A 115,343-nucleotide genomic window follows, 5' to 3' on the forward strand; every position below is an offset into this window, starting at 1 on the left:
CTGATGAAGATAAGAAAAAACGACTTATCATAAAACTAAATAATTTCAATGTCTATCTGCCTCGCTCCATCATCCAAAACCTTTAGGCTAATGTTGGAGTAATGCTGTGGCAGCAGGTCTGGTATTTTCTCCGGCCACTCAATAAAACAATAAGCACCGTCATAAAAGTATTCTTCATAACCCATATCAAGAGCTTCAGTTTGGTTCTTAAGCCGATAAAAATCAAAATGATATATTTTACCTTTTGCAGTATGATACTCGTTAACAATAGAAAATGTAGGACTGGTCACCGTATCCGTTGTGCCTAAGCCCTTGCATAGTTCTTTAATAAGTGTGGTTTTACCCGCACCCATATCGCCATAAAAAAGAAAGATCCTGCTGTTTGCCGCGTGCTCAATAATAGCTTTGGCGGCGTTGGGTAAATTTGATATAGATGGAATGATTAGCTGCACGGTTGAATATTAAAAACGTCATTGCGAGGCACGAAGCAATCCCCACCATGCAAATCGGCTTTGCAAGCTTGCCCTGTATAGTTTGGGATTGCTTCGTGCCTCGCAATGACGGGTGTGTTAGTGTTCTTCCTCATAGGATTATCAAAAATACTCAAAATAATTTAGCCAATAAAAAGCCCCATCAGAAATACATTCGATGAGGCTTCAATAAATGTTGATTTGACTATCTTATGATTTCTTACCCGTATTAAATCCAAACGGCACCACAACCTTAAAGCTGATATTACGACCCATATTAAATATACCCGGGCGTACACCTGCAGGCACTGTTGCGTTATCAAAATATTTTAACCTGCTCATGTTTGATTGATAGTTAACATTTGCAAGGTTGGTACCCTCAATAAACAATTTAATAACCGGTTGCCCTGCTTTGTTTACAATGTTGCCACCAAAGCCGGCGCTTAGCAGGTTATAACCTGGCGTAGCAGTCTCGGTACCGTAGGCTGCAAAGTAACGGTTTTGGGCACTGTAGTGATCAAAGCCTACAAAAACATACAGGCTTTTAAAGTCGCCAAAACCACCGTTAAATGTTCCGCGCAGTTCAGAGTGGGTGTGCAACGGGGGTATAAACGGCAGGTATTTTAAGCTGTCGGCCACCGGGCCGCCGTTGCCCTTATTTTCGCCATAAGTTAAACTTAGCGCGTTTTCAAAATGCAGCCATGGTATAGGGTGCAAATCTACATTCACCTCGCCACCGTAAATACGCGCTTTACTTTGCACATAAGTAAATGTGGTATAACCTTGTGTATAAACCGGGCTTCCATCAGGATTTAAAACCTGCTGCTGGTAAATGTAGTTGGAGATATCGTTATTAAACACCTCCACACTGGCCGATATATTCGGGAGTGTTAAAAAGGTGCCAAGGTCTTCCTGTACACTGAATTCGGGTTTAAAGTTTTTATCACCGATGTGATAGATCTGCGAACCCGGATCTGGTCCGTTGGCCGAGATCTCGGCAATACTTGGCGCCCGGAAGCCCCTTGAAATATTACCTTTTACCAGGAATGCATTAGATACGTTATAGGTGGCCCCAAAGCTGCCTGATGCGCCCCTGAAGGTTTTACTAAAGGCTTCAAACTGGTTGGTAACATTTGGTGTAGTGGTTGGATTTGCTCCTGTGTATAATTGAGGAAATCCGTTGCTGCCCAAACTATCAACATAGGCAGCACTACTGCTAAATGACCGGTTATCATACCTTGCACCTAATGACAGATCAAGCTTTCCGTAGCTTTTCTTCACTACAAAAAACGGACCTACATCAAACTGGTGATAGGCCGGGATTGGAAAATCTGTAGCATCGCCGATAGTGTTATTTTGATACTGCCCATTAATGCCAAAAGTGGTTTCATAATCATTGCCGATACTGAAATTGTATTTAACATCATAGGTATAAGTAGTTAAATGAAGGTTTAACCCGGCAACATCACCAGCTTCGGGATGGGTGTATTCGCGCCTGTGACTGTATTGATAACCCAGGTTTACAACCAGGTTTCCATCGCCCAATCTAAAGTTACTATTGTTATAGATGCGGTAAAGCTGCACATGCTGGTGCAACGTAGGGATAGTATACGAGTTTAACACCGATTGCGGAACGATAGGCCGGGAGGCATCATCCTCGGTAATCTGGCGGGTAAACTGCCGGGTAATTGAATCGCGGCTACCATCAGGGATGGATTGCTCATCATCAAAAACAGATGCATGCAAATATGATGTACCCCATGATTTATTTAGCCCTAACATAATACGGGCATCTTTTTCTTTATAGTTGGTGCCGTAAACGCGACCATCATGCTGGTTCTGGTAGTTTTTTCCTTCTTTGGCAGATACTACCGTTCCCCAAACAAAACCATTTTGATTGCCCTGAAGTCTGAATGATCCGTTCAATAAACCCTGGTTAGTGCCATAAATTCCTTGCACAGAACCTGCTATTGTACCTTCGGGAACTGGTGATGGTGATATTAAGTTAACAACCCCACCAATAGCATCAGAGCCATAGGTTAAACTGGCAGGCCCTTTAATTACCTCAACACGATCAACAGAATTTTGATCTACCTCAATACCGTGCTCATCGCCCCATTGCTGCCCTTCCTGGCGAATGCCATCCATCAGCGTGATAACCCGATTATAGCCAAGGCCATGGATAAAAGGTTTTGATACGTTTGGCCCGGTGGTAACGGCGCTTACGCCCGGCAGGGTAGCTATCTGATCAATAATATTACCAGAAGCAGCGCGCTGATCTAAATAAGTTTTCCCCACGGCTAACATAGGCACAGGGCTACGCTTTATTTCGGTGGCTTTACTTACACCGGTAATTATAACCTCGCCGGCCTCAACAGATGAAGTTTGCAGCTTTACATCAAATACGGTGGTTTTGGAAAAATCAACCCTTTGGTTGAGCGTTGAATAACCGATGTAACTTACCTGTACAAGGTAAATACCTTTAGGTATGTTGTTAAAAACGTACTTCCCGTTTGCATCGGTGATTGCACCTTTTCGCAGATCGGGAATAGTGATTGTAGCACCTATAATAGGCTTGCCATCGGCTTTATCTGTAATGATGCCCGATAGGGTTCCGATAACATCTTCCGGCGTATTTTTAGTAGTTATAGTGGTGGCATGTGCCAAATAAGTAAAACCTATAAACAGCAATATTAAGAAGCTAATTAGCTTTAATTTCATAACGAATAAATTGTGGATCAATAAATACCGCCTTTAAAACGGCTCAGTTTGTAAAAAATTCTAACAGAATAGATTTGTTACGAAATTACAGGAGGAGCCCTGCCGGCTGCAAGCACAAGCGACATGCTTACAAAATCATAGTCGCAAGGTTTAAAAACATGCATTACTGCAAGTTGTGGAGTTGCATATAAAGGGGTATCAATTACTGCAAAATTGTGGTGCATGGCATCGCACATATCGCATTTCTCCTTCACGGTTTGCTGCGGATGGCTGTTTGTTACCAGTTCTGTTTTGGAGATGCCTTTTATAAGCTGGTGCTGGTGCGAATAAACCATATACTGACCTGCAATAAAGCAGATGAGCAACAGCCACGAATAAATAATATTTGATTTATTTTTCTTCACACTTACAACCTTTTTTAAGGTGCGGCACAAAAATAAGCAATAAAACCACATAATTAATGCAACATTGTAACAATTGTGATAAGTTGGTAGTGGATAGTTCATGGATCAAGGCAGCCTAAGTCGTGATTATTGGGGCATCACTCATTAACTATCAGGATGTTTATAGGTATTAGTTTACAGTAGCTTTATGTGTTTACATCATGTTATTAACATTTCGCCATGATCCATGAAGTATCAACCATGAACTAACCCTATCTTTGCCCATATGAAACCTGCTGAAATTAATTTAAAGTGGACTGCACTGCAGGAACGCATTGCTGAAGATTTTGATAACGAAAAACCCGATATAAAGGTAATACTGTTTTTAATTGGTGTGCAGGAACTTGGCCAGGGACCGCGAAAGTTTAGCAAACGCCAAAAAGAAGAGTTGATGCATATAGCCAATTGCAAGCTGATGAGTATGATGGGCTTTTATGAACTGGAAGGACTTGATCAGGATGGCTGGCCGCATTGGAAACTGATAAAAGTTATCCCCAACTACACGTTGCTTGAGCAGGAAATGCTCTTGAAATCATTAATAATTAGTTATTTTGAGGAGCAGGGAGTAGTTTAACTACCAGGTTTGAATCGGGTTGCAGTTTGTTAAATTGCCTATTCTTTAAATTTCTATAAATTCATACATTCGAAAAAACTTGCGTCGGGTAACATGATGTATGTTTCCTGAATTTCAAACTCTGCTTCAGCCAATGAAAAAGCTTTTTACAATAACACTGTTATTACTAACCCTTACAGCCACAGCATTTGCCAAGCCCCCTAAAAACCAATATGTACGCATCAGTACCGGTTACGGCAGTGTCATCATCCGCTTGTACAATGAAACTCCTCTACACCGCGATAACTTTATAAAACTTGCAAAAAAAGGGTTTTATAATGGCGTGCTATTTCACAGGGTGATCCAGAATTTCATGATCCAGGGTGGCGACCCCGACTCTAAAGATCCCAATAAAGCAAAACCCGGCGCCGAACTGGGTAATGGGGATGTTGGTTACACTGTACCGGCCGAGTTTAGAGATAGTTTGTTCCATAAGCGTGGGGTACTTGCAGCAGCCCGTGATGATAATCCTAAAAAAGCATCAAGCGGGTGCCAGTTTTATATTGTGGAGGGCAAACGCCTTAGCGACGCTAAAATGGATTCGCTGGAAAACGGTCGCTTAAAAGGATACAAAATACCTGCCTGGCAGCGTGAATATTACAAAACAGTAGGCGGCACCGCCCAATTAGATCATGGCTATACTGTTTATGGCGAGGTAGTATCTGGCATTGACATGGTTGACCATATTGCTGCCGTGAAGAAAGATAAAAATGACCGCCCGCTGGAAGATGTACCCATGACCGTGGAGGTTTTGAGCAAAAAGCAATGCAACCAATTAGATAAACTTTTAAGTCCTCCAACCCACTGAAAATTTCAATTGCATGAATTCTGCAATTGTTAAATCCCAAATCGAACATTCCAAATCCGAAATGAAAATAATCACTTATAACGTTAATGGTATCCGATCTGCAATAAGCAAAAACTGGCTGGCCTGGCTACAGGCTACCGATGCCGATGTAGTTTGCCTGCAGGAAATTAAAGCTACTCCCGATGTACTTACCGACCTTGGGCTGGTAGATCAGTTGGGCTACAAACACTACTGGTTCCCGGCCGAAAAAAAGGGGTATAGTGGTACCGCTATCTTCTGCAAACAAACGCCAAAACATATTGAATATGGCTGCGGCATACCAGATTTTGACCGCGAAGGTCGTTGCATCCGCGTTGATTTTGATGAAGTATCGGTAATGAGTGTATACTTCCCGTCGGGCTCAAGCGGCGATGAACGCCAGGTATTTAAGTATCGCTTTTTAGATGAGTTTGGCAAATACCTTACCTTGTTAAAGGTAGATCACCCTAAACTGGTAGTATGCGGCGATTACAACATTTGCCACCGCCCAATTGACATTCATAATCCAAAATCAAACGCCAACTCATCAGGCTTTTTACCCGAAGAGCGCGAGTGGATGGAGAAATTCATCGAAGGTGGTTTTATTGATACCTTCCGCCATCTGAATAAAGAACCGCATAATTATACCTGGTGGAGTTTCAGGGCCGGCGCAAGAGGCAAAAACCTGGGCTGGCGTATTGATTATACCATGGCCAGTACCGAGCTGGAAAACAACATTAAAAGAGCCGCTATATTACCCGAAGCCAAACACTCGGACCATTGCCCGGTTTTGCTGGAGCTGGAGTTTTAGGCCCCCCGGCCCCCTGAAGGGGGAGCTTATAGGGCTTATTTCAAGTTCGGCATCACACCAAGAGACAAAAAAAGGAGGGTTTGTTTTTAACAAACCCTCCTTTTTTATATGCTTAACAAAAAACTCCCACTTCAGGGGGCCAGGGGCTTACCCCTTTACTCTTTCTACATATGCGCCGGTTGCTGTATCAACCTTAACCTTATCACCAATATTGATGAATAATGGTACGCGGATCTCGGCACCGGTTTCAACGGTCGCGTTTTTAAGGGCGCCTGTTGAGGTATCGCCTTTAACGGCTGGCTCGGTGTAAGTAATTTCCAGTTCGGCAGATCCTGGGATAGAACCCATGATAGGTTCTTCGCTTTCAAAAGCTACTATTACGTTCATACCTTCTTTTAAGAATTTAACCGCGGGGCCAAATAATTTTTTAGGTATGCTATGTTGATCATAAGTGGTGTTATCCATTACTACTAATGAATCGCCCTCGTCATATAAATATTGATAATCACTGGTTTCAACACGGGCAATATCAACCTCCTCGTCGGTACGAAAACGGTATTCAACCAATTTTCCTGATTTTACATTACGCATACGAGCCTGGTAAAATGCACGCAAGTTACCTGGTGTACGGTGTAAAAATTCCTCTACCTGCACTAATTCGCCATTAAAGCGAAGCACATTTCCATTTTTAACATCTGATGCTTTGGCCATAAAATAATATTGAGGCGCAAAATTAGGAATTAGATATGAGATGTGGAATATGAGAGGTTAGATTTTTATGGAGGAGATAATCAGGCGGTTAGGGATAGGAATAAAGATAAAAGGAGCAAGGAATAAGGACAATGGGGTTATTGGTAAACCTTTATAAAACGTTATTGAGTTATAAAATCACGGGGACTTTGAAGGAGAATTGCCGTTTTAAAAAGTTTGTCATCCTGAGGAACGAAGGATCTATTCGCAAGCTCTACAGAGCGAAGAAGCATAGCGGAGCAGATCCTTCGTTCCTCAGGATGACAAAAATTTTAGTCAACACATCACATGTAGGATATATCTATAATATCAAAAACCTACAGCGTAGCAATATCAATTACGAAACGATACCGTACATCACCTTTTTGCATACGTTCATAGGCAGTGCTGATATCTTTGATATCAATCATTTCAATATCGGATACGATGTTGTGTTCGGCACAAAAATCAAGCATTTCCTGGGTTTCGGCTAAGCCTCCAATTCCAGATCCGGCAAGGCTTTTACGGCCACCCAATAAACTGAATGCCTCGATGCTGGCCGGTTCTGGTGGCACCCCTACGCAAATATGTACACCATTGGTTCTTAATAAAGACAGGTACATGTTAAAATCATGTGGTGCAGAAACAGTATCCAATATAAAATCGAATGAGTTTTTAGCGGCTTCAATCTGTTTAGGATCGCTGGTTACCACAAAATGATGTGCTCCCAATGCTTTAGCATCTGCTTCCTTGCTTGGCGAAGTACTTAAAACGGTAACTTCGGCACCAAAGGCTACACCAAACTTAACGCCCATGTGGCCTAATCCGCCCAAACCTAAAACTGCAAGCTTATGGCCTTTTCCAACTTTCCAGTGCCTAAGCGGTGAGTAGGTGGTGATACCGGCGCATAACAATGGCGCGGTGGCGGCAAGGTCAAGTTTATCAGAAATATGAAGTACAAAATCTTCATTAACAACAATACTGTTGGAGTAACCGCCGTAGGTAGGTGTTTTATGATCCTGCTCCAGGCCGTTGTAGGTTTGCGAACTGCCATTTAAGCAATATTGCTCCAGATCCTCTTTACAGTTTTCACATATCCTGCATGAATCAACCAGGCAGCCGGTACCGGCAAGGTCGCCAACTTTAAATTTTTTAACATGATCGCCAACTTTAACCACCCGCCCAACAATTTCATGTCCCGGCACCATCGGGAAGATCCCGGGAAACCAGTCATTCTTTATCTGGTGAAGGTCACTATGGCAAACGCCACAAAATAAAATATCAAATTGCACATCATGCGCACCAACTTCACGTCGCTCAAAATCCCATGGGGCGAGGTCCGAAGTAGGTGATTGTGCTGCATATCCTTTTACTGGTATCATAAGTAGTTTTTTGTTTTAGTAACTAAAGATACGGGAATAGATATGAGATATTAGCTGTGAGATTTCAGATTTCGCCCGGAAGTTGCTGAATTATGACAATAGCATGTGGAGGGAAATAGAATAGATCAAAACTTCGACAAGACTGATTTTAACTTCCGTATCAAATCTAACTCTTGTAATCAGATATGCTCAGCCGTTGTTTACAAAAACCATACTCATGTTCCTGGTTTGAGCAGATGATAGTGAGGCGACCTGTTGCAAACTGTTCAACCAGGCTTAAATACCAATCCACCCCCTGATGATCAAGGTTGGAGGTTGGTTCATCGAGCATCAGCATGGGGGTATCGGCACAAAAAGCCAGGATCAGCTTAAGGCGCTGTTTCATGCCCGATGAAAAATATTTAATAAGCTTATGCTCGCTTTTGGGCAGGTTTAGCAAATTGATCAGGTGCTTTTTATCAACACCCTCTTTGTAAGTTTTAAACTTGAAATGAAAATCAACCATTTCACTAAGCGTAAATTCCTCAATTACTTCCAGGTATGGGGCGGCAAGGCTTAAATATTGAAATACTTGATCAATCTCGATCTGTTTTTCCTGGAATGTAAAGTCAATAGTACCAATTGACGGGGAAAGACTGCCATTTAAAATCTGTAGCAAGGTAGATTTTCCCGAACCATTTGGCCCAAGTATGGCATATGATTCACCGCTGGTAAACGTATGGTGTATCCCCCTGAAAATCCAATCGCGGTTAAAGCGGCGGCCAATATTATTTAGGGTGATGGTCATGAGTAGTCTGAATCAGAATTTACAGAATTATAGAATGGGCAGAATAGAGAATGTTGAACAAATTTACAGGATTCTGTTAATTCAAAAATCCTGTAAATTCTGATTCAGACAATTTAGCTATTCCCAAAACCTTTCATGATACCTCTCTGCGAATTTTGCAGGAAGTTGATGATCTCATCGCGTTCCACACTTGGTGTAAACTCAGCTTCGATGATATCAAGGGCCTTACTTACATTATATTTTTTGAGGAACAGGATACGATAGATCTCCTGGATTTCATTGATAGTAGCAGCAGAAAACCCTCTGCGGCGCAAACCAACCGAGTTGATACCAACGTATGATAATGGCTCCCGACCAGCTTTGGTAAACGGCGGCACATCCTTACGTACCAACGATCCGCCGGAGATCATGCTATGCGCACCAATTTCAACAAACTGGTGAACGGCTGATGATCCGCCAATAAAGGCGTAATCATATATATTGATATGCCCTGCCAATTGTACCGCATTTGCAATAATCACATTATCGCCGATAACACAATCATGCGCTACGTGCACATATGCCATCAGCAGGCAATTACTGCCAATGGTGGTGGTATTTTTATCCAAAGCAGTACCACGGTTAAGTGTTACACACTCACGAATGGTTGTATTATCACCTATAGAAACAGTGCTTTGCTCGCCTTTATATTTCAAATCCTGGGGTGGCGCAGATACTACGGCTCCCGGAAATATACGGCAGTTTTTCCCTATACGGGCGCCATCCATGATAACCGAGTTGGAGCCTATCCAGGTACCCTCGCCAATTTCAACATCTTTATGGATAGTAACAAAAGGTTCAATCACCACATTATCGGCTATTTTAGCCTGTGGGTGTATATATGCTAAAGGCTGGATCATACTTCTGTTCCTTTTACTTTTACAATTTGTGCCATTAATTCAGCTTCAACAACAACTCTGTCGCCAACCATACCTACGCCCTTCATAGTCGCAATACCTCGTCTGATAGGGGCCAGCAGATCGCAAATATAAATAATAGTGTCGCCAGGTACTACTTTACTTTTAAAGCGGGCATTTTCTATCTTCAAAAACAGGGTCAAATAATTTTCTGGATCGGGTACCGTATTTAAAACCAGAATACCCCCGGTTTGTACCATACCCTCAATTTGAAGCACACCCGGAAATATAGGGGCGCCCGGGAAATGACCTTTAAAAAACTCCTCGTTGATGGTTACATTTTTCATGCCCACAACATGGCTTTTGGTCAATTCTAATATTTTATCTATCATTAAAAAAGGCTGCCTGTGCGGTAGCATACCCATAATTTCAACCGTATCAAATACAGGCTTGGCATTAGGATCATACACTTTAACCTGCTTGCGGCTTTTTTCTTTTTTAATTAATGTTTTTATTTTTTTTGCAAAGGCCACATTAGCAGCATGGCCGGGGCGGGCAGCCATAATGTGCCCTTTAAGCGGCACACCAACCAGGGCCAAATCGCCTATCATATCCAGCAGCTTGTGCCTTGCAGGCTCATTCTGGTGGCGTAATTCAATATTATTAAGAATTCCCTGCGGGGCTACATTAATATCTTTACGGTTAAATAGTTTGGCAAGGTGGGCAAGCTCTTCTTCGTCCACTTCTTTATCAACAACCACAATGGCGTTGTTAAGATCGCCACCTTTAATTAAATCATGCTTTACCAACATCTCTAACTCATGCAGGAAGCAAAAGGTACGGCACGATGCAATTTCCTTTTTAAACTCACTTATAGTAGATATACTGGCGTGCTGACTTCCCAACACCTGCGAGTTATAGTCAACCATACAGGTAAAACGGTAATCATCCAAAGGCATGGCCACCATTTCTACTTTGCGGTCGGGCTCAGAGTAATGAATATTATAAGGGATGTGGTAATATTCGCGGTCTGCTTCCTGTTCAACCAGGCCGGTTTCCAGTATTACATCAACAAACTGTATCGAACTGCCATCCATGATAGGCGTTTCGGGCCCATCCATATCAATTAGTACATTATCAACCTCTAAACCTACTAATGCAGCAAGTACGTGCTCCACTGTATTTACCGTAGCACCGTTTTGTGAAATAGTAGTACCGCGTGATGTATCTGTCACATTATCAACATCCGCGTCAATTATAGGCGAACCGGGCATATCAACCCTCCTGAATTTATAGCCGTGATTTTCGGGTGCAGGGTTAAATGTCATGGTTACCCTTTGACCGGTATGTAGGCCGGTGCCCGAAACCGAAACAGGTGTTTTAATGGTTCTTTGTTTTACATTCATTTTTTGTAGCGTTCATTGGTTCATTTGTTCATTAGTTCATTGGTGAATAGTTCATTATTGCCATCAGAAAAGACCAATGAACCAGTGAACCAGTGAACGTTTACCGAACTATTGCCCCTTCTTTAATTCGATAATTATTTTTTCTAATTCGTTTATTCTTTTCTCCAACTCGGGCAGGCGGTTTATGACCACATTTGAACGCATATTGGCGTTGTATGGTGCAGCCGGACTGCCGGCCCATTTTTTACCCTCTTCGGTAATGTCGCGGCTGATACCCGATTGGGCCTGTACCTGCGTACGGTTTGCTATGCTGATGTGACCAACTAAACCCACCTGGCCGCCCATAATTACGTTTTCGCCAACCTTAGTACTGCCTGATATGCCTGTTTGGGCCGCAATTACTGTATTAGCCCCAATCTCTACATTATGGGCTATCTGTATCAGGTTATCCAGCTTTACGCCCTTGCGTATCACTGTTGACCCCATAGTGGCTCTGTCAATGGTAGTGTTTGATCCCACCTCCACATCATCTTCCAAAATCACGTTACCGATTTGGGCAACTTTGGTATAGGTACCATCGGGATTGGGGGCAAAGCCGAAGCCATCACTACCAATCACCGCGCCTGAGTGCACCACAACGTTATTACCTATCACGCAATCAAAATAAACGGTAACACCCGAGAACAAGGTAACGTTGTTTCCAATGGTTACATTATCAGCAATGTTAACATTGGGGTATATTTTACAATTGTCGCCAATTTTGGCGTTAAGCCCAATGTAGGCAAACGCACCTATATAGGGTTCGGCGCCAATTTGTGCAGATGGGTGGATAAAGCAGGGCTGTTCGATGCCTTTTTTATTGAGCTTGAAGGTATTATATTTTTCCAGCAGAACCGAAAATGAACTGTAAGCATTCTCCACCCTGATCAGGGTAGCAGTAACAGGTCCGGTTAGCTGCAAATCATTATTTATAATAACTACCGATGCGTTTGTAGTATATAAGTACTGCTCATACTTAGGATTGGCCAAAAAAGAAAGACTGCCGGAAGTGCCTTCTTCGATTTTGGACAGTTGATGAACGGTTACCGAAGGATCACCTTCAACAGTTCCGTTAAGAAGAAAACTTATATCCTGGGCAGTAAATTGCATCGACAAATTTAAATGTTAAAATTAAAGCAGCAAATAATTAATTGTGAGTATCAAGTATCAAGTAGTTAGTATCAAGATAGCTGCATTGAAGCGCCCCAAAATCTTGATACTTGATACTAACTACTTGATACTTCAATTAACTCCTTACTATAGCAAAGTATATATTTTTTTACCGTTTTAGCTAATGCCTCTAAATTTGAGTTATCGCTTGCGGTGGTAATATCATGTACATGACCATCCTTCATCAATATGCCAATATTGCCATCGCCGGCAGTGTAGGCATTATTACGTATGGATGTAGTGAAAACAAAGTAGCCAGCATCCTGCTCACTTACGCTATATTTTTGCATCGCTTTTTTAATGAGCGAACTTACAAAGGCCTTATCCGGGCGTTTGTTGCTGATATCTACCTGATACAATTTACGCTGTATCAGGTTTTGTGATAGGGTTGATAATATAAAATCATGATGCCCGGCCCAAACCTTTACCGCGGCCATAATATCGGTATCATCCAAACCCGCAAAAGTATCCAGGTGATGATCTTCGTTCATGAAAGCATCCCTGCTGATGTGGCCTTTAATAAAATGCTTTAAAGCGGGTGTGGCAAACAGATCCTCGCCCTTTAAGGTAAGCTCACGGCAGCGTTTAAAAATTTTTACCAGTAATTCTTCGCCGGCAACCACTGCTTTGTGCAGGTAAACCTGCCAGTACATCAGTCGGCGGGCAATCAGGAATTTTTCTATCGAATAAATACCTTTAGCATCTACCACTATAAGATCGTCCTTAACGTTCAGCATTTTAATGATCCGCTCTGAGCTGATCACACCTTCTGATACACCTGTAAAAAAACTGTCGCGGTTAAGGTAATCCAGCCTATCCATATCCAACTGGCTTGATACCATCTGATGCAGAAACCTACGAGGGAAAGTATCATTAAAAATACTGATAGCCATGGTTAAACGCCCGCCAAATTGCTCGTTGAGTTTATTCATGAGCATTGATGATATATCCTCATGATCAATGCCTTCAATAATAGTACGCTCCAGCGCGTGCGAGAACGGACCATGACCAATATCATGCAATAATATAGCAATGGTAACCGCTTCCTCTTCCTCATCGCTAATATTGTGGCCCTTGTTACGCAAGGTTTCAATAGCCATATCCATAAGGTACATTGCACCCAGCGCATGATGGAAACGCGTATGCAGCGCGCCGGGATATACCAGGTGTGTCATTCCCAATTGCTTGATATACCTTAATCTTTGAAAGTAAGGATGCTCAATCAGGTCGAATATCAGCTCTGTTGGGATGCTGATAAAACCGTAAACCGGATCGTTTATTATTTTCTTTTTATTCAATGGGATCAATAAAGTGCAAAAATGTAAAACAAAGGTAAAATAAGCGCCCGATGTTTGTTAAATTTTGTTAATACCTTTACTCAGTGACAACAAAACCGTCCCTTTGAGGTTTTATTGTCTGAATCAGAAACGTCTGAACCGTAACTCATCGAATTAAAGAATTATTTGAATTTTACTTTAATGGTGAATATTTGGCAAGCAGATAGTTCTGTTTATTCTTAATTCGATAAGTTCCGGTTCAGAAATAATTCTGATTCAGACTACTTAAATACAGATATTATGCAAGATACAACCATTTTATGGGCTGATGACGAAATTGACCTGCTACGACCACATATACTTTTCTTAAACGAAAAAGGCTACAAGGTTACAACCGTAACCAATGGCAACGATGCTGTTGATACTTTTAAGAGCGGCTATTTCGACCTGGTTTTCCTGGACGAGAACATGCCTGGCCTTACCGGCCTGGAAACACTGCAGCAGATCAAGAACATTAATAACGATGTGCCTATAGTGCTGATCACCAAAAACGAGGAAGAATATTTAATGGAGGATGCCATCGGTTCAAAGATTGATGATTACCTTATCAAGCCGGTTCACCCCAAGCAGATCCTGCTTACCATTAAAAAACTTACCGAAAACAAACGCCTGGTTACCGAAAAAACAACCATGGCTTACCAAATGGATTTCCGTACGCTGGGGATGACGCTTAACGATAACCTGAGCCACCAGGAATGGGTTGACGTTTACAAAAAACTCATCTACTGGGAGCTGGAACTGGAAAAACTGGAAGATGCTGGCATGCACGAGATATTAACCATGCAAAAAGCTGAAGCCAATACACAGTTTTGCAAATTTATTGAACGTAACTATTTAAACTGGATAAAAAATCCGGATTCGGCGCCTACCAGCTCGCCGCAATTGTTTAAAAAGAAAGTGTTCCCTAAAATGGATGGCAAGGGGCCTTTGTTTTTTATCCTGATAGATAACCTGAGGTTTGACCAGTTTAAGATCATCAACCCCATAATTTCTGAATATTTCAGGTTAGAGGAAGAGGATACTTATTACAGTATTTTACCTACAGCCACCCAGTATGCCCGTAACTCCATTTTTAGCGGCCTGATGCCTTTGGATATGGAAAAAAGATACCCGCAGATGTGGCAAAATGATGAAGATGAAGGAGGTAAAAACCTTTTCGAATCTGAATTTATTGCCGATCATTTAAAACGGGTGTTAAAAAGAGACTGCAAATACTCTTACCATAAAATACTTAACATTGATGAAGGCCGGGCCTTGAATGAATCGGTAAGTAACCTGATGAATAACGAGCTGAATGTGGTTGTATACAACTTTGTTGATATGCTATCACATGCCCGTACCGATATGCAGATGATTCGGGAGCTGGCCAGTGATGATGCTGCTTACCGTTCATTAACCTTATCATGGTTTGAGCACTCGCCTTTGTTTGATCTGCTTAAGTTTTTGGCACAGAAACAAGTACGTGTAATTATTACTACAGACCACGGTACCATCCGCGTAAAAAACCCAAGCAAAATAGTGGGCGATAGGAACACCAATACCAACTTACGTTATAAACAAGGTAAAAACCTTAATTATAATGCTAAAGAAGTATTCCACATCCGTAACCCGCATGATGCTATGCTCCCTAAGCTGCACTTAAGTTCAAGCTTTGTGTTTGCCAAGGAAGACAGCTATTTTGTGTACCCGAATAACTATAACCACTTTGTTAACTTTTATAACGAAACCTTCCAGCATGGAGGCATCTCGTTAGAGGAAATGATAATACCGGTTGTAACCTACGGGCCCAAATAGGAAAGCCCCTCTAAATCTCTCCGCTGATTAGCGGAAGACTTTAAAAACATAAAAGGAAAGGCCAATCGTTTTGCGATTGGCCTTTCCTTTTATGTTTGATATTTTTAAATTCTGTAAAGCACAAATCAAAAAGCTCCCCTTCAGGGGGTTGGGGGGCTCTACTTCTTTTGCTTATCAGCAAAAGCGAATACCTTTTGCAATAACGGCGTTGTGCGTGCACCAAGATTTTGGCGAATATCCAACTCTTGTTTGGCTATCTCCAGAAATAAACCATCAATAGCTTTTTGGGTAACATAATCGCTGATATCGGGATTAATCTTAGATACAAATGGTACTTTATTGTAGGCCTGGGCTGCATCCGTATAGTATTTTGTAGCACCTGTTTTGTTTAAACTTAACTGCACAACAGGTTTAAACTTGTCTGATAACTGCAGGGTTGTTGTGCGCTTAAAATATTGAGTTGCAGCATCTTCTTTACCCAATAAAATATTGGTAACATCCTGCAAGGTCATTTGCTTTATAGCACTGATAAATATGGGTTTTGCCTGTACAGCGGCATCTTCTGCAGCATGATTAAGGGAGCTTATCACATTATCACAAAGACTGCCTAAGCCAATACTTCTAAGTGTTTTTTCTGCTTTTTGAGCTTGGGGCGGGAAAAGTATCTTAACCTCCGCGTTCTTCAAAAAACCATCCACTGCCGATAGTTTATCTGAGCTTTTACCGGTTCCTATTTCAAGGGCCTGTTTAAGGCCGTTGCCAATTTCAAGTGTTGTTGGGTTACCCCCTGGGTTTGTTACTGCTGCCTGGGCTACCTGGTTCAGCGTATCGCAACTGCTAAGTGTTATAAAGAACAATAAAACAGTTATTGATAATATTATTTTTTTCATAGTGGCTAAAAGTAACAAAAATGCCTCCAAGTATTTGGAAAATTATCCTATCGCTTTTAATAAGGCAAATACACCGGCAGCAATCAGGGCAGAGATTGGGATGGTAATTATCCAGGCCCAAACCAGGTTAATGGTTACACCCCAGCGTACTGCAGAAACACGTTTGGTTAAACCAACACCGATAATTGAACCGGTAATAGTATGAGTTGTTGAAACCGGAATACCAAATCTTTCGGTAATAAAAAGGGTAATGGCACCAGCTGTTTCGGCACTTACGCCTTCCAGTGGGGTTACCTTGGTGATCTTTGATCCCATGGTTTTAACGATCTTCCAGCCACCAGACATGGTTCCGGCTGCAATGGCAGAGTAACAAGCCAATGGTATCCACTCGGGCATTGCTGCGCCTGGCTGAATAATTTTTGCAGCAATTAAGGTTACATATAATATCCCCATTACCTTTTGCGCATCATTACCACCGTGTGCAAAACTTAACGCCGCTGCCGATACCAACTGCAATCTTTTAAACCAGCGCTCTGCCGTAGTAGGCCTTGCTCTTTTACAGATGTTTAATATTAAAATGGTTACTATATATGCTATAATTAAACCAATAAAAGGAGCTAAAACTATATATGCTACAATGGTAAGCACATACTTCATTTCAATAGCATGCAGGGCATTTGCACCCATATAAAGGGCATTGGTCATACCTGCACCTGCAAAGCCACCAATAAGTGTATGCGATGAGCTTGAAGGGATACCAAACCACCAGGTAATTAAATTCCACGAGATAGCGGCAATTAAGCCGGCTAATATTACATGCATGGTTACATAATGTTCCAGTACAATTTTTGAAACTGTATTGGCAACTTTATGATCCTTTATAAAAAAGTAAGCGGCAAAGTTAAACACCGCTGCCATGAGCACAGCCTGGAAAGGTGTAAGTACTTTAGTAGATACTATGGTAGCGATGGAGTTGGCAGCGTCATGAAAACCGTTTGTGTAATCAAAAACAAGAGCAAGTACAACAACAACGACAAGTAGGGAAGTAACCATTTAGTGATGATTAGGATATGCTTAAGCGTTTTTAACTAAAATTGATTCCATTACGTTGGCCGCGTCTTCGCACATATCTGTAGCGGTTTCAAGAGCGGCAAGTATCTCTTTATATTTTATAAGTCTGATAGCATCCTTTTCGTACAGGAACAGATCTGCCACGGCGCGGTCAAATACATAATCAGCCTGGTTTTCCACGCTGTTTATCCTAATGCATGAATCGGCAATGTTACGTACGTTACGCAAATCTTTTAATTCGCGTACAGCTTTTTCCAGATCAATACTGGCTTGCAAAATCAAATCAGATAGTTTGCGGATGTGCTCATTAAAATCATCTATCCTGTAAAGGCTCATGCGGTTAGCAGCACCTTGTATATAATCGGCAACATCATCAATAGCGGTAGCTAAAGCGTGGATGTCTTCACGATCAAACGGCGTAATGAAGTTTTTACCCAGCTCCAGATATATCTGGTGTGTAAGTTCATCCCCTTTGTTCTCCAGCTTGTCAATCTGTTTAAACAACTCCTCGCGGGTGGTGGCGTTGTTTGAGTTAACCGCTTCAACCAATATAGTACCCATGGTTACTACATTGCTGGCCGCTTGCTCAAATAAAGGAAAAAATATTTTTTTATCCTTTGGTACAAAATACTGGAAAATGCTGTTAAGTGACATATTGCTTTAAATTGGGGTAAAGGTACGGTTGCTATGTTAAATTAATGTTAACTTTTTAACACTGGTATATTTGGGAAAGGTAAAGTTTGTTTTGCTCTTTGCAAAGTAAAACCAAAGGTAGATCCCAACCCCTCGGTACTGCGTACATTAATAGTTTGCTGGTGTGCTTCGATAATATGTTTTACAATAGCCAGCCCCAAACCCGAACCACCAATTTGCCTTGAACGGCTGGTATCGGTGCGGTAAAAACGTTCAAACAGGCGCGGCAGAAATTTCTCTTCTATACCAATTCCATCGTCAGTAACTTCAACCAAAACCTGGTCATGCAGTACAAACAGGCTTACTGATGTGTTGCCTTCCTCTTTGCCGTACTTAAATGAATTATCTATAAGGTTCACCAAAACCTGCCTTATTTTTTCCCTGTCGGCGTATACAATAATGCCTTCATCATATTTTTGTTTAAAGATCAGCTTAATCTTGTATTGCTTGCCCTTAATCTCCAATGATTCAAACACCTCTTTTATAAGATCATTGATCTTAAATTTGGTATAATTTATAGGGATCTCGCCCGATTCCAGCTTGGATATCTCATCCAGATCCTTAATCAGGTAACTTAAACGATCAACATTTTTTGAGGCTTTCTCCAAAAACTGCCTTGCCATTTCACGATCATCAAAATCATCATCCTGCAGGGCTTCTATATACCCCTGTATAGCAAAAAGCGGTGTTTTAAACTCGTGCGATATATTGGATAAAAAATCCCGGCGAAATTTTTCCTGCTTGCGCAATTCATCAATTTCTGATTTTTTTTGCTTCGCCCATTCTTTTACTTCCTGCTCAACATCATCAATTGGGTTGGCAGTTACATGCTCGCCAAGGGCATCGCGGAGGTCTCGCCCCAACTTCAGGTTATGGATAAGCTTATAAATAAGTTTAATGCGCGAGTAAATATACTTTTCTATGAGGTAGTAAAATACAATGTAGCTTACGACAAGGGTAGCCGTAAAAGTGATCATAACATCGTACCATTTGTGTTGAAAATAAAAGTTTACTGCCGACAGCGTTATTGCTACGCCTGTTGCGGTAACTAAAACCAATACGCGCAAATTCATAGCGTAAAGCTACGATTTATAGATCACTAACTGCCAGCGGAAAGGCCACTTCCATGTTAAATTAAAGTTATCAATTCCTGCATTTTTTAGCAGGGTTAATAATTCGTGCTTTTTAAACGCCCGCTTTACTGATAAAGGACCATCATAGCGAACCATTTTATTTCGGGTTAAAACATGGGTTATCACTATAACCGCGTAGTATAATAACCAATGCCGGTGCAGATCGGTAATAATGATGCCTTTGCCGGCAGATGCATGCATATTTTTGATCATCTGTATCCAATGCTCATCATCAAAATGATGCGTAAACAGGCTGCTGATAATGATATCGTGTTTGCCCAGCAAATGAATATCCTTTATCACATCGGCTTGTACATAGCTGATATTATTAAAGCCCTTTGATGCCTTGCCTGCAAAATTGATTGCCGCGGGGGCCGCGTCAATACCCGTAAGTTTTAGGTGAATTTGCTGATGCTTAGCCCAATTGGCAATGGCAATCAGCGTGTCGCCACCACCACAGCCCCAATCACTAACCGAATAACCATTATACACCGGAAATTTTTTGAGGCTGTCTATTATACTATTATGCCCGCCAAACCAGGAGTTTACTTTACCTAACCCCTCTAAGACCGGGGCTATTTCATTATATGGCAAATAGAGATCATCCATGATCTCGGCATCAAAAACGCGGATTGATAAATCGGGCATATCGTAAATACGCTTATATCAGGCAAAAGGTTTGCCATGGGTTTTACTTATCAGGTAACGGGATAATGGTGGCAGGCCGTTTAACAGGTGCAGGGTAAGCGCGGTGGTATTGTTATTGCCAAACAACCGTTGTAACTGTCGCCCAACCCACAAACGCTGTGCAAATTGCTTATTCCAGCTCTCTGTATAGTCGGCTTCCAGGCTTGCACGATTGCTGTCAACAAATTTACCAGGCTTATAATGGCTGATAATTTTCTCTGATAGTATCTTAGCCGAGTGAATAGCCATAGTCATCCCATTGCCGCAAAGTGGAGCAATCATCCCGGCGGTATCTCCGCTCATCAGGATGTGGTTATCAACCGGGGCCTTTTTCTCAAATGAGATCTCATTGATCACTTCGGGCTTATCCAGCAAAAATTCTGCGTTGGTAAAAATATCGTTTAAATAAGGGTTTTTACGAATGATGTTATCCTCTAAAGCCTGTAATGTGCCGTACTTACGCAGGTCGTCCCGGTGCGCCATATAGCACATGCAGTACCTGTCGCCATCTGTTTTGCTTACGCCGCAATAGCCATCTTTATAATTATTAAGCTGGATAAGATCATCCGGAAAATCCATTTTTACATGAAACTTTACCGCCAGGTACGGACTTCGTTTATAAAAAAATGGCCGTTTCAGTTTTTGGTCGAGGTTTGATCGTTTACCAAATGAGCCGATAACCAACGGGGCAGTCAGCACCGCGCCGGGAGTAACCACGTCGAAATGATTGTCTTTAAAATGAATGTCCTCCACCCGTGTGCCAATCATGAAGTTTACCCCTTCCACCATCGCTTTATGGTAAAGGAAGTTATCAAAAGTGTAACGACTCAATCCAAAACCACCCAAATCAAGCTTTTGTGAAAACTTGGTGCCTGATGCCGCTGTAACTTCTACCCGGTTGATGCGGGAAACGTTCAACTGATCAAGATCAATATCTAAGCTGCCGAGAAAGGGAATTACTTCGTTGGAGATATATTCGCCGCATACCCGGTGCATCGGGTAGGTCTTTTTTTCGATAAGGGTAACCTTTAATCCGGCGCGGTTAAGCAATATCGCATTAAATAATCCGGCCAGGCCGCCACCAACTATCAATACGTCGCTCATGTGGGTTAATGCATTTCAAGTATCATACCTTCAACCGTTAAACCGGGTCCAAAAGCAAAGCTCATGATCTTTTGATCTACCAGGTTTCCGGCCTTAAGCATTTTCTGCAACACAAAAAGAATAGTGGCAGATGACATGTTTCCGTATTCCTGTAATACCTGGTAAGCAAACGCATTACTTTCTTCGGGAAGTTCCAATGCCTCTTCAACCGCTTCCAGTATTTTACGGCCACCGGGATGCACGGCGTACGCGGTGATCTGCCCGGCATCAAGTTTTGCTTTTTGCAAAAACCTGCCGGTTAAGGCCTTTATGTTTTTTTTGATCTGTTTAGATACGCGCGATGTAAGCTTCATTTCAAAACCGGTATTGCCCACATACCAGCCCATATCATCGCGGGCTTCGATCACAAATTCCGAGTAGAAATTTTTTAAAGAGAGGTGAGTTCCTTTACTCAAACGTTGTGATGTATTTTCGACCAATACCGCAGCTGCTCCATCAGAGAACAGGGAATTGGCAACCCAATTATCCAGCGTATTATCTTTTTGAAAATGCAGGGTACAAAGTTCTACACTTACCACCAGTACTTTTGCTTCTGGGGTGGCCCGGCAAATATAGTCTGCAACCTTTAAACCGTTAATTGCACCATAGCATCCCATAAAATTGATACAGGTGCGCTCGGTATCGCGATTAAGGCCAAGCTTTTCTACGAGCTCGATATCAATGCCAGGGGCATGCATACCGGTACAGCTTATGGTTATCAGGTGTGTTACCTGCTTTAAAACACCTTCTTCAAAGCCCGCAATGCAGTTTTTTACAGCATTAATGGCTATAGCTATCGCTTCATTTTCGTAAAACTTCAGTCGCTTCTGCGTGTCAGGGAAAGGATCAAAATTTCCTGATGGATCAAAAAAGGTATAATTAGATGGGTCGCTTTCGCCAAAATCCTTAATTACCGAATACCGATGATCGATACCAGAATTATCATAAATGCTTTTTAACCTTGCTGCATTTGTATTATCCAACCCAAAAGCGTTCACCATAAAGTGGTAAATATCAGCCTGGGCAATACGGTTATGGGGATTTGCTATCCCGATGGCACTAATGCAACTCTCCATTAATTTTTTTTAAACCTTTTATTTGCTAATCTCTGTTTCTACCAGGATATTGGCTTCGTTTGATAGCACAATATTTTGGCCGCCAATGCCAAAGTCGGTTCTTAAAACCTGGAATCCCCCTTTAAATATTGCGGTATTGCCCGCTTCAGTATACGTAAAAGGTATTTCTATCAACTTTGTTTTATCTTTAATACTTACGTTAAAACTGCCCGTATAGTTGTTTCCGCTTGTATGTTTAAATGAAACCGATTTTACGGTGATCTTAGGATATTTGGCTACATCAAAGTAGGCTTCACTTTTGATGTGGCTATCCCGGCTTTCGTTATCGGTATTCAAACTATTGGATGCTACCGAAGCTTCTATTGAGCTACCCGCAAGGTTGGTTGGCTTAAACTGAATATCAGCATTAACGCCTCCAAAATTCCCGCTTACATTAAAGCCCAGGTTTTTAATTTTAAAAGAGACATTTGAGTGTGTTACCTTGCTTTGTGCAAAGGTGTTTATAGCTAAAAAAGCTAAGATTGCTATTGCATATATTTTTTTAATCATGGTATAATAACGTAGTTTTCAAACATAATGATTTATGCAATACTAATTTTTACTTTAGTGAAATGAAGCATCCTATTTTATGTTTATAACGTTTAGTAAACAGTCACCGTTGCCTTCATCTTTCTAATATGCATCAATTGAATGAAAATTAATCAAATTATACCTACATCTTCGGCACTTGCACACCTGCGTTTTGTTTTTTCTGTCTTCCTGCTGCCGGTATATTTGTTTGCCTTTAGCCAGGTGCCGTTTATTGATCCTGTTAATGCAATATTGGTGTTTTTAATCTGGCATTTTTTGGCATTCCCGGCAAGTAATGGATATAACAGCTATTTTGATAAGGATGAAGATAGTATCGGCCTTTTAGAAAAGCCGCCCCAAGTAGATATCAGCCTTTATTATTTTTCCATTTTGCTGGAGGCTTTGGCTTTTTTATTGAGTTTTTTAATCAGTTGGGAATTTGCTTTCGCGGTATTGCTTTATGGCATCATGTCTAAACTTTATAGTCACCCGGCAACCCGGTTAAAAAAATACCCCATCATTAGCTTTCTTACTGTTTTCTTTTTCCAGGGGGCTTTTATCTATTATGTCACTTTTTCGGCATTAAGCGGGTTAAGCTTATTGAGGCATTGGGATATTAGCTTTATAGTAGCCGGGGCAATATGTTCTTGTTTGATTGGGGCATCATATCCATTAACACAGGTTTACCAGCATGAAGAAGATAGCCGCCGCGGCGACAACACCATTAGCCTTTTGCTGGGTTATAAAGGGTCGTTTATCTTTTCGGGAGCGTTATTTGCATTGGGAATTGCCTGCTCGTTTTATTACTGGCATACCGCGGATAAAATGTATAACTTTTATTTTTTCCTGGTATGCGCGCTGCCTATATTTTTATTTTTTAATTATTGGTTTTACAAAGTGGGTAAATCAACCGATAACGCCAACTTTAAAAATGCCATGCGGATGAATTTTTTAAGTTCGGGATGTATGCTGATCTATTTTGGGACGCTGGCGCTGATTGGGTAATCTGTTTAAAAGAGCAGGTGGTAGATAGGTAGCTCCTACGGAGCAAAGCGATCATTCATTTTGGGGGGGGGGCTACAAACAGGTAGCCTCTACGAGGCATTTAAGACATTTCCAATTGATATAACAAATATCCCGTGAGGATATACACCCTATAAACGCTTAGTGTCATTCTTTAACATGCAAACATATCCCGTAGGGATTACCTGTTTGTAGAAAAAACAAGTAGTTTATTTTGCCTCGTAGAAGCTACCCGATAAACGCTAGGTAATCGATTTATCAAATCCAGTTCTGCAATCAGGTAGCCGCAACGAGGCATCTACAATTAAGATATAATCAATACCCCAATGGGATATACACCTTACAAAAGGACTAATCATTTTTTTAACATGCAAATATGTCCCGTAGGGATTACCTGCTTGTAGAAAAAACAGGGCTGTTTATTTTGCCTCGTAGAGGCTACCCAATAAAGCGCAGGGCAATCAATCTATCAAATCCCGAAACACATATTTTTCATCATAATTAACCGAATAATCTTTCAAAATATTCAAATACTCTTCTTTGAATGATTTCTTTCGATGATGTTCTTTTTGATTGTTGATGTATTTAACTACCGAATCAATTTGAGAATTACTATTGCTGAAAGCTCCATAACCTTCCTGCCATTGAAACTTTCTCTTGGTAAATCCTTGTTTGTTTACAAATTCCGAACTATCTCCTTTAACAAGCCGCATTAACTCGGATATTGACTGGCTGGGATTAAGGCCAATAAAAAGATGTAAATGATCAGTTGCAGAGTTTATCGCAAGTAATTTGTGCCCATTATTTTGAACTATTCCGGTAATGTAACGATGCAATTCTTCCCATTCAGGTTGAATTATTGCCATCCTGTATTTTGCGGCAAATACAAAATGAATATATAGTTGTGTATAAGTATTAGGCATAAACAAATTTAATATTGTATTAGCCTTTTGCAAACTTTAAATACCGTTACAATTAAAATTCAATATGCGCCCTCAGCGAAAACACATTCACAGGGCCGCGGTCTTTATTGTATGCAGGGTTTAGGATAAACTGATAATCGGGCGAAAGCCAGAATTTTTTCTGATAGGCATTTATCTTATAATATAACTCAGCTATCAGTTCATTACTGTAATTTAGTTTTCCATCACCAATAATAAAACCATATCCGCCGGCAGCAAGGTAATCGCGATGTGGCCGGGCGAGGCCATTGGCTACAAATGCAAGTCCTAATTCGTCATCGCCACGTTTCCATGAGTTGCCCTTAAGCACAGCGCCAAAGCTTAATGACCGGTCTATTTCTGTAAAATACCAGGTTTCGGTATGGCCATCGTTATAGCTTACTTTGGCAAATACGCCAAAATCCTTGCTCAGGTATTGATCAGCACTAATGCCGAAACCATATTTATGTTTGCCATAAACCAGGTTGGTATCAACAACAGGATTAACCGCATTAATAGCCAGCGCCTGCCGGTAATTGCCCATTTTGCCATTGTTACGAAAACCCAATACCCTCACGGTCCCTTTGTTGCCGCCAAGGGTGTAGCGCCTTTCATACTCCAGGGTTTGGGTATTGGCTTTCCCAATTTTTGCGTCCCATATAGCGCCATTGGCCGTGGTTGTCGACATGGTGAAGGCAAACCTTAACGTCCAGTTGGGCATACCCAATTCAGTATGTACACCCATGGCATAGCCGCGGGTGTTTGCCGGATAATCCCACGCACCGTTATCCATTAACGCCCAGTTCATGAACTGCGACCTTGGGTCATGACTAAACTCGTTACCATCATAAAAATCGGCCATACCAAATTTACCAACGGTAACAGAAAAATAACGTTTGCTTTTTAAACCAGCCAATTGGTTGGCATCATCCTGTAGTGTGTCTTTATCTTTTCCCCATTCAAAATTCTGGGTAAAATATAAACGGGCTATATAAATTTTAGGTTCCGAACCGCCAACCCTAAAAGTTTCGCCATTGGGAAAACCTGCTACACCCAGCGTTTTACTCAGGCCCGATCCACCAGACATTTCGGGATTAAAATAAGCTGAAGCCCCTTTCCAAAGGCGTGCAGCGCCAAAAAAGGTAGTGGTTAATGAGCTTTGTGTTTCTGATTTGGTGAGCAAACTATTGTTGCCGGTATAATCGGCGCCAAATGATGGTTTATACTGGGTAATAATGGTTTGCTGGAAATGAAAATTAAAGCGCTGTTGCTTTAACGTATCCTGTGCTTTTGTAATAACACCTATACTTAACAGGGGAATTATAAATAGTAAAGTTTTTTTCATAAATAATAATTGATGCTGAAACGTTTTTTTTAACCTATGGTTTGCATTCCAGGTAGAATTGCTGCAAATAAGCTTCCATAAATTGATGACGCTGTTGGGCCAGCTTACGGCCGGTGGCGGTGTTCATCTTATCTTTCAGTAATAATAGTTTTTCGTAAAAGTGGTTGATTGAAGGCGCAGGGGAGTTTTTATACTCCTCTTTGCTCATATTTAAATTGGGCTCAATTTCGGGGTTATAAATTTCACGGCCTTTAAAGCCGCCATAAGTAAAGGCCCTGGCTATGCCTATAGCGCCAATGGCATCAAGCCTGTCGGCATCTTGTACTATAGCTAATTCCGGAGAGTGGAAGGATGGCTTATCAAAGCTTGATTTAAACGACATATACCTGATGATCTGTTGCACATGTACAATAACATCTGCATCAACATTTACGCTCTGCAAATAATTGCCGGCTGTAAGCGGACCAATTTCTTCATCCCCATTATGGAACTTACTATCGGCAATATCATGAAGCAGGGCTGCAAGCTCAACGATAAGCAAGTTGGCTTTTTCGGTTTGTGCAATTAGTTTGGCATTGGTCCATACCCGGTGTATGTGCCACCAGTCGTGGCCACCTTCGGCATTTTTAAGGGTATCGCGTACAAATTGTACCGTATTATCAATCAGATTGGCTGTCTCCATAACGGGTGCAAAGATATTATTGCCCTCGATGAAACAACGGATAATTTATAAATTATTAACAAGCGACAATCTTTCTGTGTCTATCAGGGAGTAAATATCTACATCTAATATGGCGGCCACCTGGAATAGCCTTTCAACGGTTATTTTGGTATAGCCCAACTCAATTTTACTATATGCATTTTGCGATATATTCAATTTAGCGGCAAGATACTCCTGCGTGTAGTTTAACTGCTCGCGCGTGTGTCTTATATTAACAGCAATTGCCTTGATCTTATAGTTCAGCGTATCTTTCATCAAATTAGTTTATTTATTATTATCAATAAACGAGATTAATTAAGAACTGGATTTACACTTTTTAGTTTTATAGAAACTTTTCTTTCTGTCATTAAAGAATCAGTTTTTTGTATCTGTCCATATTGCCTTAAATTAATCCGCCTATTAATCTTTTTTAACAAAGTTTCCTTTATCATCAAAAATAAGGTCGCCGCCTTTTATTTCTGCCTCATAAAAAGTTCTACCTGCAGCATCAGTAACTTTTCCGGCTTCTTTTATTTTCGACCCTTTATAATGGGTTTCTACATAAGGGGCTATATTTTTTGGCAGATCGCTTATTTTAATTGAATTAACAATCTCTATAAAAATACCGGCAGGTGTGAATGAAGCCGAATTATCCTCGCCCGATTTACCGCCCCAATTAGCCTCGTAATTACCCTTTTCTTTTTCCCAGCTTACTTTGGTCGCCGCAGGGTATTTAGAAACCAATGCCGCTTTAACTACAGCAGGCACATCTTTGGATTTTAAATCCTGTGCCATAACAACGCCGGATGCAAAACCCAGTACCATTAATAATTCAAATTTCTTTTTCATGATAATTTTACTTTACACAAGTATAAATTACCAATCTGTAGAAATTTGGGTTTATTTCTTCGGAAACACCTGATAATGAAACAGTAATATCAGATTGCATCAATCATAAGTATGCCGCTCAAAATCATAATCGGATTGTGATGTGATGATTTTTTTACGCCGCTCCACATCGATACCCAAATTATGCTCGTAGGTATCGTCAGTAACAGTAATGTCCCTGTTCTTCTCCTTTTCGGCCATATATAGATTAGCTTCGGCAGTTTTGGCTATAGCGGTATCGTACGGACCTTTAGGCGACATGAGCTTTACAAACACAGGCAAACACTCAAATAAAATAAACAGGTAACCTATAAAAGATATGGCCATATAAGTATCCAGGTCGCGGGTGCCGTTTTCGTTGAAGGATAACTGCCCAAGCGCCCAGTTACGATCTGCAAAGCCCGCTACATTGGATAGGCTATCCAGTTGATGATCGGTAAACAACCTGGTGCTGTTGAGGCCCTCATAGTCCTTTCGCTTGCTCAGGTATTGATCCATTTGGCCCAGGTTATCCGTTACCGTTTTTAGCCGGTTTTCTTTTTCCTCCAATACACTTTGTTTTTGTTTGGCATAGGTACCGTAGCCGGTAATGCCCGATGTTTGATTGGTTTTATCACCAAATACTTCCTGGTTAAGCAGGAAACGGGAACGGTTGATATCTTTTTCCAGGGAGTCTTTTTCTTTCTTCAGATCATTGTTCTTACCCATCTCCATTGCATACTTTTGATTGTATGTTTTTTCGAGCGTATCAATTTTACGGTGCTGCCCTTTCAGATAGGACGTTTTTAATTTCTGACGGATCTCCTTATCAAATATCTTCAACTCCAGGGGGCGGGATATAACTATACCAATCATGATAGCCAGTAAAATACGCGGAGAAGCCTGCAATATCTGCTGATTGGTTGTACCCTCTTTATTAATGCTGGATACTATATAACGGTCCATATTAAAAATGGCTGTTCCCCATAGTAATCCAAATAAAATGGCAAACCCTACAGCAAAGGCATCGCCATTAAAAACAAAGTACATGGCATAACCACCAGACAGGGAGGCAAACAGCGCCGTGAAAAATATGGTAGCTCCAATACCCACATACTTATTATGCTCGATGGGGTATTTTTTTAGGGTATCTATATGTGCTCCTGAACAAAACCAGAAAAAGCGGGTAACTTTTTTCATCTATATGATCTGTTTAAATTTAATGCCGGTTAATATTTATGTAAAATTATTAATCGCACATTATCAATCCACTGCCTTTTTGGTGCTAAAAATAGCGCTTTATACAGCAAACCATATAATAAACGCTCTTAGGTATTGATTGTTACAAAATTTGAGCATAATTATTTGCAATAGAAAAAAAGCTACCTTTGGGTTATAATTTTATTAATCATGAACGAGATAACCGTACAGGAACTAAAAGAGAAAATTGACAAAGGTGAGGATTTTCAACTGATTGACGTCAGGGAAGATTTTGAATATGAAACATCAAATTTGGGCGGCCAGTTAATACCTCTTGGAGGTATTTTAATTGAAGCCGAAAAGATCCGTAAAGATAAACCGGTGGTAGTAATGTGCCGCAGTGGTAAACGCAGTGCAGCCGCTATTATGCAGCTGGAACAACGTGGCTTCACCAATCTATCTAATTTAAGCGGCGGCATTTTAGCCTGGGCTGCAGAAATTGACCCTACACTTAATGTATATTAACCATGGGCTTTAAATTAGTGCTCAATGTATTGTATACCATAGGGGTGGTATTGTGCGCCTTTGTAGCATATCAATATTTTCTGGCCAAAAACTACCCGGTTGTGGGCGTAGCTATATTTGCCGGAGTTGTTGTTATAATCTTAAAAATAAGACTGTTAAAAGACGTAAAGAACTCTCAGAAAAAGGTGTAACTTCATTGCATGTTTATAGCAATATTAGGAGTTATTGTACTCGTGGTGGGTATAGTACTCAAACGCTCACCTGAGCCCGCAAATCACTTCAGTAATATAGTAAGTATAGCCGGAGGAGCAATGGTAGCCATAGGGCTGCTGTTATCCATGTTTAAGGTTATTGAACCGGGCAAAGTAGGAGTGCAAACCCTTTTCGGCAAGGTACAGGATAATGTTTTAGAGAGCGGATTGCACATTATTAATCCCGCTGTTGAGATCACTATTTTCGATACTCAAACCCAAACCTATACCATGAGCGCTGTTAGCAGCGAAGGGCAGAAGGAGGGCGATGACGCGATCCGTGTATTATCTTCTGACGGGTTAGAGGTTACCATCGATCTATCGGTGTTATACAAAGTAATGCCCGATAAGGCCGGTTACATTTTGCAAAACATCGGCGAAGATTATATCGGCAAAATTGTTCGCCCGGTGGCCCGCACTGCCATACGTGACAACGCGGTAAATTACGCAGCGGTTGACTTGTATTCAACCAAAAGGCAGGAATTCCAGGATAAAATAAACCGTTACATAACGGCAAACTTTGCTAAAAGAGGGTTGGAACTTCAGCAGATTCTCGTGCGCAATATCACCCTGCCAGCATCTGTAAGGGCAAGCATCGAATCAAAGATAAACGCCGAGCAGGATGCTCAGAAAATGCAATTTGTGTTACAGAAAGAGAAACAGGAAGCAGAACGTAAACGGGTAGAAGCACAAGGTATCGCCGACTACCAAAAAATTCTTTCAACCGGCTTGTCTGATAAACAGTTACAATACGAAACCATCAAGGCACAAATGGCTATCGCTACTTCGCCAAATGCCAAAGTGATCATTATTGGCGGAGGCAGAGGAAACCCAATAATGCTGAGCGACAAATAAACACGAATTTCACGAATTAAGGCGAATTTCACGAACCTTGTTTGAAACCATAAATGATAAAGGCCACCCTATCCGGGCGGCCTTTATCATTTATCGCGTAGCATGAATCTTTGTTCCTACGTATGCCGCGTTCGCAAAAAAAGGTTTGTCATCCTGAACGCAGTGAAGGATCTGTTATTCGCCATGCTTCTTCGCTCTGTAAAGTCTGAGAATAGATCCTTCACTGCGTTCAGGATGACAAACCTTTTTAACGTCATTTCTCCTTCAGTGTTCCCCCCGGATTTTATCACTCGCAATGACGCGTGGTTTGTTTATTTTTAGACAGCCTCTCTGGGTGACAAGCGTTTTAAAACGTCATTTCCCCTTTAGAGTTTCCCAAATTCTATCATCCAAAATGATAAAATAATTGAGAAATTCCCTACCTCACCAGCGTACCTATGGCTTCGCCAAGGGCTATCTTCATAAAATTACCCTCTTTGTTCATATCAAATACAATAATAGGCAGCTTGTTTTCCTGGCAAAGGGTTATGGCTGTCATATCCATTACATTTAAGCCTTTGTCATATACTTCCTGGAAAGAAATTTCGTCATAACGGGTAGCCGAAGGATCTTTTTCAGGATCGGCTGTGTAGATACCATCAACACGGGTACCTTTCAGTACAACGTCTGCTTTAATTTCAATAGCGCGTAATGATGCAGCGGTATCAGTGGTGAAATATGGGTTACCGGTACCGGCGCCAAATATTACTATTTTACCAACCTCTAAATGGTGCATAGCACGGCGGCGGATGTATGGCTCACAAATTTGTTCCATTTTAATGGCCGATTGCAGGCGGGTTTCCACGCCAATGCTTTCCAGCGCATTTTGCAGGGCCATGCAATTGATCACAGTAGCAAGCATACCCATATAGTCGGCCTGAGCGCGTTCCATACCTGATTTTTCTGCGCTTAACCCCCTGAAAATATTACCGCCACCAACAACGATTGCAATTTCGATCCCCGCGTCATAAACGTTTTTTATGTCCTGGGCATATTGCAAAACCTGGGCATTATCAATACCATATTGCCTGGTGCCCATCAGCGATTCGCCCGAAAGTTTCAGTAAAATTCTTTTGTACTTCATTTGGTGTGATTTGTTAATAATAGAAATAGATGGAACTTGCTTTTGTGGATATCATGAATTGATATAGCTCTGTTCATATGTGCGTAGTTCGCCAAAAATAAAGAATAAAAATCAGTGTTAAAATTTTATGTTGTCTTTGTTAAAAAATCACCTTGTAAAATGGTGCCTTCCACCTCAAAATCAGCATTAAAAATAACAAGGTCGGCATCAAAGCCTTTTTCTATTTTGCCCTTTTTAAGTTGTTTTGCCAGTTGAGCGGGGTATAACGAGGCCATGTTAACTGCTTCGGCAAGGTTAATACCCACACATTTTACACAATTTTCAACAGCCTTCAACATGGTAAGGCATGAGCCCGAGAGTGTGCCATCGGGCATGGTATACCTGTCGCCTCTTAATTCATGTTGATAAGTACCCTCTTTAGTTGAGGTTACGGCATCGGTAATTAAATATAGCTTATCACCCAGTTCGCGTTTAGCCAACCGGATCATCGCGAAATCAACATGAATACCGTCGGCTACAATGCTGGTATATGGCCGCTCTTCAAAAATAGCAGGGATATAACCCGGTTCGCGGTGATGCATCTGCGGCATGGCATTAAACAAATGCGTTACCGCCTGCACTGGTTTATTTAAAAAAGCCTTTCCTTCGGCATACGTAGCATTGCTATGGCCCGAAGAAATGATGATGCCCTGGCTATATAAGTAATCAATCACTTCCTGATCCTGCAGCTCGGGCGCTATGGTAATCATTTTTATCTCACCTTCGGCACGTTCTACCCAGCCTTCAACCTCGGCAAGGGTAGCTTTCTTAATATACTTTTCCGGATGCGCACCCTTTTTTGCCGGGTTTAAATATGGCCCCTCCAGGTGCAAGCCCCAAAAAGCACCCTTGGCTTCTTTACGGTATAGTTTAGCAGCATCGATACCCGCTTCAACAATGTCATTGGTATTGGTGCCAATGGTCGCAAAAACGCCTGTAGTTCCCTGGTTAAGCAAGTCTGTTTCTAAACGCGCTAATGCATCAACAGTTGGTGTGCCGGCAAAAAGCTTTCCACCGCTGCCATAAATTTGGAGGTCGATAAAACCGGGGGCAAGGTATGAACCATTAAGATCTTTTCTTTCAGCATCGGCGGGGATAGCTGTATCCTCAATAACATCGATGATTGATGTGCCAGAAATTAAAACGGCTTTGCCCCGGGCAATTTGCCCGTTTGAAATAAGTTGGAGATTGTAGAGTGCTGTTACCATAATTCCTGAAGGGTTTTTAACAACATGTCATTGCGAGCGCAGCGCGGCAATCGCGAACTGTGCATCTTCGCTCTGTATAGTTTGCGGTTGCTTCGTCGTTCCTCCTCGCAATGACAGGAGAATTATCAAACAATATCGCAAAAAAAATCCCCCTCGTTTTAAAACGAGGGGGATTAAATATTTAAGCTCCTAAAGCTACTCGCTTAAAGGCAGTAACTGTCAAACCTTTTTCAACAGTGCTCAGGAATTGAGCAACGCTTTTTGAAGAGTCTTTTACAAACTCCTGGTTTAACAAAGTAGAATCTTTATAAAACTTGTTTAGTTTACCTAAAGAGATTTTTTCAACCATTTCTTCTGGTTTACCTTCAGCACGGATCACATCTTTAGCAATCTCTAACTCACGCTCAATTACAGAAGCATCAACACCATCTTTATCAACAGCAATAGGGTTCATAGCTGCAATTTGCATTGCAACGTCTTTACCTGCTTCGTCAGCACCTTCTGGGTTTGAGTTTAAAGCAACCAATACACCTAAACGGAAGTTACCATGTACGTAAGCGATAACTTTTTCGCCTGTAATGATCTCTAATTTAGATACACCAATTTTTTCGCCAATTTTACCTGTTTTATCAATAATAGCTTCACCAATAGTTGTAGTGGTGTTATCTGTATCGATAGAAATAGCGTAAAGCTCTTCGATGCTTTTTGGTTGGTTTTCAACAGCTTTGTTAGCAACTTCATTAGCGAAAGCAACAAACTCAGCGTTTTTAGCCACGAAATCAGTTTCGCAGTTAAGTTCAATAATAACACCGGTTTTACCATCAGCAGATGTGCGTGAAATAACAACACCTTCGTTTGATTCTCTGTCCTGACGGCTTGCTGCAACTTTAGCGCCTTTTTTTCTTAAAAAGTCGATAGCTGCTTCAAAATCACCGTTAGTTTCGGTTAATGCTTTTTTGCAATCCATCATACCGGCACCTGTTTGTTGGCGCAGTTTGTTTACGTCGGCTGCAGATATTTGTACTGTAGACATGTTTTTAAGTTTTTTATTGTAAGTTATGAGTGATAGTTGCAAGCAAAAGTAAAGCTCTACTGTAACCTGTAACTATTTCTATTATTAAAAAATATGGGTTGTATAATGCAGCTATAAAAACTTACAGCACACAACATACAACCCACAAATTATGATTACTCTTCTGTTGTTTCGGCAGCAGGAGCTTCAGTTTCAGCGTCAGCTACAACATCAGCAGTTTTCCTTGTTCTTTTACCACCTTCGTTTTCGCTGCGGTCTTTAACTTCAGGAGCATCAGCTTTAGCTTTCGCGGTAGCTGCTTCTTTTTCTGCTTCGTCTTCTTTGTCGCGTTTGCGCTCATCTAAACCTTCTTCAATTGCTTTGATGATAATGCTGGTGATCAATGAAATTGATTTTGTAGCATCGTCATTGGCAGGAATAGGGAAATCGATGTTTGAAGGATCAGAGTTGGTATCAACCATAGCAAATGTAGGGATGTTCAACTTCAAAGCTTCTGAAACTGCGATATGCTCTTTCTTAACGTCGATAAGGAATAATGCTGCAGGTAAACGGTTCAAATCAGAGATACCACCTAAAAGGGTTTCTAATTTGATACGCTCACGTTGTATCATCAGTCTTTCTTTTTTAGAAAGGTTGCTGTAAGTACCGTCTTTAGTCAATTTATCGATGTTTGACATCTTTTTGATTGACTTACGTACAGTAGCAAAGTTGGTTAACATACCACCCAACCAACGCTCGGTGATGTATGGCATGTTTACGCTTTTTGCATAGTCAGCAACGATATCTTTCGCTTGTTTCTTTGTAGCTACGAATAATACCTTACGGCCTGATTTTACAATTTGTTTGATAGCTGCAGCAGCTTCTTCAACCTTAGTTAAGGTTTTATTTAAATCTATAATGTGGATACCGTTACGCTCCATGAAAATGTACTGTGACATTTTCGGATCCCATTTGCGGGTAAGGTGACCAAAGTGTACACCTGCATCCAGTAAATCCTGATATGTTGTTCTTGCCATTGTGTTGTCCTCCTGTGATTAACGTTTACTGAATTGGAATCTCTTACGTGCTTTCTTACGACCTGGTTTCTTACGCTCAACCATACGGTCATCACGTGTCATAATACCTTTAGCGCGTAATGCTGGTTTCTTTTCAGGATCCAGTTCAACGATGGCTTTCGCGATAGCTAAACGAACGGCTTCTGCCTGTCCTTTTACACCACCACCGGCAACATTTACTTTAACATCAAATTTTCCGGTGCTACCAGAAACCTCAGTGCTCTGAGTTACGATGTACTGTAATGGCAATGTTGGGAAGTACTCTTTGTAATCTTTACCGTTAACGATGATCGCACCATTTCCTTCTGAAAGGTAGATGCGGGCAACGGCTGTTTTTCTTCTGCCTGAAGTGTTAGTTGTTGGCATTTCTTTTCTCCTTTAAAATTAAAAAGTTAAATGGTTGTTGGATTTTGTGCTGCATGAGGATGCTCTGCACCTGCGTATACATGCAGGTTACCAAATAATGCTTTACCCAAACGACTTTTAGGTAACATACCACGAACGGCTTTTTCAATTACGCGTTCAGGATGTTTTGCCATTAACTCCTTAGGAGAAATGAAACGCTGACCACCTGGATAACCAGTGTAAGAAACATATTGCTTTGCGCTCAATTTGTTTCCGGTCAACTTTACCTTGTCTGCATTGATAACTATTACATTATCACCGCAGTCTACGTTCGGGGTGAAATCTGGCTTGGTTTTACCACGAATGATCATTGCGATCTTAGTGGACAAGCGCCCCAAAATCTCGCCTTGTGCGTCAACAACAACCCATTGTTTGTTAACGGTTTTTTTGTTGGCTGAGACAGTTTTGTAACTTAACGTATTCACTTGCTTTAAATTAAATTGTTTAAACGTTTATTATACCCCGCATTTTCGGGACTGCAAAGATACAGCTATTTATGTTATTAACAAATAGTTTTTAAGGAAATTTCACGGGTAATTATTCAATAATTTATCACAGCTTATATTATACTTTTTAAACCGATAGCTATATATTAGCAAAGAACTATTATTAATTCCCTAAATTGATGTCACCCTTTTGCAGGTTTGCGCTTGCTGTATGCTTTATTGTTTTAAACTCAATTCCGCTTTCTGCACAAACCAGGGTAAGCCTGGAGGATTCATTAAAAACGCAAAGTGACGCTAATGGCTTCTTAAATTCAATTTTCAGCAGTAAAAAGCCAGCCACTGCCGATACCAGCCGCGAGGAAAAGAATTTCTTTTGGGCCATACTGCCATCCGCTGCTTATAACCCAAGCGTGGGCTTTGCCATCGGGGCAACCTCAGCAGCCGGTAAATACTTTGGGGACAGGCACAATACCATCCTATCAGTAATGAATGCCGGTGCATACATTTCAACCAACGGGCTTTCAACATTGGAGCTAAAACACAACGCGTTCACCTCAAAAAACATATGGAACCTGCAAGGTACATTACAGGTCGGCAAAACTATAGCCAAAGATAATGGCTTGGGCACAGGATACCGTAGTATTGGCGATGGCCCCTTCCATATGGGCGATCAGCATTTTAATGATAATCCCGACGAATTCCCTTTAAGGTATACCTACCTAAAAATAAACGAACGCATTTACCGTAAAATAACTGATCATATCTATATTGGAGCCGGCCTTAGTTTTAACTTTTACAAAAATATTGATGATAACCGGGCAAACATCCCGGCAACCGATACGCACAACTTTAGGTACAGTGTACATAAAGGCTACTCTCCCTACCGTTATAATGCCAATGGCATTTTAATAAACTTTCAATACAACAGCCGCGATCAGCCAAACAGGGCATTCAAAGGCATTTATGCGGATGTTATTTTACGAACCAACCAAGGCTGGCTGGGCAGCAATCATAACGCGGTTCAATTAAAAGCGGAGTTCAGGAAATACTGGAGTTTAAGCGATACCGATCCGGAAAATGTTTTAGCTTTTTGGCACTGGGCCAATTACCTGCTTAAAGGATCAGTACCGTACCTGGAACTACCGGGCACAGCAAGTGATGCCTATGGCCGCATTGGCCGCGCTTTTATTATTGGCCGGTTTAAGGGCCCATCCTTTGTTTACAATGAGGCTGAATACCGTTTTCCATTAACCGGTAACAAGTTGTTAAGCGGGGTTACATTTGTAAATATCGAATCGGCAAACAACCAGCGGGATATTAAACTGTTTAGCCATTGGGAGCCGGGAGCCGGTTTTGGCTTAAGGTTGTTGTTCAATAAATTTACCCGATCAAACATGTGCTTTGATTATGCCCGGGGCAGTTATGGCTCAAGCGGCTTCTTTTTGGGACTTAACGAAGTTTTTTAAACCCCGCCCGCAATGGTGCTGTTGCTTTATCCATGGGGAAAATTTGAAAAAAAGTATCACAAAATAAAAGGGGCGCAAAAATTTGCGCCCCTTTTATTTTGTGATATATAACTGATTATAATGAATCTGTTGAAGTAAACCCACCTTCTTGAAGCGGTTCCTGGTGTCTTTTAAGCAAAGGCGATCCCTCGGTGAAAATACCCATGATGAATAACAAACCACCAAATAAAACCTGCGGTATCCATAATTTCGAGCTGAAATCATAAACCCATGGAGAGCACATCAGGAATGAACCCATAATTACATCATTTACATTGTGCATGCTCATCGGGAACACTTTAATAAAGCCCAGCTTGTTATCTGCAAAAATAGCCATGATCAGTTGTAACCATCCGACAATCAGTGGCAGGAATAAAGCCGCGCCGCCAATATGTAATGTATCAAATGTCCACAGTGTAGAGATCAGTAACAGGGCTACTACATAATTTAAAAATGCATAAAATGTTGTTGGAATAAAGCTTTTCATTTTTTAGCGAATTGTTGTATAGTGTATCTATATTTTATATATGTGTCTCAAAAATCGTTGCAAAGCTAAGCATTTATACAGTTTTTTGATATTTAAAATTGCCCCGAACGCTTTTTATTGTTTAAAACAATTACCTTTAATTAATTGCAGTAATAATTCGCTAAAGATAGGCGTTTTTAAAATTAAAGCAATCCATTTTTCTTTCTACAACCGGGCACCACAGATAAAGCCCGTTAATTCATCCGCTATTACAATAATACCCAGATTGCAATACCAGCAATTGAGGGTAAATTAACATCTAATCTAAAACTATTAAGATCATGAGCAAGGACAGACAAGCCGTAAAAGAAAAAAAGAAACCAGCCGCAGAAGGAGGCAAAAAAGCCCCATCTGATTATCAATCAGGCAAAAAAGATGCTGTAAAACCTATTGGCGGCGATAAGAAAAAGTAATTTTTTGGGACGAAGGATTTTCGGAGCAAAGAGCAAGGATTTTTGGACGAAGGATTTTCAGACAAAGGACAAAAGATAAAAAACTGTTTAAAGTTCCTTATCTTTTGTCCTTCTGTCTTTTGTCTGAAAGTCCAAACGTCCTTCGTCTTTTGTCTGAAAGTCCGTTGTCCTTTATCTAAAAATCCTTGCTCCTTACTCCAAAGTCCCAAAAAAAATCTATTTTCTTTCTCCTTGCATAGTAGCTGCTATTTGTAAAGCTTTATAAGCATTTACAATGCCGCCGGTTTTGCATAGGGTAGTAAAATCAACCTTTTCGGTTTTTGAGCCAGGTTTGTAAACCATGGTGCCCGTTAATGGCGTGGCCGAAGCCAGGATAACCTGTTTTAACTGTTTTGCACTCAGGGTTGGGTAATATTCCAATATTAAACCAGCTATACCGCTTGTTATAGGCGCCGAAAAGCTGGTTCCATCTTCGGTATTAAATTCTGCATCAGTATCAATGGTGGTAACCTTTACACCTGGTGCAAAAACATCTACCATCTTTTTGCCGTAATTGCTAAAATCTCCGGCCAGGTGATCATTCAAACGTGAGCCGGAAGCACCCACATTGATCAGGTTATCAGCATCCGTAGTTGATCCATCCAAAAAAAGATCATTCGGATAATCCGGATCCTTGTCCATATCATCATTATCATTCCCGGCAGCCAATACCAGCAGTACATCTTTTGCAGCTGCATACTTAAATGCCTCGTCAACCCATTCTTTATGCGGTGATATTTTTTTACCAAAGCTCATATTAATAACCTTTGCGCCATTATCAACCGCGTAATGTATGGCATTGGCAACGTCTTTATCGTACTCATCGCCGTTAGGCACGGCTTTAAGCGCCATGATCCTTACATTATCTGCAACTCCATTTATTCCGTAATTATTCCCACGCACAGCGCCTATCAATCCGGCTACTCCTGTACCGTGGGATGCATCAGCAAATTTTAAAAGATTGTTGCCATAGGGCTTATGATCCTGGCTATCTACATTATCGCCAACTATTCTTTTGCGTGCTTCCAGATCGGGCGATAAGTTGTTGTTAAGCTTTTCCAGGTATTCGCTTAAATCCTTAATGATAGCGGCATTTGTTTTGTTGCCACCCTCCTGTGAAAATATGGTAGCCCAAACATATTTGCTTTGGCTTAAGGTATCATTTGTTGTTTTAATCCTTACAAGATCGGCTTCTTTAAAAGTATCGCCGGCAGCTATATTAAGCGACTTTTTGATATACCCGCTTGTTGCCATCAAAGCATTCATGATAGGCTGGAGCTGTGCCGTTTCCGTCTGCGATTTATTGATAGTAGTATCATAAATGGTTTTAACACGCTGCCAGTAAGCAAATGCCTTTTTATCCGTAGCTGTAGCCTCGGTCAAAGCAGCGTATTTACCTTTAAGCTTATTATACTCGCGCACTTCTTCGGTAGTTTCATTAAAATCGGCTTTGCCGCCTGCACCACCTAAAAAATTCCAGCCATGTATATCGTCAACATAACCGTTATGGTCATCATCAATACCGTTGCCGGGTATTTCCTTTGTATTTATCCATAAGATGCTTTTCAGATCTTTTTGCAGGGTATCCACCCCGCTATCAATAGTAGCTATAACTACCGTTTTGCTTTTTTTACCTTTTACAAAAAGATAAGCCGGTTTTAAACTGATGCCAAAGTAGCCATCGTCTTTAAGGTCCATTAATTGCCAGTGCCTTGGCGGTTCGGCTTCTGGCCTGGGCATTACCTGCGCCGATACCGGTTGATCAATTGTTAAAGCAGCTAATAAGAAAGTACAGGTAATGAAAGAGCGAAAATTAAACATGTATAAGTATTAGTAATAAAAATTTTAGAGGTCAAATTTGATCCCCTGGGCTAAAGGCAACGTTTTTGAATAGTTAATAGTATTGGTTTGTCTTCTCATGTAAACTTTCCATGCATCAGAACCAGACTCGCGGCCACCGCCCGTTTCCTTTTCGCCGCCAAATGCGCCGCCTATTTCTGCGCCCGATGTACCGATGTTTACGTTAGCAATTCCACAATCAGAACCAGCGTATGATAAAAATTGTTCTGCCTCGCGTAAATTATTAGTCATGATGGCCGATGATAACCCTTGCGGCACACCATTCTGCAAATCGATAGCCTCTTCAAGCGTTGTATATTTTATAAGGTAGAGTATGGGCGCAAAGGTTTCGTGCTGTACAATTTTAAAGTGATTTTCCACCTCGGCGATGCATGGCTTTACATAACAACCGGATGCATAAGCGCCGCCTTCCAGCTTACCGCCTTCAACAACAAATTTGCCACCTTCGGCCTTGCATTTTTCTATAGAATCCAGGTACAGGGCAACAGCATCATGATCAATCAGCGGCCCCATGTGGTTATGCTCATCCAGGGGATTACCTATGCGGATTTGCCCGTAAGCGCTTACCAGCTTTTGTTTAAATGCTTCGTAAACACTTTCGTGTATGATAAGCCTTCGTGTACTGGTACAGCGCTGGCCGGCGGTACCCACGGCGCCAAAAACAGCGCCTATAAGTGACATGTCCAGGTCGGCATTTTCACTGATGATGATGGCATTATTGCCACCAAGTTCAAGCAAACTTTTGCCTAAGCGGGCGCCAACAGCCGCGCTCACAGCCTTACCCATGCGGGTTGATCCGGTAGCCGATATGAGCGGTACGCGGGTATCATTTGCCATTAACTCCCCAATATTTCTATCGCCGATGATGAGGTTTGATACACCTTCGTCAATGCCATTTCTTTTCAAAACGTCCTGCGCAATGTGCTGGCAGGCTATGGCGGTCAATGGTGTTTTCTCTGATGGTTTCCAGATACAAACATCGCCGCAAACCCAGGCCAGCAGGGCATTCCAGCTCCATACCGCAACCGGGAAGTTAAACGCCGAAATAATGCCCACAATACCCAGCGGATGGTATTGCTCATACATACGATGTTCAGGCCTCTCGGAGTGCATGGTTAAGCCATACAGCTGCCTGCTTAATCCTACCGCGAAATCGGCGATATCAATCATTTCCTGTACTTCGCCAAGGCCTTCCTGCAGGCTTTTACCCATCTCGTAGGATACAAGGGTACCCAGGTCCTGCTTATTGGCCCGCAAAGCCTCCCCAATCTGGCGCACTATCTCGCCACGTTTTGGGGCAGGAGTTTGGCGCCAGCTTTTAAATGCTTTTGCGGCTTGCTCAATTACCTGGTTATAATCGGCTTCGGTAGCAAATTTAACAGTGGCTATCTTTTGGCCATCAACGGGCGATGTAATGTCTTTTAAAGTTGCATCGGGACTGCTGCCCCAGTTACTGCCGGTACTAAAAGCTTCATTAATATCGTTTATATGTAAACGTTTTAGAATATCTGTAATATCGAGGCTCATAATTGTTACTTTTGTCAAAGGTAAAAATCTTTAAGGCAATTTTTTGATCACCCGCTCATTGCCTGCTAATTGATTGTCATTAATTATCAAGGCTTTGCAATTAACATTTGTTAAAATGTGTGAATGTTGAAAACTAAATTGTCGATTGGACGCTTACTTATTGTATTTTCAACTAAATAAGTCTTTAAATAAGCAATTTTAATTGTTAACCTAAAGCGGATGTTCTGCAAACATAATTGAATGGAAGAAGAATTTGAATTTGGTTTTACCGAAGATCCAAAGTTTTCGGTAGAGCGGTACGAGGAGATGATCCGCAATCACGACCAGTACTTTTTTGATGCCCAGGCGTTTGAGAACATTATCGACTATTACATCGAAAAAAATGATCCCGCCAAGGCACTGCAGGTGGCCGAGTACGCACGTAATCAACACCCATTTGCAGCGGTTTTTTTAATTAAACAAGCGCAGTTGCTTGTAGTGGGCAACAAAGTGCCCGAAGCTTTTGCCGCCCTTGAAAAGGCTGCTATGCTTGAGGCCTCTGATGCTGATATTTATATTATTCGCGGCAACCTGTATGAAAGCATGGAGCGGTTTGGCGAAGCTTTGGAAAATTATGAAAAAGCCCTTGGCCTTGCCGAGGAAACCGACGAGATATTACTGCACATAGCCTACGTTTACCAAAACATGGGCGATTATGATACTGCCATAAGCTACCTTAAGCTTTGCCTTAAGCAAAACATGGAAAACCAGGATGCCCTTTACGAACTGGCTTTTTGCTATGACGTAATGGACAACCAGCAGGAGAGCGTGCAGTTTTATCAGCAGTATATTGATAATGAGCCTTACAGCTATGCCGCATGGTACAACCTGGGCAACGCTTATACCAAGCTGAGCTTGTTTGAGAAAGCGATAGATGCTTATGATTATGCTATCCTGATAAAAGACAGTTTTGCATCAGCCTACTTTAACAAGGGTAACGCCCTGGTTAACCTGGAGAAATATGCCGAGGCTATTGAAGTTTACCGCCACACCTTTGAGTATGAGCAGCCTAATGCCGATACTTATTGCGCTATTGGCGAATGCTACGAAAAGCTGGAGCAGATGGATGATGCCCGCGCATTTTATAAAAAATCGGTTAAAATGGATCCTAAGCTGGCCGATGCCTGGTTTGGGATAGGTGTTACACTTGATTTTGAGGAACGCTATTTTGAGGCCCTGCACTTTTACAAAAAAGCGCTGGACCTTGACATTGCCAATGCAGACTACTGGTTTGCCATTGCTGATGCGGAATATAAACTGGGCCACATGACCGAGGCTGAACAAGCCTACGAAAAAGTGGTTGAGCTAAACCCATTGGATATTGACGCCTGGCTTGATTACTCCTCTATATTATATGAGCAACAAAGGTTAGTAGGCGCTATAGAGATCATTTCGCAGGCGATAAAGAATAACCCCGAAGCAGCAGAATTGTATTACCGAATGGTGGCTTACTTATTTGCCAAAGGCGATTACAACGAAGCCCTCAATCACCTGGAAATGGCTTTAACAAGCGATCCCGAAAAACATTATATCCTGTTTGATTATCTGCCTCAATTGCAAAAAAACAAAGTGATAGTTGATATCATTAACAGGTATACGAAATAGCAAATGTGCAGATTTCAGATGTGCAGATGATGAGCTGCAATGATTTGATGATATTAAATGAAAAAGCAGGTGGAAATTAATTTTCACCTGCTTTTTTTATGGCCTTCAACCTTTTCATTCCTTTCATCTATGCGTCTCGAATGTCATCTGAAATCTGAACACTTGCAAAATCATCTGCATATCTGCACATCTGCACATCCGCACCTCTACCTTTTCTTTGTATTAATTAAAACCACTCCGTTTTTTCCTTTGTCTCCCCACAAGGTCGTTGCTTCCTTATCTTTTAAAACATTGATGCTTTCTATGTTATTTGGGTCAATCAGCTTAAATTTCGATTCTGCTATTATTTTATTGTCCAAAACATATAGCGGTTTGGAACCTGTAACAACATTATCAGCGATAAGCGATCCTTTATGAATAGCAGCAGTATCCTGCACACTACCCAGTTTGTTTCCGCTTGATTTTGCCGGCTTTTTGCTATCTTCCAAAGTATAGCTTATCGGAATAGCGTACTGCACCCTTACTTTTTCCCCATGCTCCATCCCAGGGATCCATTTGGGCGATAGTTTAAGTACCCGCACAGATTCCTCGTCCATATCCGGGCTCACACCTTTTACAACTGTGATATTTGACAGCGAGCCACTGGGCTCTACAATAAAACTGCATATCACCCTGCCTTCAATTCCCTTCTCCCTGGCTGCTTTAGGGTATTTTATGTTTGAGCCCAGGAATTTGCCCAGTGCTTCAATACCGCCGGGAAAGGCCGGCAATTGTTCAACAGCCCTGTAAACCCCATTCTTGTCGGGGCCAGATACGCCAACAACCTTGTCTGGGGTAGCGATCCCTTCAACTTTGCTTTGAGATGATTTCTTACCATCATCAGCCAGTGTATAGCTTATCGGAACGGCGTATTGAACCCTTACTTTTTTATTGTTTTGCTTACCCGCTTTCCATTTTGGCGAAAGCTTAAGTACCCGTACAGATTCCTTGTCTATATCCGGACTAACGCCCTTTACTACCTTGATATCTGATAACGAGCCATCTTCCTCAACAATAAAGGAGCAGATATCTCTGCCCTGGATTTTCTTTTCCCGCGCGTCTTTTGGATACCTGATGTTTGTGCTTAAAAACTTCCCGAAAGCCTCAACTCCGCCCGGAAACTCGGGCAATTGCTCAACCTCTTTAAATACTTTGCTTTTCTTATTGGTTGTATCCTGCCCGTTGTTTTTATCATTATCCGCAAATTGATCCTTGTTATCAGGGAGGATAACAGATAAATCAACCTTTGATGCAGGAAGTACAAATAGCTCCTCTGCCTTGCTGTTAATAGCGGTAACAGTTTTACTATTGTTTATGGTTGCTGATGATAAAATAAGCATCAGTATAAATAGTGGCGCCGAAAGCCCATATTTAATGAGCGAGATTCGGTGTGATTTATTTTTTTGTAACATAAAAATACGCTGTTTTAATAAACTGTGATTAAAAAATGGATTCACCAGCCGGTGGGCCGGCGCATTAAATGTTTGCGTCAATAGCAATAGTGCATAGTCGGCTTTACTGGTGCCTGCCTGCACGGCCTGCCTATCGGCAATGTACTCATGGATGTGTTTAATGGCAAAGCGATACAGGTAAACTACCGGGTTAAACCAATTGATGATCATCACCAGTTCGATAAGCAACACATCGGCCGAATGCCATTGCTGGGCGTGTACCTGTTCATGAGCTTCAATCACTGCATTATCAGCATTGCTGTCATTTAACTTTACCGTTTTAAAAAAGGAATAAGGAACATCTGCCTGGGGCCTGCTAATCACCTCTTTTAGTTTAAATAACTGCCAGGTAAGTTTTGCCGATAAAATCAATATTCCGCTTAAATACAATATGGTTAGTATTTCGCCCATACTAATATGCCTGTCATCAATGGGCTTAAAGTGGTAATCCATTACCGGCATACTATAAATGGTATACTTTACCTGTTGCGTAATAAAAAGATTCTGCACCCAATCTGCCTGTATAACCGGTATAAAAAACGACAATAGGGCCGCAGTTACCAGGTAAATGCGATTAAGCTGGAAAAAAGTTTCCTTACGCAGCAATAAAACGTAAAACACATAAAACAGTACCAGGTAAATATTTACCAGTAATAAATATTGCCACCAGTTCATAACTACTTGTCTTTAAGTTTTTCAATAAGTTTCATGATCTCATCAGCCTCTTTCAGGTCGATCTTTTCCTTTTTCACAAAAAACGAAAGCATACGATTAACCGAATTATCAAAATAGCCACTCAATAGTTTATCTGAAGCAAAATCCTGGTATTGGTCTTTACTTACTATTGGATGGTACTGATGGCTTTTCCCAAATGCAGTGTGGCCAACAAACCCTTTTGTTTCCAATATCCTGATAATTGTTGATACCGTATTATAGGCCGGCTTTGGCTCAGGTAGCAGATCGATCACATCTTTTACATAGGCTTTTTCCAGTTGCCACAATACGTGCATAATTTGTTCTTCGGCGCGGGTTAACTCTTTAATTTCCATGTGCTTTTTGTAAAAATTGCTGATGTTTATTTAAAATCACATCAACCGTTCCAATTGGTTAATCTAAGGTAAATACTATAAATTAAATTAACAACTAAAAGTTTAGTTTTATTAAAATTAAACTTTTAATGCCCATATTCGTTCAGCTATTTCATACCAAATTATAAATGAATATAACCTTTCATGGCGCTGCCCGTACCGTTACCGGCAGCAAGCATCTCATCAAATTAAATGATGGCACCGGTATATTATTGGATTGCGGCATGTTCCAGGGCATGGGGGAACAATCTGAAGATTGGAACGAGCATTTTGGATTTAACCCCAAAAAAGTTGACCACATGGTGCTATCCCACGCGCATATTGATCATTGCGGATTAATACCCCGTTTGGTTGCCGAGGGATACAATGGCCCCATTTATTGCACATCGGCCACTATGGATCTTACGCGAATCCTGCTCCTGGATTCGGCACATATCCAGATGCAGGATGCCAGCTATATGAACAAGCGCCTCGCCCGTAAAGGCCAGCCATTAGTACAGCCACTTTATACAGACGAGCAGGCGATGGAGGCACTCCGGTTATTTAAAATTGTTGAATATAATGAGGAGTTTGACATTACGCCCCAGGTTAAGCTAAAGTTTACAGATGCGGGCCACATATTGGGCAGCGCGGTAGTGCATCTATCAATAATGGAAGATGGAAAACCTACCCATATTACTTTTAGTGGTGATGTTGGGCGATATGATGATATGTTGTTAAATGATCCGCAGGTATTTGATCAATCAGATTACATTTTGCTGGAATCAACCTACGGTGATTCATTGCACAAAGATATCGGCCCTATTGAGGATGCCTTATTACAGATTATTAAAGAAACCTGCGAGGTTAAACGGGGAAAAGTGATCATTCCGGCATTTAGCGTAGGGCGCACGCAGGAAATATTGTATGCCTTAAATGCGCTCGAACTGAGAGGGGTATTGCCGGATCTGCCTTATTTTGTAGATAGCCCATTATCAAAAAAAGCTACTGAGGTGATTATGAACCATCCCGAGGTTTATAATAAGGCGGTGAAAGAAGTGCTAAAAACCGACCCCAATCCATTTGGCTTTAAAGGACTCCGGTTTATTGAATCAGCCGAGGAGTCTATTGCTTTAAATGATGACCTGCGTCCAAGTGTTATTATTTCCTCATCGGGTATGGCCGAAGCCGGACGCGTAAAACATCATATTAAACAAAACATCGGCAATAATAAAAATACTATTTTAATGGTAGGTTACTGTGAACCTAACTCATTAGGCGGCCATTTGCTTGCCGGGGATAAGGAAGTGCATATTTATGGCGACCTATATACCGTCAATGCCGAAGTAAAATCGATCAGATCAATGAGCGCCCACGGCGACTATGAGGATCTGCTTCATTTTATAGCTTCCCAGGATCCTGAAAAAGTAAAAGGCATTTTTCTTGTTCACGGCGAATATGAGGTTCAACAACATTTTGCCCAAAAGCTAAAAGAGAAAGGCTTTAAACATATCGAGATTCCTTATCAGCATCAGCGGATAGAATTGCAATAAGTGGCAATAAAAAAAGCGATGGATCGACTCCATCGCTTTTTTTTAAGCGAGTAATGCCAGCGACATTCCTCAAAACGCCCTTGCCGGTTGTGGCTTAGGCAAAGCCTTACGTGGTATCATCTCTGCACGTTGCGAAGTATTATATACAAACGATGCAATAATGGTGGCTGCTTGTTTCAAATCATCTTCAATTAACCTGTCATAAGTATCCTGGTTACTGTGGTGGGTACGTGAACCGTAATCAATGGCATCCTGGATAAACTGGAAGCCCGGAATACCAACCGCATCAAACGACTGATGATCTGTACCGCCGGTGTTGCTGATGGTTACAGTTGCAGCGCCAAGGTCTTTAAACGGCTCAAGCCAGCTTTTAAATATTGGCCCGGCTGCCGAGTCGCCTTGTAAATAGATACCCCTTATTTTACCTGTACCATTGTCAAGGTTATAGTATGCCGAAAGTTTGGCTTGCTCCGGCTTCAGTTCCATCGTTTTAGGATCGCCGAAATGGTTCAGCACATAACCGCGTGAGCCAAACAAACCTTGTTCTTCAGAGCTCCAAAGCGCTATCCTAATAGTACGTTTTGGTTTAAAACCAATGGCTTTCAATATACGCATAGCCTCCAGCATTACCGCGCTGCCGGCAGCGTTATCAGTAGCACCTGTTGCTGCATGCCATGAATCAAGATGGCCGCCAAGCATAACTACCTGGTCTTTTAATTTTTTATCAGTACCCGGTATTTCACCAACTACGTCATAACCCTGCATGTCATCGGTAAAAAACTGCGTTTTAATATCAGCTTCCAATTGTACCGGCTTACCCGCGTTTACGAGGCGTAAAATACGCTGATAATCTTCACTGCTGGTTTCCAGCTCTGGCGCTACGGCTTTAGCGGTATCGGCATATGAAGCGCCATTGGTTGTAAATACGGTACCATCTGTTCCGCGCCCCTGGGTCAGCACCAAAGCAACTTTCTCTTCTTTTAAAAATGCCCCCAATGATGCTCTGAAGGCGCGTAATTTACGCATTGCAGCAAACTGAGCTGAGTTTGGATCAACCGCAGTGCGCGGGCGGGCGGGGGCCATTGTCGCCTTTTCCATAGTAGCCAGTTCGTCATCGGTATAACGGGCAGCATCAGATTTGAAGGTACGCTCGGTAAGTGGTTTGGTATCAAATATTACAATTTTGCCTTGCAGCTTACCTTTATACTGGTCAAGCTGGGCAGCCGAATCTGCTTTTATAACCATTACATCGCCTTTAATCAATCCGCCGGTGCCGGGTGTCCAGGCTTTAGGGATAGCTATAATAGCGTGATAGTAAGGCACAGTGATGGCGGCATAGTTTTTTTGAACTTCCCAGCCTTTACCAAACTTGCCCCATGGCTCTAATTTAGCGTTTGCCATTCCCCATGTTTTCAATTGCTCAACGGCCCAGTTCTGTGCACGTTTTAATCCGGGAGAATTAGCCAACCGGGGACCAGATACATCGGTTAGGTAAAAAGCGGTTTCCATCACTTTGGAGTGATTTAAACCCTCTTCCCTGATTTTTTGGACCATTGCCGGGTCAACTGTTTCTTGTGCAAACAGCTGAGCACCTATGCCTGCAGATAAGAGGCATGAAAAAAGTAATTTTAGTTTCATAGTTAATTAAATAATGAGATCAGTCAGTAAACAAACCTATTTATTAATCAGCATAAAACCATAACTGTGGCTTAACAAATTTGTTACATGTAAAAGTTTTTGCGGTATATTTGAACTATGAGCGATTTTAGATTAGACCGGACTGCTTTTAAAGCCCAGACAGCTAAAGAAGCCGCCGACCAAACAGGGTATTATGAACAGCTTACCTGGCAGGAAAGACTGCGCATAGCAAACTACCTCAATAGTGTTGCTTATAATTACCCGGAGAATAATCCTCCAAGGATGGACAAAACCGTGTTCAGTATCAGGACCAGGGAAAAATAGATGGGCAATATTTTCAATCAGGATTTCAGAGATTTTATTGACCAACTTAATAAGAATGACGTTAAGTATGTGCTGATTGGTGGGTATTCTGTCATTTTGCACGGGCACCCGCGAACTACCGGTGACATGGATATTTTGGTTGCAAAAACAGTTGACAATTATAGAAAACTAAGAACCGCATTTTTGCATTTCGGTATGCCCGTTTTTGATATGACGGAGGAGAAATTTTTAAATGAAAATATAGAGGTTTTTACATTTGGCAGACCTCCGGCGTCTATTGATGTAATGACATCTGCACTGGGGGTTGACTTTGATTCTTGTTATAATAGCGCGATATATTTTGAGGAAGATGGCTTACTTGTCAGAACTATTCATTTGAATGACCTTATTAATGCGAAAAAGGCATCGGGCAGATATAAAGACCTTGACGATTTAGATAACTTAACTAAAAAACTTTAATTAAGCGTTCCACCCCACAAAAAGCATACGGTGTTATACTAACAATATGTCCTGGAAAACGCTACAATTCAGCACCCAGAATAACAAAGGCAACAGATATATCAAGCTGGGGTTAATTAATTAGCAATTTATACCCCCGGCCATGCACATTAATGATCTCCACATTGGGATCATCCTTTAAGTACTTACGGATCTTGCTTAGAAATACATCCATGCTGCGGCCATTAAAGTAATTATCATCATGCCAGATGTTTAACAGGGCTTCTTCGCGGGTAAGCACCTCGTTTTTGCGCATACACAGCAGGCGAAGCAGCTCGGCTTCCTTGGTTGATAATTTTTGATTCGATTCGCCTATGGTGATGATCTGTGAGGTATAATCAAATGAATAGTGACCTATTTTGAAGCTGGTTTGTTTTTCTTCTTCAGATTTTTCGGTTCCGCTGGTGCGTTTAAGCAGGGCGTTAATACGCAGCAACAGCTCCTCAATACGGAACGGCTTGGTTATGTAATCATCGCCGCCAAGGTTAAATGCCTGTGTTTTATCTTCTATCATGCTTTTCGCTGTAGCAAAAATGATAGGCACATTGGGATTTATCTTCCTGATATCTTTACCTAATGTAAAGCCATCTTTTTTTGGCATCATTACATCAAGTATCAGCAAATCATAAACCTGCTTGGTAAAGGCCCGTAAACCTTCTTCCCCGTCCTTGCACAAAACAACATCGAACTTACCTTTTAGCTGCAGGTAATCCTGTAACAGCAAACCCAAATTGGCATCATCTTCAACCAGTAGTATTTTCTTCATGTTTTTTTGTCCTGAACTCCGGCAGATCCGAAAACCGGGAAGCTTATATATCGTTATTACTTACTTATGTGCGACTCTATTTTTAGTCTTTTTGAATCGAATCCCTTACGCCACTGCGAATTTCAACTCAAACTCTGATCCCTTTTCCTTTTCAGATCTTACGCTTATGGTACCGTTTAAGCGCTTAACTATGGTATTAACGTAGCTTAACCCCAATCCAAAACCCTTTACGTCATGAATGTTTCCTGTTGGAATGCGGTAAAACTGCTCAAATATTTTTGCCTGCTGATCGCGATTCATTCCTATCCCCTTATCCGCAACCTTAATAATTACCTGTCCGCTCCGGGTAAATGTACTAATGGTAATTTCGGGCTTATCGTTACTGTATTTAATGGCGTTATCTATGAGGTTATATAGCACATTTGAAAAATGGAGCTCATCGGCTATAATTACCGCGTGCTCCGCATCAAGCTCAAGCGTTGTTTTGGCGTTGCACTTATGCAGTTTAAGTGCCATGCTATCCAATACAACGGCTATCATATCGTTTACATCAAGGGGTTTCTTATCAAGTTTAAAGTCGTTTTTTTCAATGCGGGCGATATTTAATACCCGTTCTATATGACTACCTAAACGTTCGTTCTCCTCAAAAATTATGTTTGCCAGGCGTGCTACACGGCTTTGATCATTTGTAATTTCGGTATCTCTTAAAGCCTCGCTGGCAATCATGATGGTTGATACGGGGGTTTTAAATTCATGGGTCATATTATTGATAAAATCAATTTTCATTTCAGACACCTTTTTCTGTTTCAGGATGGAGAAAATGGTGTATCCGAAACAAAATATCAGCACAATAAGCAAACCGCCGGTTGTACCCATGGTGGCCGTCATTTTACTTAATATGAGCGAGTTTTTTTGTGGAAAAGATAGCTTGATCATGCCGGGATCATTGATCACATCTTTACTAAAAATAGGGGTTTGGTAAGTGTTAGCTGCAATAAATTCCGGCTTGCCACCTTGCAAATCGTTAGCCTTTGAAAATATGAGCGAATCATTACTGGTGGTAACCTCATAGCTAAAGGGCAAATTAATTCCTTTATTGTGTAATTCAAACCTGAGCAGGGTATCTATCCAGAAGGGGCTTAAGCGCTTATTTAAAGGCTGGCCAGAATTGCGGTAATCTTCGGCCAGGTTTTCAATTACGCTTGTTTTATTGCTGTTTAAATTTTGCAGAGAATCGGTCACGAGCATTTTTTTAATCTGGGCAAACTGCCTTTCCTTTTGCTTGCGCTGCTGCTCACGCACCCAAAGCGGGTTAAGTTTTGGTATCTGGATCAATTGCTTCCCAATCATCGGATCCTGGTAAAAATACCGCAGGGTATCATATTTATGCAGCTTTTTGGGGATTCTAAATTTAGTGATGCGCGTTCTTACAGCCTGCGGGGTAAGCCTAACGTGTACAACGCCCAACTCATCCGTTTGCTCCTCAACCAGGAAATCAACCGTACCTTCCTGCATCAATAAATTACTAAGCTCATCATCCAGCTTTTTATGCATGATCATGCGCTCCAGGCTGTCTCTTAAAAGCGCTATTTTCCTTTGTTTATACGTTTGTTTCTTTTTTGTTTTAGCGGTGTATGGCCTGTTTGTACTGCTTTTAACAACTTTTACTCCCGCTTCATCAATAGCTATTACTTTATCCTGCGCTTTTGCGTTTAAAAAATTATTGGCGTCCTGCTTGGTTACTTTTGATACCACATTATTAAGAGCCTCGTTAACAGAACGATCAAACAGCTCGGATTGCATCTGGTACGATTGCCTTAAAAAGTACAATTGCATGGCCATTACGCCCAAAAGCGCAAGTCCCATTAATCCAATAATCAATCCAATACTTCGTTTCTTCATGTGTTAACAAACAAAATTATTTTAAATAACCCAACAAAACAGGCATTTAACAAAATTTAACAATTGTTAATATACAATAACGATTTGAAAAATAGCGTATTGCTGCTGACTTTACAGCATAAAAAAAGCCCCTTTTATGAAAGGAGCTTTTAAATATCTAATGAGCCTGCTGCTTAAAATGGCAGATCGTCATCATCGCTTGATGAGCTGATATCAGCTGATGGCGCGGCATATTCTGGGGTTGAGGCGGCACCTGCACCAGATAAAACGTTAATTTTCCACAACTGCAATGAGTTGAAATAGCTTTTCTTACCTGATTTATCAGTCCATGGACGGCCTTTCAGGTTAAAGAAAACTTCAACGTCGTCACCAATCTTCACGTTGTCCATTAAAGCGCAACGGTCCTGTATGGCTTCAAACTTTAAATATTCGGGATACTGAGGATTCTCAACATACTCAATTATCAGTTCACGCTTTTTTAGTGACTCTGTTACCTGCTGTGTTGGTGACACCTCATGTACTTTACCTTTAACTTCCATAATCTTAAAAAATTTAAAATGTAAAGTTAATAGTTAGGAAATTAAAATAGGGGGTTTTTAATTCATAAATTCGCAAAATATTATGCAAGTTTTCCACAACGAGAGTAAAATAATAATTACCTGTAATAAAAGGTTATCGAGCTACCTTCAACAGGAAGTAGAAGAATTGGGCTTTACGCCAACCCGCGTTTTTCAAACAGGGGTCGAGCTTAAAGGCACCATAACGGATACTATCGCGCTAAATTTAAATCTGCGCTGCGCAAGCCAGGTGCTTTACCTTATAAAAAGCTTTAAAGCCGATGACCCTAAGCAGCTATATGATGAGCTGGTAACTATTGAATGGGAAAAGCTGATAGACTTTAGCGGCTATTTTTCAGTAACATCAAACGTTAATAATGAGCATATACTTACGCCATTGTTTGCCAATGTGAAAGTGAAAGATGCTATTGTAGACAGGATTAAGGAAGTTAAAGGCGTGCGCCCGAACTCTGGTTCTGAGGCTAATAAAACGTTGGTTCACCTTTACTGGCAGGATAGCGATGCCGATATTTTCATGGATACATCGGGCGAAACACTGGCCAAGCACAGCTATCGCAAAATACCGGGTAAGGCCCCAATGCTGGAAGCTTTAGCAACATCAACCATTATGGCTACCAATTGGGACAGGAAGAGCACTTTCATCAATCCCATGTGCGGCTCCGGTACGCTGGCCATTGAAGCGGCACTGCTAGCTACCGATAAACATCCTGGTTTATTTAGGATGAACTATGGCTTTATGCACATTATGGGCTATGATGAAAACGTGTTTTTTGTAGAGCGCCGTAAATTAAAAGACAAGGCAAAAAAGGAAACCGGCTTTAAAATTATAGCTACAGATATATCTGAAGATGCCATTGATATCGCTCAAAAAAATGCTAAAACTGCCGGGGTAGAACATTTAATTGACTTTGCTGTTTGTGATTTTGAAGATACCGAAGTACCCGAAGATGGTGGTGTGGTAATGTTTAACCCGGAATACGGAGAGCGTTTAGGTGTACACAGCAAACTGGAAATTACCTATAAAAGAATGGGCGATTTTCTGAAAAAGAAATGCGGCGGATACCGCGGATATGTTTTCACGGGCAACGCCGACCTTGCAAAAAAGATAGGTTTGCGCCCATCAAGAAGGATTGAATTTTATAATGGCAAGCTGGATTGCCGTTTATTTGAGTATGAGCTGTATGAAGGCAGCAAACGAGAACCAAAAGAAGAATAAATGAAAAAGATCATATTAATTGCAGTAGCCGTTTTATTTTCAGTTTACAGTATGGCCCAAACGGAGCTTGCCTTCCCTTTCCAGGGAGGGGCTCCTGTAATGAGTACTTTTTTTCAAGATAGCCTTAAAGTATCGCCAGAAATAGTTAGCAAGAAAGCTACAGGAACAGCTGTATTTAAATTTACTGCTGATGAAAAGGGGACTATTAAAAGAATAGTGATTTATTACGCTGATGATTATATTTTGACGGCTCCGATTATTGAAGCCCTCAAAAAATCAAACCATAAATGGATCATTCCCGATCATGAAAAATCACATGATTTTGTATTGCCGTTTTCAATAGGCTTTACGCCGCCCGCAGTGGCAAGTAAAGCTTTAGAGAAGCACGTATATGATTTTTATACCCATCGTAAGCCTATTTTATCGACTAACCAGGTGCCTATGGATAATGCCACCCTGTTGCCTACTGTAGTTATCAATTACGATTTAGGTAAATAATAAATTACCCAAATAGGTTGCTGCTTAAATACCTGTCGCCGCGATCACAGCAGATAAAAACAATGATGCCTTCTTTTAATTCGGAGGCTAATTTTATTGCTGCTGATAAAGCGCCGCCACTGCTCATACCGGCAAATACACCTTCAACTTTAGCCAGTTTACGGGCCATTTGGGTAGCATCTTCTTCAGATATATCCATCACCCGATCAACCCTTGAAGCATCAAATATTTTGGGCAGGTAAGCAGGCGGCCACCTGCGGATGCCGGGGATAGATGAGCCTTCGGTAGGCTGGCAGCCTACTATCTGGATACCAGGATTCTTTTCTTTAAGAAACATAGAGCAGCCCATAATGGTGCCTGTTGTGCCCATAGCACTTACAAAATGGGTTATTTTACCTTCGGTATCACGCCATATCTCCGGACCGGTGGTTTTAATATGAGCGCCATAGTTATCGGGATTGCCAAACTGGTTCACCAAAAAAAAATCACCGGTAGCTGCTTTTTCTTCGGCGTAATCACGGCAAAGTTCAATCCCTTCCAGCAAGGTTACTTTGGCGCCAAAAGCTTCCATGGTAAGCGTACGTTCGCGGGTTGAGTTTGATGGCATAACCAGTTCAATCTCCAGATCAAATAAACGGGCAATCATGGCCAGGGCAATGCCTGTGTTGCCGCTGGTGGCTTCAATAAGCTTTGTGCCGGGTTTAATATCGCCACGTTCAATGGCACTGCGAATCATATTAAGCGATGCACGATCCTTTACACTGCCACCGGGGTTATTGCCCTCCAGCTTAGCAAATATTTGTACGTTGGGGTTAGGATTTAGCTTTTTTATTTCAACCATAGGCGTATTGCCTATCAGATCAATCAGTGCCGCCATAATATGTTTTCTTTAAGTATAGACTGTAAATGAAATTCATTTATTGAAAACAAAATTAGCAGGAATATTTAAATAGCAGCTAAAAGCTGAATGCACAAAGCAGAAAGCCCCTGAATTGACTTTTAAATTACTTTTTCATCTTCCCGTGAATTACTTATCAAGCGCCTGCTGTATGTGCATTTGCAGGTCAGTAACCCGTTGCTGACTAATGTTATCATTAACAATAATAATATAACCCAGGTTTTTCCCCAGATAAAACAGGCACATGGTATTAAAACCAATACCGGTATGCCCGTCATGATAAATAATCTTTGTACCTCTATAATCGGTATCCATCATCCAGCCCAAACCAACACCGGTATCATCAGCGTTTTTCCAGGTAGGCTGATGGGTTAGTTTTATTGCGGGATCCCGCTCTTCCAGATTAGCCTTTAAATATTTAAGCATATCATTAATGGTTGAGTTCATGCTTGGCCCGTTATAGTAATCGGCCAGGTTGAGGTATGGCTGTGGCTTGTTGTTACCATCGTAACCCTGTGCAAAACGGTTAAAAAGCGTGGCGGATACCTGGGTCTTAGTATCCTGCATTTGCAGATGCGTTTTTAGATAATGTGTCACGAGTTGCTCATATGGCTCGTGATAGATCTGCTCCAACAGCAAGATCAAAACCATCATGCCGTTGCCATTATACCTAAACTTTGCACCGGGGATGGTATCTGGATTTAGGCTATGCAAATCCTTCAGCAAGCTATCGGCTTTGTAAACGCTATAAAAATCAACCTGCGCCGCAAGGCTTAATTTCCTGAGGCTATCTTTTACCGCTTTTGGAAAAACATGAGCATTGCCCGGCAAGCCCGATGTATGATTAGCCAGGTTAATAAGCCTGATGGGGTGCCCTTTGTATTGGAGATTGGGATAACTGCCCGGCAGGTATTTCCTGATATCATCATTAAGGTTGGCCTTCTTTTCAATAACAGCCTCTGCAAGCATGGTAGTTACAAAGGTTTTGGCAACCGAACCGAGGTTATAAAAATTATCTGCAGTGGGGAGTTTACCTGTTCCCTTTTTTACTTCACCATAATTGTACGTGTATGCTTTACCAGCTTTGTAAATACCTATCGATATCCCAACAGCGTTGGGCGTATCCATATAAATTCGTGCTCCCTTATCAACCGCGGAGTCCAGTTTACTTTTAAGCTGATTATCGCTTAATAAAGGTTTTGTGTTTTGCGCGTTTACACTTGAGCATATAAAACACAAGTACAGCATGGCAGATATGGTAAGTGACTTCATTTATACAGATAGTAAGGGTATATCATTATCTGCAAATTGAAAAAATTTGGCATCTTATAATTACACAAGCTGGCAGGCTGCGGTTAACTCCCGGTGAAAGTGTAATAAATATCGGTGAATTTATTTTTTCTCGCCGAAAATACGCCTGCTTAGCTTTTTAAGTATGCGAATATTTGGTGTATGATATACTCTTGAGTTTGCAGGCAAGCTTTTGGTAAGCCAAACGTTACCACCGATAATACTATTACTACCAATTACCGTTTCGCCGCCCAGGATAGTAGCGCCGGAGTATATAACAACATTATCCTCCACCGTAGGGTGCCGTTTGGTGAAAGCCATACTTTTATCAACGCTTAAAGCGCCAAGTGTAACTCCCTGGTATAATTTTACATGCGAGCCAATATTACAGCTTTCGCCAATTACAATACCGGTACCATGATCTATATAAAAATACTCGCCGATAACTGCTGCAGGGTGAATATCAATACCGGTTTTGGAGTGGCCATATTCGGTTAATATCCTTGGGATCAAGGGAACATCGCTCACATATAAACGGTGCGCAAGCCGGTAAAGCGAAATGGCAAAAAAACCCGGATAGGTACGGATAACCTCAAACTCACTTCGTGCAGCCGGATCTCCATTAAATATCGCCTGGATATCTGTATTGAGTACCTGGTAAAGTTGCGGTAGTTGTTCAAAAAAATCAGCTGCCCGCTTCTTGTTATCACATTCGGCGCAGGCTTTTGTAGCTTCCATAAGGCTGTACAATTCTGCCTCCAGTAACACAAATTCCGCCTTCAGCTCATCAACTGTAGCAAACATCTTAGCGGTTTGCTCGGGGTATAATAAATGAATAACCCGTAGCGCCCACCTGGTAATTTCCTTATTTGAAGGCACATACTCAAGATTTTGCTGCTTGTCAAAAATCTGCTTGTAAAATTCCTGGCTCATGTTTTATGAATGGGTTGCTTATGATAAACAACTATTTGCACTGCAAGTTTATGCAAAAGAATGTTGTTTACAAGTAAAAAGGCTACTTAATTGGTGGATATAATAATACAGGAATACTTTTCGTACCGAATTTGTAACAATTATTATATAATGTTCTAAACCATTCAAATTATTCCAAGTCTTTGGTTTTGGTATAGCTAATACCCTATATTTACGGTAACCAATTACTAAAACGAAAAACAATGACTTCCAGACGCTCATTCCTCAAGACTTCGGCTCTATTATCGGCCGGACTTTTAGCAGCACCCCATTTATTTGCATATGACAAAAAACTTATAGGCCTGCAATTATATACCGTACGCGATGCTATGGCAAAAGATCCCGCTGCAGCGTTGGCCAAAGTAGCCAAATTAGGTTTTAACTCTGTTGAGGGTGCTACGTACACCGGCACCGAATTATTTTATGGCATGAATGCCAAAGGCTTTTCAAGTCTGTTAAACCAGGAAGGCCTCATTATGCCAAGTGCACATTATCGCCTTGGCGAAGAACAGGTTAATGGCGCATCGCAAATGGGCACAATTTTAAACGATTGGAAAAAAGCCGTTGATGATGCTGCCGCGGTAGGTGTTAAATACATGGTATGTGCTTATTTATCGCAGGCTGAGCGCGGAAACCTGGAACATTACAAAACTGTTGCCGGTATGCTGGACGTTGCCGGCCAAACCTGCAAGCAGGCAGGGATACAACTTTGCTATCATAACCACGATTTTGAATTTATACAGGAAGATGGCAAATACCCTTACGAAACACTATTGGCCAATACTGACCCAGACCTGGTAAAAATGGAAATGGACTTGTACTGGATTACCAAAGCCGGCCAGGACCCCATTGCATTATTCAATAAATATCCGGGCCGCTTCCCGCTGCTGCATATGAAGGATATGGACAAAACACCAGAAAAGAAATTCACCGAAGTAGGTAATGGTATTATCGACTTTAAAAAGATCCTGGCACAATCAAAAAAAGCAGGCATGAAATACTTTTTTGTGGAGCAGGATGTATGCCCAGGCGATCCGTTTGATAGCATTGCGCAAAGTATCTCTTATATCAAAAAGAACCTGGTATAAAAATTTTGTTACAAGCATTAAATACAGGCCATCACTCCCAAACAAAGTGATGGCTTTTTTATTTTTATTCTATCCGGGTTAAATCGTATGTACTTAAAATAACGTACATGATAAAAATAGATATCACCATGATAAAATACTTGTTGGTTATACTGGCAGCATCGTTCCTGTTCTCGTGCGCGGCGCAGGCTCAAAGCGGTAAAGAATTATTAACCGGCGATGCCATGCCGGCCTTCTCCCTGACCGATCAAAACGGCAAAGAGTTTAAAACTGCCGACTATACAGGCAAAAAAGTACTGGTAATTTATTTTTATCCCAAGGATGAAAGTATGGTTTGCACCAAAGAGGCCTGCGCTTTTCGCGATAGCTTTGACCAGTTTACCAAAGCCGGCGCTATGGTAATAGGCATAAACGGCGGTACGGTTGCCAGCCATAAAGCCTTTGCAGATCATTATAAATTACCATTTACTTTGCTGAGCGATCCCGGCAATAAGGCTTACAATATGTTTGGCATCCACAAAAAGTTTTTCATGACGGGCAGAAAAACATTTGTTATTGACCTGAAAGGCAAAATAGTTTATGTACACGAAGCCATGATGCAGGGTAAGGAACATGCCGATGACGCGCTTCAGTTTATAAAAGCAGCCAAAACCAAATAAGCTGCGCATCAATATCCAACCTCCTGTTTAGCATTATTTGTGTAAATATGCTGCCCTGCCTATGGTCTATTCTAAAAAGGCCTGTCACCCTGAGCTTGTCGAAGGGTCGCGTGCAGAGGCCCTTGCCCGCATGCTTCGACAGGCTCAGCAGGACAGCCCTTTTTTAAAACATTATTTCCACCTCCAGAGTCCCTGTATTTCACAACTACCAAAGGCGGATTGAACAATAAAAATAGCATCTTCGCATCAGAAGCCCAACCGCTTATTTCATAAAAAAGCCGCATGATCCGTTTTATAATCTGTATCTTATTATTACTGATATCATTATTTACTGTTTTAAAAGCATTTGAGTATCATATATGGATGCTGGCCATTATCGCCACAGAATTTTGCTGGATATTTATCATAATTACGACAATAGCTTTGTTATCTGGCTTTTACAACTCAAAATATCAGCTTGCGGGCACCATTGGCGGCATCATCGCTTTGGTGTTATTTATTGTGCCGATAGTTAGCGCCTATAATATAGCTGGCAGTTTAAAACAAAACTTCCAGGCAGCATTCGGACCAGGCAGCACCATTATTAACGGCGATAGTAATGAGCCTCCCTATAGTTTCTGGAATATGTTTAAGAGCAATAAGGAGGTTATATGCAAAGCTATCGCTTATCATATTTCGGCCGGGTTAAGCTTAACTATGGATTACTTTCCATCTCAAAAAGCCGGTAACAAACCATGCATTATCATAGTACACGGAGGCTCCTGGAATAAAGGCGATAACAAACAACTGCCGGAGTTGAACAGCTACCTGGCCACAGCTGGTTATAACGTGGCCGCTATAACTTATCGCCTTGCACCAAAATATCAAAGTCCGGCGCCTGTCGAAGATGTTCGGGCAGCGATAGCCTACCTGCGCGGGCATGCTGATGAATTAAATATTGATACTGATAACTTTGTTTTACTGGGCCGCTCGGCCGGGGCGCAGATAGCTTTACTGGCTGCTTATACCCTGCATGAGCCTGGTGTAAAAGCAGTAATTGATTATTATGGCCCTGCAGATATGATTTGGGGATATTCCATAGCGACAAGCCCGCTGGTGATGGATTCGCGGAAGGTGATGCGTGACTATATTGGCGGGAGCTATCAGCAGGTACCTGATAAATTTGCAGCTTGTTCGCCGCTTGAATTTGTGAGCCGGCAATCGATACCTACTTTAATTATCCATGGGGATAACGATATACTTGTATCGCCCGAGCATAGCCGCAGACTGAATTTAAAACTTGAACAAAACGGGATAAAGCATTTTTTGCTAAAACTGCCCTGGGCTACGCATGGCTTTGATTTTAACCTCAATGGCCCCGGAGGCCAGCTGGCCACCTATACGGTTGAACGCTTTTTAAATGTGGTAACCAAATAATATTGAACACATCTCAAACCACACAGAAAAGCGTGAGCGTTTGATGGGCATAGGAAGAAGCAAATTTACTCTGCTGTTAACTCCTGGCCCTGTGCTCCTTAAACCTGCTAAAAAATACGATAGCCAGGAGGCAAAGCACACAGCCGCAGATGCCGTTAAGGCGCAAACCATAATCATTCCCCGGGTCTTTTCCATACACGGTTAAAAACGCGAACAGGGCTATCCCCAGTGTTTGGCCTAATTTTACAAACAGGTATTTTACCGCAAAGAACATTCCTTCGCGGTTCTCACCCGTTCGTTCCGCATCGTCCTGCGCTATTTCGGCAAGTATGGCATTGGGCAATATACCCAGCGAAGCCAGCGGGAAAGATGCGCTTAATACCAGCATATAAATTTGAGCCGTTGGCGATAGCGGAAATTTTCCCAGGAAAAATATCGCCACAAAAATCACACTCAACAACCCAAACGAAAAAAGCACAATAGGTTTTTTACCTATTTTTTTCGACAGATAATTTACGAACGGATAAAATACCAGCGAAAACAATACCATTGAACCCATTAATATACCCCCCATAGACTCCGGAAGATTCAGCAATACCGTGAGGAAAAACAATAACCCGCTTGATATAATGCTTAATGACATATAGTAGGAGAAATCGGAGATGAGGTAGTATTTAAAATTACGGTTACTGAATGTTTTTTGAATAGCTGCCAGCAAAGGTAAATGCGTAGGCTTGCTGCTTGAATATTTTTTTTCATCAATTGCTAAAACCGGGATCAGCATAATGAGGCCGGCAAAAGCACATAAGCCCCAAATGGTATATTGAACCGCCGAGTCGCGATCTGTTACATGAAAAATGTGTTGTACCAGGTCGGCAAGGTTATTCACCATGGCCGATATAATAATCCCAATTACAAAGCCCACTTGTTGCAGGGATGAAAGTTTCACCTTTTCTGCCGCGGTTTCTGTAAGCTCGGGTAGTAAGGCATTATAAGGTATAATGTAGCTGGTGGCCGCCATAAAAAAGCAAACAAGCGTAAACGTTATCCAAGCGGCGTTGTGGATACTTTCGGCCCTTACCAGGGGGCAAAACGTTAAGGCGCAAAAAACAACAGCAGGTAATATTGTCCATTTCATGAATGGTATTCTACGCCCTTTGGGATTGGTGCTTTTATCGCTCAATGAGGCAATGAATGGATCAAAAACCGCATCAACAAACCTGCCCGAAGCCGCTATGATTGACATGACGTTAAGAACACCAAATACCAGCAATTGCGGTACCAGCGGAATTAACCCCGAACTGGACGGTGGCAGGTAGAAGTAGGGGAGCATCACAATAATTATATTGGTCATGGTACTCCAGCCTATCATTCCACAGGCGTAAGCGAGCTGTTTTGAAAGAGGAAGTTTAGCAACCGGCATTGCCTGCAATATGCAAATATTAACTCAATAGCGGCAATAAAGTTAAATTATTCAAAACAGCATCAGCCATGATCCTTTACAACCCCGAATAATAATCATAACCCTGCTCGGCCCAGTAATCACGCGGGCGCTTATCGCTAAAGGAGATACTGCCCAAGCGCTTCAGGTTTTTGATGCCATATTTTACGGGAATTATAAGCCGTAGGGGCGCGCCGTGCTTTGGCTGCAAGGGCTTTTCGTTCATCTCATAGGCCAGCATTGTTTGTGGGTGCATGGCGCTGGGCATATCAATACCCACATAGTATTCTTTATCGGGCGTTTCCATACCCACATATTCCAGCCGGGTTTGATCATCCAGTTTAAAATGAGCAATAAAATCGCTGAATTTTACACCTCCCCAATGCGAGATCTGGTCCCAGCCCTCCACGCATTTAAAATCATAAATAATATCTGTTTTTGGTAAGGCCTTAATATCATCCAGGCTAATGTTCAGCACCTCGCCAGATTGTTTTTTTACCTGGAGTTTCCATGCCGCTATATCTATCTTTCCTTCCGATCCTATGTCACTGTTATGGCGTACATTTTTGGCAGCCATTTCTTTGGGATAGGTTTTTACAAGATGGTTATTGCTGAAAAAATTACGGAAGGCCAGTTCGGTTTTGTTTAATGCCCTGCGTAAAGGTTTGCGGGCTCCTGCGGTTATGCCTGCAACTTCGTCGGGCGAATTATACAGCCATTTCCAGCCACCATAAGCCACGCCGGATGCTATAAAAAAAGTACCGAACGAAATAAAATTCCGCCTCGTGATCTTTTGCTCAACCGTAAGCGGCTTTTTAGGGCCTTTATTTTTTTTACTGAATAGGTTTTTCATCGGTTGGGGTTGGGGTTTCAATAACGGGTTGAGGATCGGGTTCATTTACCACTTCAAATCCGGATATAACTGATCTGAAATTATTCCAGCCGGCAAGTACTACCTGTACTATGTGTATCAAAAAGAAAAACACATAGCCTATAGTTAGTGCGAAATGCAGGATGCGTGCAAAATGATAACCGCCACATATCCATGTTAAATAATAAAACTGAACCGGTTTATAAATGGCAAGGCCGGTTATTAATGAGCCAATGCCCATCACTATAATTGCAGTATAGGCAATGCGCTGGGCGGCGTTATATTTATTTTGAGGCGGCGCCATTTTTCTGATGTGCAGATCATGCAGCAACACCAGCCATGCCTCTTTAAATGATTTTTTTTGCGGAACAAGCTCCCGCCACTCGCCAGATATTATGGTGTACAGTATATATACCAGGCCATTAATGGCAAAAGCCCACATAAACAAAAAATGGAAGGCCATACCTTCGGCCAGGCGGTGGGGTATGTTAAAGGTTTTATAAAACCACTCCGGGAAAAACATAAAATACGTATGCCCGAACAGCCTTATTTTATACTCGTCATTAGCCCAGTAAATTAACATTCCACTCCATATCATAATGGTGAGTATCGGGAAGTTTACCCAATGCGTCCACCGCATGGCTAAAGGGTGTTTTTCTTTTATTACTTTCATTTAAAAAGTGGTTTTGGCTTGCAAAAATACCTGTAACCGGGTAAACTCCACCAGGTACAGGCTACATTAATATAAAACAAACAACAACCATATTATTTACTGGCGCTATTATTATCAAATGCTGATTTGGCCGCGGCCAAAATAGTGCCGTTGTCCGCGTTTTGCACAAAGCCGATTACTTCATAACCCTGGGTGCTAAAGCCCAGCGGCAGGGCAATAATAGCGGTACCCTTACCATCGGCACTTACTGGCTGGCTTTGTATAGTGCGCACAATTTGTACGTGTGATAGTGTTTTGCCACCATTTTCACCGCGTTGCACTTTGGTTTGCGCGGCCTTTTGCACAAGGGCCAACAGCAGGGTAGCATTCTTTTCTACTCCTTCGCTATGGTATTGTACAGTAACATGGTCCTTATCTTTTTGAGCATTAAGGGTTAGTTTACCCGCAGCATTTGTACGTAAGCCGACTGTAATAGCATTGCGTAAATTACCTTCTTCTGAGCCTACAAACTCTTTTTTCCCGTTAACTACAATCTGCGGCGTATAAACCGATTGCAGGTGTAGCCAGCTGGCATATTTGTTTTGTCTCTTTGAATAATCGGCACTGCTAAAAACATCTTTCCACCCCAGGCGGTTCCAGTAATCAACATGATAGGCAAGTATGTAAACCGGCTTATCGCTATCCTCTTTCTGGATGCGTGCAACCAGTTCATCTGCAGCAGGGCAACTTGAACAACCCTCTGAGGTGAACAGCTCTATGACAGCAAAACCGTTACTGGCAGTTTTAACTTCACTATTTTTATTAAGGCTTTTATGATTTATAAAAGCCGCTGATACCAAAACTGCAATGGCAAGGCTGGCAGTAAGGGCAAATATTTTAATTGATCTCATATTTTAATAATCTATGTACGTTTTAACGGCTTAGTCGGCTTGCATTAAATAACCTTACAATAAATTTATTTTTTTTTGCGAGGGGACGGCAATTCGGCGGGATAACTGTTTTAATAAATTATAACCAATAGGATATATGTAAATTTAGCATAATTCTATTGCTTTTTTCGCCACAAAAAAACCTGCATTTTATTGTAAGGATTTACCAACGTTAGCGACTAATGGAATTAAAACACACTATGAACATACCATTCAATGGCTACTGAAAATCAATTATTAGATCCACGGCATTGGGTTAAGGCGCATGCAGATTACCTGTACGGTTACGCGCTGCCACGCTTAAATGATGAAGAACAGGCTAAAGACCTTGTGCAGGAAACATTTTTAGCGGCCCTTGAAAGAAAAGATAAGTTTGAAGGAAAAAGCTCTGAACGTACCTGGCTCACCGCTATCCTTAAAAACAAAATAATTGATGTGTACCGCAAAAAATCATCGGGCCTAAAAATGGCCGACGTTAAAGAGGCCGAAGATGAACAGCAGGATTTTTTTGATGCCGATAACGGGCATTGGAACAAGGCTCATTATCCCCAGCCTTTTGGTATTGAAGATCATGACCCATTGGCCGGTAAGGAGTTTAACCAGATACTTCAAAAATGCCTTCAAAAACTACCTGCTTTATGGATGGCTGTTTTTACAATGAAGCACATTGATGATGCGGCTACAGATATCATCTGCAACGATCTGAAGGTTACACAGGCCAACTTTTGGGTAATTATACACCGGGCCAAATTAAACCTGAGGGCATGTCTTCAAAGGAACTGGATTTAAAGAAATTTATATGAGCCCACTAAAAAACATCATTTACAACTGCAGGCAAGCTACTTTTTTGATAGAGAAAAAACAGCTCCAAAAATTAGGGTTTCGCGAAACTATAGAGTTGAGGATACACCTTGCAGGTTGTTCAATATGTATATTATATAATCAGCAAAGCCGCGTTATCCACGAAATGGTAAAGCAGCTTTTTCTCGACTCTATGAAAACATCGGGCACAAGGCTTGATGATGACTTTAAACAGGAACTACAGGAACGCATAGATGCCGAGTTAAATAAAAAATAAAATACTTTGTAAGGCTTACCCAAACTGCCCGACTAAGGTTGAAATGTTAATATAAAACCAACATGAAAACTAAAAATCAAAGTATGAAAACAATTATTTCAGGCGCATTGGCAGCAACCGTACTTGCTGTTTGTTTAACTCTTAATGTACAGGCTAAATCTTTATCTCCTGTTTTATCAAACGGATCAACTACAGCAATCAGCGATACCGGCAAAATGGCTAAAGATAAAATGAAGATGGCCAAAATGGAAAAGAAAAAAATGGCCAAAATGGACAATGATAAGATGAAGATGGATAAGAAGATGGACAAAAAGAAAATGACTAAAGATACTGCAAGTAAAATGTAGGTTGTTTTTGTTTTTCGATCGTTGGAGGGAGGTGATGCTCCCTCTTTTTTTTTAATTCCAATTATTTAAACAACTCAAATGAAAAAGTATTTATTTATTATGGTGCTGGCTTTTGCCGGCCTGCAGCTTTCGGCGCAAACCGGGCTTAAAAAAGGCGATGATGCTCCGGCTTTTAACGCGATAGATAATTCAGGCAAATCAGTCGACCTGAAAACATTACTAAAAGCCCACAAATCGGTAGTGCTGTTTTTTTACAGGGGCGAGTGGTGCCCTTATTGCAATAAGCATATCCGACAGTTACAGGATTCATTGCAGCTGCTTAGCGCAAAAGGGGCTTATGTAATTGCTGTAACACCCGAAACCAAAGAGAACATTAGCAAAACCATTCAAAAAACCCGCGCATCGTTTTCTATTGTTCAGGATAAAGGATACAGCATCATGAAGGATTATAAAGTTAACTATACTTTGGACGATGCCACAGTTGAAAAATACAAAAGCTTTGGCCTCGATCTTAATAAAAGCAACGGCAATACCGATCATGTACTACCCGTACCAGCAACTTATGTTATTAATCAGTCGGGCAAGATCGCTTTCGTGCACTTTAATAAGGATTATACCAGGCGTGCATCTGTAAATGATATCATGCAGGTGCTTTAATAGTATTATACCCCTAAATAATGGCAAGTAATTGCAACAGATCAGGTTCATATGGGCCTGATTTTTTTGTGTTGTTTTAAAGCAGGCTTGTTATATTTACCATTACTATGAAAAAGCTGTTATTACTCGTTTTACTGTATAGCACTGCTGCTTCGGCGCAGGAAAAATTGACCCCCACTCAAAAGTTCAGCATTACAGGGCAGGTAACAAAAGAGTCGGTGATTACTATTGATTCTATTTTGCAGTATAAAGTACAGGACATTGGCGAAATGAACGTGACTAACCATCTGGGTGAGTTTAAGCACAAGGACGCTCAATTAAAAGGTGTTTTGCTGAAAGATATTTTAAGCCATACCACATTTAAAACCACCAGCCCCAAATTGTTGAGTCAGTTTTATTTTGTTTGCCAGGGTGCCGATGGCTATAAAGTAGTTTACTCATGGAACGAATTATTCAATACCGAAGTGGGCACCCATGTTTTTATCCTTACAGAGAAAAATGGCATTAAAGCCGATAAAATGCCCGAAAGCCTGCAAATGAGCTCGGCTGCTGATTTTAAAACCGGTCGCAGGTATTTGCACAACCTGGATAAAATAATTGTAAAACAGGCCGAATAGGTTACCATGTTTAAACAGTTTAACCATTCCAATTACCACGCCATTTGCGATGAGCTTGCCTTAGCTGATACCGATTTGGCTGTAATTATCAATACCTATGGCTATCCACCGCTATGGTCAAGGCCAAACACGTTTGAAACCCTGGTGCACATCATCCTGGAGCAACAGGTATCGCTGGCGTCAGCGTTATCTGCATTAAATAAACTGCGGGAGCGGGTTCAGGAAATAACCCCGGCCAGGGTATTGTTATTAACCGACGAAGAGTTTAAAGCCTGCTATTTCAGTCGACAAAAAACCGCCTATACCAAATATTTAGCAGAGGCTATGATCAGCGGGCAAATCAACCTCCAAGAACTGGAGCAACTGCCTGACGAAATTGTTCGGGCCAAACTTATTGCCCTCAAAGGCATCGGTAACTGGACGGCCGATGTGTATTTGATGTTTGTATTACAGCATGCCGATATTTTCCCCATCGGCGATCTGGCAGCGGTAAATGCTTTGAAAAGAGTGAAATTGCTACCTAAAGATATTTCAAAAGAAGAAATGATTGCGATAACCGAACAATGGGCACCTTATAAAACTATTGCAAGTATGCTGTTATGGCATTGGTATTTGTCGGCACCGAGGAATAACTAAAATAAACGGCGAAAGACTTACGAAGTTTTTAAAACTTCGTAAGTCTGGGATTCTACGGCTTGTCATGGATAGGTCCTACCTATGACGTATTTACTAAAAACGCTTTTGTCATCCTGAGGAACGAAGGATCTACTCTCCGCTATGCTTCTTTGACCTTTACAGTCTGCGAATAGATCCTTCGTTCCTCAGGATGACAAACTTTTCCAACGTCATTTTCCTTTCAGTGTCACCCGGATAGTAAAACTCGCAATGACATCACTTATAATACCCTATAGCAAGCTATACGTTAAACAACCCGTTCCGCTCCTGTTCCTGGTAGTTTTGTACCGTTTCAATGGCGTTATCAACTACATCGCTTAAAGCGGTAATGAAAGTACCGGGTTTGGCAAGGCTCATGGCATGCTTTATGGCATCAATCTCTTTTGGCACTACTTCTATAGGCTTATCCGGATTAACTGATTTAATCCCTTCTATAAGCAAGTTCAAAATATTTTCTGCAGTACGCCCGCGCAGGTGTTTTTCCTGGCGAAGGATGATATAATCAAACATTTCGGCAGATATTTTTCCAAGCTCGCGGATATCATCATCGCGCCTGTCGCCGGTACCTGCTATAATACCTATTTTCAATGGCGAATCGATATGCCTTAAAAACTCTCTGATACCATTATATCCGTCAGGGTTGTGGGCAAAATCAATCATGAAACGAAAATCCCTAAACTCGAAAATATTCATTCGGCCCGGTGTTTGCGCTGCAGATGGAATAAAGGTTTCCAATGAGGTTTTAATGTCCTCCGTTTTAAAGCCCCATAAAAACGTAGCCAAAGTTGCCGCCAGCACATTTTCAATCATAAAAGGAACCGTACCGCCAAAGGTTAACGGGATAAGGATAGTACGTTGTACCCTTATCTTCCAGTCGCCTTTTTGTATGGTGATAAACCCGTTTTCGCATATTGCAGCGATACCACCCTTACGGCAATGCGATTTAATGATCGGGTTATTCTCGTTCCTGCTAAAATAAGCAATGTTACAATCTGCCTTATTGCCTATGCGTACACAATATTCGTTATCAGCATTTAAAACGCCCCAGCCATCTTTTTTAACCGAGTTGAGCACTACACTTTTTACCCTAGCCAAATCATCAAGCGTATGAATATCAGAAAGGCCCAGGTGATCTTCCTGAATATTGGTTACTACACCAATATCGCAAAAACCAAAGCCTAAGCCCGAGCGCAGGATGCCGCCGCGGGCGGTTTCCAATACTGCAAAATCAACAGTAGGGTCTTTCAAAATAAACTCAGAGCTTACCGGGCCGGTAGTATCACCCTTTAGCATCATGGTATTTTGCACATAAATACCGTCAGATGTAGTAAAACCAACCCTATGCCCATTATTTTTAACAATGTGCGCAATTAAACGGGTAGTAGTAGTTTTACCATTGGTACCTGTAACGGCGATAATGGGAATCCTTGCCGATTTACCCGTTGGATAAAGCATATCAAGCACATGCCCGGCAACGTTACGTGGTAAGCCCTCGCTGGGTGCAATATGCATGCGGAAACCAGGGGCCGCGTTAACCTCCAATACTACGCCTCCATTTTCGGTAAGGGGCTCATGAAGATTTTCGGCCATGATATCAATACCGCAGATATCCAGGCCAATTATTTTCGAGATCCTTTCGCAAATAAAAATATTCTGCGGGTGTACATGGTCGGTAACATCAACAGATGTGCCGCCGGTGCTCAGGTTGGCGGTTGATTTTACAAATACCTTTTCGCCCTTAGCCGGTATGGTATCCAGGGTATAACCCTTCTTTTCCAGCAGGTCAATCGTATCCCGGTCAATACCAATCAGCGTAAGCACATTTTCATGTCCATAACCGCGGCGTGGGTCGGTATTTTCCTTGTCAATAAGTTGCTGTATGGTTAATATTCCATCACCTTTAACATGGGCCGGATCGCGCAGGGCGGCGGCTACCATTTTATTATCAATTACCAGTACCCTAAAATCATAGCCGGTAACAAAACGCTCAACAATAACTTTATGTGATATTTTGGCAGCATGCTCATAAGCATCCATTGCCTCGGCTTCTGTTCGGATATTGATAGAAATCCCCCTCCCATGATTACCATTCAGGGGTTTAAATACCAACGGGAAACCCACCTTGCGGATTGCCTCGGCCACTCCCTCTGCCGATGAAATGGTAATGCCTTTGGCAACAGGAATGGCCTGTTCCTGTAGCATGCGTTTGGTTTCATCTTTATTGCTGGCAATGTCAACCGCAATACTGCTGGTTTTCTCGGTCATGGTAGCGCGAAAACGCACCTGGTTTTTACCATAGCCTAACTGCACCAATGACTGGTTGTTAAGCCTGATCCAGGGAATATCCCTTGCTATCGCTTCTTCAACAATTGATCCTGTACTTGGCCCTAAACGGGTATGTTCGCGAATCTCGCGCATTTCCTGGATATCGGAGTCGAGGTCATACAAATCGCCATTGATCAAAGCCTGGGCAATGCGCACTGCCGATTCAGCTGCAAATACGCCTACTTTTTCTTCAAGATAGGCAAATACTACATTGTATACCCCTTTGGTTTTAGTTTCGCGGGTACGGCCAAAGCCGGTATCCATGCCCGCCAGGGTTTGTATTTCAAGTGCGATATGCTCTATAACGTGGCCCATCCAGGTGCCAGCAATAACTCGCTGAAAAAAACCTCCCGGTACACCCGGCGAGCAGCGGTGAGTATATAATGATGGCAGTAAGCTTTCCAGGCGTTCATAAAAACCGTCAATTTCGTTAGATGGCTTGTGCTCCATCTCTTGCAGGTCAAGCCGCATTTGTATTAATTTTTTGCGACGAATGCTCCAGATGTTCGGTCCGCGCAGTACTTGTATATTCTCGATCTTCATACGTATGTTACGAAATTTTTAAACGGCTTTTTTTCTTTAAAACTATAAAACTTAATAGGGTATTTAAAATTTTTAAAGGTAAAAAGGCATTATTTGTTTATAACAGACTGTGTTTTTGATGCATTTTATCGTAATTTGTATTGTAAAATCAGTTGATTAGTTGAATTAAGGTGATTTAGTGCATGTTTATCTGATAAATAATTAGAAATTTTAGGTAGCTCAATCAACTTTGTCAACCCAATCAGCTTTAACAACCAAATTAAAAAAAGCATGATTGTCCCGAAAGGAAAACTAATAATTATAGGTGGCGCGGTTGATATGGGGAGTAACGTAACCATACAGGAACACATTTTACAGCCAGATTATATTAAATTTTTTGAACAGGGCATTTTACGGCGGATTATTACCGAGTCTGCTAAGCACGAAGGTTCGTTGGTTGAAGTTATTACCACCGCCTCCCAAATTCCAGAGCTGGTGGGCGATGAGTACATAAAGGCATTTGGGCAGCTAAATGTTACCAATGTTAATGTACTACACATAAAAAGCCGTGAGGATGCGGCAAATAAAAATTATCTTGAGCGCATCCGTAAGGCAGACGTAGTGATGTTTAGTGGCGGCGATCAGCTTAGGCTAACCGCTATTTTTGGTGGTACCGAATTTTTACAGATCCTGAAACAACGTTTCAGGAATGAAAATTTTGTAATAGCGGGCACATCGGCAGGGGCGGCAGCAGCCTCAACCCACATGATCTATCGCGGCCAAAGTAACGAAGCCCTCATTAAAGGCGAAGTACAGATTACCGCCGGGCTTGGCTTTATTGATTCTGTTATAGTTGACACCCATTTTGTACAGCGTGGCCGCATCGGCAGGCTTATGTACGCCGTAGCAACCAACCCGGGCATCCTGGGTATTGGCCTGGGCGAAGACGCGGGTTTATTGATTACAGAAGGTAACATGATGGAAGCTATAGGATCCGGACTTATTATTTTGGTTGATGGCAGAAACATTGTTGCCACCAATATATATGATGTGGAATTAGGCTCGCCGGTATCCATCGAAAATTTAAAGGTGCATGTCATGTCTATTTATGATAAATATGATCTTACACAACATCGTTTACTCATAAAAAAAGCGGTTAAGGTTGAAGACGGAGTTTTTATTCAGGCCCCCGATAGCGACCTTTTACAATAAATAACCTACTCCTCAGTTATAAAAAATGTTATCCTGACCTTGTTTCAGGATCTCACACGCTTGGTATAACCTTTAAGTTTACTTGTCCTGTGGGATGCTGAAATAAATTCGGCATGGCGAACTATATTTTTGAATCAATTTAAACAGTTCAAAATGAAGATCATTATTCATGGCGGTTTTTTCAGCGAATCGCAAACCAATCACGAGATAAAACAGGCCAAGCAACAAGCTTTAAAAGATATTGTGCAAGCCGGATACAGGTACCTGAAAAACCATACCGCCCTGCAAACGGCGGTTTATACAGTTTGCCTCCTGGAGGATTGCGAATTGTTTAATGCGGGTACGGGCTCACAAATACAAAGTGATGGTAAAATAAGGCTCAGCGCATCATTGATGGATGGCAAAACTCAAAAATTTTCTGGCGTGATCAATATTGAAGATGTAAAAAACCCTATTTGCATCGCCGATAAACTCATGGCCTATGATGATCGTGTTTTAAGCGGCAAAGGCGCAAAAGAGTTTGCTACAAATAATGGAGTTGCCTATTATAACCCCGAAACACCCCAGCGCCGCCATGAGTACGAAAAAAAATTAAGTGACTCTATCAGGCTGGGAACAGTAGGCTGTGTGGCGCTTGATGTTTACGGCAACCTGGCCGCGGCAACATCAACAGGAGGAAAGGGTTTTGAAATTCCGGGCAGGGTGAGTGATTCGGCAACTACAGCGGGTAATTATGCAAATACTTACGCCGGCATTTCATGTACCGGTGTTGGCGAGGATATTGTAAGCGGATCTGTAGCCTCAAAAATTGTTACCAGAATTACCGATGGCATGGCCATATCTGCAGCTACTGAGAAAACTTTGGATGAGTTGAAACCGTTTGACGGCTTTGCCGGGGTAATAGGAATATCAGCGGACGGTAAAATTTATCATGCCGATACACACCCATACATGGTGTGGGCCCTGCATGATGGGGACGTGGAGGTTTTTGAATAACAACATTATAGGCTTTTCTTGCGTTAAATGCAGGACAAACAAAATATTGCAACTATTTTACCCGGTTATAAGTATTGATTAGCTGGGTATTATGATTATATTTGTTTACTGATTAATTTATTAAACTCAGACAAGAAAAGTTAAATGAGATATTTTTTCCTTATTATCTTATGCTCAGTTAGCGTATCGGCGTCTGCGCAGTGGTGGCAAAAACCCATAAATTCTATAAATAACGTATTTAAAAAGCACGAACGTTTTCCGCTGCTTGCCGGGTTAAAGGATAATTCTGTAAGCAAGTTGCCTACAGCTAAAATTGCCAAACTTAAAATTACTTCAAACATTCTTGAGCGTGCTCCATATATGCTTTACATGCAAGAAATGTCGGTAATGAAAACGGCGCAGCATAATATGCGTTTTCGCGTTTACAACGCCGCCAGCTATAACTTTAGTGATCTGGCGCAGATGTATTTAAAGCAAAATCGCCTATCAGAAGCAAAATGGTATTTATTGCAAAGCCTCCAGATATCGCGCCAGCAAAACGATGACAGGCATACCATCACTAATTTAATAGGATTAGCTACCGTAAAGGCCGGTTATGGCGATTATACACAGGCGATGCAGGACCTTGATGAAGCCCGCGCCCTGGCTACTTCACATGGCCTTACTATGGATGTAACAGCCATAAACAAACAAGCACGCTACCTGCAGGATAATAAATCAAACCCTAAAGCCGAGATCCGTTACGCTGAAACCGACGATACCGATCAAAAAAAGGTAATAAAATAACTTTTTATGTAACAATAGCGTAAAATGCAGATGCATGTATACTACAAGCAAAACATTATCGTATAATTGTTATTGTTATTAGGAGACAGCGTTTTGACTGTCTCTTTTTTTTACATTAGCAATTATAAATTAGGCACAGATATTGATGTTTTACACAACCCCCGATTTAATTACAGTAAAAGATATGTTTAAGAAAGTATATTTATTTTTAATGCTTGCTACAGCACTTGCATGTAAAGCATCCCCCTCTAAGCCAATTAAAGTAAGTACAGCAGACCTGGTTCCCGATGAGCAGCAGGTCATAGTTTGCAAAAAAATTGCTGAGCTCATTACCAATTACAATTATAAAAAGGTTGAACTGAATGATTCTATATCAACAGTGATCTACAACCGTTATATAAAATCTCTGGATGAGAACCACAGCTATTTTTTAGCATCAGATATCAAGGACTTTGAAAAATATAAAACCGTGCTTGATGATGACATTAAAGCAGGCAACCTGAATGATGCTTTTTACATATTTAATGTTTTTCAAAAAAGATACATTGAGCATGTAAACTACTCACTGGCCCGTTTAAACAAAAGCTTTGATTTTGATAAAAAAGAAACCTTTGTTTACGATCGCGATAAACTGCCATGGCCTGCTTCGCAAACCGAAATGGATGACATGTGGGGACAACGGGTAAAATACGACCTGTTGAATTTGAAAATAGCCAACCCCGATATGGCTAAAAATAAAGAAACATTAAAAAAACGCTACACGAATTTATTGTCGCAAGCTGGCAAACTTTCAAACCAGGACGTTTTTCAATATTTCATGGATGCCTTTACCGAGACGATAGATCCGCATACCAATTACTTTAACCCATCAAACGCGGCTAATTTCAATATCGAAATGTCACGTCAGCTGGAAGGGATCGGCGCATCACTGTTGGTTGAAAATGAATATGTAACCATAAAATCTGTAGTACCAGGCGGCCCTGCCGATAAAAGCAAACAAATTTCTATTGACGACCGCATTGTTGGCGTTGCCCAGGGCAAAATCGGCGAATTTCAGAATGTTGTTGGCTGGAGAGTGGAAAACGCCATTGCCTTAATCCGTGGTACAAAAGGTACCGTGGTAAGGCTGGAGATATTACCTGCCGGAACAAGTGCCGGTGGTAAGCCAAAAGTGGTGGAAATGATACGCGAAAAGATCATTTTAAAAGACCAATCTGCAAAAAAGGAAATTCGTACCTACAACAACAATGGTAAAGCGGTAAAAATTGGTGTAATTTCTATCCCGGCTTTTTATATCGACTACAATGATTACAAAGCAGGTAACCCCAACTATAAGAGCACTACTCACGACGTAAAATTGTTATTGGATTCCCTTAAACAGGAAAACGTTGATGGCGTGGTGATTGATTTGCGCGAGAATGGCGGCGGTTCATTAATGGAAGCCATTGAACTTACCGGCTTATTTATAAAAAGCGGCCCGGTAGTACAGGTACGTGATACTAAAGACCAGGTTGATGTGGAGAAAGATGATGATCCATCAATCACTTACGCAGGCCCCTTAGGCATATTGGTTGATCGTTTCAGTGCATCCGCATCCGAAATTTTTTCGGGAGCGATACAGGATTATGGTCGCGGTATCATATTAGGTACGCAAACCTATGGTAAAGGATCTGTTCAAAACGCAATTGATCTGGATAGGATATTAGGTTCACCAATTAAGGATAAAATTAACCAGCTGGCAAACAGAGTATCTCCGGGTGCTAAAACAAGAGTATCAACAGGCAGCCAGAGCACTTATGGTCAGCTTAATTTAACTATAGCTAAGTTTTATCGCATTAGCGGTAGCTCGACCCAGCACAAAGGCGTAACGCCGGATATTCAGTTCCCATCATTAATTCCGTTGGATAAATATGGCGAGGATACAGAGCCATCGGCTATGCCTTTTGATGTTATTCAGAAAAGCGATTTCACCAAAGCAGGTGATTTTACTTCTGTGTTGCCCCAGTTAACAAAACTGCATGATCAGCGTATGGCTACCAGCGAAAGTTATAAATACATGCTGGAAGATATTGCTGATTTTAAAAAGCACGAAACTGAAAACAGTGTAACTTTAAACGAAGGCGAATTGAAAAAACAACGCGACGCTGATGAGCAAAAAGCTTTGGAGCGCAATAACCTTCGCCGTGTTGCCTTAGGTTTACCAGCCCTTAAAAAGGGAGATAAAAAACCTAAAGATGAAGACCTGGATTTTGTAAAACGTGAAGCAGGCCAGATCATGACTGACTACATCAGCTTAGGATCAAAGTTTACAAGTATCTCAACGCAATAACCCCCAGCCCCCTAAAGGGGAGTTTAAAAATATATTTTGAGCCGCCTGTTTTACAGGCGGCTTTTTTATTGGTGAATACTGCCGGTTAAGTATAAGCACAGCCTAAAACTTATTTGTACCCAAACGGTTTAAATATATACTATGGCTAAAAAACCGTTGCTTGAGTTTACCGACCGTGGAATTTACTGCTCACAGGGGATGTTTTACATCGACCCATGGAAACCGGTTGATGACGCCGTAATTACGCATGCGCATGCCGATCATGCCTACGTGGGGCATAAACGCTACCTGGCCCATCATTTATCAAGAGAGGTGTTGCGCTACCGTTTAGGTGAAATCACACTGGAAACCGTAGAATACGGCGAAACAGTGATGAAAAATGGAGTAGCTATATCTCTGTATCCTGCCGGCCATGTTATTGGCTCGGCACAAATCAGGGTGGAGTACAAAGGCGAGGTTTGGGTAGTATCCGGCGATTACAAAGTGGAGAACGACGGCATCTCCACACCATTTGAGCCGGTACAATGCCATCACTTTATATCTGAGTGTACCTTCGGGATGCCGGTTTACACCTGGAAACCGCAGGTGCAGATTTTTGAGGAAATCAACAACTGGTGGCGTGGTAACCTTCATAATGGCATAGCAACAGTTTTAGTTGGGTACTCTTTGGGCAAGGCCCAGCGCATATTACAAAATTTGGACTTGCTTAACGGCAAAGTATATACCCATAGCGTGATAGAAAACACCAACGAAGCCTTGCGTCGTAATGGGGTAATATTAAACCCAACGGAAAGGATAACCCAGGATTCAATAAAAGAAGATGTACGTAAGGGTTTGATCATAGCGCCGCCATCATCAGTAGGCTCACCCTGGATGCGTAAGTTTCAACCCTATAGCTTTGGGTATTGCTCTGGCTGGATGTCTATCCGCGGAGCCAAACGACGCCGGGCAGCAGACCGTGGGTTTGCACTATCAGATCACGCCGACTGGACCGGCCTCATCAGCGCCATTGATGCCACCGGCTGCGAAAGTGTGTACCTGACCCACGGATATACGGCCACATTCACACGGTATTTAAATGGGATAGGCTTTGATGCCCATGAGGTATATACCCTTTATGGCGGTGAAGAGGAGGAAGCATCCCCCCAACCCACTCCTTTGGAAACGACGCCTGAAAATCAGACCGATGAGGATTCCGCAGAGGTTTCAGGGAGGGTTGAATTATGAAAGCCTTTGCCCAGCTCTTCCTCTCCTTAGATGAAACCAACAAAACCAACGAAAAGGTGAGGGTTTTAAAAGACTATTTTATAGCTGTGCCCGATACCGATAAAATGCACATGCTGGCCTTGTTTACCGGTCGCAAACCCAAACGGCAGATCAACTCTACACTGGTACGCAACTGGGCTGTTGAGGTTTCAAACATACCCGCCTGGCTGTTTGAGGAAAGCTATCATGTGGTAGGCGATCTGGCCGAAACTATGACGTTATTAATGCCCCAAAGCGATATTGGAAGCAGTAAAAGCCTCACCGAATGGATTGCCGAGATAAATGCCCTCGCTGATAAAACCGAGGAGCAGAAAAAACTATGGCTCCTGGATTCATGGGCCATCCTGGATAGCCAGGAGCGTTTCGTATTTAATAAACTGCTTACCGGAAGCTTCCGGGTTGGGGTATCTCAAAACCTGGTGATCAAAGCATTGGCTGATATCTCGGGCTTGGAGGCCGCGGTGCTTACCCATCGGATTATGGGCAACTGGGTTCCTGAAACATACCAGTATGCACAGCTCATGGAGGAGCAGGACGCAGCAGAAAATATATCAAGGCCATATCCATTCTTCCTGGCCTACCCCATACAGGAAACCTCCGAAAAGCAAAAAGCCCCACAGGAGATTCACGCTGCGCTTGGTAATGCCGCAGACTGGCAAGCTGAGTGGAAATGGGATGGGATCCGAGCGCAAATGATAAAACGAGGTGGCGAGATCTTTATCTGGAGTCGTGGAGAAGACCTGGTTACGGAGAAATTCCCCGAACTGCATCCCTTTTTAAATGCCCTTCCCGATGGTACGGTGATTGATGGCGAGATCCTTAGTTTTCGAAATGGCTTGCCTATGCCCTTCAATGTACTGCAAACCCGCATCGGCAGAAAAAACCTGAGCAAGAAAATACTGGAAGAAAGCCCGGTTGCTGTAATTGCCTATGATTGTTTGGAGTTTAACAGTGAGGATATAAGGCCCAAACAGCAAAGTGCAAGGAGGGCTATTTTAGAAGAACTACAGGCTGCAACTTTGTTCCCCGAAGTATTCCGGATTTCGTCCCTGATACAGTTTGATAGCTGGGACCATTTGGGCCAGGCCAGGGAGCAATCACGTGCCATGATAGCCGAAGGGGTTATGATAAAGCGCAAAAGCGCGGCATACCAGGTTGGCCGCAGGCGGGGAGATTGGTGGAAATGGAAAATTGATCCCCTTACAGTTGATGCCGTGATGATCTATGCACAAAAAGGGCATGGCAGGCGTGCTGATTTATATACCGATTATACCTTTGCTGTTTGGGATGGTGATAAACTTGTTCCCTTTGCCAAGGCTTATTCCGGCTTAACGGATGTAGAGATCAATAAGGTTGATTATTTCATCAAGCGCAATACCATTGATAAGTTTGGCCCTGTACGGACCGTAAAACCCGAGTTGGTTTTTGAAATAGGCTTTGAGGGGATCAATAAGTCTACAAGGCATAAATCGGGCATCGCCCTGCGTTTCCCCCGCATTTTGCGCTGGCGGCATGATAAGCCTAAAGAAGAGGCAGATACGCTGGAAACCCTAAAGGCATTATTGGGCGACAGTACAGAATAAAAATTCAGATTACGGAAATTTTGTAATTACTTTGCCTGTAGAAAGCAATAAACCGGATATAAATGATAGTAATTAATAACTTCAATGAGTTTGAAGCTCAGATAGGTAAAGAACTGGGTGTTTCGTCATGGCACCAAATTACACAGGAGCAGATCAATAAATTTGCCGATGCAACCTTAGATCACCAATGGATTCACACAGATCCGGAAAAGGCCAAAACCGACAGCCCATTTAAAACAACTATAGCCCACGGTTTTCTTACCTTATCCCTTATTCCATATTTATGGAAAGAGATAGTAGAGATCAGAAACCTTAAAATGGAGATCAATTACGGCATCGAGAGCCTTCGCTTTGCTCAACCCGCATTAGTTGATAGTGAGGTACGCTTGAAAGTTAAACTGGCTGGCCTGCTTAACCTGCGTGGTGTAATTAAAGCCACAATGGCTATCGAACTCGAAATAAAAGATCAAAAGAAACCAGCCTTCACCGGCGAAGTAGTTTTCCTCTATCATTTTATTTCGTAATCAACAAAAATAAAAGCCCAAAAGGCAAGAGAATACAAAAGCAAAAGCCCCCCGTTTATAATAAAACGAGGGGCTTTTGCTTTCTTATTGTGGTCCGCCCGGGCCACCTCCACCTGGACCGCCGCCGCCTGGACCACCACCGCCCGGACCACCACGTTCACCACGCGGCCTTTCACCCCGAATATCTTGTGTTGGCGCCTTGCCGGCAAATTTTTGCAGGCGCAGGGTAAAGGTAAGCAGGTAATAACGCGCAAGCCTGTTAACACTTGATTGTGTAGTTGAACTGGCAGTTGTTGTTGTTGAATAGCCTGTATTTTGATTAAATAAATCGAATCCGGAAAGACGGACAGTCGCTACCTTGTTTTTCAGGAAACGACGCTCCACATACAGGTTTAAAATATTAGGATTAGTTATTTTAATGGTAGTAGATGCATAGCCATAGTTAGTTGCCTTGGTATAATCGTAGCTAAAAACCCAGTCGCCAAAATAATTTTTACCGTTAAGACCGATATTCCAGGTTCTGATATTCGAGATAGCATCGTTATTAGTGTTTTTTACAGAGTTGGTGGTTCTGTTTACAGCGTAATTGGTCAAAATCTGCGCATCAATTATATTAGGCAGATCAACCCTGAAACGCACTTCGGGAGTAAGTACCAAATTTTTAGCAATATTTTTTTCTTGTGCTGCCGCAATTTCCTCCGGGGTTGCCAAAAGCGGATCTGTATTAACGGTGGTTAAATAACCCACATTGTTGTTGTATTGTGCGGTACCATTAAAGGTAAGCGAGTATTTGCGCTCGGCCCAGGGCTTAGAATAGGTTAAACGGCCGGTTAAGTTATAAAAACCATCGGCGTTTAAATATTGTGTAAAGATCCTGCTTGATGTAGCCGAAGCAATGGTATTGGTTACTACCTGGTTCTGGATTTTCTGGAAAGTAAAATTCGCGAAGAATACATTACCGGTGGCAAAACTAAAGTTGTTGTACCTGATGGATACATTGTTCGTAAACGCTGGTTTCAGCTCTGGATTACCTTCAACCGGATATGTTGCGTTTGTATAATCTACAACCGGCTGCAATTGGTTAAAGCTTGGTGCCGCGTTTGAGCCATTATAGTTAATGCTGAATGTTTTGCTGCGCGAGAAATTGTAGATAAAGCGGGCAGTAGGAATAATATTAAATGTCGATTTATGAGTTGGATCTGCTTTTGGCGACTCGCCGTCTAAAACAGAAGGTTGCACACCCAACCCCAATGTGTAATTATATTTACTTTCGATAAAACGATAGTTTAAACCAACTTTGTTTGTTGTAAAGGTATAGTCGAACTTATTGCTTAACAAATCATATTGGTTTATGGTACCAGCACTGCTCAAGGTATCTGTTTCTTTATTATTGGTTGTAGCCGAATGGTTAAAAGCGTAATTAAGTTCCAGGTATGATCTTTTACCCAGTGGCTCCAGGTACGATAGGTTTACACCATAGCTGTTAGTACGGCTGTAGGTATTAGTTAATTGGTTATCCGGCAACCTTGGTTCCTTAGCGGTGTAAACCGTATAATTATAAATAGGGTTTTGGAATGACCAGCTTGGAGCCGAACTTGCTGACGCGAAAATACTCAGGTTGCGGCGGTGTTTAAATTTATGGTTAAACAATGCCGTAATTCCATAGTTTGGGGCCTGCGAATCGCCATTGGTAGTGGAAGTATATACAGATGCTATGCCCGACTGACTGCTAAAGTTTACCGCATCAGATTCATTAGTGTTTGTGCCTCCGTAAGAGAATGTGGGCGTTACCTTTAAGTAATTTACCGTATCCGGCTTATACTCCATGTTCCAGTTAAAGCGGTGATTGATGTTCTCATCTTTTTCAAGGCTATTTTGGTGCTGCTGACTTGAATTAGTCTTTGACACGTTTTGCTGTAGAATATTGTTGATGGTTGAAGTGGTGTTATCTGCAAAGCTGTAGCTACCATACACGCCAAGATTTTTGCCCCATTGATCACGGAAATTTACACCGATTGATTTTGCATCGGTGATACCGTTTTGAGCAGTGATCAGGCTACCACCGCCGCCGCCACCACGGCCTGCGTTACCACGACCGCCGCCGCCGCCAAAACCACCACCACCGCCGCCACCAACGGTACCGAAAGAAAATGTATTAACATTGGTATTATTTAAACTTCCCTGAACGGCAATTTGCTGATCGCCATGAAAATTAAAAATGTTTAATGATCCTATATAACGGTTTTTATTAGCCACCCCGTCAGATTGAGGCAAGGCATCCCGACCTTCGCCTACTGTACCCTGTGCGGTATAACCATAATTTTTATCCTTCCTGATAGTAATATTCATCACCTTGGTAGGATCGCCGGTTTTAATGCCGGTTAAGTTTGCCTGGTCGCCATAATCATCAATCATCTGAATATTTTCGATGATATCGGCAGGAAGGTTTTTAGTAGCGCTTTGCACATCGCCCCCCATGTAATCTTTACCGTTTATGCGCACTTTGGTAACCTGTTTGCCCTGGGTTGTAATATTACCGTTTACATCCACATCAACACCGGGAAGCTTTTTTATCAGATCCTCTGTTGGGGCGTTTGCGCGTACCTTATAAGCAGCAGCATTGTAAACTACGGTATCCTCCTTAAGGGTAATGGGGTTAGCGGCACCAATTATATTTACCTGGTTAAGCACATTTGTTTCCGCCTTTAAAAGAATCACCCCCAAATCAACCGGTTTGTTGTTATCATCAAGGGCAAAATGTTTTTTAACACCAGTAAAGCCAATTGATGATATGGTGAGCGTAATTTTACTGCCTTTAACCCCTGGAAATGAAAATTTACCATTAGCATCGGCGATAGTAAGCGTGCTGTCGCCCGTATTACTTACCAGCTTAATACTGCTACCGGGTAACGATAGTTTTGTTGTATCGGCAATAATTCCGCTTACATCGCGGGTAGTTTGCGCATGTGCGCCAAGGGTGCTTAACAGAATAATGCTTAAAAAGAGAAAAAGGGGTTTCATGATGTATGTTTAGCTTACAAGTGTTTTCATTTGTGTTTATAGACACAAATAAGATGCAAATGTTCAACTTATATAGCGCTAATTGTTCAACAAACATACAATTGTTACATATTACGCAGCTAAAGGCCTATCAATCATATTATTGTTACATATATTAAACTAAAAAAGCCGGGCTGATGCCCGGCTTGAGGTAATTTTATAAGATCAGTTTGTAAAATTTAATTTAAATGTAGTGCAGAAGCTACGTCGTTATAGTTTTTGAAGTTAAGACCCGGATGAGTAACCTGTAAAGTAGTTACAGAACCACCAGGTATTACCACCACCTTAAAATCATAGCCAGGTGAGTTGAAATTAGCTATAATATTAACAAAACCAACTCCTACATCAGATTGATATATGGCATTGGTAATTCTGATGAATGGTAAAGAATAAAAACTGGTTGTTCCTGTTACTCTTAAATACACCAAAACAAGGCCACTGTTAACAATTGACTGAGTTATAGCCGGTACATTAAGTTTGGTTGCACTTGCTGCACTAACGCTTTGGTTGGTAATAATATAGCTTTTAATATTTATTGTACCATCAGCTCCGGCCGGGCCCTGTGGTCCGGTAGCACCTGTTGCACCAGTGGCTCCTGTTGCGCCCGTTGCTCCATTAGCACCGGTTGCACCCCTGGGGCCTGCTGGCCCTGTAGCACCTGTTGCACCAGTAGCGCCAGCTGGTCCCTGAGCGCCTGTTGCGCCCGTTGCTCCATTGGCTCCTGTTGCGCCCGTTGCGCCGGTAGCTCCCTGCGGACCTATTGGTCCTGTTGCTCCGGTAGCACCTGTTGCACCTGTAGCTCCTGTTGGGCCCGGTATACCTGTTGTTGCTCCTTGTGGTCCCTGTGGTCCTGTAGCTCCGGTTTCGCCTTGAGGCCCCTGTGCCCCATCAGCACCTGTAGCCCCCACCGGTCCGGGTGTTTTATCTTTCTTGCAGGAATTCATACTTATAGTGCAAGCCAATAAAACAGTAAATAAAAGTCGTAGTCTTCTCATAAAAATATGATTTTAGTAGTATATAGACACGTTTTACGGATATGTGGATAATTAGTTTCACAAATTATTGACATGGATCATCTTTTTTATTAGCAGCCACACTTATAGACCAAAGGCTATCAATGTTTTATTAAACAATGTTTAACAATGCATGCAACAAAAGGGCTTGGACTTTCGTTATACTTAATAAACATTTAACCATTGAATAACATCACCCATGAACAACATCAGCAGTAATTTACATGAAAAGGTCCATCACTGGATAGATGCGATAGGTTTCAGGCTAAACGCCTCGCAAACAAATGGCAAAAATCACATTACAACCAATCACTACTTTTTTGAGACCTTCAATTTCTTTGAAAAAGAAAAAAGAGACCATCCGGAAAGTACTAAATTCCTTTGTTTTGATGCGTATGGCGAGAAAATCAATGTAAAGTCATTGCTTGATCTGCAAATTGCTTTTTTCGAAAACATTAGCCAGCTTAAATAATATTGACCTGCTCGCTGATGTTTTGGGGCAAATAAATAAAAAAAAAGCGAGGCGTTACCGTGCGCCGGATAAAGAAAAACAGGCTGATCATACATGTATGATCAGCCTGTTTTTCTTTTAAATCTATGGAGATTTCCTGAAGTATGCTATTTTGTAAAAGGGAATTCCCAGACTGCCCCTTTTACTTATAATACAGCCCCTTCTCACCCTCAAATTTTAACTATTTAATTAAAATTAGTTATCCACATTTGTTTTTGGCCAACAGTTCATGAAGCCTTTTCCAGTATTTTCCTTAATAATTTCGTCAGCATCTTTGATCCGGATTGTACCTCCGCCAGGCAGATTAACAATTGGCCGGGAAGGATTTAATGCCTCCTTTATCCTTAGCTTAAGATCGGCATAATGAGCAGCAGTTAACGCATCGCCACCTTTTGGTAAACCGCTATCAATCTTCTTCAACTCGGCGCGCACCATAGGCCTGATATCAGATAATGCCATATTAATAGGTGTTAACCCAAAAGCCGCCAAAACCTGCGTAGGGAAGCCCGGAAAGCCTCTGAAATCATCTGTTAATAAGCTCCTCAGGTTTTCAACATAACCACGTTGCAGGTTGCGTTTAAAGGCATCAGGCTTACCCCCTGTAAAAATCCCTGGCCTAAGATCATCAAACAGCTGGGCTACGGTATAAGCAGCAGTACCATTTTTAGCTTCATTATCATACATGCGGGCAAGCCTTGACGGGCTAAGAACGTTTGCCAGCGCACCCACTTGCAGGCCTTTGATACGGTTGTACATAACGCCATTATCAAACTTGCTTAGTTCGGTTTTATTAATAAGCCAGTATGGGGTAGTAAATATTTGTTTATCTAAAAACTCAACCGCGTCATGTTGCAGGCTTTTGCTCACAAAATCATAAACAGGGCCTTTTTGATCGTACGTTTTAAAGTTTTCGTTCATGCCGCCAATGTTGGTGGTTACATGGCCCATGTATCGGTAATACTGCCCTAAAACCTCATTGTACAACTCACTCACATCATCAAAGTTCTCCCCTTTTTGGAAGGTCCATTTTTCAAGGTTGGGTAAAATGCGTTTTAAATTGGCAATGCCATAAGTACTGGCCTTCATTGCATTATCGCCCAAATCTTCGCTTTGCAAGCGAGGATCAATTGAAGTCCCTTGCCGGCCAAAATAATAAACAGGGTTCCCTGCTTTTTTAGTGGCCCAATCGGCTAAGATCACTTTTTCCTGATCGATAGTTTTGTTCCCCGGAAACCAGCTATAGCCCCATTTTACCGCCCACAAATCGTACTCGCCAATTTGAGGGTAAAGGTGTGTAACGCCATCGCCTGGTTGGGCAACGTAGTTAAATCGGGCATAATCCATAATAGAAGGTGCCGTACCATGCTTATCTGTAAATGATTTTGAACGCAATGAATCAACGGGATAGGCATAGCTTGAGCCAAAGTTATGTGGCAAACCAAGCGTGTGACCAATTTCATGCGATGATACAAAACGGATCAATTCGCCCATTTGCTCATCTGTAAACTGGGGCTTGCGTGCCGCCGGATTAACGGCTGCGGTTTGTATCAGGAACCAATCGCGCAGCAAGCTCATGACATTATGATACCAACCTACATGGCTTTCCAATATCTCGCCGCTCCGCGGATCTGACACATGGGGGCCGTATGCATTTTCAACATCCGAGGCAAAGTAACGAACAACGCTATACCGGGCATCTTCTGTACTAAATTCAGGGTCTTGTTTTTTTGTTGGCGCCTCTTTACCTGTGATGGCATTTTTAAAACCTGCAGCTTCAAAAGCTTTGTTCCAATCGTTTATACCGGCAATAAGGTATGGCACCCATTTTTTTGGCGTCGCCGGATCAATATAATATACTATTTGCTTTTTGGGCTCAACCAGTTCGCCACGTTCGTAAGCTGCCGGATCTTTGGGCTCAAGTTTCCAACGATGAATATAAGCGGTTATTGCCGATTTTTGCTTGTCGGTGCCATAATCTGTTTGGCGCTGACCAAAAAACCCAACCCTTGCATCACTGATACGGGCTTTCATAGGCGTTTTTGGCAATAATAACATAGACGTATTTAACTCAAATGTAATTGCCCCATTGCTGTTATCGGTGGGTGATTCGCCCGACCGGTAGGTTTTTAAACTACGGGCTTCCAAATTTATAGGGAAGCTTTTAATAGTATCGATATATGACCGCGTTGCATCAACGCCAGAAATTTTATATGCTTTTTTTACATCATCGGATAAACCTATGGCTGCAATATCTCCATTATAAAAATCAGATACATCTATCAATACACCTGTAGTATCTTTATTAAAAGCTTTGATATCAAAAGAAGCCAAAACGGCATCAAGGTTTGAGTTTTTAACAGACTCATACATATCTGATGTACTATCGGCCCTTATAGAAAAATTGGGCACACGAATAAAAACTTGTTTATCATGGCGCTGCCATTTCCATACCTGCTCGTTCAGCTGCTCGCCGCCATATTGCTGACCAAATGTTTTTAAACCTGTAGGTGTTTTTATATAGCGGGTAACCACCAACATTTCCCGGTTTAATAATGAATCCGGAATTTCAAAGTAGTACTTGCCATCAACTTTGTATGTATTGAAAAGACCGCTATCCGCTTTTATTTTGCCGGTAATTAAGTCACTGAATTTTTTAATTCCCTCTTTTTTAGGAGTGCTGCCAGTGGTTGCCGTAGCGGTAGTGCCGCCGGGGCCAGTGGTGGTTTTAAGCGTTAAACTTTGGTTTGCTGTTTGTTTTTTAGTGGAGCAGGAGGCAGCTAAAATAGCTAACATTAACGCGGCGCCACGCATATATTGGCCAGCCAGGGAGGTTCGTTTCATTTAAATGATATAGTTTAAACGTAAACTTATGCAAAAGTTTGCCCTTTTTAATAACGGTAAAGAGTTAATTACACAAAATGGTAGAAATTTAGATGCGCCTTTTTAAGGTTAACACAACTTTATCGAGTTTTTTATCATGGTAAACATCAAGCAACAGGCTCCTGTCGTTTCTTGATTTAAACAGGTCATCAATTTCTTCGAGGCTCATTTTTGATACCGGCTTAAAGTTTATAGCAACTATCTCGTCATCTTTTTCAAGCCCGATCTCGTCACCCGCAGAGCCAGGCTCAACGCGGTTTATAATTATCCGCTCCAGATTTTTGCCTGCCGCGTAATATTCAATGCCGCTCATATCGTGTTCAAAGGACTCTTTAAAATTATTGTTGGGCTTTAAATACATCGCATTACCGGAATAATCAAATATAACCGAGAACCGCTTAAGCACACCAATACCCAGGTTACCATCCCTGGGTATGGAAAGATGGGTTTGATCAGCATCAGGGAAAGAAGATATGATGCCCTTAATTTTAAACTTGCCTATTTCAAGGGCATCCAAACGGGCTATGTATCCGTTAATCGGTCCGTTTAAGCCAATACCCAGGTTAGCCGAAGCAATGAACTTTTGAGGAAGGCCGTATAGGGGAATGATCTTTTCTAACGATATCGGGTGGCCGGCACCAAGATCAATAACCAGTTTGCTATTAATTTCTTTTCCGTTCTGTAGTATAACTTTCCCGGTTACGTAGGGCTTCCTGTCTTCAACAGTGATAGGTATTAGCGTCCCTTTCCTGAAAACTTTGAGATCTTTAGGCCTGCAAACCGTAACGGTGCTATCCTGAAAATTGATTTTAACGGCCAGGTTGTTAAAAAACTCGTAACCGATGAGGCCGTGTATGGGCATCCCGGCATAGCCAGACAGGCTAAAAAGATCTTTTTTTAGTATGGCCGCGGCTACATCATAACTCACTAAACCAGGTATTTGAATATCTAATGCCGAGGTAACATAAGCTTCGGCATCAGCGCCTTCGCCAAGGCCGGGGATTTTTAAGGTACGTTTGTTGGGGATACTGATAGAATCAGCTAATTTGGGGTCGGTAATGATCATAAGGCCGACGCCTGTATCTAATATAAAGTTAAAAGGGCCTTTATTATTGATATTCAACTTTATCACCAAAAGGTTACGCACCAATTTAAAGGGGATAGTTACTTTTTTTTTACGCGCATCAAGATCAAAATATTGTGCACAGGCTGTTGTGAAACAAAATGCAAATAAACACATTAGCCACAGTGCCCGGAAATACTTTAATTTATGAAATAGCGTAGGTAACAATTTGGTATAGTTGGTATATTAAATTTACAACATTAATTGGTTATATAAATATTTATTTATGCGAAGCACAACATTTACATTTCTGCTAATTATTGGGGGCTTATTATTGGGTAGTGATATTGTTTATGGCAGAACTATTAAAAAACGAAAGATAAAAAAACAGTTCAAACATTCGCAGATAGTTAACGACCATTTTACCGGGTTTGCTTTGTATGATATGGATGAAAAAAAGATGGTATTTGAGTTAAACTCCGACAAATATTTCACTCCTGCATCAAATACTAAATTGTTTACTTTTTATACCTGCCATAAAATGCTGGGCGATTCGATACCAGCCTTTAAATACGAAGTTCATCATGATTCGCTTGTTTTTTGGGGAACCGGGGATCCCTCGTTCCTGCACAGCGATCTGAAAGGCATTAATGGCTTTAAGTTTTTACAGAATAGCAGCAAAAAACTATACTATTCAACAACAGGCTACACCGGTGACTTTTTTGGACCAGGATGGGGATGGGATGATTATAATGATGATTACCAGGTAGAAATTAACGCTTTACCTATTGAAGATAATGAAGCCCTGCTATATGCCGATCATGATGGAAACATGCAGGTGAAACCCAACTATTTTAAAAGATACCTTACCCGCGACCCAGATTATCCTGCAGGTATATTTAAGTTAAACGCGATTTTTTAAGTAATAATTTTGTTTATCCGGATAGGATAATACCACCAACTTTTAAGCAGCAGGTGCCATGGAAAACAAGTGATATATTAACCCGGGCGTTATTGGAGGATACATTAAAAAAAGCCGTTTATACGGTAAAGTTGCCGGTAAGCAGCAATGCAAAAACTATTTATAATACCAATGCCGATTCTGTTTACCGGCGCATGTTGCTACCCAGTGATAATTTTATCGCCGAACAATTGTTGCTGGTTTGCTCATCGGTAAAGTTTAATATGCTCAACAGGGATTCTGTTATCAATTATGCCAAGGCTAATTTTTTAAAAGATTTGCCAGATGAACCTCAATGGGTTGATGGATCCGGCCTTTCACGCTATAACCTGTTTACGCCCCGCAGTATTGTAAAACTGCTTTGTAAAATTGATGATGAAATAAAAAGTGATTCGCTTTTACATAGCCTGATGCCTGCGGGTGGTTTAACCGGAACTATAAAAAGAGCCTATAAAACGGATAATGGGCAGGCTTTTATATGGGCAAAAACGGGCTCATTATCCAACAATCATAATCAAAGCGGTTACCTGGTTACCCGTAAAGGCAAGAGGCTGGCCTTCGCATTCATGAATAACAACTTTACCCGCCCCTCAAAAGACGTCAGGGATGAGATGGTCAGGATCATGACTTATATCCATGAGGAGTTTTAGCCCCCGCTAAATCTCCCCCGGCAGGGGAGACTTTTAAAGCCCTCCCTACCGGGGAGGGCTGAGCCTGTTTTAATTCAGCCTTTTTACCATTTGTTCCTCAACCTTTTTAAATACCTGGATGGGTTTTAAGCTGCGCCAGGCAAGATCATCAAGCTGGCCGCCGAAGTTGATGTAATAGTCGATATTGTTGCGCTTAAATTCGTCAATCACATGTTCGCGGAAATTGATGCCGGCTATCCAGCCATCTTCAACATCCTGAAACCATTCCTCATAATAGCAATCATCAGAGGAGTGAAAGTTCAATATATTTTCACCGATCAGAATAAAGCGACTGATGCCATTATCTATCATCAGTTCCAGGATCTCGCGCTTAAGCAACATGATATCATTGTTAATCGCATCGTTCCATTCGCCAATAAACTCTATAATGGTATACCCCTTTTCATAGTCGGCAAATAGCACTTTCATATAAAGGGTGTTTGAGCCAAATGAATCCCATTGGGGGTGAAGCAGGTAATTGTATACCTGCTTATCAAATTCAAACTCACTGTATTCTGTTGCATAAAAAGGAGAATACTCATCTTCAGATGCAATGTAATCATCTCTCCAGCGGTAATATGGTTCTATCTCGTGCATTCTCTTTCCATTTTTTGTCTGAACCCGAATTCTCAGAATTTAAGAATTAGCAGAATCAAGTTCAAAACATTTTAAAATCTTCAAATCACCAAATTTTCAAATAGTGGTATTATAATTATCAACCGCAGCCCTTACGCTGCCGTATTTTTTTAAAAGTGTTTCAGCATCTGCTTGGTTAAGTGCTGTTTGTTCCATCACCATGCGCGTGCCACGATTGATAAGCTTATCATTACTCAGCTGCATATCAACCATTTTATTCCCTTTTACCCGCCCCAGCTGAATCATTACACAGGTACTCAACATATTTAAAACCAGCTTTTGGGCGGTCCCTGCCTTCATCCTGGTTGATCCTGTTAAAAATTCGGGACCGGTAACTACCTCAACAGGATATTGGGCTACAGCAGCAACCGGGCTGCCGCTATTGCAAACTATACAGCCGGTAACAATATTATGCTTCGCGGCCATTTTTAACCCGCCAATTACATACGGCGTTGTACCCGAGGCTGCAATGCCAACCAATACATCTTTATCATTTATGTTAAATTCCAAAAGATCTTTCCACGCTTGTTCAGTGTTGTCTTCCGCAAACTCAACGGCTTTGCGAATGGCAAAATCGCCGCCGGCGATTATTCCCACCACCATATCAAACGGAACACCAAACGTCGGGGGGCACTCCGATGCATCAACAACGCCTAACCTGCCGCTGGTACCTGCACCAATATAAAATAACCGGCCTCCTGCTTTCATCCGCGATGCCGTTATAGTAGCCAGGGCTTCAATTTGCGGCAAAGCTTTAGCAACTGCCTGCGGCACAGTTTGATCTTCCCGGTTTATATTTTCAAGGATTTCTTTTACTGATTGAAGCTCCAGATTATTATAATTCGATTCCCTTTCGGTGGTGGTTTCCATTATTATTAAATAATTTATAACAAAATTCGGTAAAAAACATCAAATGCAAGGCTGCTGATAAAAATTATTGGTTTAGCATTGACTAACTTTGTTATCGGATATGAAAAAAACTGCGGGTGTAATTTTCAGGACACTGATCCTGTTGCTGGTGGGTGTTACTTTCGGGTTGTGGATAAGTAGGAATAATACCGACCGTGGCCTTGGCTTTTCATTTTCTGGCAGCGATAAGCTTTCGCAGGTTTTAAACCTGGTGGGGCAAAATTATGTTGATAGTGTTAATGTTGACAGCATTGAAGGAGCATCCATTAATGAACTGCTTCAAAACCTTGACCCACATTCCCTTTATTTACCTCCGCAACAGGCACAAAGTATTAATGAACGTTTAGAAGGGGGCTTTAACGGCATAGGTATAGAATATCAATTGCTGCGCGATACATTGATCATTACGCAGGTGTACGCAGGTGGGCCGGCTGCCAAGGCTGGTTTACTGGCAGGCAGCAAGGTGATTAATGTGGATCATAAAAAATTCTCGGGCACAAAACTTACTGCCGATAGAGTTAACAACGCTTTCAGGGGCCAAAAGGATGCCACCTTAGTTATGGACGTTGCCAACGCAAATGGCACTGGTACAATACCCTATGTAATGAAGCGCAGCCGGGTTGACGTCAGCAGTGTAAATGCGGCTTATATGGCCAATGCAAATACAGGCTATATCAAGATCAGTAAATTTGCTGCCACTACAGATGTTGATTTCCGTACCGCTCTTAATAAACTTAAGACTAACGGCATGAGCAAGCTGGTGCTTGATCTGCGTGGAAACGGCGGTGGCTATTTAAGCGCCGCTACATCAATGGCCGATGAGTTTTTAGGCAAAGGTAAATTGATCGTGTACACCAAAGGAATCCACGAACCCAGAACAGATTACTTTGCAACCGATTCCGGCGCTTTTCAGCAAGGCAAGGTTACTTTATTAATAGATGAATACTCGGCATCGGCAAGTGAAATACTGGCAGGCGCGTTGCAGGATCTGGATAGGGCAACTATTGTTGGTCGCAGGTCCTTTGGTAAGGGCCTGGTACAGCAGCAATTTCCGTTTGGCGATGGCTCGGCTGTTAATTTAACGGTGGCCCGTTATTATACCCCATCCGGCAGATCGATACAAAAATCATACAAGGGTGGCTTGAGTAGCTACCGCAATGAGCTGGCTCAACGCATGAGAAAAGGGGAGCTATTTTCCGAACAAAGTAATTTAAACGACACCGTTTTTAAAGGATCATCATACCATACCACAGGTGGACGTAAGGTTTATAGCGGCGGCGGTATTATGCCCGATGTTTTTGTACCTGCCGATACCACACAAAACACACAGGTGCTACAAAACTTAAGCGAGTTACAACTATTTTCGGCCTATGTGATAGACAGGATGTTGCCCTTGCTTAATAAATACTCAACCGGTGATGACTTTATTAAACATTATTCGGTAAGCGATGAGGAGTTTAATAACTTTATCATCTACGCATCTCAAACTCTTAAAGAGATGGACTCGCGCGAGCTGCGCTTATCAAAAGATTACATCAAAAGCATTTTAAAGGCCAGTGCCGTAAGGTTTAAATGGGGCGACAATGCTTTCCACGAAGTGCTAAACGGAAATGACGTGGCCTATAAAAAGGCCCTGGAGCAGTAGGGGAATGATTAACAGGATTTGATAAATTTGTCTGAACCCGAATTTGTCGAATTTTTTGAATGGGTAGAATTTTAGCTTCAAGGGCAAATTCTGAAAGTTCTTTAATTCTATAAATTCAGGTTCAGACGTTTTTTAAATCGGAGTTTAGAAACGAACACGGACAATCAAAAAATCCTGCCCATCCTGTAAAATCCTTAAATCGTGTCTTATTTCTGCCTAAACCATACCTGTATCGGTGCACCACTAAACTCAAAGTTTTCTCTTAGTTTATTTTCAATAAAGCGGTAGTAAGGCTCTTTAACGTATTGTGGCAAATTACAGAAGAACGCAAACATTGGCGATGTTCCGGCAATTTGGGTGATGTATTTAATTTTTACGTATTTGCCTTTGATAGATGGCGGAGGATAGTTTTCGATGATCGGAAGCATTATCTCATTCAGTTTTGAGGTAGCTATTTTGCGCGCCCGGTTTTGATAAACCTGGTTGGCTACATCAATCACCTTTAGCACACGTTGTTTTTCGGTAACTGAGGTAAATACGATTGGAACATCAGTAAATGGCGCTATCTTTTCGCGGATCATCTCTTCAAAAACCTTAACGGTTTTGTTGTTCTTCTCAATCAAATCCCATTTGTTCACCACAATCATGACGCCTTTTTTATTCTTTTCGGCCAGGTGGAAAATGTTGATATCCTGCGATTCGATACCCTCAACAGCATCAATCATCAGGATGATTACATCGGCCTCCTCAAGCGCTTTTATAGTACGCATTACCGAGTAAAACTCAATGTTTTCTTTTACCTTGGTTTTTTTACGCATCCCCGCCGTATCAATCAGCATAAAATCATGACCGTACTGGTTATAGTGGATGTGGATAGAATCGCGGGTGGTACCTGCAATTGGGGTAACAATGTTACGTTCTTTACCAATAAGCGAGTTAATGATAGATGATTTACCAACATTTGGCCTGCCTACAATGGCATACTTGGGGCGGGTGTTTTCTTCCAGTACCTCATCATCAAATTCCTTAACAACTTCATCAAGCAATTCACCTGTGCCAGAGCCTGTCATAGATGAGATGCTATAAATCTCGCCCAAACCTAAACTGTAAAATTCTGTAGCATCAGCCAGCAGCGCGTTGTTATCCAACTTATTAACTACCACAAAAACCGGCTTCTTGCTTTTGCGCAGCATGGTAGCAATTTCATCATCCAGATCGGTAATACCGGTGGTAACATCAACCATAAACAAAATCACAGATGCCTCTTCAATGGCTATCTCTACCTGCTCGCGGATGGCCGCTTCAAATACATCGGCAGAGTTTGCCACATAACCCCCGGTATCAATAACGGTAAATTGATGATCGGTCCACTCAGAAACACCGTAGTGCCTGTCGCGGGTTACACCGCTAAAATCATCAACAATGGCTTTGCGGGTTTCTGTTAAACGGTTATATAAAGTTGATTTGCCTACGTTAGGGCGGCCAACTATGGCTACTATGTTACTCATGCTTTTAAATTAGAGTCAAGAATCAAGAACCAAGAGTCAAGATTTATGCAAATCTATCTATCTTAAATTTCCCGTTCTATATATTAAATGAAATTTTATTAAAGAGTCAAGCCATATCTTGATTCCTGACTCTTGATTCTAAGGTCTGTTACTCGTACCCGAATTTTTTAAGGTAATTTTTTTTGCTGCGCCAGTCTGGTATCACTTTTACAAACATCTCCAGGAAAACTTTCTTTTGAAAAAACTCTTCCATATCGCGGCGGGCATAGGTGCCTACTATTTTAAGCATGCTGCCAGCCTGGCCAATAATGATATTTTTTTGCGAATCCCGCTCCACAATAATTTCTGCACTAATGCGGTGGATGGTTTCACCCTCAACAAATGCAGTTACAATTACTTCGGCGCTATAAGGGATCTCCTTTTTGTATTGTTTAAGCAACTGGGCGCGGATCATTTCCGACGCGAAAAAACGGTCATTCCTGTCAGTTAGCTGGTCTTTTTCGTAATAAGCCGGATGCTCGGGCAAATTCCCGATCACGAAATCCATAATGGCTTTAATATTGTGCCCCTTTAATGCCGATATAGCAAAAATGGCTTTGGGGTTTAGCTTTTCCTGCCAAAACTCAATTTTCTTTTTTACGGTTTCCTCGTCGCTTTGGTCAATCTTGTTGATCAGTACCGCGATAGGAGCCAAAGAACCTTCCAGTTTTTTTAGCACATCGGTCTCATCAAACTCTTCGTAGATATCTGTAACCAGCAAAATAAGATCGGCATCAACAATGGATCCGTCTACCTGGTGCATCATGCTTTCGTGCAAAGCATAGTGTGGTTTGATAACTCCGGGCGTATCAGAAAAAACTATCTGATAGTTCTCGTCGTTAACAATTCCTAAAATACGGTGCCTGGTAGTTTGCGCCTTAGGGGTAATGATTGACATTTTTTCGCCAACGAGGGCGTTCATAAGGGTTGATTTCCCTGCATTGGGCTTACCAATTATACTTACAAAACCTGCCTGGTGACTCATATAAAAATAATTAAAAATATATTTGGACTGCAAAGAAACGAATTATATCTTTGCAGTCCAATTAAAACGGAGTGCAAATTGCATTTTCATAATTGGAAAAAGCTTTTCGAAGTTATGCCGAAAAGTAATAAACAACAAAAATAGTGCGGGATGGAGCAGTTGGTAGCTCGTCGGGCTCATAACCCGAAGGTCGTAGGTTCGAGTCCTGCTCCCGCTACCTCAAGTAAATGAAAGCCTTTCAGAGAAATCTGAGAGGCTTTTCACTTTAACAACTATTTCCTTATTTCATAGTGCAACTCCACTATCCCGTTTTTGTAAGCCGTCACGTTTTTCACGTGCAACATTTGCTCTTGCCCAATATGATCAAAAAACAGTTTCCCTTCACCTAAAATAATGGGGATGATTGATATCCTTATTTCGTCTGCCAACTTTAAACGAATCAGATCTTTGGCAAGTACAGCTCCCCCTGCCATCCAAACATGCTGGTAGTTGGGTTTTAGTCGTTCATTCACAAGATTATGCAGGTCCCCCGAATAAAATTCAACGTTATGTCCGTCAACCGGCAAATCTCTGTGCGTTAATACAATAACCGGAACATCTCCATAAACCCATCCATAAAGCTTTGAAAGCTTTAGTGCGTGCTCGTATGTATGGGAACCTATCAAATAACAATCTATCGATTTCAGAAACGCCGCAGTATCCTGTTCAGTCAGCGTAATTCCTTTCTCATAGTTGTCAACGGTTTCAAACCAAGAAATGCTATTGTCTTTTTTCGCAATAAATCCGTCAAGACTTGAAACCATGTGAATGGTTAATTTGAAATCATCTTTTCCCATTGTGGTAAGCATTGTTAAAGTTTTGCCGATGCCAAAGCAATATAAATAAAAAACGAGCCACACCAGGATTAAATCTATATTTTGCTTCGTTGCCGATTAGACAGTCATTAGAGGAATCGGTCCCCCTTTTCTGAGAGGTTTTTTGCTTTACGATTTTTACTTCCCGAGATTTTTTGTTTGGGGGATGCTTCTTTGTATTTTGGCGAAACACAATTCAATTTAATGCCTGTAACCTTCAAACATCAAAGTATATTAATCGGACTTATATTCACAATAACTGCTTGTGATTGGGGAAGAACCCCGAGCAGAGAACGGTTTGAAAAGAATTGTCATATTACCTTGCCATCAGATGTACAGGTTTTAAGGGACGAGTATCAGGATATGGGCTCGGATTATGCTATTTACTATACGTTAAAATTTAATCCTGGAGCTTTGAAGACATTTGTTAACAGTATTAAGAAATCAAATTATTACGACGATGTCGTATTCCTGAATAGAACAATTAATAATACTATCCTCAAAGAAAGTAACAATAACAATGGAGTTTGGCGGAAGTCTTTGCAAGGTTACCAATTTTACAAAAAAATAGGAGAAATTGAATTTATAGAGTTTAACATAAATTTAGATACAGCCGCCCGAATAGCTTCATTTGAAGAGGCGGCTAATTAGCCTCGTTTGACTTTCACAAAATTCAGCATTGTGCAGATCCCAAATCTGTTTATATTTAAGTCCCGTATGGAATATCCGGGCTAACAGTCTAAAAGGACAAAATCAACTATGAAGCCTATCTTATTACTATTTTCAATTTTATTATTCGCTAACTCAATTTTCGCGCAAAAAAAAGTCAACTACGGCGTATTGCAAAAGCCAGACGAAAAGGTTTTATACGGGTTTTCGCTAAAATCAAGCAACAAAATAGTGCTTGTTTGTACACAGAAAGATAATAAATATATTGTTTATCGCTTTGGCACAAAAGACAAAGCAGAACTACAATACCCGGCTTTGTTAAATGCAACATCGTGGAAAGTTTTCAGATACGATGGCTATTCAAGAAGTGGCGTTAACAATTCTCCAACCGAAATACATTCCCTGTCTTTTAAAAACAACAACGCAACTTATGAAATAGGTGATAATTGGGACGGTGATGAGAATGAACATAATGCCGAAGTAATTGTTAAATCAAATGGCAAAAAGACAAAGATAGAGGGACTTGCTTCATCAATCGATGGCACACTTGCAACTCTGTTGGAAAAGGACAATCTTATTCACAATTATTATTTGGATGACAATAAGTAATAAATTCGGCTCCTCAACCCGGTAACTAAAACGAATCGATATACTAACAAAAGTCGAAACAAATTATTAAAGCTTTTAAATCCTCAAAAAAGTTCAGATTTGTTCTGCTTCCGCTACCTAGAAAGTCAAACGCCTCAAGTCGAAAAATTTGAGGCGTTTGGCATATTTTGCAGGTAGCTACCTGAAACACAAAAAACGGCCTCGGGCTGGATATTATATAGTTCGTTCCCACGAACCTATCTTCACCCAACCCGTCTTCATATTCCTCTGCAAATAAATCATCACATGTAACATAAGCTATGCATCACAACTCTTAATAATATACTTTTAGCTCATGAACTTTATACGCACTATCACATTCCTGTTATTTGCCCCTCTTTTGGCTCCTCTTTTTTCCAGCGCGCAAAATCTTACGTCAGATAGTATCGACGTGTTTATCAAAAATAAGATGCAGCAGAAACATATACCGGCCTTGCAACTGGCGGTAATACGCAATAATAAAATCATTAAATTAAACAGTTTCGGCATAGCCAATCTTGAAAACAATATCCCGGCTACAGATCACAGCATCTTTTCTATCAATTCAATCACCAAAGCATTTGTGGGTGTCGCCATTATGCAACTGGCAGAAGAAGGTAAACTCAAGACAACCGATCCTATCTCCTTATACCTGGACAGCCTGCCCGTTGCGTGGCAAAAGATAACATTGCAACAGGTATTAACACATACCTCCGGATTGCCGGATATGCTGGATGCCGACGAGCAAATACTGGGCAACGGCATCGAAAAACTGGCCATGCAAAAGGCAAAAGCATTACCCATGGAGTTTAATACGGGCGATAAATTCAGTTATAACCAAACCGGGTACGTACTGCTTGGCCAGATCATTAATAAATTGAGCGGCATGCATTTCACTAAGTTTATTGAAGAAAGGCAATTTAAAGTAGCCGGAATGAATTTAACCAGGTTCGGAGATTCTTATGATGTTGTTCCAAACTCGGCCGGCGCCTATACCATGACTAAATTGGTTAACGGACAATTTATCAGAAACAAAACTCCTGGTGTTGGCTATATACAGTTCCCATTGTTTTACAGAACCGCGGCCGGCATCCAATCTACAGCCGGTGATGTGGGTAACTGGATCATCGCCCTAAAAGAAGGTAAATTACTGAAGAATAAATCAAGTTTAGACACGATGTGGAAACCGGCAATCCTAAATAACGGGCATGTTGGCGGATTTAATAAGCTCACCAATGGCTATGCACTGGGATGGCCAACCGTAACCCGGGATGATCACCCGGCCGTAGGTCCGGTAGGTGGCGGCAGATCTGCATTGTTTATTTACTTAAAAGACGACCTTTCTATCGTTGTACTCACCAACCTAATGGGCGGCAACCCAGATCAGTTTATTGATGAAATAGCCGGTTATTATATCTCCGATATGCATGAAGCCAATGGTTTCGGCTTACCCCCAAGCATTAAAAAATTAAGGACCGGGTTATTAAAACAGGGTTTTGACCACGCAAGCAGCATTGCCGCCGACTTGAAAAAACATGATGCTACATTCAAATTAGAAGAAAATGCCCTGAACGCTTGGGGATACCAGCTACTAAATCAGAAGAAACACACCGAAGCGCTTTCCATTTTTAAACTAAATACAACACTTTACCCTAATAGCGCAAATACTTACGATAGCTATGCAGAGGTATTGGAATTAACGGACAATAAAAAAGACGCCCTGATAAACTACAAAAAATCACTTAAACTAAATCCGGAAAATAAAAGCGCAGCAGAGCGGATAAAAGCACTTTCCGTCAATTAAATATTCACCGTAATCGTGGGCTCTAAACAGTAACGTACTTTGCAGATGCTACAGGAAGCGGTTCAATTTTAATCCCGTTTGAGCACCCTCAAGAAAATGAAAGCCTCAAGTCGAAAGATTTGAGGCTTTTGCGTTTCGGATGCTTTGTAAGTTGGCGTTGCGGTGATAAGCAATGCGGAGATTATTTCAAGTACTCATTAAAAAAATCAATAGTGCGTTTCCAGGCAAGTTCTGCTGCGGCTTTGTCATAACGGGGTGTTGTATCGTTATGGAAGCCATGGTTTACGTTTTCGTAAATAAACGCCTGGTATTTTTTGCCATTCGCTTTTAAGGCCGTTTCATAGGCCGGCCATCCGCCCGTGATGCGGGCATCAAGTGAGGCATACTGCAGCATAAGCGGAGCTTGAATTTTAGGCACATCTTCAGCTGCCGGCTGACTGCCATAAAAGGGCACCGCTGCCGCCAGATCGGGTATGCGTACTGCCATCCTGTTGGCTATACCGCCGCCAAAACAAAATCCAACCACACCAACCTTACCGTTACAATCCGGGTTAATTTTTAGATATTCATAGGCCGCAATAAAATCCTCTTCCATTTCTTTGGGATCTCTTTTACTTTGCATTTCACGGCCCTTGTCATCATTACCAGGGTAGCCGCCCAGGGGTGTCAGCGCGTCGGGCGCCAGTGTAATAAAGCCAGCCAGGGCGGCCCTTCTGGCTACGTCTTCAATATAAGGGTTGAGGCCACGGTTCTCATGAACAACGATGATACCGCCCAGTTTCTTTTTATTATCTTTTGGTTCCGACAGCAAGCCTTTGATAACACCGCCCCCTTTTGGCGAGTCGTACTTGATATATTCCGATTTCAAACGGGGATCATCCGCTTTAATCTGCACGTTTCCCTGGTAATCAGGCATCAGGAAACTCATTAATGCAGGAACGGTTAATGCGCCAACTGCATAAACAGATAGTTTTTGCACAAATTCACGCCGGTCGAGCCGGTTATGTGCATAGTCATCATACAGGTCAAATACTTCCTGCTTAACGTCTTCTTTGTTGATTTGGCTCATAGTTAAAGGTTTTATTCAAATATAATAATTCGCTGCAACCGCCTGTTAACCAAATTGTAACAATCCCGAAGCATGTAAAGTTTTGGCATTACTCATAATAAGGCCGTAGGTCTATTCCTGCTCCGGCTCGAAATCAGGAATAAATGTTATTTTTCAATGAGCTTTATATAGCTTACCCTGATGAAAATAAATGGCTTTTTCAGCCGGTTTAACAGTTTGATTGTGTGTTAAAACCTGTCGCAATACGCCCCCTGAAATGTCCCGAATACCCCTGCCCCGGCAGCAAAAAACCTTTTAATTTTGAAATAGTTAAACAAAATACTATCAAAAACAATTAATGTTTACGAATTTTAACTCTATATCGACACCAAAATTATTAACCTATGTTACCCATCAAACCACACCTCTGGTTCGACCAGGATGCAAAACAAGCCGCTGAATTCTACGCATCATTCATGCCTGATTCAGCCATCAATTATGCCAATCACTTCCCAATGGCCGGCGGCGAATGCGAAGTAGTAGAATTTACTATAGCCGGCCAGTCGTTCTTCGGCATCAGTGCCGGGCATAAGCTGGGCATCAATCCGTCCATTTCCTTTATGATCAATTTTGACCCATCGCGCAATCCGGATGCCGCCCAACATATCGACGAAATTTGGAATAAGCTAATTGAAAAAGGTAAAATAATGATGCCATTGGATAGCTACCCTTTCAGTAAACGTTACGGCTGGGTTGAAGACAAATACGGCGTATCCTGGCAGTTGATCCTGACCAACCCGATAGGCGAGGAAAGGCCTGTGATTGTTCCTTCGCTGCTATTTACAGAACCAATGGCGGGTAAAGCCGATGAAGCAATTGACTTTTACTGCGCCGTGTTTAAAGATGGCAAACGAGGCATCACGGCACCACGCCCGGAGGATATGGGTCCGGATAAAGCAGGTACACTCATGTACGCCGACTATTATCTTGATCAAACCTGGCTGGCCGCTATGGACAGCGCGCATCAGCATGGTTTCCGTTTTAACGATGCGGTGTCATTATTAATACCATGTGAAACCCAGGAAGAGATCGATTACTACTGGTCGGCACTTTCAGCTGATGGCGAAGCCGGGCAATGCGGTTGGTTAAAGGATAAATATGGCGTATCATGGCAGGTGGCTTCTACAGTCATGTTAAATGCACTCAAAAACGGCACTCCAGAACAGATTGCGCGAGTGACAGAAGCTTTTATGACGATGAAGAAAATACACATCGCAACCTTACAGCGGGCCTATGATGGTGAGTGATCAACGAGTGCTGGGTACCCCATGCCTAAAGATTTGAGCCTTTTTTATTTTGAATAGCAAGAGCAGGAATTTTTTGCCTATTATTACGACATGCATCTTCCTGTTGCCTTTCAGATTCTTTTTTTGGTTTTGCCATCATTTTTTAAACCGGAGAAATCTGATTTAATAACCAACGCTAAACATCACAAAACGAGTAACATTCTTAAAACACGTAAACACGCTCATGTACATTACAGATCAGCAAACGCAGATACTGCCATTTCAACCGAGGGCACAACACCTGATGAATTAGTAACTTTTGCTAAAACACTTAAAGGGATAAGGTATCGGTTTGGCTCCACCAATCCCGAAAAAGGTTTTGATTGCTCGGGTTTTGTTAATTATGTTTTTAACCATTTCGGGATAGCCATTCCAAGGAGTTCTACGGATTTTACTTCGTTTAGGGGGCTAACCGACTTAAAAGATGCCAAATTTGGAGATCTGATACTTTTTACCGGCACCAAAAAACACACCAAAAGGGCGGGGCATATAGGCATCATTGTATCCTTACCTGGTGAGCCCTTAAGTTTTATACATTCCACATCGGGTGCGGCCAATGGTGTTACGGAAACTGCCTTAAACGATTATTACCTGGGGCGTTATATTAAAACGATAAGAATATTTTCTGAAAATAACGATAAGCCCATCGATAATACAGAGCTGGAAACGGAATCCCGTTAATAGCCTACTGTGTACACAAGTTTGTTAGCATGGCTTTGATTTGGCTAAAGCCACCCGATCCCTTTATTTATCCGCCCCATAAATGGGACGGCAATGAATTAAACCGCTGTTTGCCTTCATTGCCGTTGGTTTCAACCAACGGATAGAAAGCATATACAAGCATGACTTTAGCCTAAATAATCAGCATTTCAGGACAAATGCAATGTTAATTATTATACCGGTCGAGTGAAAAGATGTGTAGACATAGTAGATTAATAACCGGAAAGGCGTTGTTGCTTACAGGCAGGATAAAAACTAAAAAGCCTCGTTCAACCCCAAAAAGAACCCTTTAGATCCATATTTACCATAAGCGTAATCAAGACACAAGTTGGTACGTGTGGCTTTATTAAACAGCACGCGCAAGCCACCGCCACCACCGGGCTGCCATTTCTGAAACAGCTTTGTGCCAAATTCATCATTGGCGGTTTGCAGGTTAAAGAAGGTAACTCCACTAACAAACTTGTTGCTTAAAATTGGGAAACGATACTCCACTTCGGAGTAGTTGTATTTTGTACCCTTAAAGTAGCCCACCGTATACCCACGGCCGCTTCGAAAACCTGCGTCTTTAGCTGTGCCGGGCAGTTCCAGGTATGGTATATTACCGCTGATTAAATAAGATCCCCAGTTCCAAAACGCGATAACATGCTCCGGATTTTCGGATGAAAGGCTAAAGTATTTTCTGAAATCGGTAGTAAATTGTACCGCACTTTTTGAGCTGCCCATCCAGGTTTGATTGACGCGAAATCCAGCATCGGCATATATTCCTTTATAAGCCCTGTTTTGATTATCGCGCGTGGTATATTGTACATTAAAAAGCAAACCATTTGCCATATAATGATCACGGGCAAAGCCATGCCGGTCGCTATACACATTGTAAGGAGTTAAGTTTGCAGTATCCCTGGCATTGATTTTTCTTCTGACATCAAATGCTACGCCGGCACCTACAAAAAGTTTTTTTTCAACTTCCTTATATACCTTTTCCCTAAGGGTATAAAATTGAGAATGGAGCGCATGAGGTTTACGCCCTGCATCTATCAACGCCTGATCGGCCGCGCTCCCGCCAACTGCTGCCTGGCCTATGCCCAATCCATAATCGGGCGTAACGGTCTTTGCCGCAACCAGGTTACCCTGAAAATTCCACTTATTACCGGGCGTATATATGTTATGGTTGATGTAAAAGTATATAATCCCTTTTGTAGTATATGAAGCTGATGTTGCCGCGACAGACAAGAGCGTATTCGGGTCATTCCCTAACTTTTTGCCTGCAACCGCCTTAATCCCCAATTGAAAGCCAATACTGGGATTGGCGGCAATATTAGGTATAATGGTGATACCCGACCTTTTGTGAAGTGAATCGGGTTTCTTATTTGGGGTAAAAATATTACTGATCAAATCTGCGACGTCATACTGCTTGGAAATGGTATTTGCCTGCTTTTGAAATTTTATAGAGTCGGCACGTTTGGAATTTGCCTTGGCGGTATCAACAGGACCGGTTACCTGGCTATAGGCAGAGCCTTGTATACCTGTAAACAATAGCAATAATAATACCTTAAATACTAAATAAAACCGGCCTCTTCTTTCTTTATACTGCACTTTTGGAATCTTTAATATTAATATTTCAATTATTTTTATGTGTATTGTAATAAGGCAAGGTCAAGCTTTAAACTTTAAAACTCTTTAAATGTTTTAGTTTTAAGCTTACTGCCACATCCTCAGGCTGATGGTTACCTCAACCTTAGGGTATGTTTATTAAAAAACAGATCTTTGATTATTTAATGCGCCAATGCCAAAATTTATCATACATTTGCAACCCCAACAAAATAGAGTGCGGGATGGAGCAGTTGGTAGCTCGTCGGGCTCATAACCCGAAGGTCGTAGGTTCGAGTCCTGCTCCCGCTACAAGTTAAAAGCCTCAAGTCGAAAGATTTGAGGCTTTTTGCGTTTAGGTTATTTTGTAGATTAGTGGTGGGGTAAAATAACTGACCACAGGTTGAATTTAAGCCGAGAGAAAGTGGCTATAATCGATCACTTTATCTCCTTTTGATTTCCTTGGATAACCTGCAATAGTTCAATTTTTCTAAATTTGAGTATCTGTCCATTAAATGAAACACACAGCATTCCTGGCTTTTATACTATGTATAACAGCTTGTCTCAATTCTTCTAAAGATAAACCGACGAGTTTGTATAGGCAAAGAATTGCCAATAGTAAATACGTAATTTATGAATTTACTTATCCCGCAAGTTTCGTAACAAGTTCAGATTTCAGTGGTTTGGCAGTCTTGGATTCAAACGAGGTGTTTTCAAAAGACAAAATCCTACCGTTACCATCATACTATTTTGAGAACAAGCCAACGAGTAAGCAACTTAAAATGATTGATATTACCGATGGACCCAATCCAAGTACGGCGGCAGATACTTTTTTAGCGCCTGCAAAAAAATATAGAATAAACAATAATGGGTTTAATATTGACGTAACTGAATATAAACAAACTTATGGGAGCGCGACAAGCAGCACGGGACTAATGGAATATAGTTTTGAATTGTTTAAAGAGACAACAGACAGCTTAATTTTTTACAAGGTAAAGAAGAGGTTTGGCGGCAAAGATTTCCCAACTACAGTTTCGTTTTTAAAAGGAAACATAAAAATTATTGAATCAGCAGGTAAGCAAATTGATTATATCGAAATTAATCGGGCAATCATTACCCGTGGGCCGATTTATAAACCAACAAAGCCATTTGAATTAGTAGTTAATCAGCCAATTACTGGCTTCGCAACATATTATTTTTATCCAACTAAAAATTTAAGTTCAACACGCTTTACAGACTTTGGAATTTTTAAACAGATATGATAATATCTAAATAAAAATGCAGCCCTAAAGAACTGCATTTTACCTGGCGGAGCCGGAAGGAATCCGAACCATCAATATCCTTTTACCAAATACAGGCATAATCCTTCCCACATCCTCCCCCTGCACCTATAAACCCCCTTCTAATTTCAAACCCCAATCTCCATAATAAAGATTATTTATTTATGAGCGTAGAGTGAATATGTGATTATAGATTTTCTTAAATTTGAGTTATAGCCAATCCTATTAACCTCCCAATTAACCTATAAATTAAGTATGGAAAACAATACAGATCACACTACCAAGTTAGCTGACCTTAATGATCCAGGCAGTGCAGCTAAATGCCCTTTTTTAAATGGAGCCTTAAAGCAAAGCGCAGGCGAGGGCACAAGGAATCGCGACTGGTGGCCTAATCAGTTAAAATTGAATATCCTGCGTCAAAATTCTTCGCTATCCAATCCGATGGGCGAGGGATTCAATTATGCCGAAGAATTTAAGAGCCTGGATTTGGATGCCCTGAAAAAAGACATCTTTGATTTAATGACCAATTCGCAGGAATGGTGGCCGGCAGATTATGGGCATTACGGGCCGTTCTTCATCCGTATGGCCTGGCACAGCGCGGGCACTTACCGTGTTTCTGATGGTCGTGGCGGTGGGGGCTTTGGCACTCAACGCTTTGCACCGCTCAACAGCTGGCCCGACAATGCGAACCTTGATAAGGCACGTTTGCTGCTTTGGCCGATAAAACAAAAATATGGCAAAAAACTTTCATGGGCAGATTTGATGATCCTCACCGGAAACTGTGCCCTCGAATCGATGGACTTTAAACCCTTCGGTTTCGGCGGCGGACGTGTGGACGTTTGGGAACCCGCAGAAGATGTTTATTGGGGTTCTGAAAAGGAATGGTTAGGCGATAGCCGATACACCGCCGACAGGGAACTGGAGAACCCGCTTGGCGCAGTCCAGATGGGACTTATTTACGTGAATCCGGAAGGCCCTAACGGAAACCCCGATCCGCTTGCATCCGCGCGTGACATTCGAGAAACTTTTGGCCGTATGGCTATGAATGATGAAGAAACTGTCGCGCTTATTGCCGGCGGACATACTTTTGGTAAAACTCATGGCGCTGCCGATCCGGGCAAATATGTTGCTCACGAACCAGCCGCCGCAGGTATTGAGGAGCAAGGCTTAGGCTGGAAAAACTCATTTGGCACAGGTAATGCCGGTGATACCATTACAAGCGGTATTGAAGGCGCGTGGACCACTACACCAACAAAGTGGAGCAATAACTATTTTGAGAACCTCTTCGGTTACGAATGGGAGCTTACAAAAGGCTCGGGAGGCGCACATCAGTGGAAACCTAAAGGTGACGCTGGCGCTGACTCAATACCCGATGCCCATGATCCGGCAAAGCGCCATGCGCCGTTTATGCTGACAACAGACATTGCCCTAAAAGTAGATCCTGCTTACGAAAAAGTTGCCAGGCACTTTTACGAAAATCCCGGGGAATTTGCAGACGCATTTTCCCGTGCATGGTTTAAGTTGACGCACCGTGATATGGGGCCACGGGTCCGCTACCTGGGTAAGGAAGTACCCGCAGAAGAACTGATCTGGCAGGATCCTATCCCGGCCATTACTCATCAATTGATTGATGATAGTGATATCGCTGCATTGAAAGGTAAAATACTTGAAACAGGATTAACCGTTTCTGAACTGGTATCTACTGCATGGGCGTCGGCATCAACATTCCGGGGCTCCGATAAACGTGGCGGCGCTAATGGCGCACGCATTCGGCTTGCACCACAAAAAGATTGGGAAGTAAATAACCCTGCTCAACTGGCAAAAGTTTTGGCAGCACTGGAGAACATTCAAAAAGATTTCAACAGTGCCCAATCCGGCGGTAAAAACGTTTCACTTGCCGACCTGATTGTTTTGGGTGGATGTGCAGCCATTGAGAAGGCGGCAAAGAATGCCGGTCAGGATATAATAGTTCCTTTTACACCCGGACGCGCCGATGCGTCACAAGAGCAAACGGATGTGGAATCATTCGGAGTACTCGAACCCACTGCAGATGGTTTCCGCAATTATCTGAAACCTCTACACACCAGCGCAGCTGAGGCCATGCTGGTTGACAAGGCACAGCTGTTAACACTCACCGCACCCGAAATGACGGCTCTGATTGGCGGCATGCGAGTTCTCAACACCAACTTTGACCACGCTCAGCACGGTGTGTTTACTAAACAACCGGAAGCCCTTACAAACGACTTTTTTGTGAACCTGCTTGATTTGTCTACCGTATGGAAGGCTACTTCAGATGCTCAGAAAGTGTTTGCAGGCTCTGATCGTGCTACAGGTGAAATAAAATGGACTGGTACCCGTGTTGATCTTATCTTCGGTTCCAACTCCGAGCTTAGGGCAATTGCCGAAGTATATGCCTGCGAGGATGCCAAAGAAAAGTTTGTGCAGGATTTCGTGGCTGTATGGAGTAAGGTCATGAACCTTGACCGTTTCGACCTGGCCTGATTTCAGCCAAATATTGTTTAATATAAAGAGGTGGCCCGGCAACTGGGCCACCTCTTTTAGTTTCAAGTTTTATTCATCACCGGTAAACCGGAGATCCTTAAGTTTATTTTTTTCCGCCGATGGTGGATACCTTCGTATCTTTTCATCATATGAGATGATTTTCCCGCTTCTCATCAACACATCATCAGTATAATACAGCGAATCGGTTTTTCCCTTTTTATCGGTCCATTTTTCAACATACCAAAGTGTAACCCAGGTATCTTTCTTATCGGGGTAATAGGTGGTCATCCAGGAATCAAAGTTTTTCGAAACAGAAGTCATATCAGCCCGTATTTGAGCAAGTATGGTTAACAAACTATCTCTTTTCCCTTTAAAATAAAATTGATCACCTATAAACTCCACTGTATCAGCAAAATTTTCAAGGGCGCCCTTAACATCCCCTGCAACATACTTTTTCAGGCAATTAAGCACGATCAGGGCATTCTTCTCATCTCCCGGCTGCCAGTTGATGGAATATTTTGGTGTAAAAGGATAAATAAGCTTCGCGTTGTCGGGTTTTGTCTCATCGGTGTTTACCTTGTTTTTGCAGCCGAAAACCAAGGTGCATAAAATCATAATAAGGCTGGTTTGTTTCATAACTATCGGGTTTGTTAAAAATTAGCTTTAAGATTAAATGTAATAAGCAAAAAACAACCGCATTTAAGTGATATACAAGGCAACAACGTTTACACTCCGCTTAATAACTCCGTTAACCCAAATAACGTTAAGCCTTTTTCAGTAGCGCTTTCTTTTCCTCGTACTCCGGGATATCAATTTCTCCTTTTACCAATTTTCTTTTAAGGGTATCCAAAGGATCCTCTTTTCTGGCCCACGGGCTAAAAAATACCCGGTACAACAGGATGAACCAGAGTACCCACCAAATCCAGTGCATACCCCAAAAATAAGTTTGATAATGCCACATCTTTTTATTGTTTAATTTACTATTCGCTGATTGTTTTTACCGCTCCTTATTAGTCCATAATGACAGTGCACACCCTTTTGAAAACCCCAAATGCTGTATATAGTAATAGCCTGTTTGTCCTTTTAACAAATCGGTTATTCTGTTTAAATGGCATGGTTAATTGCGGCTGAATTAACATGTGCTCTACGTATTTTAAAGCCGGCCATAATTAAGGAGATTCCCGCAATCCGTTAGTTGTTGTTGAACACCCTCAACAGGTGCAAAATTAACCACCTATGGCTATAAGAAGAATGATATAGAACACAAAACCAGTAGATTATGAAAGTTTTTTTGTTTTCGACTAAAATTAATCTGATATTTATTGTACTTCGATTTTTAGTCTGATCAATAACTTTATTAGCATCAATCCGTTCGTTTGCAATTGGCTCAATTATTGTATTATTCGTTATATTAGGTAAATTTGTATTACCAGCGATACTCCCTCATTACCGTGAAAAATGGCGTTAAAGCCAGTAAGTAAAACAAGGGATCCATCCGCGGTTAAACAATTAACTTTTTTAAATTATGTAGCTATCTGTTTTGTACCAGTAGAATTAAGGCCATGAATATTTCTTCGATTAATGATGATGATTTAAACCTCTCCCAGCCACATCGTGGGCACATTCTGGAAAGGGTGCTTCGAAAGGAATGCATGTGTATTTCAGAAATCGCGAAAAGTTTAAACGTCAGCCGTCGTACAGTTTACAATTGGTTCGGGATGAAAAATCTCGATCTTGAAATCATCTATAAAGTCGGAATCGTTACCGGGTATGATTTTTCTGCGGATATCGCGGGGTTTGACAAAGTAAAACAGATTTTTGATGAGAAATCCATCAAAGAAAATCTTGTTATAAATGAACCTGATTCAAAGGCAGTGCACTATTGGATGGAAAAATATATTAGTTTATTAGAGAAATATAATACAGTTGTACTTAAGGATTATGGAACCCCGAGGGATAAGGAAATGCTATAATTCGTCCGTTGTATGTATCACCCGGCGTATTGATACCAAACGCCGCCATCGTTCTTTCTACAAAACCGAAGTATTGTAAGTTTCTAATTTCCACCCACCTTGGGTGTAACTAAAGGCGCCAAAGTATATGAAGTTTTTGATGAGCGCAAAAAACGGCGAAGGTTGGCTTTAATGGTGCTAATAAACTCATAATCGGTGGCGTTTTTTACCAGGTAGTAGCCGGGGCGATAGCGCTGCATAAAATCTGTAAGCTGCTGGTCTTTAAGGCGGGTTACGCTGGCAACAAAAACGCGGTTAAATCTAAAATCTATCTCTCTCTGGTGGTAATCTTTTTCAATGGTTTCGCGCAGTTTTTCGGCGTTACGGCCGCTGCGGCTAAAAGCATTATACAAAGCATCAATGCCAATGCCTGCACCCAGGCCTGGTGATACAGAAAGTAAACTCTGGCTGTATTCCGATCCGTAAATTTTGGTATAATCGCGCTTGGTGGCTTCAAACTGCTTCGCCGGTGTAAGTACCGAATCGCGGATGTACACTTCTTTCAGCATAATGGCCGATCGTTTCATATAAACCGCAAGCGCGTTGCTACTTTGCACCGTTACAGTATCACTATAATGATCAGCTTTGGTAAATACCAGCACATCGCCGGGCTGTGCCTCAATGGCAAATTCGCCTTTGAGGGTATTGTACACCGACTTGCCGCTTGTAATATTTTGTACATTTACTTTGGCAATACGATCCTTGCTCTCTTTATCAAACACAATACCCTCTACGGGCTTTTGCTGTGCAAAAACCCGTAAGGATAACGTGCATAAAAATAAGAACAACCAAATCTTCATTGTGGCGCCAAAAATAAACGATCGGCCGTATTTAGCCATATTATTTAACAACAATTAACTTTTGGAGAGCAAGGATTTTGCAACAAGGGGCTTTTAACCCAAGTTTTCTTGTTGCCCGTCATTGCGAGGGCTACCTGTAATAAGTTTGAAAACAACGCTTTTGTCATCCTGAACGCAGTGAAGGATCTATTCTCCACCATGCTTCTTCGCCCTGTACAGCTTGCAAATAGATCCTTCGTTCCTCAGGATGACAAATCATTAAAACGTCATTTCTCCTTCAGTGTCACGGGATTTTACCTCTCGCAATGACGCGTTTTTTCTTGATTCTTGTCTCTTGATTCTTAACTCTCTCTCAATTACTTCACTACTATAAGCTTTTGCCCAATATGAATATTATTATCGGGTATACTGTTTAACGCTTTTAGGTCATCAACAGTTATTCCAAAACGTTTGGAAATATTATATAGTGTATCGCCCTGTTTTACGGTATAGATCTTATCGTCGGGCTTTGTTTTGGTGAGTGTATCTGTGTTGGACTTGCCAATGCTATCATTAATCTGCGATAGCACACGGTCTTCGCGTTTTATCTTTGCTACTTCGCCCTCGGCACGATCATACTGATCAAGGTTGTATTTGACGATAAGGTTAATAAGCAGCTGGGGGTATTTGGGGTTGGTAGCATAGCCTGCAGCCTTTAACCCTTTAGCCCAGCCCTCGTAATCATTTTTATCAAGCTCAAAAAGTTTGGCGTAGTTCTTACGCTTTAAAAAGGCGGAATGGTCACGAAAGGAGTCTTCAGGATTATCATATACCCTAAAACAATCATTGGCGTTATCATCATCTTTAAAATAGCTTTTGCCCTTCCAATCGCTTGTACACTTGATACCGAAATGATTGTTGGCAAAACGGGCCAGTTCGCTGTTACCCGCGCCGGATTCAAACAAGCCCTGAGCCAATGTTATACTGGCCGGGATACCATACTGGTTCATTTCCTGTATAGCAATTGCCTTAAATTTATCAATATAATCTAAAGAAGAAAGTGATTTATAATTGGCAATAGAGGCGCTGTTTGCCTTTTGGATGTTACGGTTATTGTTACGAACATCCCGGTTTGATACCGTTGTTTTTTTACGTGCCGAGCAGGAACTAAAACATACAAGAGCAGCCAGGAGCACAAAATTTATTCTTTGCATACATTTAAACCTTATTTGAGGCAATTATTAATTTGCCAAAATAAGATTTTATTGTTTAGTTTCTGCTAATTCTTTGGGCTGATCGCTTGGGTTTTCGTCAAGGTCATGAAGATCATATTTTTTAATGATCCCTAAAACCTGCGATGCCCATTTACGGCTGCTGGCGTAACCACTGCGCTGGATACCATGCGCCCAGCCTGCATAGTCATAATGAGAAAGTGCATCTGCAAGGTGGCTAAACTGCTTACGCTCGGTCATGATGCGGGCAAAATCCTGGAACGAATCTAAAACAGAATCGTAGCGTTTGTATGAAGAATGAACTTTTTTGTTGTGTTTAATAAACACTACACTGCCTCCGCCTTTTACTCCAAACTGGTTATTAAGGTTTTGTGCAATGGTACTGTTGCCGCAGCCCGATTCATGCATAGCTACACCTAAAACGATGCTTGCGGGGATACCTGTTTCGTGCATAATGCGTATGGCATCATCTTTGAACTTCTCTATATAAGATTGTGAAGTATTCTTTTGCGCTGAAGCGGCAAGTGTTGAAATCAACAGGGTTGTAATCAGTAAGATTTTCTTCATAATTTATTTTTTTCTGATAACCAGCAGGCCGTCGCGTACAGGCAGGATCAGTTTTTCTATCCTGGTATCAACAGCTATGTGGTCATTTAGTTTGCGAATATTTTCAGTATCGGCATCTTTTTCGGCGCCATACACCTTTCCTTTCCACAAAACATTATCAATTATTATTAATCCTCCGGATCTGACTTTGTCAAAAACCAATTGAAAGTAAGTAAAATTATTCTTTTTATCAGCATCAATAAACACTAAGTCGAAAACATCCTCCTGTAAATCAGCAATAATGGCCTCTGCTTGTCCAAAATGCAGCTTTATTTTGTTTTCAACATTTGTTAGTTTAAAATGTGAATTGATGATATCCTCCATTTCGCGGTTAACCTCAATGGTATGCAGAATACCACCTTCAACCAATCCCTCGGCCAGGCAAATTGCCGAGTAACCGGTGTAGGTACCCACCTCAAGAATGCATTTTGGGGCCACCATTTTACTCAAAAAACTAAGCAGCCGGCCCTGGTAATGCCCCGACAGCATATGCGGCCTGAGCACCTTTAAATGCGTTTCGCGGTTCAGTTGCTGCAAAGCTTCCGGCTCGGGATCGCAATGGTCATCTAAGTATGCCAGAAGGGCCTGTGGTAGAATATCCATGCCGCAAAGATAGGGATTTTGTTTTTAAAGGTACTAATTGCGCCTGGCAGGGCTATTTATAAGGCTTCCGGCATTATAAATAAAACATACTAAAACCCTATTAAACAATCAATTAACGCAATAGCAAATTCAAATTCCCGTAACAGTCATTTGTATTTTATTTAACCGGCGTCCTTAATATTAAGCATAATTGTTAATATTGCCGTAATGGGTTTTTTACAACTGCCCGGCCTGGGCAAAGTGCATTTTCATGAATACGGTACCGGCCAAAAGCCCATGCTGGCCTTTCACGGCTATGGCATGACGGGTAAACAATTTCACGTACTGGAGCAGTCCATACTACCCCAGTATCGTATTTATGGGTTTGATCATTTTTTTCATGGCGAGAGCCGCCTGGATGGCTGGACGGATAAACAGATTCGTGCGGGGATGCCCAAAAGCATGGCACGCAGCTACCTGCAGCAGTGGTTCGGCATTTATGGCGAGCAGCGTATCTCTATAATGGGCTACTCCATTGGTGCCAACCTGGCATTGATATTAGTTGAGGAATACGCCCACCTGATTGATGATGTTATATTAATGGCTCCCGATGGGCTTGCGGTATACAAAGGGTTTAATTTTTTAATGCATAATCCGCTGGGAAAATACCTCTTCGGCAGGGCTACCAAAAGTAAATGGCTGGCCCCGTTTATATTAAAAACAGTTAAAAGAATAGGCGTTATTGATGATAACCTGTACCAGATAGCGTATAATGAAATTGATACCGAACAAAAACGCCTGGATACTTATTATACATTAAATTTGATTCGCCTGCTTAAACCTGATGTGGAAAAAGTGGCCGCGCTCATTAATCAGCATAAAATTAAATGTACGCTCATATTTGGCAAACATGACCACCTGTTTCCCAAATCAGCCGCGATGCCATTTATTGGAATGCTGGATGATGCCGAGGTGCATGAGCTTAAACTTGGGCACTGGTTAGTGATTAAAGCACTGGATGAATATTTAGTAAGTTAAATACAAAACAATACCGGGGCGTGTAACAACGCCTGCAAACGCAAATATGATCCCAACGCGCAAAAAGGAATTTTGGAGTGCCGTGTACATTCGTTATGTGCGCTGGTGGATAAGCCGCAATTTTAAGGAGGTGAAAATAATGCCTTTTGAGCCGCGAGCCAGTCATTCGGTACTGATGTTATGCAATCATTTTAGCTGGTGGGATGGCTTTATTGCCAACTGGACGGCTGTATACAACCTGAAACGGCGATACCATGTAATGATGCAGCAGGACCAGTTTTTACAGCGCAGCTACCTGCGTTATATTGGCGCTTACTCTATAAAAAAAGGCTCGCGCGAGTTGTTGGAGTCGCTCACTTATTCGGCCCGTTTACTTGATGATGCCAGGAACATGATTGTAATATTTCCGCAGGGCGAACTGTACAGCAATCATGAAACCCATATTCATGTAGAAAAAGGGGTTTATAAACTGATAGAGCAAATTAAAGGCCCCTGCCAGGTGGTATACCATTGCATATTGATTGATTATTTTGAAAGCCTGAAACCCCGCGCTTACATACACCAGTTTGATTGCGGCTTAGCCGGCGAGATCACCTTTGAGGAACTTAAACAACGCATTAACGATTCTCACAGGCAGGCGTTGGAAAATCAAAAAGTTATGAAACACTAATAGATATTGTTATTACATTGAGTAACTTACCCTTTCATGATCTACAATAAAAAGAACTTTTTTATTAACCGGCTGATACATTTTTATGTAAAACGAATAGTGAGCCGGCAGTTTCATGAAGTGCTTTGCGATGCCATTGAATTAGATAAAGACAAGTCCATATTGCTTATAGCAAACCATTTTAGTT

The 115,343-nt window shown here is 41.7% G+C and carries 111 protein-coding genes and 2 tRNA genes (1 of these 113 running past the window's edge); 49 read left to right on the forward strand and 64 right to left on the reverse strand.

Annotated features, from left to right (window positions below):
• Positions 1 to 35: 35 nt before the first annotated feature.
• From tsaE to AC1D0K_RS16640, 3 genes are all read right to left on the reverse strand, one after another.
• Positions 36 to 452 carry a tRNA (adenosine(37)-N6)-threonylcarbamoyltransferase complex ATPase subunit type 1 TsaE gene (gene tsaE / locus AC1D0K_RS16630; RefSeq protein WP_477393409.1) on the reverse strand — a complete coding sequence of 139 codons (417 nt, stop codon included), beginning with the start codon at positions 450 to 452 and terminating at the stop codon, positions 36 to 38.
• A gap of 228 nt (positions 453 to 680) precedes the next feature.
• Positions 681 to 3,191: a TonB-dependent receptor gene (locus tag AC1D0K_RS16635; RefSeq protein ID WP_477393407.1), complete on the reverse strand. Its 2,511-nt coding sequence runs from the start codon at positions 3,189 to 3,191 to the stop codon at positions 681 to 683.
• Positions 3,192 to 3,268: 77 nt separating this feature from the next.
• Positions 3,269 to 3,595 (reverse strand): hypothetical protein, encoded by a 327-nt coding sequence (locus AC1D0K_RS16640; RefSeq protein ID WP_295721772.1) that lies wholly within the window; start codon positions 3,593 to 3,595, stop codon positions 3,269 to 3,271.
• Positions 3,596 to 3,860: 265 nt separating this feature from the next.
• Between AC1D0K_RS16640 and AC1D0K_RS16645 the strand changes: the two genes are divergently transcribed.
• The 3 genes from AC1D0K_RS16645 (at position 3,861) to AC1D0K_RS16655 (ending at position 5,884) form a co-directional block, all read left to right on the forward strand.
• A complete protein-coding gene (locus AC1D0K_RS16645) occupies positions 3,861 to 4,208 on the forward strand; it encodes a hypothetical protein (RefSeq protein WP_295721774.1) in 348 nt (115 codons plus the stop codon).
• Positions 4,209 to 4,341: 133 nt separating this feature from the next.
• Positions 4,342 to 5,055: a peptidylprolyl isomerase gene (locus tag AC1D0K_RS16650; protein WP_477393404.1), complete on the forward strand. Its 714-nt coding sequence runs from the start codon at positions 4,342 to 4,344 to the stop codon at positions 5,053 to 5,055.
• Positions 5,056 to 5,116: 61 nt separating this feature from the next.
• Complete coding sequence (locus tag AC1D0K_RS16655; protein ID WP_295721778.1) at positions 5,117 to 5,884, forward strand: exodeoxyribonuclease III; 768 nt, start codon at positions 5,117 to 5,119, stop codon at positions 5,882 to 5,884.
• Between the two features lie 147 nt (positions 5,885 to 6,031).
• Here AC1D0K_RS16655 and efp read toward each other — a convergent pair whose 3' ends face one another.
• The 7 genes from efp to AC1D0K_RS16690 form a co-directional block, all read right to left on the reverse strand.
• Complete coding sequence (gene efp, locus AC1D0K_RS16660; RefSeq protein ID WP_295721780.1) at positions 6,032 to 6,595, reverse strand: elongation factor P; 564 nt, start codon at positions 6,593 to 6,595, stop codon at positions 6,032 to 6,034.
• Between the two features lie 356 nt (positions 6,596 to 6,951).
• The gene (locus AC1D0K_RS16665) at positions 6,952 to 7,995 is read right to left on the reverse strand and encodes an NAD(P)-dependent alcohol dehydrogenase (RefSeq protein WP_477393401.1); all 1,044 of its coding nucleotides are present in this window, start codon (positions 7,993 to 7,995) and stop codon (positions 6,952 to 6,954) included.
• Positions 7,996 to 8,161: 166 nt separating this feature from the next.
• Positions 8,162 to 8,782 carry an ABC transporter ATP-binding protein gene (locus AC1D0K_RS16670; RefSeq protein ID WP_477393399.1) on the reverse strand — a complete coding sequence of 207 codons (621 nt, stop codon included), beginning with the start codon at positions 8,780 to 8,782 and terminating at the stop codon, positions 8,162 to 8,164.
• Between the two features lie 113 nt (positions 8,783 to 8,895).
• Positions 8,896 to 9,681 (reverse strand): acyl-ACP--UDP-N-acetylglucosamine O-acyltransferase, encoded by a 786-nt coding sequence (gene lpxA / locus AC1D0K_RS16675; protein WP_295721786.1) that lies wholly within the window; start codon positions 9,679 to 9,681, stop codon positions 8,896 to 8,898.
• Positions 9,678 to 11,084: a bifunctional UDP-3-O-[3-hydroxymyristoyl] N-acetylglucosamine deacetylase/3-hydroxyacyl-ACP dehydratase gene (locus AC1D0K_RS16680; protein WP_477393397.1), complete on the reverse strand. Its 1,407-nt coding sequence runs from the start codon at positions 11,082 to 11,084 to the stop codon at positions 9,678 to 9,680. The genes lpxA and AC1D0K_RS16680 overlap by 4 nt, the downstream gene beginning before the upstream one ends.
• 108 nt (positions 11,085 to 11,192) lie before the next feature.
• Entirely contained in the window at positions 11,193 to 12,233 is a 1,041-nt protein-coding gene (lpxD, locus tag AC1D0K_RS16685) for a UDP-3-O-(3-hydroxymyristoyl)glucosamine N-acyltransferase (protein ID WP_477393395.1), read from the reverse strand.
• Positions 12,234 to 12,349: 116 nt separating this feature from the next.
• Positions 12,350 to 13,591, reverse strand: coding sequence for an HD domain-containing protein (locus tag AC1D0K_RS16690; protein WP_477441980.1), 1,242 nt, complete (start codon positions 13,589 to 13,591; stop codon positions 12,350 to 12,352).
• A 279-nt stretch (positions 13,592 to 13,870) separates the two neighbouring features.
• Here AC1D0K_RS16690 and porX point away from each other — a divergent pair, with 279 nt between their 5' ends.
• Positions 13,871 to 15,424: a T9SS response regulator signal transducer PorX gene (porX, locus tag AC1D0K_RS16695; protein WP_295721794.1), complete on the forward strand. Its 1,554-nt coding sequence runs from the start codon at positions 13,871 to 13,873 to the stop codon at positions 15,422 to 15,424.
• Between the two features lie 158 nt (positions 15,425 to 15,582).
• On the opposite strand, the gene AC1D0K_RS16700 is transcribed toward porX, so the two are convergent.
• From AC1D0K_RS16700 to AC1D0K_RS16735, 8 genes are read right to left on the reverse strand one after another with little or no spacing between them, the layout of a single operon-like run.
• Positions 15,583 to 16,314: a DUF4197 domain-containing protein gene (locus AC1D0K_RS16700; protein ID WP_477391060.1), complete on the reverse strand. Its 732-nt coding sequence runs from the start codon at positions 16,312 to 16,314 to the stop codon at positions 15,583 to 15,585.
• Positions 16,315 to 16,356: 42 nt separating this feature from the next.
• Complete coding sequence (locus tag AC1D0K_RS16705; protein ID WP_295721798.1) at positions 16,357 to 17,367, reverse strand: inorganic phosphate transporter; 1,011 nt, start codon at positions 17,365 to 17,367, stop codon at positions 16,357 to 16,359.
• Between the two features lie 21 nt (positions 17,368 to 17,388).
• Complete coding sequence (locus tag AC1D0K_RS16710) at positions 17,389 to 18,039, reverse strand: DUF47 domain-containing protein (RefSeq protein ID WP_295721800.1); 651 nt, start codon at positions 18,037 to 18,039, stop codon at positions 17,389 to 17,391.
• Positions 18,040 to 18,086: 47 nt separating this feature from the next.
• Entirely contained in the window at positions 18,087 to 19,151 is a 1,065-nt protein-coding gene (locus AC1D0K_RS16715; RefSeq protein WP_477391063.1) for a sensor histidine kinase, read from the reverse strand.
• 9 nt (positions 19,152 to 19,160) lie between these two features.
• Entirely contained in the window at positions 19,161 to 19,859 is a 699-nt protein-coding gene (locus tag AC1D0K_RS16720) for a methyltransferase domain-containing protein (RefSeq protein ID WP_477391065.1), read from the reverse strand.
• An 18-nt stretch (positions 19,860 to 19,877) separates the two neighbouring features.
• On the reverse strand, positions 19,878 to 21,002 hold the full coding sequence (locus tag AC1D0K_RS16725; protein WP_477391067.1) for an NAD(P)/FAD-dependent oxidoreductase: 1,125 nt from the start codon (positions 21,000 to 21,002) through the stop codon (positions 19,878 to 19,880).
• 5 nt (positions 21,003 to 21,007) lie between these two features.
• Positions 21,008 to 22,117 (reverse strand): type III polyketide synthase, encoded by a 1,110-nt coding sequence (locus AC1D0K_RS16730; RefSeq protein WP_477391069.1) that lies wholly within the window; start codon positions 22,115 to 22,117, stop codon positions 21,008 to 21,010.
• Positions 22,118 to 22,135: 18 nt separating this feature from the next.
• Positions 22,136 to 22,666, reverse strand: coding sequence for a YceI family protein (locus AC1D0K_RS16735; protein WP_477391071.1), 531 nt, complete (start codon positions 22,664 to 22,666; stop codon positions 22,136 to 22,138).
• Positions 22,667 to 22,807: 141 nt separating this feature from the next.
• On the opposite strand from AC1D0K_RS16735, the gene AC1D0K_RS16740 reads away from it, so the two are divergent.
• Positions 22,808 to 23,692: a UbiA family prenyltransferase gene (locus tag AC1D0K_RS16740; RefSeq protein WP_477391073.1), complete on the forward strand. Its 885-nt coding sequence runs from the start codon at positions 22,808 to 22,810 to the stop codon at positions 23,690 to 23,692.
• Between the two features lie 479 nt (positions 23,693 to 24,171).
• On the opposite strand, the gene tnpA is transcribed toward AC1D0K_RS16740, so the two are convergent.
• The 6 genes from tnpA to AC1D0K_RS16770 all read right to left on the reverse strand — a co-directional run bounded on the left by tnpA (position 24,172) and on the right by AC1D0K_RS16770 (position 28,763).
• A complete protein-coding gene (tnpA, locus tag AC1D0K_RS16745) occupies positions 24,172 to 24,633 on the reverse strand; it encodes an IS200/IS605 family transposase (RefSeq protein WP_477391075.1) in 462 nt (153 codons plus the stop codon).
• 52 nt (positions 24,634 to 24,685) lie between these two features.
• Positions 24,686 to 25,996, reverse strand: coding sequence for a carbohydrate porin (locus AC1D0K_RS16750; RefSeq protein WP_477391077.1), 1,311 nt, complete (start codon positions 25,994 to 25,996; stop codon positions 24,686 to 24,688).
• A 34-nt stretch (positions 25,997 to 26,030) separates the two neighbouring features.
• Positions 26,031 to 26,678, reverse strand: a complete 648-nt coding sequence (locus AC1D0K_RS16755; RefSeq protein ID WP_477391079.1) for an HD domain-containing protein — start codon at positions 26,676 to 26,678, stop codon at positions 26,031 to 26,033.
• A 45-nt stretch (positions 26,679 to 26,723) separates the two neighbouring features.
• Complete coding sequence (locus tag AC1D0K_RS16760) at positions 26,724 to 26,972, reverse strand: helix-turn-helix domain-containing protein (RefSeq protein WP_295721822.1); 249 nt, start codon at positions 26,970 to 26,972, stop codon at positions 26,724 to 26,726.
• Between the two features lie 144 nt (positions 26,973 to 27,116).
• Entirely contained in the window at positions 27,117 to 27,545 is a 429-nt protein-coding gene (locus AC1D0K_RS16765) for a PepSY-like domain-containing protein (RefSeq protein ID WP_477391082.1), read from the reverse strand.
• Positions 27,546 to 27,644: 99 nt separating this feature from the next.
• A complete protein-coding gene (locus AC1D0K_RS16770; RefSeq protein WP_295721825.1) occupies positions 27,645 to 28,763 on the reverse strand; it encodes a DUF4407 domain-containing protein in 1,119 nt (372 codons plus the stop codon).
• A 210-nt stretch (positions 28,764 to 28,973) separates the two neighbouring features.
• Here AC1D0K_RS16770 and AC1D0K_RS16775 point away from each other — a divergent pair, with 210 nt between their 5' ends.
• The 3 genes from AC1D0K_RS16775 to AC1D0K_RS16785 are packed head-to-tail and all read left to right on the forward strand — an operon-like array spanning position 28,974 to position 30,394.
• A complete protein-coding gene (locus tag AC1D0K_RS16775; protein ID WP_295721827.1) occupies positions 28,974 to 29,288 on the forward strand; it encodes a rhodanese-like domain-containing protein in 315 nt (104 codons plus the stop codon).
• Between the two features lie 2 nt (positions 29,289 to 29,290).
• Positions 29,291 to 29,479, forward strand: a complete 189-nt coding sequence (locus AC1D0K_RS16780) for a DUF6358 family protein (protein ID WP_295721829.1) — start codon at positions 29,291 to 29,293, stop codon at positions 29,477 to 29,479.
• Positions 29,480 to 29,488: 9 nt separating this feature from the next.
• The gene (locus AC1D0K_RS16785; protein WP_477391086.1) at positions 29,489 to 30,394 is read left to right on the forward strand and encodes a prohibitin family protein; all 906 of its coding nucleotides are present in this window, start codon (positions 29,489 to 29,491) and stop codon (positions 30,392 to 30,394) included.
• Positions 30,395 to 30,812: 418 nt separating this feature from the next.
• On the opposite strand, the gene pyrH is transcribed toward AC1D0K_RS16785, so the two are convergent.
• The 6 genes from pyrH to rplM all read right to left on the reverse strand — a co-directional run bounded on the left by pyrH (position 30,813) and on the right by rplM (position 35,682).
• Positions 30,813 to 31,517 (reverse strand): UMP kinase, encoded by a 705-nt coding sequence (gene pyrH, locus AC1D0K_RS16790; protein WP_295721833.1) that lies wholly within the window; start codon positions 31,515 to 31,517, stop codon positions 30,813 to 30,815.
• A gap of 125 nt (positions 31,518 to 31,642) precedes the next feature.
• On the reverse strand, positions 31,643 to 32,764 hold the full coding sequence (gene nagA / locus AC1D0K_RS16795) for an N-acetylglucosamine-6-phosphate deacetylase (protein ID WP_477391088.1): 1,122 nt from the start codon (positions 32,762 to 32,764) through the stop codon (positions 31,643 to 31,645).
• A gap of 181 nt (positions 32,765 to 32,945) precedes the next feature.
• Entirely contained in the window at positions 32,946 to 33,797 is an 852-nt protein-coding gene (tsf, locus tag AC1D0K_RS16800) for a translation elongation factor Ts (RefSeq protein WP_477391090.1), read from the reverse strand.
• A gap of 155 nt (positions 33,798 to 33,952) precedes the next feature.
• On the reverse strand, positions 33,953 to 34,813 hold the full coding sequence (rpsB, locus tag AC1D0K_RS16805; protein WP_295721839.1) for a 30S ribosomal protein S2: 861 nt from the start codon (positions 34,811 to 34,813) through the stop codon (positions 33,953 to 33,955).
• Between the two features lie 18 nt (positions 34,814 to 34,831).
• Entirely contained in the window at positions 34,832 to 35,218 is a 387-nt protein-coding gene (gene rpsI / locus AC1D0K_RS16810) for a 30S ribosomal protein S9 (protein ID WP_090638861.1), read from the reverse strand.
• Positions 35,219 to 35,244: 26 nt separating this feature from the next.
• Entirely contained in the window at positions 35,245 to 35,682 is a 438-nt protein-coding gene (gene rplM, locus AC1D0K_RS16815) for a 50S ribosomal protein L13 (RefSeq protein ID WP_295721842.1), read from the reverse strand.
• A 200-nt stretch (positions 35,683 to 35,882) separates the two neighbouring features.
• On the opposite strand from rplM, the gene AC1D0K_RS16820 reads away from it, so the two are divergent.
• On the forward strand, positions 35,883 to 37,169 hold the full coding sequence (locus AC1D0K_RS16820) for a BamA/TamA family outer membrane protein (RefSeq protein ID WP_477441241.1): 1,287 nt from the start codon (positions 35,883 to 35,885) through the stop codon (positions 37,167 to 37,169).
• 115 nt (positions 37,170 to 37,284) lie between these two features.
• Here AC1D0K_RS16820 and AC1D0K_RS16825 read toward each other — a convergent pair whose 3' ends face one another.
• Entirely contained in the window at positions 37,285 to 37,695 is a 411-nt protein-coding gene (locus tag AC1D0K_RS16825; RefSeq protein ID WP_295721847.1) for an SPW repeat domain-containing protein, read from the reverse strand.
• A gap of 320 nt (positions 37,696 to 38,015) precedes the next feature.
• Between AC1D0K_RS16825 and AC1D0K_RS16830 the strand changes: the two genes are divergently transcribed.
• On the forward strand, positions 38,016 to 38,147 hold the full coding sequence (locus AC1D0K_RS16830) for a hypothetical protein (RefSeq protein WP_262492947.1): 132 nt from the start codon (positions 38,016 to 38,018) through the stop codon (positions 38,145 to 38,147).
• A gap of 216 nt (positions 38,148 to 38,363) precedes the next feature.
• Here AC1D0K_RS16830 and AC1D0K_RS16835 read toward each other — a convergent pair whose 3' ends face one another.
• Together AC1D0K_RS16835 and amaB are read right to left on the reverse strand one after the other, a co-directional pair.
• Complete coding sequence (locus AC1D0K_RS16835) at positions 38,364 to 40,007, reverse strand: S8 family serine peptidase (protein ID WP_477391097.1); 1,644 nt, start codon at positions 40,005 to 40,007, stop codon at positions 38,364 to 38,366.
• A 24-nt stretch (positions 40,008 to 40,031) separates the two neighbouring features.
• The gene (gene amaB / locus AC1D0K_RS16840; RefSeq protein WP_477391099.1) at positions 40,032 to 41,573 is read right to left on the reverse strand and encodes an L-piperidine-6-carboxylate dehydrogenase; all 1,542 of its coding nucleotides are present in this window, start codon (positions 41,571 to 41,573) and stop codon (positions 40,032 to 40,034) included.
• Positions 41,574 to 41,813: 240 nt separating this feature from the next.
• On the opposite strand from amaB, the gene AC1D0K_RS16845 reads away from it, so the two are divergent.
• Positions 41,814 to 43,217, forward strand: a complete 1,404-nt coding sequence (locus AC1D0K_RS16845) for a tetratricopeptide repeat protein (RefSeq protein ID WP_295721855.1) — start codon at positions 41,814 to 41,816, stop codon at positions 43,215 to 43,217.
• 206 nt (positions 43,218 to 43,423) lie between these two features.
• Here AC1D0K_RS16845 and AC1D0K_RS16850 read toward each other — a convergent pair whose 3' ends face one another.
• Both AC1D0K_RS16850 and AC1D0K_RS16855 read right to left on the reverse strand, forming a co-directional pair.
• Positions 43,424 to 45,382, reverse strand: a complete 1,959-nt coding sequence (locus tag AC1D0K_RS16850; RefSeq protein WP_477391102.1) for a TonB family protein — start codon at positions 45,380 to 45,382, stop codon at positions 43,424 to 43,426.
• A 2-nt stretch (positions 45,383 to 45,384) separates the two neighbouring features.
• Positions 45,385 to 45,756 (reverse strand): BlaI/MecI/CopY family transcriptional regulator, encoded by a 372-nt coding sequence (locus AC1D0K_RS16855; RefSeq protein ID WP_295721860.1) that lies wholly within the window; start codon positions 45,754 to 45,756, stop codon positions 45,385 to 45,387.
• Between the two features lie 167 nt (positions 45,757 to 45,923).
• Here AC1D0K_RS16855 and AC1D0K_RS16860 point away from each other — a divergent pair, with 167 nt between their 5' ends.
• The gene (locus AC1D0K_RS16860; RefSeq protein ID WP_477391104.1) at positions 45,924 to 47,327 is read left to right on the forward strand and encodes an MBL fold metallo-hydrolase RNA specificity domain-containing protein; all 1,404 of its coding nucleotides are present in this window, start codon (positions 45,924 to 45,926) and stop codon (positions 47,325 to 47,327) included.
• 69 nt (positions 47,328 to 47,396) lie between these two features.
• On the opposite strand, the gene AC1D0K_RS16865 is transcribed toward AC1D0K_RS16860, so the two are convergent.
• Positions 47,397 to 48,965: a M28 family metallopeptidase gene (locus tag AC1D0K_RS16865; RefSeq protein WP_477391106.1), complete on the reverse strand. Its 1,569-nt coding sequence runs from the start codon at positions 48,963 to 48,965 to the stop codon at positions 47,397 to 47,399.
• 117 nt (positions 48,966 to 49,082) lie between these two features.
• On the opposite strand from AC1D0K_RS16865, the gene AC1D0K_RS16870 reads away from it, so the two are divergent.
• Positions 49,083 to 49,289, forward strand: a complete 207-nt coding sequence (locus tag AC1D0K_RS16870; RefSeq protein ID WP_477391108.1) for a hypothetical protein — start codon at positions 49,083 to 49,085, stop codon at positions 49,287 to 49,289.
• Positions 49,290 to 49,748 carry a DUF6036 family nucleotidyltransferase gene (locus AC1D0K_RS16875; protein WP_477391110.1) on the forward strand — a complete coding sequence of 153 codons (459 nt, stop codon included), beginning with the start codon at positions 49,290 to 49,292 and terminating at the stop codon, positions 49,746 to 49,748. It abuts the gene before it with no gap.
• 112 nt (positions 49,749 to 49,860) lie between these two features.
• On the opposite strand, the gene AC1D0K_RS16880 is transcribed toward AC1D0K_RS16875, so the two are convergent.
• The 3 genes from AC1D0K_RS16880 to AC1D0K_RS16890 all read right to left on the reverse strand — a co-directional run bounded on the left by AC1D0K_RS16880 (position 49,861) and on the right by AC1D0K_RS16890 (position 52,994).
• The gene (locus AC1D0K_RS16880) at positions 49,861 to 50,553 is read right to left on the reverse strand and encodes a response regulator transcription factor (protein WP_477391112.1); all 693 of its coding nucleotides are present in this window, start codon (positions 50,551 to 50,553) and stop codon (positions 49,861 to 49,863) included.
• 105 nt (positions 50,554 to 50,658) lie between these two features.
• Positions 50,659 to 52,455 carry a sensor histidine kinase gene (locus tag AC1D0K_RS16885; RefSeq protein WP_477391114.1) on the reverse strand — a complete coding sequence of 599 codons (1,797 nt, stop codon included), beginning with the start codon at positions 52,453 to 52,455 and terminating at the stop codon, positions 50,659 to 50,661.
• Positions 52,456 to 52,628: 173 nt separating this feature from the next.
• Complete coding sequence (locus tag AC1D0K_RS16890) at positions 52,629 to 52,994, reverse strand: DUF3127 domain-containing protein (protein WP_295721878.1); 366 nt, start codon at positions 52,992 to 52,994, stop codon at positions 52,629 to 52,631.
• An 82-nt stretch (positions 52,995 to 53,076) separates the two neighbouring features.
• Between AC1D0K_RS16890 and AC1D0K_RS16895 the strand changes: the two genes are divergently transcribed.
• Positions 53,077 to 54,249 carry a THUMP domain-containing class I SAM-dependent RNA methyltransferase gene (locus AC1D0K_RS16895; RefSeq protein ID WP_295721880.1) on the forward strand — a complete coding sequence of 391 codons (1,173 nt, stop codon included), beginning with the start codon at positions 53,077 to 53,079 and terminating at the stop codon, positions 54,247 to 54,249.
• Positions 54,250 to 54,747: a hypothetical protein gene (locus AC1D0K_RS16900; RefSeq protein ID WP_295721882.1), complete on the forward strand. Its 498-nt coding sequence runs from the start codon at positions 54,250 to 54,252 to the stop codon at positions 54,745 to 54,747. It abuts the gene before it with no gap.
• 4 nt (positions 54,748 to 54,751) lie between these two features.
• On the opposite strand, the gene cysM is transcribed toward AC1D0K_RS16900, so the two are convergent.
• The 3 genes from cysM to epsC all read right to left on the reverse strand — a co-directional run bounded on the left by cysM (position 54,752) and on the right by epsC (position 57,868).
• Complete coding sequence (cysM, locus tag AC1D0K_RS16905) at positions 54,752 to 55,624, reverse strand: cysteine synthase CysM (protein ID WP_477391117.1); 873 nt, start codon at positions 55,622 to 55,624, stop codon at positions 54,752 to 54,754.
• Between the two features lie 150 nt (positions 55,625 to 55,774).
• The gene (locus AC1D0K_RS16910; RefSeq protein WP_477391119.1) at positions 55,775 to 56,917 is read right to left on the reverse strand and encodes a serine hydrolase domain-containing protein; all 1,143 of its coding nucleotides are present in this window, start codon (positions 56,915 to 56,917) and stop codon (positions 55,775 to 55,777) included.
• A gap of 120 nt (positions 56,918 to 57,037) precedes the next feature.
• Positions 57,038 to 57,868 (reverse strand): serine O-acetyltransferase EpsC, encoded by an 831-nt coding sequence (gene epsC, locus AC1D0K_RS16915; protein WP_295721888.1) that lies wholly within the window; start codon positions 57,866 to 57,868, stop codon positions 57,038 to 57,040.
• Between the two features lie 242 nt (positions 57,869 to 58,110).
• On the opposite strand from epsC, the gene AC1D0K_RS16920 reads away from it, so the two are divergent.
• From AC1D0K_RS16920 to AC1D0K_RS16930, 3 genes are all read left to right on the forward strand, one after another.
• Positions 58,111 to 58,995, forward strand: a complete 885-nt coding sequence (locus AC1D0K_RS16920; protein WP_477391122.1) for a sugar phosphate isomerase/epimerase family protein — start codon at positions 58,111 to 58,113, stop codon at positions 58,993 to 58,995.
• A gap of 107 nt (positions 58,996 to 59,102) precedes the next feature.
• Complete coding sequence (locus AC1D0K_RS16925) at positions 59,103 to 59,654, forward strand: peroxiredoxin (RefSeq protein ID WP_477391124.1); 552 nt, start codon at positions 59,103 to 59,105, stop codon at positions 59,652 to 59,654.
• Between the two features lie 282 nt (positions 59,655 to 59,936).
• On the forward strand, positions 59,937 to 61,070 hold the full coding sequence (locus tag AC1D0K_RS16930; RefSeq protein WP_477391126.1) for an alpha/beta hydrolase fold domain-containing protein: 1,134 nt from the start codon (positions 59,937 to 59,939) through the stop codon (positions 61,068 to 61,070).
• A 76-nt stretch (positions 61,071 to 61,146) separates the two neighbouring features.
• On the opposite strand, the gene AC1D0K_RS16935 is transcribed toward AC1D0K_RS16930, so the two are convergent.
• The 4 genes from AC1D0K_RS16935 to AC1D0K_RS16950 form a co-directional block, all read right to left on the reverse strand.
• Entirely contained in the window at positions 61,147 to 62,493 is a 1,347-nt protein-coding gene (locus tag AC1D0K_RS16935; protein WP_477391128.1) for an MFS transporter, read from the reverse strand.
• Positions 62,494 to 62,569: 76 nt separating this feature from the next.
• Complete coding sequence (locus tag AC1D0K_RS16940) at positions 62,570 to 63,364, reverse strand: molybdopterin-dependent oxidoreductase (protein ID WP_477391130.1); 795 nt, start codon at positions 63,362 to 63,364, stop codon at positions 62,570 to 62,572.
• Entirely contained in the window at positions 63,345 to 64,055 is a 711-nt protein-coding gene (locus AC1D0K_RS16945; protein ID WP_477441248.1) for a cytochrome b/b6 domain-containing protein, read from the reverse strand. Before AC1D0K_RS16945 ends, AC1D0K_RS16940 begins: the two co-directional genes overlap by 20 nt.
• Before the next feature lie 92 nt (positions 64,056 to 64,147).
• A complete protein-coding gene (locus tag AC1D0K_RS16950; RefSeq protein WP_477391134.1) occupies positions 64,148 to 64,945 on the reverse strand; it encodes a DUF1223 domain-containing protein in 798 nt (265 codons plus the stop codon).
• 255 nt (positions 64,946 to 65,200) lie between these two features.
• Between AC1D0K_RS16950 and AC1D0K_RS16955 the strand changes: the two genes are divergently transcribed.
• The 6 genes from AC1D0K_RS16955 (at position 65,201) to AC1D0K_RS16980 (ending at position 68,319) form a co-directional block, all read left to right on the forward strand.
• Entirely contained in the window at positions 65,201 to 65,773 is a 573-nt protein-coding gene (locus tag AC1D0K_RS16955) for a sigma-70 family RNA polymerase sigma factor (RefSeq protein WP_477391136.1), read from the forward strand.
• Positions 65,774 to 65,783: 10 nt separating this feature from the next.
• A complete protein-coding gene (locus AC1D0K_RS16960) occupies positions 65,784 to 66,062 on the forward strand; it encodes a hypothetical protein (RefSeq protein WP_477391138.1) in 279 nt (92 codons plus the stop codon).
• Positions 66,063 to 66,145: 83 nt separating this feature from the next.
• Positions 66,146 to 66,409 carry a hypothetical protein gene (locus AC1D0K_RS16965; RefSeq protein ID WP_477391140.1) on the forward strand — a complete coding sequence of 88 codons (264 nt, stop codon included), beginning with the start codon at positions 66,146 to 66,148 and terminating at the stop codon, positions 66,407 to 66,409.
• A gap of 78 nt (positions 66,410 to 66,487) precedes the next feature.
• Positions 66,488 to 67,066 carry a peroxiredoxin-like family protein gene (locus AC1D0K_RS16970; protein ID WP_477391142.1) on the forward strand — a complete coding sequence of 193 codons (579 nt, stop codon included), beginning with the start codon at positions 66,488 to 66,490 and terminating at the stop codon, positions 67,064 to 67,066.
• A gap of 107 nt (positions 67,067 to 67,173) precedes the next feature.
• A complete protein-coding gene (locus tag AC1D0K_RS16975; protein WP_477391144.1) occupies positions 67,174 to 67,683 on the forward strand; it encodes a molybdopterin-binding protein in 510 nt (169 codons plus the stop codon).
• 6 nt (positions 67,684 to 67,689) lie between these two features.
• Positions 67,690 to 68,319 carry a DNA-3-methyladenine glycosylase family protein gene (locus AC1D0K_RS16980; protein ID WP_477391146.1) on the forward strand — a complete coding sequence of 210 codons (630 nt, stop codon included), beginning with the start codon at positions 67,690 to 67,692 and terminating at the stop codon, positions 68,317 to 68,319.
• Between the two features lie 279 nt (positions 68,320 to 68,598).
• Here the strand turns inward: AC1D0K_RS16980 and cphA are convergent, their stop codons facing one another.
• On the reverse strand, positions 68,599 to 71,226 hold the full coding sequence (gene cphA / locus AC1D0K_RS16985; RefSeq protein ID WP_477391148.1) for a cyanophycin synthetase: 2,628 nt from the start codon (positions 71,224 to 71,226) through the stop codon (positions 68,599 to 68,601).
• Positions 71,227 to 71,496: 270 nt separating this feature from the next.
• On the opposite strand from cphA, the gene AC1D0K_RS16990 reads away from it, so the two are divergent.
• The 7 genes from AC1D0K_RS16990 (at position 71,497) to AC1D0K_RS17020 (ending at position 79,901) form a co-directional block, all read left to right on the forward strand.
• The gene (locus tag AC1D0K_RS16990; protein WP_477391150.1) at positions 71,497 to 72,417 is read left to right on the forward strand and encodes a cyanophycinase; all 921 of its coding nucleotides are present in this window, start codon (positions 71,497 to 71,499) and stop codon (positions 72,415 to 72,417) included.
• 153 nt (positions 72,418 to 72,570) lie between these two features.
• A complete protein-coding gene (locus AC1D0K_RS16995) occupies positions 72,571 to 73,413 on the forward strand; it encodes an isoaspartyl peptidase/L-asparaginase (RefSeq protein WP_477391152.1) in 843 nt (280 codons plus the stop codon).
• Between the two features lie 144 nt (positions 73,414 to 73,557).
• On the forward strand, positions 73,558 to 74,199 hold the full coding sequence (locus AC1D0K_RS17000) for a hypothetical protein (RefSeq protein WP_477391154.1): 642 nt from the start codon (positions 73,558 to 73,560) through the stop codon (positions 74,197 to 74,199).
• 184 nt (positions 74,200 to 74,383) lie between these two features.
• Entirely contained in the window at positions 74,384 to 76,528 is a 2,145-nt protein-coding gene (locus tag AC1D0K_RS17005) for a carboxy terminal-processing peptidase (RefSeq protein WP_477391156.1), read from the forward strand.
• Between the two features lie 141 nt (positions 76,529 to 76,669).
• Entirely contained in the window at positions 76,670 to 77,755 is a 1,086-nt protein-coding gene (locus AC1D0K_RS17010) for a ligase-associated DNA damage response exonuclease (protein ID WP_477391158.1), read from the forward strand.
• Positions 77,752 to 79,377 carry an ATP-dependent DNA ligase gene (locus AC1D0K_RS17015; RefSeq protein ID WP_477391160.1) on the forward strand — a complete coding sequence of 542 codons (1,626 nt, stop codon included), beginning with the start codon at positions 77,752 to 77,754 and terminating at the stop codon, positions 79,375 to 79,377. Before AC1D0K_RS17010 ends, AC1D0K_RS17015 begins: the two co-directional genes overlap by 4 nt.
• A gap of 62 nt (positions 79,378 to 79,439) precedes the next feature.
• Positions 79,440 to 79,901, forward strand: coding sequence for a MaoC family dehydratase (locus AC1D0K_RS17020; RefSeq protein WP_295721939.1), 462 nt, complete (start codon positions 79,440 to 79,442; stop codon positions 79,899 to 79,901).
• Between the two features lie 84 nt (positions 79,902 to 79,985).
• Here the strand turns inward: AC1D0K_RS17020 and AC1D0K_RS17025 are convergent, their stop codons facing one another.
• Both AC1D0K_RS17025 and AC1D0K_RS17030 read right to left on the reverse strand, forming a co-directional pair.
• Positions 79,986 to 82,922, reverse strand: coding sequence for an outer membrane beta-barrel protein (locus tag AC1D0K_RS17025; protein ID WP_477391163.1), 2,937 nt, complete (start codon positions 82,920 to 82,922; stop codon positions 79,986 to 79,988).
• Between the two features lie 218 nt (positions 82,923 to 83,140).
• On the reverse strand, positions 83,141 to 83,956 hold the full coding sequence (locus tag AC1D0K_RS17030) for a collagen-like triple helix repeat-containing protein (RefSeq protein WP_477391165.1): 816 nt from the start codon (positions 83,954 to 83,956) through the stop codon (positions 83,141 to 83,143).
• Positions 83,957 to 84,173: 217 nt separating this feature from the next.
• Between AC1D0K_RS17030 and AC1D0K_RS17035 the strand changes: the two genes are divergently transcribed.
• Complete coding sequence (locus AC1D0K_RS17035; RefSeq protein ID WP_295721944.1) at positions 84,174 to 84,446, forward strand: hypothetical protein; 273 nt, start codon at positions 84,174 to 84,176, stop codon at positions 84,444 to 84,446.
• A 234-nt stretch (positions 84,447 to 84,680) separates the two neighbouring features.
• Here the strand turns inward: AC1D0K_RS17035 and AC1D0K_RS17040 are convergent, their stop codons facing one another.
• Complete coding sequence (locus AC1D0K_RS17040) at positions 84,681 to 87,326, reverse strand: zinc-dependent metalloprotease (protein WP_477441252.1); 2,646 nt, start codon at positions 87,324 to 87,326, stop codon at positions 84,681 to 84,683.
• Between the two features lie 88 nt (positions 87,327 to 87,414).
• Positions 87,415 to 88,605, reverse strand: a complete 1,191-nt coding sequence (locus tag AC1D0K_RS17045; RefSeq protein WP_477391169.1) for an aspartyl protease family protein — start codon at positions 88,603 to 88,605, stop codon at positions 87,415 to 87,417.
• A 109-nt stretch (positions 88,606 to 88,714) separates the two neighbouring features.
• On the opposite strand from AC1D0K_RS17045, the gene AC1D0K_RS17050 reads away from it, so the two are divergent.
• Complete coding sequence (locus AC1D0K_RS17050; RefSeq protein ID WP_477391171.1) at positions 88,715 to 89,350, forward strand: D-alanyl-D-alanine carboxypeptidase; 636 nt, start codon at positions 88,715 to 88,717, stop codon at positions 89,348 to 89,350.
• A 92-nt stretch (positions 89,351 to 89,442) separates the two neighbouring features.
• Positions 89,443 to 90,039 (forward strand): D-alanyl-D-alanine carboxypeptidase, encoded by a 597-nt coding sequence (locus tag AC1D0K_RS17055; RefSeq protein ID WP_477391173.1) that lies wholly within the window; start codon positions 89,443 to 89,445, stop codon positions 90,037 to 90,039.
• A gap of 69 nt (positions 90,040 to 90,108) precedes the next feature.
• On the opposite strand, the gene AC1D0K_RS17060 is transcribed toward AC1D0K_RS17055, so the two are convergent.
• Both AC1D0K_RS17060 and murQ read right to left on the reverse strand, forming a co-directional pair.
• Positions 90,109 to 90,675, reverse strand: a complete 567-nt coding sequence (locus AC1D0K_RS17060) for a hypothetical protein (protein ID WP_295721952.1) — start codon at positions 90,673 to 90,675, stop codon at positions 90,109 to 90,111.
• A 96-nt stretch (positions 90,676 to 90,771) separates the two neighbouring features.
• On the reverse strand, positions 90,772 to 91,584 hold the full coding sequence (gene murQ, locus AC1D0K_RS17065) for an N-acetylmuramic acid 6-phosphate etherase (protein WP_477391176.1): 813 nt from the start codon (positions 91,582 to 91,584) through the stop codon (positions 90,772 to 90,774).
• Positions 91,585 to 91,684: 100 nt separating this feature from the next.
• Here murQ and AC1D0K_RS17070 point away from each other — a divergent pair, with 100 nt between their 5' ends.
• Positions 91,685 to 93,268, forward strand: coding sequence for a S41 family peptidase (locus AC1D0K_RS17070; RefSeq protein WP_477391178.1), 1,584 nt, complete (start codon positions 91,685 to 91,687; stop codon positions 93,266 to 93,268).
• 206 nt (positions 93,269 to 93,474) lie between these two features.
• Here AC1D0K_RS17070 and der read toward each other — a convergent pair whose 3' ends face one another.
• Positions 93,475 to 94,776 (reverse strand): ribosome biogenesis GTPase Der, encoded by a 1,302-nt coding sequence (gene der, locus AC1D0K_RS17075; RefSeq protein WP_295721958.1) that lies wholly within the window; start codon positions 94,774 to 94,776, stop codon positions 93,475 to 93,477.
• Positions 94,777 to 94,924: 148 nt separating this feature from the next.
• Positions 94,925 to 95,800: a GTPase Era gene (gene era / locus AC1D0K_RS17080; protein ID WP_295721960.1), complete on the reverse strand. Its 876-nt coding sequence runs from the start codon at positions 95,798 to 95,800 to the stop codon at positions 94,925 to 94,927.
• Positions 95,801 to 95,944: 144 nt separating this feature from the next.
• Here era and AC1D0K_RS17085 point away from each other — a divergent pair.
• Positions 95,945 to 96,017, forward strand: a tRNA-Met gene (locus tag AC1D0K_RS17085).
• A gap of 55 nt (positions 96,018 to 96,072) precedes the next feature.
• Here the strand turns inward: AC1D0K_RS17085 and AC1D0K_RS17090 are convergent.
• Positions 96,073 to 96,636, reverse strand: a complete 564-nt coding sequence (locus AC1D0K_RS17090) for a dihydrofolate reductase family protein (protein WP_477391181.1) — start codon at positions 96,634 to 96,636, stop codon at positions 96,073 to 96,075.
• A 222-nt stretch (positions 96,637 to 96,858) separates the two neighbouring features.
• Between AC1D0K_RS17090 and AC1D0K_RS17095 the strand changes: the two genes are divergently transcribed.
• From AC1D0K_RS17095 to AC1D0K_RS17105, 3 genes are all read left to right on the forward strand, one after another.
• Positions 96,859 to 97,305 carry a hypothetical protein gene (locus tag AC1D0K_RS17095; protein ID WP_477441257.1) on the forward strand — a complete coding sequence of 149 codons (447 nt, stop codon included), beginning with the start codon at positions 96,859 to 96,861 and terminating at the stop codon, positions 97,303 to 97,305.
• Positions 97,306 to 97,413: 108 nt separating this feature from the next.
• Entirely contained in the window at positions 97,414 to 97,932 is a 519-nt protein-coding gene (locus AC1D0K_RS17100; protein ID WP_477391185.1) for a hypothetical protein, read from the forward strand.
• A gap of 334 nt (positions 97,933 to 98,266) precedes the next feature.
• Entirely contained in the window at positions 98,267 to 99,754 is a 1,488-nt protein-coding gene (locus tag AC1D0K_RS17105; protein ID WP_477391187.1) for a serine hydrolase, read from the forward strand.
• Positions 99,755 to 99,935: 181 nt separating this feature from the next.
• Here the strand turns inward: AC1D0K_RS17105 and AC1D0K_RS17110 are convergent, their stop codons facing one another.
• Positions 99,936 to 100,823, reverse strand: coding sequence for a dienelactone hydrolase family protein (locus tag AC1D0K_RS17110; protein ID WP_477391189.1), 888 nt, complete (start codon positions 100,821 to 100,823; stop codon positions 99,936 to 99,938).
• A 383-nt stretch (positions 100,824 to 101,206) separates the two neighbouring features.
• Here AC1D0K_RS17110 and AC1D0K_RS17115 point away from each other — a divergent pair, with 383 nt between their 5' ends.
• Positions 101,207 to 102,109 carry a VOC family protein gene (locus AC1D0K_RS17115; RefSeq protein WP_477441259.1) on the forward strand — a complete coding sequence of 301 codons (903 nt, stop codon included), beginning with the start codon at positions 101,207 to 101,209 and terminating at the stop codon, positions 102,107 to 102,109.
• 129 nt (positions 102,110 to 102,238) lie between these two features.
• Positions 102,239 to 102,829 carry a C40 family peptidase gene (locus AC1D0K_RS17120; protein ID WP_477391193.1) on the forward strand — a complete coding sequence of 197 codons (591 nt, stop codon included), beginning with the start codon at positions 102,239 to 102,241 and terminating at the stop codon, positions 102,827 to 102,829.
• A gap of 294 nt (positions 102,830 to 103,123) precedes the next feature.
• Here the strand turns inward: AC1D0K_RS17120 and AC1D0K_RS17125 are convergent, their stop codons facing one another.
• A complete protein-coding gene (locus AC1D0K_RS17125) occupies positions 103,124 to 104,461 on the reverse strand; it encodes a BamA/TamA family outer membrane protein (RefSeq protein WP_477391195.1) in 1,338 nt (445 codons plus the stop codon).
• A 233-nt stretch (positions 104,462 to 104,694) separates the two neighbouring features.
• On the opposite strand from AC1D0K_RS17125, the gene AC1D0K_RS17130 reads away from it, so the two are divergent.
• From AC1D0K_RS17130 to katG, 3 genes are all read left to right on the forward strand, one after another.
• Positions 104,695 to 104,767, forward strand: a tRNA-Met gene (locus tag AC1D0K_RS17130).
• Between the two features lie 203 nt (positions 104,768 to 104,970).
• The gene (locus AC1D0K_RS17135; protein ID WP_477391197.1) at positions 104,971 to 105,717 is read left to right on the forward strand and encodes a hypothetical protein; all 747 of its coding nucleotides are present in this window, start codon (positions 104,971 to 104,973) and stop codon (positions 105,715 to 105,717) included.
• 273 nt (positions 105,718 to 105,990) lie between these two features.
• Positions 105,991 to 108,237 (forward strand): catalase/peroxidase HPI, encoded by a 2,247-nt coding sequence (gene katG / locus AC1D0K_RS17140; RefSeq protein ID WP_477391199.1) that lies wholly within the window; start codon positions 105,991 to 105,993, stop codon positions 108,235 to 108,237.
• A 69-nt stretch (positions 108,238 to 108,306) separates the two neighbouring features.
• Here the strand turns inward: katG and AC1D0K_RS17145 are convergent, their stop codons facing one another.
• Both AC1D0K_RS17145 and AC1D0K_RS17150 read right to left on the reverse strand, forming a co-directional pair.
• A complete protein-coding gene (locus tag AC1D0K_RS17145) occupies positions 108,307 to 108,873 on the reverse strand; it encodes a hypothetical protein (protein WP_477391201.1) in 567 nt (188 codons plus the stop codon).
• 127 nt (positions 108,874 to 109,000) lie between these two features.
• Complete coding sequence (locus AC1D0K_RS17150) at positions 109,001 to 109,198, reverse strand: SHOCT domain-containing protein (protein ID WP_477391203.1); 198 nt, start codon at positions 109,196 to 109,198, stop codon at positions 109,001 to 109,003.
• A 601-nt stretch (positions 109,199 to 109,799) separates the two neighbouring features.
• On the opposite strand from AC1D0K_RS17150, the gene AC1D0K_RS17155 reads away from it, so the two are divergent.
• Complete coding sequence (locus AC1D0K_RS17155) at positions 109,800 to 110,210, forward strand: helix-turn-helix domain-containing protein (protein WP_295714811.1); 411 nt, start codon at positions 109,800 to 109,802, stop codon at positions 110,208 to 110,210.
• 83 nt (positions 110,211 to 110,293) lie between these two features.
• Here the strand turns inward: AC1D0K_RS17155 and AC1D0K_RS17160 are convergent, their stop codons facing one another.
• The 4 genes from AC1D0K_RS17160 to AC1D0K_RS17175 all read right to left on the reverse strand — a co-directional run bounded on the left by AC1D0K_RS17160 (position 110,294) and on the right by AC1D0K_RS17175 (position 113,469).
• The gene (locus AC1D0K_RS17160; protein ID WP_477391205.1) at positions 110,294 to 111,088 is read right to left on the reverse strand and encodes a hypothetical protein; all 795 of its coding nucleotides are present in this window, start codon (positions 111,086 to 111,088) and stop codon (positions 110,294 to 110,296) included.
• Positions 111,089 to 111,405: 317 nt separating this feature from the next.
• Entirely contained in the window at positions 111,406 to 112,242 is an 837-nt protein-coding gene (locus AC1D0K_RS17165) for a glucosaminidase domain-containing protein (RefSeq protein WP_477391207.1), read from the reverse strand.
• Positions 112,243 to 112,290: 48 nt separating this feature from the next.
• Positions 112,291 to 112,827, reverse strand: a complete 537-nt coding sequence (locus tag AC1D0K_RS17170) for a glycoside hydrolase family 73 protein (protein WP_477391209.1) — start codon at positions 112,825 to 112,827, stop codon at positions 112,291 to 112,293.
• A 3-nt stretch (positions 112,828 to 112,830) separates the two neighbouring features.
• The gene (locus AC1D0K_RS17175; protein WP_295714822.1) at positions 112,831 to 113,469 is read right to left on the reverse strand and encodes an O-methyltransferase; all 639 of its coding nucleotides are present in this window, start codon (positions 113,467 to 113,469) and stop codon (positions 112,831 to 112,833) included.
• Between the two features lie 207 nt (positions 113,470 to 113,676).
• On the opposite strand from AC1D0K_RS17175, the gene AC1D0K_RS17180 reads away from it, so the two are divergent.
• The 3 genes in view from AC1D0K_RS17180 to AC1D0K_RS17190 are tightly spaced (at most 46 nt apart) and all read left to right on the forward strand, a layout consistent with a single transcriptional unit that may run on beyond the window.
• A complete protein-coding gene (locus AC1D0K_RS17180; RefSeq protein ID WP_477391212.1) occupies positions 113,677 to 114,486 on the forward strand; it encodes an alpha/beta fold hydrolase in 810 nt (269 codons plus the stop codon).
• Between the two features lie 46 nt (positions 114,487 to 114,532).
• Complete coding sequence (locus tag AC1D0K_RS17185) at positions 114,533 to 115,156, forward strand: lysophospholipid acyltransferase family protein (RefSeq protein WP_477391214.1); 624 nt, start codon at positions 114,533 to 114,535, stop codon at positions 115,154 to 115,156.
• Between the two features lie 36 nt (positions 115,157 to 115,192).
• Positions 115,193 to 115,343, forward strand: partial view of a 1-acyl-sn-glycerol-3-phosphate acyltransferase gene (locus AC1D0K_RS17190; RefSeq protein WP_477391216.1) — the 5' portion only. The gene runs 470 nt beyond the window's last position; 151 of the gene's 621 nt are visible here — the first part of the coding sequence; it begins with the start codon at positions 115,193 to 115,195; its stop codon lies off the right edge, out of view.

It is taken from the genome of Mucilaginibacter sp. P1_A3 (genome assembly GCF_056406855.1).

Bases quoted from the DNA above. Each gene is read 5' to 3' on its own strand.
- AC1D0K_RS16865 (WP_477391106.1), bottom strand. From the start codon at position 48,965: ATGAAACTAAAATTACTTTTTTCATGCCTCTTATCTGCAGGCATAGGT.
- AC1D0K_RS16645 (WP_295721774.1), top strand. From the start codon at position 3,861: ATGAAACCTGCTGAAATTAATTTAAAGTGGACTGCACTGCAGGAACGC.
- AC1D0K_RS17155 (WP_295714811.1), top strand. From the start codon at position 109,800: ATGAATATTTCTTCGATTAATGATGATGATTTAAACCTCTCCCAGCCA.
- AC1D0K_RS17150 (WP_477391203.1), bottom strand. From the start codon at position 109,198: ATGTGGCATTATCAAACTTATTTTTGGGGTATGCACTGGATTTGGTGG.
- AC1D0K_RS16665 (WP_477393401.1), bottom strand. From the start codon at position 7,995: ATGATACCAGTAAAAGGATATGCAGCACAATCACCTACTTCGGACCTC.
- AC1D0K_RS16945 (WP_477441248.1), bottom strand. From the start codon at position 64,055: ATGAAAGTAATAAAAGAAAAACACCCTTTAGCCATGCGGTGGACGCAT.
- AC1D0K_RS16755 (WP_477391079.1), bottom strand. From the start codon at position 26,678: ATGGAGACAGCCAATCTGATTGATAATACGGTACAATTTGTACGCGAT.
- der (WP_295721958.1), bottom strand. From the start codon at position 94,776: ATGAGTAACATAGTAGCCATAGTTGGCCGCCCTAACGTAGGCAAATCA.
- era (WP_295721960.1), bottom strand. From the start codon at position 95,800: ATGAGTCACCAGGCAGGTTTTGTAAGTATAATTGGTAAGCCCAATGCA.
- AC1D0K_RS17025 (WP_477391163.1), bottom strand. From the start codon at position 82,922: ATGAAACCCCTTTTTCTCTTTTTAAGCATTATTCTGTTAAGCACCCTT.
- AC1D0K_RS16830 (WP_262492947.1), top strand. From the start codon at position 38,016: ATGAGCAAGGACAGACAAGCCGTAAAAGAAAAAAAGAAACCAGCCGCA.
- rpsB (WP_295721839.1), bottom strand. From the start codon at position 34,813: ATGGCAAGAACAACATATCAGGATTTACTGGATGCAGGTGTACACTTT.
- AC1D0K_RS17170 (WP_477391209.1), bottom strand. From the start codon at position 112,827: ATGAAGAAAATCTTACTGATTACAACCCTGTTGATTTCAACACTTGCC.
- AC1D0K_RS16995 (WP_477391152.1), top strand. From the start codon at position 72,571: ATGAAGATCATTATTCATGGCGGTTTTTTCAGCGAATCGCAAACCAAT.
- tnpA (WP_477391075.1), bottom strand. From the start codon at position 24,633: ATGCCTAATACTTATACACAACTATATATTCATTTTGTATTTGCCGCA.
- lpxD (WP_477393395.1), bottom strand. From the start codon at position 12,233: ATGCAATTTACTGCCCAGGATATAAGTTTTCTTCTTAACGGAACTGTT.
- AC1D0K_RS16710 (WP_295721800.1), bottom strand. From the start codon at position 18,039: ATGTCACTTAACAGCATTTTCCAGTATTTTGTACCAAAGGATAAAAAA.
- AC1D0K_RS16890 (WP_295721878.1), bottom strand. From the start codon at position 52,994: ATGGAAGTTAAAGGTAAAGTACATGAGGTGTCACCAACACAGCAGGTA.
- AC1D0K_RS16855 (WP_295721860.1), bottom strand. From the start codon at position 45,756: ATGGAAATTAAAGAGTTAACCCGCGCCGAAGAACAAATTATGCACGTA.
- AC1D0K_RS17180 (WP_477391212.1), top strand. From the start codon at position 113,677: ATGGGTTTTTTACAACTGCCCGGCCTGGGCAAAGTGCATTTTCATGAA.
- AC1D0K_RS16850 (WP_477391102.1), bottom strand. From the start codon at position 45,382: ATGAACTGGTGGCAATATTTATTACTGGTAAATATTTACCTGGTACTG.
- AC1D0K_RS17105 (WP_477391187.1), top strand. From the start codon at position 98,267: ATGAACTTTATACGCACTATCACATTCCTGTTATTTGCCCCTCTTTTG.
- AC1D0K_RS16875 (WP_477391110.1), top strand. From the start codon at position 49,290: ATGGGCAATATTTTCAATCAGGATTTCAGAGATTTTATTGACCAACTT.
- AC1D0K_RS17050 (WP_477391171.1), top strand. From the start codon at position 88,715: ATGCGAAGCACAACATTTACATTTCTGCTAATTATTGGGGGCTTATTA.
- katG (WP_477391199.1), top strand. From the start codon at position 105,991: ATGGAAAACAATACAGATCACACTACCAAGTTAGCTGACCTTAATGAT.
- epsC (WP_295721888.1), bottom strand. From the start codon at position 57,868: ATGAGCCAGGAATTTTACAAGCAGATTTTTGACAAGCAGCAAAATCTT.
- AC1D0K_RS16845 (WP_295721855.1), top strand. From the start codon at position 41,814: ATGGAAGAAGAATTTGAATTTGGTTTTACCGAAGATCCAAAGTTTTCG.
- AC1D0K_RS16930 (WP_477391126.1), top strand. From the start codon at position 59,937: ATGATCCGTTTTATAATCTGTATCTTATTATTACTGATATCATTATTT.
- AC1D0K_RS16870 (WP_477391108.1), top strand. From the start codon at position 49,083: ATGAGCGATTTTAGATTAGACCGGACTGCTTTTAAAGCCCAGACAGCT.
- AC1D0K_RS17110 (WP_477391189.1), bottom strand. From the start codon at position 100,823: ATGAGCCAAATCAACAAAGAAGACGTTAAGCAGGAAGTATTTGACCTG.
- AC1D0K_RS16770 (WP_295721825.1), bottom strand. From the start codon at position 28,763: ATGAAAAAAGTTACCCGCTTTTTCTGGTTTTGTTCAGGAGCACATATA.
- AC1D0K_RS16955 (WP_477391136.1), top strand. From the start codon at position 65,201: ATGGCTACTGAAAATCAATTATTAGATCCACGGCATTGGGTTAAGGCG.
- murQ (WP_477391176.1), bottom strand. From the start codon at position 91,584: ATGGAAACCACCACCGAAAGGGAATCGAATTATAATAATCTGGAGCTT.
- cysM (WP_477391117.1), bottom strand. From the start codon at position 55,624: ATGGCGGCACTGATTGATCTGATAGGCAATACGCCTATGGTTGAAATA.
- AC1D0K_RS17165 (WP_477391207.1), bottom strand. From the start codon at position 112,242: ATGCAAAGAATAAATTTTGTGCTCCTGGCTGCTCTTGTATGTTTTAGT.
- AC1D0K_RS17045 (WP_477391169.1), bottom strand. From the start codon at position 88,605: ATGTGTTTATTTGCATTTTGTTTCACAACAGCCTGTGCACAATATTTT.
- rpsI (WP_090638861.1), bottom strand. From the start codon at position 35,218: ATGCCAACAACTAACACTTCAGGCAGAAGAAAAACAGCCGTTGCCCGC.
- AC1D0K_RS17020 (WP_295721939.1), top strand. From the start codon at position 79,440: ATGATAGTAATTAATAACTTCAATGAGTTTGAAGCTCAGATAGGTAAA.
- AC1D0K_RS17000 (WP_477391154.1), top strand. From the start codon at position 73,558: ATGAGATATTTTTTCCTTATTATCTTATGCTCAGTTAGCGTATCGGCG.
- porX (WP_295721794.1), top strand. From the start codon at position 13,871: ATGCAAGATACAACCATTTTATGGGCTGATGACGAAATTGACCTGCTA.
- AC1D0K_RS16650 (WP_477393404.1), top strand. From the start codon at position 4,342: ATGAAAAAGCTTTTTACAATAACACTGTTATTACTAACCCTTACAGCC.
- AC1D0K_RS16900 (WP_295721882.1), top strand. From the start codon at position 54,250: ATGAAAAAGATCATATTAATTGCAGTAGCCGTTTTATTTTCAGTTTAC.
- AC1D0K_RS16730 (WP_477391069.1), bottom strand. From the start codon at position 22,117: ATGGAGAGTTGCATTAGTGCCATCGGGATAGCAAATCCCCATAACCGT.
- AC1D0K_RS16980 (WP_477391146.1), top strand. From the start codon at position 67,690: ATGTTTAAACAGTTTAACCATTCCAATTACCACGCCATTTGCGATGAG.
- AC1D0K_RS16970 (WP_477391142.1), top strand. From the start codon at position 66,488: ATGAAAAAGTATTTATTTATTATGGTGCTGGCTTTTGCCGGCCTGCAG.
- AC1D0K_RS17100 (WP_477391185.1), top strand. From the start codon at position 97,414: ATGAAGCCTATCTTATTACTATTTTCAATTTTATTATTCGCTAACTCA.
- AC1D0K_RS16925 (WP_477391124.1), top strand. From the start codon at position 59,103: ATGATAAAAATAGATATCACCATGATAAAATACTTGTTGGTTATACTG.
- AC1D0K_RS16920 (WP_477391122.1), top strand. From the start codon at position 58,111: ATGACTTCCAGACGCTCATTCCTCAAGACTTCGGCTCTATTATCGGCC.
- AC1D0K_RS16700 (WP_477391060.1), bottom strand. From the start codon at position 16,314: ATGAAAAAAATAATATTATCAATAACTGTTTTATTGTTCTTTATAACA.
- AC1D0K_RS16785 (WP_477391086.1), top strand. From the start codon at position 29,489: ATGTTTATAGCAATATTAGGAGTTATTGTACTCGTGGTGGGTATAGTA.
- AC1D0K_RS16910 (WP_477391119.1), bottom strand. From the start codon at position 56,917: ATGAAGTCACTTACCATATCTGCCATGCTGTACTTGTGTTTTATATGC.
- AC1D0K_RS17015 (WP_477391160.1), top strand. From the start codon at position 77,752: ATGAAAGCCTTTGCCCAGCTCTTCCTCTCCTTAGATGAAACCAACAAA.
- AC1D0K_RS16935 (WP_477391128.1), bottom strand. From the start codon at position 62,493: ATGCCGGTTGCTAAACTTCCTCTTTCAAAACAGCTCGCTTACGCCTGT.
- AC1D0K_RS17070 (WP_477391178.1), top strand. From the start codon at position 91,685: ATGAAAAAAACTGCGGGTGTAATTTTCAGGACACTGATCCTGTTGCTG.
- AC1D0K_RS17040 (WP_477441252.1), bottom strand. From the start codon at position 87,326: ATGAAACGAACCTCCCTGGCTGGCCAATATATGCGTGGCGCCGCGTTA.
- AC1D0K_RS16715 (WP_477391063.1), bottom strand. From the start codon at position 19,151: ATGAATTTGCGCGTATTGGTTTTAGTTACCGCAACAGGCGTAGCAATA.
- AC1D0K_RS16825 (WP_295721847.1), bottom strand. From the start codon at position 37,695: ATGAAAAGCTTTATTCCAACAACATTTTATGCATTTTTAAATTATGTA.
- AC1D0K_RS16735 (WP_477391071.1), bottom strand. From the start codon at position 22,666: ATGATTAAAAAAATATATGCAATAGCAATCTTAGCTTTTTTAGCTATA.
- AC1D0K_RS17010 (WP_477391158.1), top strand. From the start codon at position 76,670: ATGGCTAAAAAACCGTTGCTTGAGTTTACCGACCGTGGAATTTACTGC.
- AC1D0K_RS16760 (WP_295721822.1), bottom strand. From the start codon at position 26,972: ATGAAAGATACGCTGAACTATAAGATCAAGGCAATTGCTGTTAATATA.
- AC1D0K_RS17160 (WP_477391205.1), bottom strand. From the start codon at position 111,088: ATGGCTAAATACGGCCGATCGTTTATTTTTGGCGCCACAATGAAGATT.
- AC1D0K_RS17115 (WP_477441259.1), top strand. From the start codon at position 101,207: ATGTTACCCATCAAACCACACCTCTGGTTCGACCAGGATGCAAAACAA.
- AC1D0K_RS17060 (WP_295721952.1), bottom strand. From the start codon at position 90,675: ATGCACGAGATAGAACCATATTACCGCTGGAGAGATGATTACATTGCA.
- AC1D0K_RS16635 (WP_477393407.1), bottom strand. From the start codon at position 3,191: ATGAAATTAAAGCTAATTAGCTTCTTAATATTGCTGTTTATAGGTTTT.
- AC1D0K_RS16975 (WP_477391144.1), top strand. From the start codon at position 67,174: ATGAAAAAGCTGTTATTACTCGTTTTACTGTATAGCACTGCTGCTTCG.
- AC1D0K_RS17135 (WP_477391197.1), top strand. From the start codon at position 104,971: ATGAAACACACAGCATTCCTGGCTTTTATACTATGTATAACAGCTTGT.
- AC1D0K_RS16720 (WP_477391065.1), bottom strand. From the start codon at position 19,859: ATGCCCGATTTATCAATCCGCGTTTTTGATGCCGAGATCATGGATGAT.
- AC1D0K_RS16880 (WP_477391112.1), bottom strand. From the start codon at position 50,553: ATGAAGAAAATACTACTGGTTGAAGATGATGCCAATTTGGGTTTGCTG.
- AC1D0K_RS16940 (WP_477391130.1), bottom strand. From the start codon at position 63,364: ATGAAAAACCTATTCAGTAAAAAAAATAAAGGCCCTAAAAAGCCGCTT.
- AC1D0K_RS17030 (WP_477391165.1), bottom strand. From the start codon at position 83,956: ATGAGAAGACTACGACTTTTATTTACTGTTTTATTGGCTTGCACTATA.
- lpxA (WP_295721786.1), bottom strand. From the start codon at position 9,681: ATGATCCAGCCTTTAGCATATATACACCCACAGGCTAAAATAGCCGAT.
- AC1D0K_RS16860 (WP_477391104.1), top strand. From the start codon at position 45,924: ATGAATATAACCTTTCATGGCGCTGCCCGTACCGTTACCGGCAGCAAG.
- AC1D0K_RS16765 (WP_477391082.1), bottom strand. From the start codon at position 27,545: ATGAAAAAGAAATTTGAATTATTAATGGTACTGGGTTTTGCATCCGGC.
- AC1D0K_RS16750 (WP_477391077.1), bottom strand. From the start codon at position 25,996: ATGAAAAAAACTTTACTATTTATAATTCCCCTGTTAAGTATAGGTGTT.
- AC1D0K_RS16950 (WP_477391134.1), bottom strand. From the start codon at position 64,945: ATGAGATCAATTAAAATATTTGCCCTTACTGCCAGCCTTGCCATTGCA.
- AC1D0K_RS17145 (WP_477391201.1), bottom strand. From the start codon at position 108,873: ATGAAACAAACCAGCCTTATTATGATTTTATGCACCTTGGTTTTCGGC.
- nagA (WP_477391088.1), bottom strand. From the start codon at position 32,764: ATGGTAACAGCACTCTACAATCTCCAACTTATTTCAAACGGGCAAATT.
- AC1D0K_RS16885 (WP_477391114.1), bottom strand. From the start codon at position 52,455: ATGAAGAAACGAAGTATTGGATTGATTATTGGATTAATGGGACTTGCG.
- AC1D0K_RS16780 (WP_295721829.1), top strand. From the start codon at position 29,291: ATGGGCTTTAAATTAGTGCTCAATGTATTGTATACCATAGGGGTGGTA.
- AC1D0K_RS16965 (WP_477391140.1), top strand. From the start codon at position 66,146: ATGAAAACAATTATTTCAGGCGCATTGGCAGCAACCGTACTTGCTGTT.
- AC1D0K_RS16740 (WP_477391073.1), top strand. From the start codon at position 22,808: ATGAAAATTAATCAAATTATACCTACATCTTCGGCACTTGCACACCTG.
- pyrH (WP_295721833.1), bottom strand. From the start codon at position 31,517: ATGAAGTACAAAAGAATTTTACTGAAACTTTCGGGCGAATCGCTGATG.
- AC1D0K_RS16725 (WP_477391067.1), bottom strand. From the start codon at position 21,002: ATGAGCGACGTATTGATAGTTGGTGGCGGCCTGGCCGGATTATTTAAT.
- amaB (WP_477391099.1), bottom strand. From the start codon at position 41,573: ATGAGCCTCGATATTACAGATATTCTAAAACGTTTACATATAAACGAT.
- efp (WP_295721780.1), bottom strand. From the start codon at position 6,595: ATGGCCAAAGCATCAGATGTTAAAAATGGAAATGTGCTTCGCTTTAAT.
- tsf (WP_477391090.1), bottom strand. From the start codon at position 33,797: ATGTCTACAGTACAAATATCTGCAGCCGACGTAAACAAACTGCGCCAA.
- cphA (WP_477391148.1), bottom strand. From the start codon at position 71,226: ATGAAGATCGAGAATATACAAGTACTGCGCGGACCGAACATCTGGAGC.
- AC1D0K_RS17035 (WP_295721944.1), top strand. From the start codon at position 84,174: ATGAACAACATCAGCAGTAATTTACATGAAAAGGTCCATCACTGGATA.
- AC1D0K_RS16820 (WP_477441241.1), top strand. From the start codon at position 35,883: ATGTCACCCTTTTGCAGGTTTGCGCTTGCTGTATGCTTTATTGTTTTA.
- AC1D0K_RS16895 (WP_295721880.1), top strand. From the start codon at position 53,077: ATGCAAGTTTTCCACAACGAGAGTAAAATAATAATTACCTGTAATAAA.
- AC1D0K_RS16655 (WP_295721778.1), top strand. From the start codon at position 5,117: ATGAAAATAATCACTTATAACGTTAATGGTATCCGATCTGCAATAAGC.
- AC1D0K_RS16670 (WP_477393399.1), bottom strand. From the start codon at position 8,782: ATGACCATCACCCTAAATAATATTGGCCGCCGCTTTAACCGCGATTGG.
- AC1D0K_RS17175 (WP_295714822.1), bottom strand. From the start codon at position 113,469: ATGGATATTCTACCACAGGCCCTTCTGGCATACTTAGATGACCATTGC.
- AC1D0K_RS17095 (WP_477441257.1), top strand. From the start codon at position 96,859: ATGCCTGTAACCTTCAAACATCAAAGTATATTAATCGGACTTATATTC.
- AC1D0K_RS16775 (WP_295721827.1), top strand. From the start codon at position 28,974: ATGAACGAGATAACCGTACAGGAACTAAAAGAGAAAATTGACAAAGGT.
- AC1D0K_RS17090 (WP_477391181.1), bottom strand. From the start codon at position 96,636: ATGGGAAAAGATGATTTCAAATTAACCATTCACATGGTTTCAAGTCTT.
- AC1D0K_RS16705 (WP_295721798.1), bottom strand. From the start codon at position 17,367: ATGGTTACTTCCCTACTTGTCGTTGTTGTTGTACTTGCTCTTGTTTTT.
- AC1D0K_RS16680 (WP_477393397.1), bottom strand. From the start codon at position 11,084: ATGAATGTAAAACAAAGAACCATTAAAACACCTGTTTCGGTTTCGGGC.
- AC1D0K_RS16990 (WP_477391150.1), top strand. From the start codon at position 71,497: ATGATTGTCCCGAAAGGAAAACTAATAATTATAGGTGGCGCGGTTGAT.
- AC1D0K_RS16835 (WP_477391097.1), bottom strand. From the start codon at position 40,007: ATGTTTAATTTTCGCTCTTTCATTACCTGTACTTTCTTATTAGCTGCT.
- AC1D0K_RS17005 (WP_477391156.1), top strand. From the start codon at position 74,384: ATGTTTAAGAAAGTATATTTATTTTTAATGCTTGCTACAGCACTTGCA.
- AC1D0K_RS16960 (WP_477391138.1), top strand. From the start codon at position 65,784: ATGAGCCCACTAAAAAACATCATTTACAACTGCAGGCAAGCTACTTTT.
- AC1D0K_RS17185 (WP_477391214.1), top strand. From the start codon at position 114,533: ATGATCCCAACGCGCAAAAAGGAATTTTGGAGTGCCGTGTACATTCGT.